The 115343-nt window shown below is 64.4% G+C and carries 102 protein-coding genes, 1 tRNA gene and 2 pseudogenes (2 of these 105 only partly in view); 49 read left to right on the top strand and 56 right to left on the bottom strand.

The genetic code is table 11. The features are described from left to right. The 3 genes from Amn_RS19030 to Amn_RS19040 all read right to left on the bottom strand — a co-directional run. Positions 1-1509, bottom strand: the 5' portion of a protein-coding gene (locus Amn_RS19030) for a hypothetical protein (protein WP_157097057.1). The gene continues 387 nt to the left of window position 1, outside the view; the window shows 1509 of its 1896 coding nt (coding positions 1-1509); its start codon is at positions 1507-1509; its stop codon lies beyond the left edge, outside the window. Next, complete coding sequence (locus Amn_RS19035; RefSeq protein ID WP_286290921.1) at positions 1506-3890, bottom strand: phosphotransferase; 2385 nt, start codon at positions 3888-3890, stop codon at positions 1506-1508. The genes Amn_RS19030 and Amn_RS19035 overlap by 4 nt, the downstream gene beginning before the upstream one ends. Positions 3891-3976: 86 nt before the next feature. Continuing rightward, positions 3977-4813, bottom strand: coding sequence for a glycoside hydrolase family 16 protein (locus Amn_RS19040; protein ID WP_083948543.1), 837 nt, complete (start codon positions 4811-4813; stop codon positions 3977-3979). Positions 4814-5338: 525 nt separating this feature from the next. On the opposite strand from Amn_RS19040, the gene Amn_RS19045 reads away from it, so the two are divergent. Continuing rightward, entirely contained in the window at positions 5339-6406 is a 1068-nt protein-coding gene (locus Amn_RS19045; RefSeq protein ID WP_067960132.1) for a GNAT family N-acetyltransferase, read from the top strand. 58 nt (positions 6407-6464) lie between these two features. Here the strand turns inward: Amn_RS19045 and Amn_RS19050 are convergent, their stop codons facing one another. Further along, a complete protein-coding gene (locus Amn_RS19050; RefSeq protein WP_067960128.1) occupies positions 6465-7505 on the bottom strand; it encodes a BamA/TamA family outer membrane protein in 1041 nt (346 codons plus the stop codon). Positions 7506-7659: 154 nt separating this feature from the next. Further along, positions 7660-8001, bottom strand: coding sequence for a hypothetical protein (locus Amn_RS19055; RefSeq protein ID WP_067960125.1), 342 nt, complete (start codon positions 7999-8001; stop codon positions 7660-7662). 744 nt (positions 8002-8745) lie between these two features. On the opposite strand from Amn_RS19055, the gene Amn_RS19060 reads away from it, so the two are divergent. From Amn_RS19060 to Amn_RS19070, 3 genes are read left to right on the top strand one after another with little or no spacing between them, the layout of a single operon-like run. Further along, a complete protein-coding gene (locus tag Amn_RS19060; RefSeq protein WP_286290922.1) occupies positions 8746-9549 on the top strand; it encodes a glycosyltransferase family 2 protein in 804 nt (267 codons plus the stop codon). A gap of 10 nt (positions 9550-9559) precedes the next feature. Next, positions 9560-10504 carry a glycosyltransferase family 2 protein gene (locus Amn_RS19065; protein ID WP_286290923.1) on the top strand — a complete coding sequence of 315 codons (945 nt, stop codon included), beginning with the start codon at positions 9560-9562 and terminating at the stop codon, positions 10502-10504. Continuing rightward, a complete protein-coding gene (locus tag Amn_RS19070) occupies positions 10501-12588 on the top strand; it encodes a polysaccharide deacetylase family protein (RefSeq protein WP_182573229.1) in 2088 nt (695 codons plus the stop codon). Before Amn_RS19065 ends, Amn_RS19070 begins: the two co-directional genes overlap by 4 nt. Before the next feature lie 36 nt (positions 12589-12624). On the opposite strand, the gene Amn_RS19075 is transcribed toward Amn_RS19070, so the two are convergent. The 9 genes from Amn_RS19075 to Amn_RS19115 all read right to left on the bottom strand — a co-directional run bounded on the left by Amn_RS19075 (position 12625) and on the right by Amn_RS19115 (position 23202). Next, positions 12625-13389 carry a GGDEF domain-containing protein gene (locus tag Amn_RS19075; RefSeq protein WP_067960113.1) on the bottom strand — a complete coding sequence of 255 codons (765 nt, stop codon included), beginning with the start codon at positions 13387-13389 and terminating at the stop codon, positions 12625-12627. Between the two features lie 123 nt (positions 13390-13512). Further along, the gene (locus Amn_RS19080) at positions 13513-14772 is read right to left on the bottom strand and encodes an NAD(P)/FAD-dependent oxidoreductase (RefSeq protein WP_154386361.1); all 1260 of its coding nucleotides are present in this window, start codon (positions 14770-14772) and stop codon (positions 13513-13515) included. A 28-nt stretch (positions 14773-14800) separates the two neighbouring features. Then, positions 14801-16291 carry a M81 family metallopeptidase gene (locus tag Amn_RS19085; RefSeq protein ID WP_286290924.1) on the bottom strand — a complete coding sequence of 497 codons (1491 nt, stop codon included), beginning with the start codon at positions 16289-16291 and terminating at the stop codon, positions 14801-14803. Positions 16292-16451: 160 nt separating this feature from the next. Continuing rightward, a complete protein-coding gene (locus Amn_RS19090; RefSeq protein ID WP_154386363.1) occupies positions 16452-17807 on the bottom strand; it encodes a serine hydrolase domain-containing protein in 1356 nt (451 codons plus the stop codon). A 70-nt stretch (positions 17808-17877) separates the two neighbouring features. Next, the gene (locus tag Amn_RS19095) at positions 17878-18867 is read right to left on the bottom strand and encodes an ABC transporter ATP-binding protein (protein ID WP_067960101.1); all 990 of its coding nucleotides are present in this window, start codon (positions 18865-18867) and stop codon (positions 17878-17880) included. After that, positions 18864-19817 carry an ABC transporter ATP-binding protein gene (locus tag Amn_RS19100; RefSeq protein WP_263006558.1) on the bottom strand — a complete coding sequence of 318 codons (954 nt, stop codon included), beginning with the start codon at positions 19815-19817 and terminating at the stop codon, positions 18864-18866. The genes Amn_RS19095 and Amn_RS19100 overlap by 4 nt, the downstream gene beginning before the upstream one ends. 2 nt (positions 19818-19819) lie before the next feature. Next, positions 19820-20671: an ABC transporter permease gene (locus Amn_RS19105; protein ID WP_067960095.1), complete on the bottom strand. Its 852-nt coding sequence runs from the start codon at positions 20669-20671 to the stop codon at positions 19820-19822. After that, positions 20668-21594, bottom strand: a complete 927-nt coding sequence (locus Amn_RS19110; protein ID WP_286290925.1) for an ABC transporter permease — start codon at positions 21592-21594, stop codon at positions 20668-20670. Before Amn_RS19110 ends, Amn_RS19105 begins: the two co-directional genes overlap by 4 nt. An 18-nt stretch (positions 21595-21612) precedes the next feature. After that, positions 21613-23202: an ABC transporter substrate-binding protein gene (locus Amn_RS19115; protein ID WP_286290926.1), complete on the bottom strand. Its 1590-nt coding sequence runs from the start codon at positions 23200-23202 to the stop codon at positions 21613-21615. 290 nt (positions 23203-23492) lie between these two features. Here Amn_RS19115 and Amn_RS19120 point away from each other — a divergent pair, with 290 nt between their 5' ends. Beyond that, positions 23493-24350 (top strand): MurR/RpiR family transcriptional regulator, encoded by an 858-nt coding sequence (locus tag Amn_RS19120; protein ID WP_286290927.1) that lies wholly within the window; start codon positions 23493-23495, stop codon positions 24348-24350. 63 nt (positions 24351-24413) lie between these two features. On the opposite strand, the gene Amn_RS19125 is transcribed toward Amn_RS19120, so the two are convergent. Beyond that, a complete protein-coding gene (locus Amn_RS19125) occupies positions 24414-25313 on the bottom strand; it encodes a LysR family transcriptional regulator (protein ID WP_286290928.1) in 900 nt (299 codons plus the stop codon). Between the two features lie 114 nt (positions 25314-25427). On the opposite strand from Amn_RS19125, the gene hglS reads away from it, so the two are divergent. The 4 genes from hglS to Amn_RS19145 all read left to right on the top strand — a co-directional run bounded on the left by hglS (position 25428) and on the right by Amn_RS19145 (position 31263). Beyond that, complete coding sequence (hglS, locus tag Amn_RS19130) at positions 25428-26819, top strand: 2-oxoadipate dioxygenase/decarboxylase HglS (protein ID WP_286290929.1); 1392 nt, start codon at positions 25428-25430, stop codon at positions 26817-26819. Then, a complete protein-coding gene (locus tag Amn_RS19135) occupies positions 26819-28240 on the top strand; it encodes an FAD-binding oxidoreductase (protein ID WP_286290930.1) in 1422 nt (473 codons plus the stop codon). The genes hglS and Amn_RS19135 overlap by 1 nt, the downstream gene beginning before the upstream one ends. A 43-nt stretch (positions 28241-28283) precedes the next feature. Further along, entirely contained in the window at positions 28284-29798 is a 1515-nt protein-coding gene (gene amaB, locus Amn_RS19140) for an L-piperidine-6-carboxylate dehydrogenase (RefSeq protein WP_286290931.1), read from the top strand. A gap of 154 nt (positions 29799-29952) precedes the next feature. Beyond that, positions 29953-31263, top strand: a complete 1311-nt coding sequence (locus Amn_RS19145; protein WP_286290932.1) for an NAD(P)/FAD-dependent oxidoreductase — start codon at positions 29953-29955, stop codon at positions 31261-31263. Positions 31264-31413: 150 nt separating this feature from the next. Here Amn_RS19145 and Amn_RS19150 read toward each other — a convergent pair whose 3' ends face one another. Then, positions 31414-32586 carry a M20 aminoacylase family protein gene (locus tag Amn_RS19150; RefSeq protein ID WP_263006550.1) on the bottom strand — a complete coding sequence of 391 codons (1173 nt, stop codon included), beginning with the start codon at positions 32584-32586 and terminating at the stop codon, positions 31414-31416. A 154-nt stretch (positions 32587-32740) separates the two neighbouring features. Here Amn_RS19150 and Amn_RS19155 point away from each other — a divergent pair, with 154 nt between their 5' ends. The 8 genes from Amn_RS19155 (at position 32741) to Amn_RS19190 (ending at position 44182) form a co-directional block, all read left to right on the top strand. Further along, the gene (locus Amn_RS19155; RefSeq protein WP_286290933.1) at positions 32741-33895 is read left to right on the top strand and encodes a M20 aminoacylase family protein; all 1155 of its coding nucleotides are present in this window, start codon (positions 32741-32743) and stop codon (positions 33893-33895) included. Positions 33896-34119: 224 nt separating this feature from the next. After that, a complete protein-coding gene (locus Amn_RS19160) occupies positions 34120-34857 on the top strand; it encodes an IclR family transcriptional regulator (protein WP_286290934.1) in 738 nt (245 codons plus the stop codon). A 17-nt stretch (positions 34858-34874) separates the two neighbouring features. Then, positions 34875-38726 carry a hydantoinase B/oxoprolinase family protein gene (locus tag Amn_RS19165; RefSeq protein WP_286290935.1) on the top strand — a complete coding sequence of 1284 codons (3852 nt, stop codon included), beginning with the start codon at positions 34875-34877 and terminating at the stop codon, positions 38724-38726. A gap of 84 nt (positions 38727-38810) precedes the next feature. Further along, a complete protein-coding gene (locus Amn_RS19170) occupies positions 38811-40382 on the top strand; it encodes an ABC transporter substrate-binding protein (protein WP_067960050.1) in 1572 nt (523 codons plus the stop codon). Positions 40383-40439: 57 nt separating this feature from the next. Further along, positions 40440-41447, top strand: coding sequence for an ABC transporter permease (locus Amn_RS19175; protein WP_067960048.1), 1008 nt, complete (start codon positions 40440-40442; stop codon positions 41445-41447). Then, entirely contained in the window at positions 41444-42340 is an 897-nt protein-coding gene (locus Amn_RS19180) for an ABC transporter permease (protein WP_067960045.1), read from the top strand. Before Amn_RS19175 ends, Amn_RS19180 begins: the two co-directional genes overlap by 4 nt. Further along, positions 42340-43377, top strand: a complete 1038-nt coding sequence (locus Amn_RS19185) for an ABC transporter ATP-binding protein (protein ID WP_286290936.1) — start codon at positions 42340-42342, stop codon at positions 43375-43377. The genes Amn_RS19180 and Amn_RS19185 overlap by 1 nt, the downstream gene beginning before the upstream one ends. Next, on the top strand, positions 43370-44182 hold the full coding sequence (locus tag Amn_RS19190) for an ATP-binding cassette domain-containing protein (protein WP_067960040.1): 813 nt from the start codon (positions 43370-43372) through the stop codon (positions 44180-44182). The genes Amn_RS19185 and Amn_RS19190 overlap by 8 nt, the downstream gene beginning before the upstream one ends. Before the next feature lie 130 nt (positions 44183-44312). On the opposite strand, the gene Amn_RS19195 is transcribed toward Amn_RS19190, so the two are convergent. From Amn_RS19195 to Amn_RS19245, 11 genes are all read right to left on the bottom strand, one after another. After that, positions 44313-44891 (bottom strand): helix-turn-helix domain-containing protein, encoded by a 579-nt coding sequence (locus tag Amn_RS19195; protein ID WP_286290937.1) that lies wholly within the window; start codon positions 44889-44891, stop codon positions 44313-44315. Next, complete coding sequence (locus Amn_RS19200) at positions 44888-45271, bottom strand: DJ-1/PfpI family protein (protein WP_286290938.1); 384 nt, start codon at positions 45269-45271, stop codon at positions 44888-44890. Before Amn_RS19200 ends, Amn_RS19195 begins: the two co-directional genes overlap by 4 nt. 31 nt (positions 45272-45302) lie before the next feature. Continuing rightward, entirely contained in the window at positions 45303-46469 is a 1167-nt protein-coding gene (locus tag Amn_RS19205; RefSeq protein ID WP_286290939.1) for an MFS transporter, read from the bottom strand. Positions 46470-46643: 174 nt separating this feature from the next. Further along, positions 46644-47582, bottom strand: a complete 939-nt coding sequence (locus Amn_RS19210) for an IS481 family transposase (RefSeq protein ID WP_286290940.1) — start codon at positions 47580-47582, stop codon at positions 46644-46646. A gap of 87 nt (positions 47583-47669) precedes the next feature. After that, positions 47670-48830 (bottom strand): DUF930 domain-containing protein, encoded by a 1161-nt coding sequence (locus Amn_RS19215; RefSeq protein ID WP_286290941.1) that lies wholly within the window; start codon positions 48828-48830, stop codon positions 47670-47672. A 309-nt stretch (positions 48831-49139) separates the two neighbouring features. Then, entirely contained in the window at positions 49140-49928 is a 789-nt protein-coding gene (locus Amn_RS19220; RefSeq protein ID WP_067960024.1) for an inositol monophosphatase family protein, read from the bottom strand. After that, positions 49925-50947, bottom strand: coding sequence for a sugar phosphate isomerase/epimerase family protein (locus tag Amn_RS19225; RefSeq protein ID WP_286298108.1), 1023 nt, complete (start codon positions 50945-50947; stop codon positions 49925-49927). Before Amn_RS19225 ends, Amn_RS19220 begins: the two co-directional genes overlap by 4 nt. 52 nt (positions 50948-50999) lie before the next feature. After that, a complete protein-coding gene (locus Amn_RS19230) occupies positions 51000-52058 on the bottom strand; it encodes an ABC transporter ATP-binding protein (RefSeq protein WP_286290942.1) in 1059 nt (352 codons plus the stop codon). A gap of 2 nt (positions 52059-52060) precedes the next feature. Further along, entirely contained in the window at positions 52061-52849 is a 789-nt protein-coding gene (locus Amn_RS19235) for an ABC transporter permease (RefSeq protein ID WP_067960015.1), read from the bottom strand. After that, complete coding sequence (locus Amn_RS19240) at positions 52846-53730, bottom strand: ABC transporter permease (RefSeq protein ID WP_067960012.1); 885 nt, start codon at positions 53728-53730, stop codon at positions 52846-52848. Before Amn_RS19240 ends, Amn_RS19235 begins: the two co-directional genes overlap by 4 nt. 69 nt (positions 53731-53799) lie before the next feature. Beyond that, a complete protein-coding gene (locus Amn_RS19245) occupies positions 53800-54906 on the bottom strand; it encodes an ABC transporter substrate-binding protein (protein WP_286290943.1) in 1107 nt (368 codons plus the stop codon). Positions 54907-55216: 310 nt separating this feature from the next. Here Amn_RS19245 and pdxR point away from each other — a divergent pair, with 310 nt between their 5' ends. Next, the gene (gene pdxR, locus Amn_RS19250) at positions 55217-56599 is read left to right on the top strand and encodes a MocR-like pyridoxine biosynthesis transcription factor PdxR (RefSeq protein ID WP_185910370.1); all 1383 of its coding nucleotides are present in this window, start codon (positions 55217-55219) and stop codon (positions 56597-56599) included. 171 nt (positions 56600-56770) lie between these two features. On the opposite strand, the gene betA is transcribed toward pdxR, so the two are convergent. From betA to speB (Amn_RS19275), 5 genes are all read right to left on the bottom strand, one after another. After that, positions 56771-58456: a choline dehydrogenase gene (betA, locus tag Amn_RS19255; protein WP_286290944.1), complete on the bottom strand. Its 1686-nt coding sequence runs from the start codon at positions 58454-58456 to the stop codon at positions 56771-56773. A 79-nt stretch (positions 58457-58535) separates the two neighbouring features. Beyond that, positions 58536-60005: a purine-cytosine permease family protein gene (locus tag Amn_RS19260; RefSeq protein WP_286290945.1), complete on the bottom strand. Its 1470-nt coding sequence runs from the start codon at positions 60003-60005 to the stop codon at positions 58536-58538. A gap of 1 nt (position 60006) precedes the next feature. Further along, positions 60007-60174, bottom strand: a complete 168-nt coding sequence (locus Amn_RS19265; RefSeq protein ID WP_154384946.1) for a hypothetical protein — start codon at positions 60172-60174, stop codon at positions 60007-60009. Positions 60175-60301: 127 nt separating this feature from the next. After that, on the bottom strand, positions 60302-61810 hold the full coding sequence (locus tag Amn_RS19270; RefSeq protein WP_067960005.1) for an aldehyde dehydrogenase family protein: 1509 nt from the start codon (positions 61808-61810) through the stop codon (positions 60302-60304). 13 nt (positions 61811-61823) lie between these two features. After that, entirely contained in the window at positions 61824-62843 is a 1020-nt protein-coding gene (gene speB / locus Amn_RS19275) for an agmatinase (RefSeq protein ID WP_286290946.1), read from the bottom strand. A 92-nt stretch (positions 62844-62935) separates the two neighbouring features. Here speB (Amn_RS19275) and Amn_RS19280 point away from each other — a divergent pair, with 92 nt between their 5' ends. The 8 genes from Amn_RS19280 (at position 62936) to Amn_RS19315 (ending at position 69623) form a co-directional block, all read left to right on the top strand. After that, positions 62936-63868 carry a LysR family transcriptional regulator gene (locus Amn_RS19280; RefSeq protein ID WP_286290947.1) on the top strand — a complete coding sequence of 311 codons (933 nt, stop codon included), beginning with the start codon at positions 62936-62938 and terminating at the stop codon, positions 63866-63868. Between the two features lie 158 nt (positions 63869-64026). After that, positions 64027-64962 carry an amino acid ABC transporter permease gene (locus tag Amn_RS19285; protein WP_371818645.1) on the top strand — a complete coding sequence of 312 codons (936 nt, stop codon included), beginning with the start codon at positions 64027-64029 and terminating at the stop codon, positions 64960-64962. Then, positions 64959-65723 (top strand): amino acid ABC transporter ATP-binding protein, encoded by a 765-nt coding sequence (locus Amn_RS19290; protein WP_067959998.1) that lies wholly within the window; start codon positions 64959-64961, stop codon positions 65721-65723. Before Amn_RS19285 ends, Amn_RS19290 begins: the two co-directional genes overlap by 4 nt. A gap of 41 nt (positions 65724-65764) precedes the next feature. Next, positions 65765-66613: an ABC transporter substrate-binding protein gene (locus Amn_RS19295; RefSeq protein WP_286298110.1), complete on the top strand. Its 849-nt coding sequence runs from the start codon at positions 65765-65767 to the stop codon at positions 66611-66613. Between the two features lie 22 nt (positions 66614-66635). Beyond that, positions 66636-67418: a GntR family transcriptional regulator gene (locus Amn_RS19300; RefSeq protein WP_154384940.1), complete on the top strand. Its 783-nt coding sequence runs from the start codon at positions 66636-66638 to the stop codon at positions 67416-67418. Between the two features lie 23 nt (positions 67419-67441). After that, positions 67442-68182, top strand: a complete 741-nt coding sequence (locus Amn_RS19305; RefSeq protein WP_067959986.1) for a BtpA/SgcQ family protein — start codon at positions 67442-67444, stop codon at positions 68180-68182. Further along, positions 68179-68691, top strand: a complete 513-nt coding sequence (locus tag Amn_RS19310) for an ureidoglycolate lyase (RefSeq protein ID WP_286290948.1) — start codon at positions 68179-68181, stop codon at positions 68689-68691. Before Amn_RS19305 ends, Amn_RS19310 begins: the two co-directional genes overlap by 4 nt. Further along, positions 68688-69623, top strand: coding sequence for a carbohydrate kinase family protein (locus Amn_RS19315; protein WP_286290949.1), 936 nt, complete (start codon positions 68688-68690; stop codon positions 69621-69623). Before Amn_RS19310 ends, Amn_RS19315 begins: the two co-directional genes overlap by 4 nt. A 476-nt stretch (positions 69624-70099) precedes the next feature. On the opposite strand, the gene Amn_RS19320 is transcribed toward Amn_RS19315, so the two are convergent. The 13 genes from Amn_RS19320 to Amn_RS19380 form a co-directional block, all read right to left on the bottom strand. Beyond that, the gene (locus Amn_RS19320) at positions 70100-70801 is read right to left on the bottom strand and encodes a DUF2848 family protein (protein ID WP_067959964.1); all 702 of its coding nucleotides are present in this window, start codon (positions 70799-70801) and stop codon (positions 70100-70102) included. A gap of 20 nt (positions 70802-70821) precedes the next feature. Continuing rightward, positions 70822-71730: a polysaccharide deacetylase family protein gene (locus Amn_RS19325; protein ID WP_286290950.1), complete on the bottom strand. Its 909-nt coding sequence runs from the start codon at positions 71728-71730 to the stop codon at positions 70822-70824. Further along, positions 71727-72293 carry an ureidoglycolate lyase gene (locus Amn_RS19330; RefSeq protein WP_286290951.1) on the bottom strand — a complete coding sequence of 189 codons (567 nt, stop codon included), beginning with the start codon at positions 72291-72293 and terminating at the stop codon, positions 71727-71729. The genes Amn_RS19325 and Amn_RS19330 overlap by 4 nt, the downstream gene beginning before the upstream one ends. Position 72294: 1 nt before the next feature. Next, the gene (locus Amn_RS19335; protein ID WP_286290952.1) at positions 72295-73203 is read right to left on the bottom strand and encodes an NAD-dependent epimerase/dehydratase family protein; all 909 of its coding nucleotides are present in this window, start codon (positions 73201-73203) and stop codon (positions 72295-72297) included. 37 nt (positions 73204-73240) lie between these two features. After that, a complete protein-coding gene (locus tag Amn_RS19340) occupies positions 73241-74029 on the bottom strand; it encodes an IclR family transcriptional regulator (RefSeq protein ID WP_067959955.1) in 789 nt (262 codons plus the stop codon). Between the two features lie 10 nt (positions 74030-74039). Next, complete coding sequence (locus Amn_RS19345; RefSeq protein ID WP_154384933.1) at positions 74040-74774, bottom strand: SDR family NAD(P)-dependent oxidoreductase; 735 nt, start codon at positions 74772-74774, stop codon at positions 74040-74042. 57 nt (positions 74775-74831) lie between these two features. Continuing rightward, positions 74832-76232: an APC family permease gene (locus tag Amn_RS19350; RefSeq protein WP_154384932.1), complete on the bottom strand. Its 1401-nt coding sequence runs from the start codon at positions 76230-76232 to the stop codon at positions 74832-74834. Positions 76233-76727: 495 nt separating this feature from the next. Continuing rightward, positions 76728-77618 carry a polysaccharide deacetylase family protein gene (locus Amn_RS19355; protein WP_067959947.1) on the bottom strand — a complete coding sequence of 297 codons (891 nt, stop codon included), beginning with the start codon at positions 77616-77618 and terminating at the stop codon, positions 76728-76730. Positions 77619-77628: 10 nt separating this feature from the next. Further along, positions 77629-78600 (bottom strand): agmatinase, encoded by a 972-nt coding sequence (gene speB / locus Amn_RS19360; RefSeq protein ID WP_154384931.1) that lies wholly within the window; start codon positions 78598-78600, stop codon positions 77629-77631. A 38-nt stretch (positions 78601-78638) separates the two neighbouring features. Further along, positions 78639-79577 (bottom strand): ABC transporter permease, encoded by a 939-nt coding sequence (locus Amn_RS19365; RefSeq protein ID WP_154384930.1) that lies wholly within the window; start codon positions 79575-79577, stop codon positions 78639-78641. Further along, positions 79574-80680 carry an ABC transporter permease gene (locus Amn_RS19370; protein WP_067959936.1) on the bottom strand — a complete coding sequence of 369 codons (1107 nt, stop codon included), beginning with the start codon at positions 80678-80680 and terminating at the stop codon, positions 79574-79576. Before Amn_RS19370 ends, Amn_RS19365 begins: the two co-directional genes overlap by 4 nt. Then, entirely contained in the window at positions 80680-82206 is a 1527-nt protein-coding gene (locus Amn_RS19375) for an ABC transporter ATP-binding protein (RefSeq protein WP_182573259.1), read from the bottom strand. Before Amn_RS19375 ends, Amn_RS19370 begins: the two co-directional genes overlap by 1 nt. Positions 82207-82290: 84 nt before the next feature. Next, entirely contained in the window at positions 82291-83256 is a 966-nt protein-coding gene (locus Amn_RS19380) for a BMP family protein (RefSeq protein WP_286290953.1), read from the bottom strand. Between the two features lie 123 nt (positions 83257-83379). Between Amn_RS19380 and Amn_RS19385 the strand changes: the two genes are divergently transcribed. After that, positions 83380-84000 carry a TetR/AcrR family transcriptional regulator gene (locus tag Amn_RS19385; protein ID WP_067959932.1) on the top strand — a complete coding sequence of 207 codons (621 nt, stop codon included), beginning with the start codon at positions 83380-83382 and terminating at the stop codon, positions 83998-84000. A 119-nt stretch (positions 84001-84119) separates the two neighbouring features. Here the strand turns inward: Amn_RS19385 and Amn_RS19390 are convergent, their stop codons facing one another. Beyond that, the gene (locus Amn_RS19390; protein WP_067966297.1) at positions 84120-85004 is read right to left on the bottom strand and encodes a LysR substrate-binding domain-containing protein; all 885 of its coding nucleotides are present in this window, start codon (positions 85002-85004) and stop codon (positions 84120-84122) included. A 127-nt stretch (positions 85005-85131) separates the two neighbouring features. On the opposite strand from Amn_RS19390, the gene glyA reads away from it, so the two are divergent. From glyA to Amn_RS19425, 7 genes and pseudogenes are all read left to right on the top strand, one after another. Further along, positions 85132-86403, top strand: coding sequence for a serine hydroxymethyltransferase (glyA, locus tag Amn_RS19395; RefSeq protein WP_067966296.1), 1272 nt, complete (start codon positions 85132-85134; stop codon positions 86401-86403). Continuing rightward, a complete protein-coding gene (gene lpdA, locus Amn_RS19400; RefSeq protein ID WP_154384927.1) occupies positions 86396-87781 on the top strand; it encodes a dihydrolipoyl dehydrogenase in 1386 nt (461 codons plus the stop codon). Before glyA ends, lpdA begins: the two co-directional genes overlap by 8 nt. Before the next feature lie 98 nt (positions 87782-87879). After that, positions 87880-89022: a glycine cleavage system aminomethyltransferase GcvT gene (gcvT, locus tag Amn_RS19405; protein WP_154384970.1), complete on the top strand. Its 1143-nt coding sequence runs from the start codon at positions 87880-87882 to the stop codon at positions 89020-89022. A gap of 11 nt (positions 89023-89033) precedes the next feature. Then, positions 89034-89396, top strand: coding sequence for a glycine cleavage system protein GcvH (gene gcvH / locus Amn_RS19410; RefSeq protein ID WP_067959924.1), 363 nt, complete (start codon positions 89034-89036; stop codon positions 89394-89396). A 10-nt stretch (positions 89397-89406) separates the two neighbouring features. Beyond that, complete coding sequence (gcvP, locus tag Amn_RS19415; RefSeq protein WP_286290958.1) at positions 89407-92253, top strand: aminomethyl-transferring glycine dehydrogenase; 2847 nt, start codon at positions 89407-89409, stop codon at positions 92251-92253. 52 nt (positions 92254-92305) lie between these two features. Next, entirely contained in the window at positions 92306-93688 is a 1383-nt protein-coding gene (locus Amn_RS19420) for an L-serine ammonia-lyase (protein ID WP_286290959.1), read from the top strand. A gap of 93 nt (positions 93689-93781) precedes the next feature. Next, positions 93782-94168 (top strand): annotated as a pseudogene (locus Amn_RS19425) (adenine deaminase C-terminal domain-containing protein). Between the two features lie 740 nt (positions 94169-94908). Here the strand turns inward: Amn_RS19425 and Amn_RS19430 are convergent. Next, positions 94909-94984: transfer RNA gene (locus Amn_RS19430), tRNA-Ile, on the bottom strand. Between the two features lie 136 nt (positions 94985-95120). On the opposite strand from Amn_RS19430, the gene Amn_RS19435 reads away from it, so the two are divergent. Further along, a complete protein-coding gene (locus Amn_RS19435) occupies positions 95121-95834 on the top strand; it encodes an SIMPL domain-containing protein (protein ID WP_067959916.1) in 714 nt (237 codons plus the stop codon). 224 nt (positions 95835-96058) lie between these two features. Here Amn_RS19435 and Amn_RS19440 read toward each other — a convergent pair whose 3' ends face one another. Then, the gene (locus tag Amn_RS19440) at positions 96059-96448 is read right to left on the bottom strand and encodes a hypothetical protein (RefSeq protein WP_067959914.1); all 390 of its coding nucleotides are present in this window, start codon (positions 96446-96448) and stop codon (positions 96059-96061) included. 256 nt (positions 96449-96704) lie between these two features. Beyond that, positions 96705-97151, bottom strand: a complete 447-nt coding sequence (locus Amn_RS19445) for a YcgN family cysteine cluster protein (RefSeq protein WP_067959912.1) — start codon at positions 97149-97151, stop codon at positions 96705-96707. A 202-nt stretch (positions 97152-97353) separates the two neighbouring features. On the opposite strand from Amn_RS19445, the gene Amn_RS19450 reads away from it, so the two are divergent. The 6 genes and pseudogenes from Amn_RS19450 to Amn_RS19475 all read left to right on the top strand — a co-directional run bounded on the left by Amn_RS19450 (position 97354) and on the right by Amn_RS19475 (position 102281). Beyond that, entirely contained in the window at positions 97354-99387 is a 2034-nt protein-coding gene (locus tag Amn_RS19450; RefSeq protein ID WP_067959910.1) for an OmpA family protein, read from the top strand. Between the two features lie 305 nt (positions 99388-99692). Beyond that, a complete protein-coding gene (locus Amn_RS19455; protein WP_067959907.1) occupies positions 99693-100229 on the top strand; it encodes a TIGR00645 family protein in 537 nt (178 codons plus the stop codon). 125 nt (positions 100230-100354) lie between these two features. After that, positions 100355-100603 (top strand): hypothetical protein, encoded by a 249-nt coding sequence (locus Amn_RS19460; RefSeq protein WP_154384862.1) that lies wholly within the window; start codon positions 100355-100357, stop codon positions 100601-100603. A 186-nt stretch (positions 100604-100789) separates the two neighbouring features. Continuing rightward, positions 100790-101217 (top strand): annotated as a pseudogene (locus Amn_RS19465) (PACE efflux transporter). A gap of 45 nt (positions 101218-101262) precedes the next feature. After that, positions 101263-101544, top strand: a complete 282-nt coding sequence (locus Amn_RS19470; RefSeq protein WP_286290960.1) for a hypothetical protein — start codon at positions 101263-101265, stop codon at positions 101542-101544. Between the two features lie 212 nt (positions 101545-101756). Then, positions 101757-102281, top strand: a complete 525-nt coding sequence (locus Amn_RS19475; RefSeq protein ID WP_083948758.1) for a hypothetical protein — start codon at positions 101757-101759, stop codon at positions 102279-102281. A gap of 74 nt (positions 102282-102355) precedes the next feature. Here the strand turns inward: Amn_RS19475 and Amn_RS19480 are convergent, their stop codons facing one another. Beyond that, entirely contained in the window at positions 102356-102781 is a 426-nt protein-coding gene (locus Amn_RS19480) for a VOC family protein (RefSeq protein WP_067959892.1), read from the bottom strand. 69 nt (positions 102782-102850) lie between these two features. On the opposite strand from Amn_RS19480, the gene Amn_RS19485 reads away from it, so the two are divergent. Continuing rightward, the gene (locus Amn_RS19485; protein WP_263006521.1) at positions 102851-103456 is read left to right on the top strand and encodes a TetR/AcrR family transcriptional regulator; all 606 of its coding nucleotides are present in this window, start codon (positions 102851-102853) and stop codon (positions 103454-103456) included. A 3-nt stretch (positions 103457-103459) separates the two neighbouring features. On the opposite strand, the gene Amn_RS19490 is transcribed toward Amn_RS19485, so the two are convergent. Then, positions 103460-104395: a LysR family transcriptional regulator gene (locus Amn_RS19490; RefSeq protein WP_286290961.1), complete on the bottom strand. Its 936-nt coding sequence runs from the start codon at positions 104393-104395 to the stop codon at positions 103460-103462. Positions 104396-104505: 110 nt separating this feature from the next. Here Amn_RS19490 and Amn_RS19495 point away from each other — a divergent pair, with 110 nt between their 5' ends. Together Amn_RS19495 and Amn_RS19500 are read left to right on the top strand one after the other, a co-directional pair. Further along, positions 104506-105141, top strand: coding sequence for an FMN-dependent NADH-azoreductase (locus Amn_RS19495; RefSeq protein WP_182573263.1), 636 nt, complete (start codon positions 104506-104508; stop codon positions 105139-105141). A 398-nt stretch (positions 105142-105539) separates the two neighbouring features. After that, positions 105540-108026: a PIG-L family deacetylase gene (locus tag Amn_RS19500; RefSeq protein ID WP_067959881.1), complete on the top strand. Its 2487-nt coding sequence runs from the start codon at positions 105540-105542 to the stop codon at positions 108024-108026. A gap of 53 nt (positions 108027-108079) precedes the next feature. Here Amn_RS19500 and Amn_RS19505 read toward each other — a convergent pair whose 3' ends face one another. Continuing rightward, positions 108080-108538, bottom strand: coding sequence for an Lrp/AsnC family transcriptional regulator (locus tag Amn_RS19505; protein WP_067959879.1), 459 nt, complete (start codon positions 108536-108538; stop codon positions 108080-108082). Positions 108539-108709: 171 nt separating this feature from the next. On the opposite strand from Amn_RS19505, the gene Amn_RS19510 reads away from it, so the two are divergent. From Amn_RS19510 to Amn_RS19530, 5 genes are all read left to right on the top strand, one after another. Beyond that, positions 108710-109450: an AzlC family ABC transporter permease gene (locus tag Amn_RS19510; RefSeq protein WP_067959875.1), complete on the top strand. Its 741-nt coding sequence runs from the start codon at positions 108710-108712 to the stop codon at positions 109448-109450. Continuing rightward, on the top strand, positions 109447-109746 hold the full coding sequence (locus Amn_RS19515) for an AzlD family protein (protein WP_067959871.1): 300 nt from the start codon (positions 109447-109449) through the stop codon (positions 109744-109746). Before Amn_RS19510 ends, Amn_RS19515 begins: the two co-directional genes overlap by 4 nt. A 145-nt stretch (positions 109747-109891) precedes the next feature. Beyond that, entirely contained in the window at positions 109892-111514 is a 1623-nt protein-coding gene (locus Amn_RS19520) for an ABC-F family ATP-binding cassette domain-containing protein (protein WP_067959867.1), read from the top strand. Positions 111515-111700: 186 nt separating this feature from the next. Further along, positions 111701-112291 carry a VOC family protein gene (locus tag Amn_RS19525; protein ID WP_067959863.1) on the top strand — a complete coding sequence of 197 codons (591 nt, stop codon included), beginning with the start codon at positions 111701-111703 and terminating at the stop codon, positions 112289-112291. A gap of 17 nt (positions 112292-112308) precedes the next feature. Beyond that, positions 112309-112998 (top strand): glutathione S-transferase family protein, encoded by a 690-nt coding sequence (locus tag Amn_RS19530; protein WP_067959860.1) that lies wholly within the window; start codon positions 112309-112311, stop codon positions 112996-112998. Positions 112999-113062: 64 nt separating this feature from the next. On the opposite strand, the gene Amn_RS19535 is transcribed toward Amn_RS19530, so the two are convergent. The 4 genes from Amn_RS19535 to Amn_RS19550 all read right to left on the bottom strand — a co-directional run. Continuing rightward, positions 113063-113764: an outer membrane protein gene (locus Amn_RS19535; RefSeq protein WP_169808325.1), complete on the bottom strand. Its 702-nt coding sequence runs from the start codon at positions 113762-113764 to the stop codon at positions 113063-113065. Positions 113765-113903: 139 nt separating this feature from the next. Then, positions 113904-114194 carry an HlyU family transcriptional regulator gene (locus Amn_RS19540; RefSeq protein WP_067959855.1) on the bottom strand — a complete coding sequence of 97 codons (291 nt, stop codon included), beginning with the start codon at positions 114192-114194 and terminating at the stop codon, positions 113904-113906. Positions 114195-114298: 104 nt separating this feature from the next. Then, positions 114299-114592 (bottom strand): GYD domain-containing protein, encoded by a 294-nt coding sequence (locus Amn_RS19545; protein WP_067959851.1) that lies wholly within the window; start codon positions 114590-114592, stop codon positions 114299-114301. Positions 114593-114723: 131 nt separating this feature from the next. After that, positions 114724-115343: the 3' portion of a helix-turn-helix domain-containing protein gene (locus Amn_RS19550; protein ID WP_286290962.1), read on the bottom strand. It continues 274 nt past the right edge of the window; 620 of the gene's 894 nt are visible here — the last part of the coding sequence; its start codon lies beyond the right edge, outside the window; its stop codon occupies positions 114724-114726.

A 115343-nucleotide genomic window follows, 5' to 3' on the forward strand; every position in this document is an offset into this window, starting at 1 on the left:
CGACGCCTCCACTTCGGCCCGTGAGAAGGTGTACTGGCGGTCCTTGCCGTTGTTGGCGAGGACGAAAGCGACCGTGAGCACGGCGCCGAACGTGCCGATGGCGTAGCGCGCGATGGCGTCGCGCTGGGAGCCGGACCATGGGAAAAACAGTGCCGCGGCAAAGAAGGTCAGGAAAGGCAGTGCAAAGAGATAGACGCGGAACACGATCTCGCCGCCATAGGAGGTGGCAACGATCATGAAGGCTGGAGCCAGCGTCAGCACGATGGCCGGACCGTCGCGGAACCCCGCCACGAGCCGGCGCAGACCGCCGAGGACCGCCGCCAACGCGATCGCACCGGTCAGCGCTCGCGACGCCAAGGACACCACCACCTGTCCTTCACTGACGATCGAGGTATCCACCAGGCGCTCGCTGATCTCGTTCGAGGTGTCGCCGAAACGCTGGACCAGCTCGGGCAGGACCGAGGACATGTAGCCGTCGGCGTAGAACAGCAGCCATGTGACTTCGACGAGGCCGGCAAAGACGAGGTAGCCAAGGCTCAATTGTCCGATGACCCAGAGGCCGCCAAGGGCCATGAGCACGACTATCGGCGTGAGCGGGTGGGTCGCCGTGATCATCACGATCAGCGCCATGGCCGCCAGTGAGGCTACGGCACGCAGTTTTGGCGGGACGGCCAGCGTCACCGGCGGCTGGCCACGCGAGACGAAGGCGAAATAACGGCCGCAAAACTTGGAAAAGCCACGCCCGTTCGGGTCGGCCCAGCCGGGCACGATCCGCAGCGGGCCGACACAAAGCGCGACCAGCAAGAGATAGAACAGAAAGGCGACGCCCTGCGGCGAGAAATAGTCCTGGCCGATCCAGTTGCCGATGACGAACAGCCAGACCCCGCCCCACACCAGCCGTGGGTCGGCGGTGAAGCGGCGATAGATCTGCGGCAGCACCAACACATAGAGCAGGTTAAGCGCCGGCGGCGAAAAGCGGGCGATGTCAGCCAGTTGGATCGGTTTGATGTCGAACAGGTTGGCGATCGCGGCGCAGAAGACGAACAGGCCGGGCCAATTGGCGTAGGTGGCAAGGAATGGCGCCTTCGGATCGATCTGGCCGTGCCGCTGGGCATAGTCGACGACACCGACATGTTTCCAGGCCCAGGCGTAACGCAACTCGTCATAGACGATGGCCGGGGTGCCATGAAGCAGCAGCACCAGCATGACGATCATCAACAGCGGCATCGGCGTCTCGCAGACGCCGCGCCTCAGGCTCAAGGCAAAGCCGAGGCCGACGGCGGCATAGGCCACCCAGATGATGCCTGGCAGGACAGAGATCAGGCCATAGTCGTCGACACCGGCAGGATCGGTGACGAACAGGACGGCCAGCCATAAAGCAAAGGCCAGGCAAAGACAGATCGACGCGAGGTTGAACGGCGCTGTCGAGACACGGCCAGCATCCGCCAGGGGCGGCGCCTTCAGCGCCGGCGACATGGCAAGACTGGATTCCCGCGTCATCACATTCATATTGCGCCTCCATCGGTGGAGACGATCCTAAGAACACGATCGACATTTGACGCAATCCAAAGCCGGCCGACGCCCGAATGCGCCGGGCGCCGCGCCCGCTCGCTAACCTGATGCAGCCAGACGAGGCCGACCATGGCACGGATCGCCGCGCCATCGCCGCTCCAGTCATCGTCCCCGTCCGAGCCGATGCCCAGCCACTGCCGCTCGTCGTTGCGCCACTCCGGCGTCCACAAGAGATCGGCAACGGCCGCGCCGAGCGGCTCGCTGCTGGTCATCATGCGCATGGCGACAGCCAGAACGCAGCCGTCGAAGCCACGTGGCGCGTTGGATCGCGCATTGCCCCATTCCAGCAGGCTGGCAAGTCGGGCGGCACTGCCCTGCCCCGAGGCGAAGTTCAGGTTTTGCGGCCAAAGATCGCCATGGCACCAGCCGAGACGCACCTGGCGACCGAGCCAGTAGCGCCGCTGCTGGCCAACGAAACGTTCTATCGCCCGACGCCGTGCTGCTGCCAACATCGTCGATCCGCCGAGCTGCGCAAGCTTTGCCGCCGGACGTTCGACCCATTCGTGGAACCAGACGTCGTCGATGGTCCGCATGGCGGCTGTCTGGCCGTGCAAGATGGCCACGGCCTTCGCCGCGGCTTCGAGGCCCGTCTGCCGCTCGGACGCGTCGCGCAGCAGCACCCGCCCATCCGTCCCAGGTGCCATCGCCTCGATGCAATCGACGGCTCCGCCGATACGGGTGACTGACAGCCTCGTCGGCAACATCGGCCACAGCGGCTGAAGACGCGTATCCGCGTGCAGCAGGTCGAGATTGTCGACCAGGCGCTCGAGATAGGCGGCGGCGATCGGGTTGCGCGCGCTGCGGAGAACGGCATAAGTGCCTTGCGACCGAACGGGCGCGTGCCGCACCGCCTCGTCCAGCACCGGGTCCCCGAGGTAGACGATGTCAGTTCCTTCGGGTCCATGCTCGGATTTCAGCGCATGCCAGCCCGAGGCAGCGGAGCTTCCGGTCTTTGCCAGGAGCGGCCGGAGCTCGGCGTCACCAGGAACGGCAATGCCCTTGTTGCGGCCGAAAGGCAGGAACTGGGCCGAGAGCGACTTCAGCGAAGCGGCAACCGCCAGACCCCAGTCGTGCATGCTGTGGCGGCGGCTGGTGACGAGGGCGAGCGCGCCGACGCCAAATGTTACCACCAGCATCGCCAGCAGCCAGGCATGCGCCATGCCGATCGGCCCTTCACTGCGCACCAGAAGCGCGCCGGCGCCGAGGGCTATGACCAGCGTCGCGACTTCGGCCGCCGCCACCGAACGCATCCAGCCCTTGGTGCGGGCGATCGACAGATAGATCGAGAGCACGGCCGATACGACACTGGCCAGTGTGAACACCCTGAGGATCGCAGCACCTTCGGTGGCGTAGGCCGCACCGAACACCGACATGATGGGATGGGCGAACACCAGCATCAGCGCGACGAGGCCGAGCAGCGGCAGCACCGACATCACAGCCGCATCCGCCGCCAGCGCGCGCAGCCGGCCGGTGTCGCTGGCGCCCTCGGCGAGCAGCGACAGCCCCATCGAGCTGCCGACATAATAAAGCGAGGTGAAGATCGTCCAGGCGACGAAGAAGCTGGCGCTTTCGGCCGCACCGACAAAATTGAGCACGACCAGCGGTGTCGCCGTCCAGGCCACCATCATCGACACCGAGCCGATGTAGTCCCAGCCGAAGAAGCGCGCCATGGCGCGTCGGTCAATCAGATTGGCATGGCCGGTTCCGGCTTGCGCCTTGGGCACGAGGCGCTTGAAAATCAGCAGGTTGACGGCGAGAACGAAGACCAGAACCGGTGCGGTCCACGACAGTGCGATGGCCTCCCATCCGAGCCCGGCGAGCGCCAGCGGGATGAGCATGGCGATCTTGACGACCTGGTAGATTGTCTTCGAGACCGGCACCCAGATCGACTGGCGCAGGCCCGACAGCGCACTGTCCTGCAGCGCGAACACCGACCAGACGGCGACGGTCGCCACGAACCACAGGATGACGCCCGCGCTCTCGGTCAGCACGTCGAGTTTGGGCATGAAGGCGCCGACGACCAGCAGGAAGACGATAGCGACGACGACCGAGGCGATGAAGGACGTGGCGTAGGCGAACAGGATCAACCGGCCGGCGCGGCCGCCGACAGTCGGCACGAAACGAACCAGCAGGTTGCCAAAATTGAGCTGGGCAGCGTTGGACAGGTTGACAATGGTGGCGGTGATGGCGCCGCCGAGACCGATCGCCTCCTGCGAACAGTAACGCGCCGCCAGGAACCAGAACGCCAGCCCCAGCACCGCACTCAGGCCGCTGTTGGCGATCAGCGCGTAGCCGTTGCGCATCAGCGACGAGCCCATCAGCGCCTGCGGGATGAGTGATCGCCAACCACTGCCGCCCGCCTGTGCCGTGGGCTCTCGGTGCCGCAGGGTGGGCGGGTGCGCGGTCATGACCCGGCACGCCGCCAGACACGAACATAGTCGATCAGGAAATCGGCCGGGAATTTGGTCCTGGCGTCAGGCGACCCCGGCCAGTTGCCGCCGACGGCCAGGTTGATGAGCAGGTACATCGGTTCCTGCGAGATGCCGTCTGGCTTGGTGTAGCGCCACATCTCCTTGCCATCGAGATACCAGACGACGGCATCCTTGCGCCATTCCAGGCCATAGGCATGCCAGTCGGCCGAAAGGTCGACCACCTTGGCGTTCTTGCCCTCGCTCTTCCAGTCCTTCTTCTTGTCGAGATAATGCAGGTGCATCTCGTAGACGTCGGGCGCATGACCCAGGACTTCGAGGATGTCGATTTCCGGACGCGGCTCCTGCGTCGATGGCAGAAGCCAGATCGCCGGCCACAGCCCTTTGCCCCTGGGAATCTTGGCGCGGATCTCGAAATAGCCGTATGTGGTGGCGAAACGGTCTGGCTTGGCGCGCTCGAGATAATCACGCCCCGTGGTCACCATGCCCGACGTGTAGTCGAAGGTGCGCCCTTCATGGCCGGTCACCGTCTCCGGCCGCGCCGTCAGGCGCAGCACGCCATCGGCGACGCTGACATTGTCGGGCATGTACCACTGCAGTTCGTTGTTGGCGAGATTGGTACAGCCGTCCTTGTCCCACCAGTAGCAGCGGGTCCACTTGTCGCGATCGAGCTTTGGCTGGTCGAACTCTTCGGTGAAGATCCGCTCCCATTGCCCCTTGATCAGTGGCGGCTCGACGCCTTGCGCCAAGGCGCTCGCATGCCCGAACCACCAGGCGCCCGCCAGCGCCACGCCCCACAATTCCTTACCCATGCACCAACCCGATAGGCCTGAACACACTGGCTCGTCGCGATAGGGGGTGCCGGCCGTTGCCTGCGTGGTTCCGCGAAAGGCGGTTCGCGCGCATTGCCGGTTACCCGGAAATCTGTCGCTTACGATCTGTTAACTAGGACGGTTGCCAGACGCCGCGTCAAGCTGTTTCACCGCGCCAGGTAAATGACATGACCCATTCCAACTCATATCCAAGATCATGTTCTGGGATTTTCCACGCATCGACTTGCTTGTCAAAATAGCGGCTATCTGTCCGGAATGCTTTATTTAAGTGACTTTGACTTTGATTGGCGTTTCGGAGATTGTTTTCCATCACGAAGAAATAACAAAATTGTGATAAACAATATCTTTATGGCAGTGCGGTAACCGTTTCTGAACAAAGGCGAATCTGGAAAGCAACGCCGGGGCTGCAAAGGTAGTGATATCTCACAAAATCTGCGACATTGGGTGGAAAGTGGGAGGCTTCGGACGGATACCGATCCGACAAATTTTGGGAGCGCACAGGACGTGCACGCCGCGGCGAGCACGACGGCGGTTTTCGACGTGCAGAGCCCGGCGCCGCGCGACCTCTGGCATCGCCTGATGCTCGCCGATCCCGAAGCCCTGCCCTACCAGTCGCCGGCCTGGCTCGACAGCCTGTGCGCCCTCGGCAAATACCAGGACGCCAGCCGCGCCTACCGTTTTGCAGGCGGACATCACTACGTGCTGCCGATGGTGCGCAACAGGCACCTGCCGGCCCGGCTGTCGGTCGCCGAGTCGATGCCTTATGCCTGGGGTCGCGGCGGCGTGCTCTCATCGCTAGTACCGAAGGTTGAACATCTGCGCGCGATTTTCGAAGACCTGGGCCGTCTGCCCTACCTCAGGATCTCGGTAAGACCCAATCCGCGCCATGCCCATCTGTGGGCCGCCGCGGCACCTGCCCATGTCACCTCGGTGCCTGGCCTTGCCCACATCCTCGACCTCGACGGCGGCTTCGACGCGGTCTGGTCGACGCGCTTCAAGAAGACGACGCGGACGCGGGTGCGCAAGGCCGAACGCGGTGGCATCGTCGTCGAGCGCGACACCACCGGCAAGCTGGTGCCCGTCTTCCACCAGCTGCTGCGCACATCCTTCGACCGCTGGGCCGACAAGCAGCACGAACCGCGCATGCTGGCACATCTGCGTGGGCGCAAGCGCGATCCGATGGCAAAATTCAGCTCGATCGCCCGGCATTTCGGCGAGGCCTGCCGCATCTGGGTCGCCTGGGTCGACGGCAAGCCGGCGGCGGCCGCCTTCGTGCTGCAATATGGCAACGTCAACGACGCCCGCGGCGCGATCGACCGCCATGCGCTGGGCAGCTCAGGCGCCAACGACCTGATCCAGAAACTCGCCATCGAAGAGGCCTGCCACAGCGGCTGCCGCTACTACCATTTTGGCGAGACCGGCGCCTCGGCCTCGCTTGCGCACTACAAGCAGCGATTTGGCGCGACCCCACACGCGCACGCCGAATACTTCCTGGAAAAGCTGCCGATCACCGCCGTCGACGCCCGCGTGCGGCACGCGGCGAAATGGACGATCGGCTTCAAGGATACCTAGAGTTCTGTCCGGACGGAAAACGCTACGCAGTTTTCCTGGAATTGCCGTGTCCCGCCCCTCAGCCAGGGAACGCCAACAGCAGCATCCTTTGCGCGATCACGTAGAATGCAGCGGCGAGCAGCAGCACCGGCACCACCTCGAACCAGAGCGGCCAACGCGAGCGGCCAGGACGCAGGCTGGCGACTGAAACCTGCCGGATCGCCAGCGCGGCAATCGCCGAAACGGCCGCAACGAGCCCGGTCCGATAATTGCCGGCCACGTCTTCGGCGCGGAGCTGATCTTCCTCGATTTCGGCGCGAAGCTGCAACTGGCCGTCGGCGTCCACCGCCTCCGGCAGCCGCAGCCTGACGGCCTTGACCGACGGATGTCCGAGCAGCGCCTCGCGGAAACGCTCGAGCACATCGGGATTGTACGGATCGCCCTGCTTGAAGGGCTGCAGGCGGCCCAGCTCGTCTTGCCTGAGACCGACAAGGCCACTGTAGGCGACGGCGCCAAACCGCGCCGACGCCCCCGGCTCGACGACGATACGGGCTGTCGCCAGCGCCCGCCCCGGGATCGGCAGCAACTCGCGTTCGGTGACGCGGACAAACGGATAGGATGCAGTGCGAAGCCGCCACAAAACTTCGTCTTCGAGGGTCGCCAGAAGATCGCCGCGTGCTGGCTTGCCGACCGCCTCCATCATCTGTCGGGAAACGTCGTCGCGCACTGTATCGGTGGCAACGTCTTGGAGACCGTCGACCTCGACCATGCCGACACGGAAAATCGGGCCGGTGACCGGCTTGAGCGTGACCTTATCGGAAGAGCCCGCGTCATCGGCAGCATCCGGCATCTCGACCCGCGCGTGGAGATAGCCCTGGCCGCGGATCAGCTCTTCCAGCCGGTGGCGTTCGGCTTCGACGAAGGGTTGCCAGCCTTTTGCGTCCCCTCCCTCTGCTGCGCGATCGAGCTCGGGAGCGTTCAACGCGGCGCGCAACACACCGTCAAGCGTGTCACTGGACGTCGTCTCGAGTTCGATCGAGGGAAACTCTGCGGTGACGGTCGCACCGGCAAACAGCGACAGCATCGCCAGCCAAGCCAGCGTCGCCGCGATGGCCGGCAAGAAAAATGCGCTTCGCTGGGCGTCTCGCGTTCTCACTCATCCTAAATACACCGCAACCGCGCACGCTGGAAATAGCCCTTAGATGCCCAGGCCCATGGAGGTTGCGTGCGCGGCCACCACGCGAGCGGATCGCCCGGCACGGTGCAGCTCGCGCCTACTTCTTGTCGGGATCGTGCTCGGAACTGGGAGACGTTTCGCCCTCGTCACGACCGATCCTGCCGACGACGAGGGAGCCGCCGATGGGCTGGCGTCGTAGCCGCGTCTCGGCCACGACCTTGTCCATCTCGGCCTTGATTTCAGCCAACGTAGCCAGCGCTTCGTCCTCCCAGCGCTTCAACTCAGGATCAGGCGTGCCCGACGCGGCCTCAGCCGTGGCCCGCGCTTCGCGTACGGTCAGGTAGTCCTTGTAGGCCTCGTCCCACTTGCGGGTCAGGAGAACCCAGTCGTCGAAAGCATCGGGGGCAGGAGGAGTTTCGGGTCGCTGTGGGCTAGGCAAGTTTGGTCCTCGAACAATCGGGCGCACGGAACATGTCACAGGCGCTGTGTCCGAACGCCGCTGATCGTGCTGGTGGCCCCCGCCTCCTGATTTCCTCCCAACCTAACATGAACGCCCCGGCCCGTCATTCAACCACAGGCATTATCTCAGCGGTTGCTAACAGACATATGTATGAATGTTGCGATTTCGCCGCACCGGCGCCAGGCGGCGGCAAGATCACGCTTTTCATGCTGATCACAATATTGCGAACGGTTCGTGCACGGCATGGCTGCGTGCAACCATCACGGGACTGCAGCGTGCATCTCGACCAGGAATACCCGAATTTGCCGAGACTTCGAGTGAAAGGATTTAATATTAAAGCACCACCTAATACGCCGCGCATGAATTGACGTATGCCTGTCGCAGAGCGCATGCCAACGCGTTCGCAGCAGTTTAATTCAGATTAACATCTGTTTTTCTAATAATAAACATTGATGTGGAAAGTTCATACAAATCCACATCTACCAGCAGAACCAATAGCGCGGAAACTTCACACGAATACTACATATGGTTTACAAAAACACAATATATGGTAAATTTCATATCGGCGAGTGGGGCTAACAAGACACTTGCGTCCAGATTTTTTGATCGGTAACGACCTCCCTGCGAAGTTGTGCTCGTCAGGCTGTGCTGTGCTGCGTCTGTAACATTTGGTTCGCGTCGTCATTGGATATGCCGCACCAACTTTGGGTTGGAGTAACCAGTATGACGGCGGCAGCATTTCCGCATCGGCCTGCAATGGAGGTCTTCAAGCTGGCAGGCTTGGCGACCAGCGGCACACCGCGCATCAGTGTGGTGGTGCCGGCGAAGAACGAGGCCAAGAACCTTCCTCACGTCCTGCCGCACATCCCTGTATGGGTGGATGAGGTCATCCTCGTCGATGGCAACTCGACCGACGACACGATAGAGGTCGCAAGGTCGCTTCTGCCCGACATCGTCGTGCTGCAGCAGGATCGACGCGGCAAGGGTGCTGCCCTGCGCACCGGCTTCAACGCCGCCAAGGGTGACATTATCGTCACGCTCGACGCCGACGGCTCTGCCGATCCCGGCGAGATCCCGGCCTTCGTCGGCGCGCTGCTCGCGGGCGCCGACTTCGTCAAGGGCTCGCGCTTCATGCAGGGCGGCGATACCACTGACATGGAGTGGTATCGCCGGCTCGGCAACTGGGGACTTTTGACGCTCGTGCGCATGCGCTTCGGCGGCAAATTCACCGATCTCTGCTACGGCTACAATGCCTTCTGGCGCGACGTGCTGCCTTATCTCAACATCGAGGACGCGACGGGTTTCGAAATCGAGACCGAAATGAACGTCCAGGCACTGCGCGCCAACCTCAATGTGTTCGAGGTTGCGAGCAAGGAGTTCCCGCGCATCCATGGCGTCAGCAACCTGCGCACCATTCCCGATGGTTGGCGGGTGCTGAAGACGATCGTTCGCCTTGGCGTCTCCCGCCCGGCGCGACCGGCCGTCCCGCCCCGCAGCACGACCGGACAACACCAACCCAGCGTCTAGGCCAGCGATCATGACGGCGTCGGCGACTTCGGTATCAGTCATCATCTGCGCCTACGCCGACAACCGTCGCGAACAGCTTCATCGCGCCATCGCCTCCGTGCTCGCGCAACGCACCAAGGCAACCGAGATCATCGTGGTCATCGACCACAACATGCCGCTGTGGGCTTTTTTCTTCGCCACCTATCCGGCCATCACCGTCATCGTGAACGAAGGCGCGCGCGGCCTTTCGGGTGCCCGCAACACCGGCGTCAGGCGGGCGAGCAGCGAAATCCTGGCCTTCCTCGACGACGACGCGGTCGCCGCCCCCGATTGGCTGGAGAAGATGCTGCCGCACTATCGCAATCCCTCGGTCATCGGTCTGGGCGGCCGCGTGCAGCCGATGTGGCAGGTCGATCGTCCGCGCTGGTTCCCGGAAGAGTTCCAGTGGGTTGTCGGCTGCAGCTATCGCGGCCAGCCCGAAAAGGTCGAGCCGGTGCGCAATCCCATCGGCTGCAACATGTCGTTCCGCCGCAGCATCGTCGAGTTGACGGGGGGGTTCCGCGAAGGCATCGGCCGCACCGCAGCCGATGCTGCCGGCTGCGAGGAGACGGAGCTCTGCATCCGCGCACTCCAGGCCATTCCCGGCTCGCTCATCCTCTACGATCCTGATATGAGCGTGCACCATCAGGTCACCGCCGAGCGTGCCGCCTGGGGCTACTTCCGCAAGCGCTGCCTCGCCGAAGGTCGTTCCAAGACGCAGGTCGTCAACGCCGTGGGCGCGCTGGACGGATTGTCCAGCGAACAGCGCTATGTCATGCGCGTCCTGCCGGCAGGCGTTCTGCGTGGGCTTGGCGATGCGATGCTGAAGTTCGACATGTGGGGGCTTGCCCGCGCGGCCGGCATCTTCTTCGGCCTTGGCTACACGACGATGGGTTATGTCGGCGCCCGCTTGAGCCGCCCACGGAGGCAAGCATGAGCGTGCCCGAGTTTCACCCGATCAAGATCCTCGACGTCGACGTCTGCCGGCCGATGAACGATGTGCCGATGTTCGACGCGGCAACCGACCAGCGCTACGGCGGCGTCTTCTGTCTCATTCGCCGTCAAGGCCGTCCGGTGACGATCATGGAGTTCGATTTCGACGAGGACGTGCTGACGACGTTCGAGCTGCGCCGCCGCATCAGCGAGAACCAGGCGGTGCAGGACAGCACGTTCCAGCACGACGCGCCGCTGCCCAGGAAGGACGGGCCGTTCGCCAGCGTCGTCATCGCCACGCGCGATCGCGCCGAAAGCCTGGCGCGATGCCTCGATTCACTGCTGCTCCAGACCTATCAGCCCTTCGAGATCGTCGTCGTCGACAATGCGCCGTCCTCCTCGCAGACTGCTGATCTGATCGCCCGGCGTTACGGCGGTGCGCGCGCGGTGCGTTATGTCAGGGAAGACGTGCCGGGCCTTGGCCGCGCCCACAATGCCGGGCTTGCCAACCTGTCGTCCGAGCTGGCGCTGTTCACCGACGACGATGTCGTCGTCGACCCCAACTGGGTGGCGGCGATGGCCGCAAATTTCGACCGCGACGGCCGGGTCGGCTGCGTCACCGGCCTGATCCTGCCGGCAGAGCTCGACACACGCGCGCAATTCTGGACCGAGCGCCATGGCGGCTTCGGCAAGGGCTTTGCGCGTAAGGTCTTCGATCTCGCCGGCAACAGGCCGGCGGGGTCGCTTTTTCCCTTCACCGCCGGACAGTTCGGCTCGGGCGCCAACATGGCGTTCAGGACCGAGGCGCTGCGCCAGATTGGCGGCTTCGATTCAGCGCTGGGCGCCGGCACGCTGGCGCGCGGCGGCGACGATCTCGCCTCCTTCTACGCCGTGGTCCAGGCCGGCTTCCAGCTTGTTTACGACCCGCGTGCGCTGCTTTGGCACCATCATCGCCGCGGCGAGGACGGCATGCGCCGCCAAGCCTTCGGCTATGGAATGGGCCTCGGCGCCTATCTCACCAAGGTCGTCATCGACGAACCGGCGGCAGCCTTGCGGCTGGCGCGCGCCATGCCTGCCGGCATCGCCCACATGGCCGGCCCGACATCGCCCAAGAACCAGCGCCTGCCGGGCGATTATCCGAGCAATCTGGTCTGGCGCGAGAGGCTCGGCATCGCTGCTGGCGTGCCGGGCTATCTGCGCAGCCGCTATGCCGCAACACGCAGCCCGTCATCCGGCATCGCTCCCTCGGCAAACGGGCACGAGGTCGCCTTCAAGGGAGGATCGACAGCTATGCGCCCATCCGTGCCTATCCTGGTTTATCACAGCATCGACACCAGCTGTGCTGCGCCCTACCGGCGCTGGATGATGCTGCCCGACGAGTTCGAGCGCCACATGCAGGTGCTGGCCGAAGGCGGCTTCCGCCCGGTGACGATCTCGGCGCTGGCGACGATCTTCAGGGAAAAGCGGCCTTTGCCGCCGCGCACCGTCTGCATCACCTTCGACGACGGGCTGCAGGATTTTCTCATCGGCGCCATGCCCATTCTGGAACGCCACGGTTTTGCCGCGACGCTCTATGTCGTCTCTGGCTTGGTCGGCAAGACCAGCCAGTGGCTTGCTTCATCTGGCGAAGGCGACCGGCCGATGCTCGGGTGGGGTGATCTGCGCGCGCTGGCCTGCGAAGGCATCGAAATCGGCGCCCATACAGTCAGCCATCCGCAGTTGGACATCCTGTCGGCCAGCGATGCCGCACGCGAGATACATGACAGCAAGCTCGCCCTCGAACACGGCCTGAAGCGGCCGGTGCACAGCTTCGCCTACCCGCATGGTTATTCGAGTCGCACCACGCGCGCGCTGGTGCGCGGCGCCGGCTTCACCTCGGCGTGCCGGGTCAGGCATGCGATGACGACGACGACGGAAGACCCGTACACCTTGTCGCGCATCGTCATGACCAGCGAGATCGGGCCAGCCGAATTGCGCCGTATGCTAACCCAGCCGGTGCTGCCGGTGGCGCCGCCGGCCGACCGGCTGGTGGCTTCTGGCTGGCGCATGGTTCGCCGCTTCCAGCATATGGCGCATGCCGGCAGCTAGGATCGAGTTGCAGAGCAATCGGAACGACAAGGCTGTTCAGGCGGCAGCCAGCTTGCCATCGGCTTTGACGATACGGTCGCGACCATTGGCTTTGGCGAGATAGAGGTTCCTGTCGGCGGCCAGGAGAAGCGCATCGAGGCTTTGGCCCCGCTGGTGTTTCGATACGCCGATGCTGACAGTGACCTCGCGGCCGCTCATGCCGACGATGGCTGATATCGCCTTGACCTTGCGCCGCAGGCGTTCGCACACCAGCGTTGCCGTGTCCTCGCCGGCACCCACCAGCAGTACGACGAATTCTTCACCGCCCAGCCGCCCGGCAATATCCCCAGCGCCAATGCTCGAAGCCAGCGCCGCGCCGATTTCCTGCAGCACGGCATCGCCCATGGCGTGACCCTCGCGGTCGTTGATCGCCTTGAAATGATCGGCATCGATAAAGAGCAGCATTCCGGCGCCCTTGCCATCTGCGTGGTCACTGACGATCTGCCTGGATTGAAGCAGGAAGGTTCGCCTGTTCAGCAGGCCGGTCAGGTCATCGAGGCGATTGGCCCGGTCGAGCTCGGCCGCAAGCTCGACCAGCCTGGCGCTGCGGCCCATGAAGAAATAGGACAACGGCCCCGCCACGGCGACAACGATCAGGCTAGTCAGCACGAGGTCGAGCAGCAGCCGGTCCGAGAAGAAGATCGAGTAGAAGATCAGCGTCAAAAGGTCGGCACCGAGCGTCGCGGTGGCCACGATCACGCAGGACTGCCCCAGCACCGACAGGCCGTTGAACCGTTCAGCGATGCGACTTGCCCCAACCATTCCCTGGCCGCCCTCCCTGTTGCGGCTTGGGATTAGCAGCAATTGGTAAAGACCAGCCTGACTGGCTTTGTTAATTGTTTGTTTCGCTGGGCCTTCGGGTAGGCGACACGGCAGAGATACGTGTCAGCCAAAGCGCTCCATTGCGTAAGGCGCAGGATCGGTGAATGCCTTTTCGCCCGTCATCATTTCGGCGAGCAGGCGTCCGGTGATCGGGCCGAGCGTCAGGCCGTGGTGGTTGTGGCCGAAGGCGAACCACAGCCCCTTGTGCCTGAAGCCCCGGCCGATCACCGGCCTCATGTCGGGCAAGCACGGGCGCGATCCCATCCAGGGTTTTGGCTCGATACGCTGCCTGAGCGGGAAGATCTGGCGCGCCAGAGGTTCTGTCCTGTCGAGTTGGACCGGGCTGGGCCTGCTGCCGCGCGAGGCGAATTCGACGCCGGTGGTCAGCCTGACGCCCTGGGCCATCGGCGCCAGCACGAATCCGCCATCGGCATCGACGACGGGATGATTGAGCAAGGCGTCGCCCTCGGCTTCGAAATGCACGTGGTAACCGCGCTTCATCACCAGCGGGACCTTGTAGCCAAGCGAACGCGAGATCTTGTCCGTCCAGGGCCCAAGTGCCACGACCGCTTCCGGCGCCTTGAGCCGAGCGCTGCCGGCAGCGATGCTCCACCCTGTTTCCTCCCGTTGCAGATGAAGCGCATCGCCGCGCAGGAACACCCCACCCCGTTCGACAAAATGACGGGCATAGGCCTTCACCAGTGCGCCCGGATCGGCAACGGTGGCCGGATCGAGCCAGTGCACGGCGCCAACCACGGCATTGGTGAGATGCGGTTCGCGCTGTTGCAGCGCCTTACGGTCGAGGACTTCGTAGTTCAGCCCGAATGGGTGAAGGGCGGTGGCGGCTCCCCGCGCCTGCACGAAGGTCTTTTCATTTCGATAGACCTCGAGCCAGCCGGCCCGGCGCAGTTGTGGCAATGCGCCGGCCTCCGACATCAGCGCCTCGTGCTCGCTCACCGAGCGCTCGATCAGCGGCTGCATGTCGGCTGCGGCGCGAGCCAACGGCTTGGGCGCCGACTCGCGCCAGAACTGCCACAGCCACGGTGCGATGCGCGGCATCTGCCGCCAGTCGAAACGCACCTCAGTCGACAGATTGAACGCATAGCGCATCAGCTTCGAAAGCTCGCGCGGCGCACCATAAGGCACGACGCTGGAGCGTTCGATCAGCCCGGCATTGCCGTAGCTCGTTTCCTCGCCGGCGTCGCGGCGGTCGACGAGGATGACGGAACGGCCGCGCCGCTGCAGCTGCAGTGCCACCGAAACGCCGATGATCCCGGCACCGAGCACGATGACGTCGGCCTGCTGGATATGTGACTGCGCCATCGGTTTCCTTGCTGTCATTGCCATACACTCAAAGGGTCATGTCGCGGTCGAGCGGGAAGATCGGTCGTGCGACATTGCGATAGGGCATCCTGGAATAGTCCATGGTGCAGAGTGCGCCGCTGTCGCAGACGATGACCTTGCCGGCGATAGGTTCGAAGGCAGCGCGGAAATGCTGCATCGACTTGAGCCCGACCACGCGATGCCGTGCCGGATCGATGCCGAAGGCCCGGAACTGCTGGAGGTCGCGCATCTGCGACGGCTCGGTAACGACCAGCACGGCGATGCCGTCGATCTGCACCACGGCCGTCGGGCCAAACGAGAACTCCAGCCCGCCCAGCTGTTCTCCGTCGCCGATCAGCTTGCCGTCGCTGATGACGAGCAGCTTGCCGGTCACTTCGAGCGGATCGCCTCCGAAGCGCGGATCGGTCTTGCCGCCGAGCCTGAGCTTGACGGTGTCGCCGACCGTGGCGCGGTGCAGTTGGTTGGCCGTCTCCGGATCGACGATCGGGCCGAAGCACGCATCATCTACGCCGACTTGGAGCAGCGCTCCAAGCAAGGCGGTGGCATCGCCATAGCCGCCGGCGCCGGGATTGTCGGCATAGTCGGCAATGATCAGCGGACGGTCGCCGCGATAGTCATGCGCGATCTCGGCAGCCTGCATCACCGTGTAGAAGGTGTTCAGCACATTGAAGCGGTTGTCCCAGATCTCGTCGGCGATGCCTTCGGCGAAGGTGCGGTGCCGCGCCGGGTCGCCGTCATAGGTGACAAGCACGGTCGGCCCAACCTCGGGAATGTCGGCGTTGGGAAATGCGCCATTGATGCTGACGGCCAGCGCACCAGGCGTCTCTTCATAGGCGCGGGCTCTGGCGATCCACTCGACCATCGGTCCGATATCCGTACGACCGGCATTGGCCTCCTCCAGCATTGGCCGGCGGACCAACAGCGTCTTCGGACGGATCTCGCCGGCCATCGTGCGCTGCAGCAACTCGCCAGCGTGGTGGGCGATCGCCCGCATGTCGATGTGCGGATAGGTCTTGAACGAGATCAGTATGTCGGCGAGCTCGCACATTTTGGCCGTGACATTGGCATGCGGGTCGAGCGTGACAGCGATCGGCAGGTCCGGCCCGACGACGGCGCGCAGCCGCTCCAGCAGTTCACCTTCGCCATCAGGCGAGAAGTCGGTGACCATTGCTCCGTGCAGGCCAAGCAGGATGCCGTCGATCTTGCCCTTGTTGTCGGCAGCCGCCTTGACGATGGCGCCGCCGATCCGGTCGAAGGCATCGCGCGTCACCGGTCCTGCCGGTTCGGCCGCGGTGCTCAGAACATGCTCGACGGCCCAGCCATATTTGCGGCCGATATCGAGGAAGCCGGCAATCTCGGTGTTCGCGTCGCCCCTGGCACGAATGGCGTCGTCGCCGAACAACACGCCTTCAACGGTAAACGCGTCATAGCTGGTCTTGCGGACGCTGAACGTGTTGGTCTCATGGGCGAATTCTGCGGTCAGAACACGAAAGCTCATTATCGGTCTCCATCTGGTCGTTCAGGCATTTCGAATCGAACAGGCGACTTGTCCGTTGCGTCCCTCGCCGAGGGATACGCAGCGCCTGATCAGGCTCAGCAGTTGGTTTGACGTGTCAGCAACGGTGGCCTCGCCGGCTGGGCCGCGGCCACCGTTGCGGCTACTCCATGTGGAAGCGCATTTCGCTCACCCGGTCCTCGCTGTCGCGGCTGATCGTCCAGTGCAGGTGATAGCCGCCCATCTCCAGCCGGTAGCGTCGGCCGCCGTCGCCTTCCTGATGGGTGAGCTCGAGCGGCACTCCAGCCACCGCAACGCCGCTTGCCGCGATCTGCTCGAACCAGCCGTTGCTCCACAGGCGCCAGGCCTCTTCGCCAAAGCTCTCGCGCGGCGCACGGCGCTCGACGATGGCCTGCAGCAGCTCGTGGTCGCGCCTGGTCAGAGCTTCGTTGCCGTCGGCGATCGGTTCGTAGGGTGCGAGCGCCGGATCGACGATGCCGGCGATCTTCTGGCCTATCCGGGCGACCTGGGCCTCGTCAGTGTTGCCGAGCACGCAGACCGACAACTTGCGCGCCGGGAAGCGAGCGATCTCGGCGCGGAACCCGTCCCAGGTGCCGCCATGCCGGATCTTGCGATGACCGCGTATCGTGGAATTCTGCCAGCCCAGCGCATAATTGTTGAACGACGGCTGGCCGTTCTTCATCAGCACCGGCTCGGACACCAGTGCGATGCTTTCAGGGCTCAGCACCGTGGGATTGTCGAGCTCAAGCAGCCAATGGGCGATGTCGCGCGGCGAAAAATAGAGCCCGCCATCGCCGGTGCGCTGCAGTGTCGGCGCCGCCCAGTAGCGGTTTTCCAACTTGCCGTCGCGGATACAGTGGCCGGCGGCGCGGTTCGGCACGATGTCGAACCACGAGGCCTCGCGCGCCGTCGCCATGCCGATCGGCTCGAACAGCCGTTCGCGCAGGAGCTCGTAATAAGGCTTGTTCGAAACACGGGCGACAACCAGCCCGGCCAGGATGTAGCCGGTATTGCTGTACTGATAGCCCTCGCCCGGTCGGTACATGAACGGCGAACGTCGGGCGAGGTCGATCAGTTGCTCGTCGCTATGGTCCTGCCACAGGTTGAGCGGCACGGCGCCACCCTCCCCGCCTTCGCCCGCCGAGAAGGCGATGTCGAAATTGCCGAAGCCGGCCATCATCGACAGCAGGTTGCGGATGGTAATGCCGGACCAGCTTTCGGGCCCTTCCGGAATATAGCGGATCAACGGGTCGTCGAGCTTGATGTGGTCGTCCTGAAGCAAAAACATCACCGCCGCCGCGGTGAACATCTTGCCGGTCGAGCCGGAATGGAAAACGGTATCGGGCGTCACCGGCACCTGGTTCTCGACATTGGCAAGGCCATAACCTCCGAGATGCACGATCTCGCCATCATGGACGATGGCGACGCCGAGTCCGGGAACCTGGCTGTTGTCGATTTCCGACTGCAGGTAGCGGTCGAGTTCTCCGGTGTAGCTCATGCTGATTTCCTGGTCTTCAAAGTCATCTGCAAACGATGCGAAGCGCCTGAAGCGTCTCGGTGATTGGCGTTCATGCGACCGACCTCTCGTCGATAATCGCGTCGGGCGCGGCGGTGAGCGGATGGTGACAGGCGACCTGATGCGCACCGCCTTGTGACCAAAGCGTCGGCAGCTCGCGGCGGCAGAGATCGGTGACGCGCGGGCAACGGTTGGCGAAGGCGCAGCCGGTCGGCAGGTCGTAGCCGCTGGGGATCTCACCGGCGAGCCGCGTCACCGTACGGCGCCGCTTCGGATCGGGTTCGAAGGTGCTGTCGAGCAGCGCTCTTGTGTAGGGATGCTTGGGCGCCGCGGTGCTCGGCAGCACTTCGACGATGCGGCCGAGATACATGACCAGGATCTGGTCGCAGAAATAGCGCACCAGTCCGAGATCGTGGGAGATGAACAGATAGGTCAGCCCGAGATCCTGGCGCAGCCGCTCCAAGAGCGACACGATCTGCGCCTGCACCGAAACGTCAAGTGAAGCCGTCGGCTCGTCGAGCACCACCAGCGACGGGTTGAGCGCCAGGGCACGTGCGATGCCGATACGCTGCTTCTGGCCGCCCGACAACTGATGTGGATAGCTTGCCGCCAGCGCGCTGTTCAGACCGACCATGTCGAGCAGCGATGCGACGGTCTCATCGGCGGATCTTGGCATTGCGCCCTGGACGCGGAACGGTTCGAGCAGCGCGTCCCGGATCGAGTAGCGCGGATCGATCGCCGAATAGGGATCCTGGAACACCAGTTGCATGCGCTGGCGCAGGCGACGCATGTCTTGCCGCGACAGCGATGCCATGTCGACACCGTCGAACGTGACCTGCCCCTCGCTGGGCGTGATCAGGCGCAGCACCAGCCGCGCCAGCGTTGACTTGCCGCAGCCGGACTCGCCGACGACTCCGAGGATCTGACCTTTCTTCAACGCGAAAGAAACGTTGCTGACGGCATGGAACGTCTTGCGCTTGCGCAACAGCCCGCCATCACTGAAACGGCGGCTGAGCCCGTTGACGGTGAGAAGATCGCTCATGCTGCCTCCGCCACGTGGCAGGCCACGCCATTGCCGCTGACGCCTATGCGCAGCTCGGGGATCTCGATGCGGCAGCGGTCGGCGACACGGGCGCAGCGCGGATTGAACCTGCAGCCCGGCGGCTGTGCTGCGGCACTCGGGACCACGCCTGGGATGGCGCTCATCGTGCCGCGCGCCATATAGTGCCTGGGGATGCAGCGGATCAGCGCCTGTGTGTAGGGATGACGCGGTTGCGCGAAGAGTGCGTCGACCTCGGCCAGCTCGACCACGCGGCCGCAATACATCACGGCCACCCGGTCGCAAGCCTGGGCGACGACGCCCATGTCGTGGGTGATCAGGATCAGGCCGAGGCCGCGCTGCCGCACCAGGTCGACGAGGATCTGCACGATCTGCGCCTGCACCGTGACGTCGAGGGCCGTGGTCGGCTCGTCGGCGATCAGAAGCTCCGGGTCGCCGGCAAGCGCCATGGCAATGACGATACGCTGTTTCATGCCGCCGGAGAGCTGGTGCGGAAACAGGTCGTAGACCGAGGCGGGATCGGGAATGCGCAGGTCGGCCATCAATTCCAGGCTTTTTGCCCGCGCCGCACTCCGGCCAAGGCCGAGATGCAGGCGTGCGGCCTGATCGATCTGCGGCCCGATCCGCATCATCGAATCGAGCGAAGTCATCGGGTTCTGCGTAATCAGCGCGATGCGCCCGCCGCGCAGCCTCCGCATCTGCCGCTCCGGCAGCCCGACGAGATTGGTGCCGTCAAAGCGGATGGTGCCGGCAGCGACCTGGCCGCCGATGCGCGGCAACAATCCCATGATCGCGGTTGCCGTCAGCGACTTGCCCGAACCAGATTCACCGACGATGCCGAGGATTTCGCCACGGTCGACGCTGAGCGTGACTTGGTCGACCGGCGCGAAGGCACCAAAGCTGATGCGCAGCATTTCCAGATCCAGCAGCATCGTTACGCCTCCCTGAACTTGGCGCGGACATCGAGCGCAGCGATCACCGCGTCGCCGAACAGGTTGATGAAGACGACCGTCAGCGCCACGGCGAGACCGGGAAGCAGGATCACCCAGGGCGCAATGAACAGCTGGGCCGTGCCGGAACTCATCATTGCGCCCCAGCTCGGTGTCGGCGGCTGGGCGCCCAGACCGAAGAAGCCGAGAGTTGCCTCGAGAATGATCGCATCGCCGGTTGCCAGCATCGCCGCCACCAGCACCGGCGCCAGCGCGTTGGGCAGGAGATGCGAGAACAGGACGTGGGCGTGGCCGGCGCCCAGACTGATTGTCGCCTCGACGTAGGTTTCGCTCTTCAGCGACATGATCTGGGTTCGCGTCAGTCGGGTGAACTGCGCGAGGTAGGCGATGGCGATGGCGATCACCACGCCTTCCAGCCCGGGCCCGATGATCGCCACCAGCATCAGCGCGATCAGGATTTCTGGGAACGACCATGTCAGGTCGATCACCGTCATGACGATGCGGTCGAAGGTGCCGCCGAAATAGCCGCAGGTGGCGCCGAGGACGAGGCCGAGCGCCACGGAGATGCCGATCGCTGTGATGCTGACCGAGAGCGAGGTGCGGGCCCCGGTGATCATCCGCGACAGCACATCGCGTCCGAACTCGTCGGTGCCGAACAGATGCGTCAGCGACGGCGCCTGGTTCATGATGCCCAGGTCCTGCTGGTCGTAGGGATATGGCGACAGCCACGGCGCAAACAGCGCGCCGATGACCAGAAGCAGCAGAAACGCTCCCGATATGCCGCCCTTGAAGGTCGAGACGGCCTTGAGCATTGCCAATGCACGATGTCTGATCATGCCCGTGCCTCGCGCTGGCGTGGATCCATCGCCGCCTGGACGATGTCGCCGATCAGGGCGCCGATGATGACGGCCATGGCCAGCATGAGAAGACAGCCCTGAACCAGCGGGTAGTCTCGCTGATTGAGCGCCCGGATCAGCAGCGAGCCGAGGCCGGGACGGGCGAAGACATATTCGATCGTCACGGCGCCTCCCAAAACCCAGCCGATGCGCAGGCTGAGGATGGTGACGACCGGAACCATGGCGTGGCGCAGCACATGCCGCAGCTGGATGATGAAGGGCGGCAGCCCCTTGGCGTGCAGCAGTGTCACGAAATCCTGCCTGGAGGTCTCGATCATGGCGATCCGCGTAACGCGGGCCACGAGTGCGATACCGCCGAGGCCGGCGGCGATGGTCGGCAGGATGAGCGAACTCCAGCCGCGCGCGCCCGACACCGGGACCCAGCCGAGCCAGACCGCGAAGACAAGGATCAGCAGCAGGCCGAGCCAGAAGCTTGGCACCGTCGAGCCGAGCAGAATAAAGCCGGTGATCGAGTCGTCGACGCGGGTGCCCTGATAGCTCGCCGCGATCACGCCGGCAGCGATGCCGGTCAGCGTCGAAAACAGTAGTGCTGCGATGCCCAGCTCGAGGCTGTAGGGCAGGTTCCGGGCGATCAGGGCGCTGACCGGGCGCCCCTGGATGATCGAGGTGCCCAGGTCGCCGGTCAGCAGCCGCCCCATCCAGGTGACATATTGCTCGATCAGGCTGCGGTCGAGACCGTACTTCGCCGCAATCTGCAGGCGCTGCTCCGGCGTCGAGCCGGCGCGCATGAGATTGTCGATGGGGTCACCCGGCACCAGATGGATGATGAAGAACACCACCAGTGAGACGACAAAGAAGACAGGCAGCAGCAGGACGAGCCGCCTCAAGGTGAAGCCGATCATGACGTTCTGCCGACCCGCTCAGCCAATGACCTTGATGTCGACGGCCGTTGCCTGCACCAGCTGCGTGCCACGCAGCTTTGCCGGCACATCGAGCATGGTCTTGTTGAACGCGTAGTTCTGAACCGGCTCGTGGATCGGTACAAACAGGAAGTTGCCGATCAGGTTCTCCTGATACTTCCTGAAATTGGCCACCCGCTCGTCCTGCGTCTTCGACTGCTGCATGGCGACGTTGCGAAGCTCCTGCGATTTCTCGTCCTGCCACCCGGAGGAGTTCGGATAGGGAATGTTGGTGGTGCTGAAGAACCAATCGAGAATGTCGGCGTTGTTCCAGCCATACTGACGCACCGCGAGCTGATGCTGGCCCTTCTTGAGCTGGTCGACGACCGTCGTGCTGTCGAAGATGTCGATCTCGACAACCATGCCGATTGCCTTGAGCTGCGCCTGGACGATCTCGGCAGTACGTTTGATCGCCGTCTCCGACTGCGCCGTCAGCTTGATCTTCAGCGGCTTGCCGCCCTTGACCCGGATGCCGTCATCACCTCGCTGCCAGCCGGCCTTGTCCAGAAGCTCGTTGGCCTTGGCCAGGTCGTGGTGGATTTCCAGCTTGGGATCGATCTTGGATTCCACCAGCGTGCTGATGAGGAACTGGTGCGCTTCGAGGCCTATGCCGTTGAAGACGCTCTTGAGGATGGCGCCCTGGTCGACCGCCAATGCGGTTGCCTGGCGCACGGCGGCGTCGCCGAACGGCTCGGCTCGGGTGTTGAACGCGAGATAGGTGATCCCGAAGCCAGGCAGGCTCCGGAAGTCCAACATCTCTTCCGCCTGAAGTTGCGGCAGGAACTGGTCCGGCACGCCGAGCAGCAAGCCGACGCCGCCTGTCTTCAGTTCGAGGAAGGCCGTCGAGGCGTCGGGAATTTCGCGCAGGGTCAGCCGCTTGACGTGCGGTGCTCCCTTGTTGTCCGAGAGGTCGCTGCCCCAGCTGTAGTCCTCATTGGCGACCAGCACGGTTTCCTGTCCGACGGCAAAGCTCTCGAACGTGAAGGGTCCGGTTCCGACGGCCTCGGTCACGCCAAAATTGTCGCCGGCCGCGTCGTAGGCCTTGGGAGACGGGATGCCCATGAAGGACGATGCCAAATTGTAGATCAGATTTGGCTCCGCCCGCTTCATGACGAAGCGAACAGTATGGTCGTCGACGACCTCGACACGGTCGACGGCGTCGACAAGGTACTCGTTCGGGCTGCCTTTGAACTTGGGGATCCACCACGCTATGGTCGCGGCATTGAACGGTTCACCATCATGAAAGCGAACGCCTTGCCGCAACTTGAAGGTCCAGGTCATACCGTCGGGACTGTTCTCCCAGGATTCGGCGAGGTGGGGATGATAGCTCTGGTCGACATCCTGCTCGATCAGCCGGTCGTAGATCAGGGTCGCGACGGTGCTGAGCAAGGTGGCGCGAATTGGATCGTGATGAGGGGCGCCGATTTCGGCACTGCCGAGAGCAAACACGGCCTCCGGTTCTGATGCTCGCGCCGAATATCCCCCAGCCAGGCCGAGGCCCGCGGCCAGCGTGACCACCGATACCGAAGCAAGAAACCCACGTCGATTCATGTTCAACCTCCCCTTGGAAAATCGGCAAAAGCCCGCCATGCCGCGGAAGCAGCATTTTCTCGACAACAGACAAGAATTCGCGATGTGGCATGGTCATGCGACCTGAGCCAGATGCGCGTCGTTTCCTCCCGGTTGCTGTGCGGTACTGGCAATATCCAGCGGCTCAGCAACGTTTTTCTTCCCCGCTCCTCAACGAGGGTGCGTTCAAGCTATTTTGAAAAAAAACAAACGTCAATCGATTCTGTGATAGAATTCTTACAAGAAATCCCGCCCCGCACAGGGAGAGCAAAATGACGGAATCGGTTCGCCGCAGGCTGGTCGAAAGCCTGGCTACCGCCACCAATGCCGAAAAGGCGCTCGCCAACTACATGCTGGCAAATCTCAACGGCGTGCCGTTCGAGACCTCGGCAACCTTGGCCGCCAAGGTCGGCGTCAGCGAGCCGACTGTTGGGCGATTCTGTCGGACGCTGGGTTACGCCCGCTTCAAGGACCTCAAGGAGGATCTCCGCGACAACATTGGCACCCAGCCCTGGTTGGCCGGCGACCGCCTGAAGGAATTCCGGGACCGCAGCCAGAACGGCGATGCGCTGGCCCGCAGCCTTGAGCTGGAGATCGCCGCCCTGCTCAGGATCTATGAGCTCGCCAACACCAAGGAATGGGCCCGCGCCGTCAAGCGCCTGGCCAACACACCGCAACTGTTCGTCGCAGGTTTCCAGACCGAGCGCGGCATCGCCCAGTACTTCGCCAACCAGCTGCAGTATCTGCGCCCGGGCGTCCAGCTCGCCGACATTGCCGGCGGCAACTTCTCGGAGATCCTGCTGAGCCCGCCGAAATCGACATGCCTGGTGATCTTCGAGGCCCGCCGCTACTCGCGCCTCAACCTGCTCCTGGCGCAGGAGGCCAAAAAGGCGAAGATCCCGATCACGCTGGTCACCGATGCTTTCTGCGACTGGGGCCGCGACCTTGCCGACGAGATGTTCGTCGTGCCGACCGAATTCGGCATGTTCTGGGAATCGACGGCGCAAATGGCCAGCCTCGGCAACCTGCTGATCAACGGCATCTTCAACGAGCTCGGCGAGGCGATCGAAGGACGCATGAACAGGGTCTCGGAACTGCACGGCAAGATCACCGGCTATGTCGGCGACTAAGTCGCATTCGGCGGCCGAGATCGATAGACGGCACTTACTTTCGGTGCCTTGCGCCGTGCGGTTTCAAGCTTGCGGCGTCACCTGTCCCAGAATCCAGTCGAAGAGCTGGTTGGTCAGCTGGCCCGCCGCCTTTCGCTCGGGAACGACGAAGTAGTAGCTCTTTTCGGTCTGCAGCGGCATGTCGAGCACGACCTGCAGCTTGCCGTCGCGCAATTCGCTTTCGACGAGATAGCGCGGCAGCAAAGCCACCCCCAGGCCGGCGACGGCAGCCTCGATCAGCATGGTAAACTGGTCGAAGCGATGGCCCTGATAGGCGCCTTGCGCCTCGACGCCGGCGGCCTGGAACCAGCTCGCCCAGGCCTTGGGCCGCGTCGCCATGTTGAGCAACGGCGTATGCGCCAGCGCCTCGGGCGAGCTGATGTCGCGTCCGGCAAGGAACTCCGGGCTGGCCGCCGGCACGATCACCTCGCGGCAGATGTAGCGGCACACGGCGTTTGCCCAGACCGGCTGGCCGTAATGGATCGCCGCGTCAAAACCCTGTTCCTCCAGGTCGAACTGCTCCGCGCGCGACACCACGTTGAGCGCAATGCCGGGGTGGGTCTTCAGGAAGCCCGGCAGCCGCGGCACCAGCCAGCGGCTGCCGAAGGTCGGCAAGGTGGCAAGGCTGAGCAACGACGCGCCAGAGCTGGCCATCGCCCTCAGCATCGCCGCTTCGCCCTGTTCGAGCAGTTTTCGCGCGTCGGGCAGGAATTTCTGGCCGGCCGCCGACAGCACAACGCGCTGGCGAACCCGTTCGAACAGAAGCAGGCCGAGTTGCGCCTCGAGATCGCGGATCTGCCGGCTGATCGCGCTCTGCGAAAGGTTGAGCTCGCGCCCGGCCAGCGTGATGTTGCCATGGCGGGCGGCGGCCTCGAAGGCTTGCAGCTTGCCCAGGTCGGGAAGGAGCGTGCGCGCAGCAGTCATTCGGTTTCCGCATCAACTTAGATGGATTCAGCACAATTCAGCGTCGACGGAACCGGATATAGCACTGTTGAAGCATGAAGTCGCCCATGCCACATGTGAAAACAGAGGGTTCGAATGTCTCCGTCTCCCTTCATGTCGCCCGATGCCATCCGCGCCGCCTTCTCGGCCGCCATGTCGGCGATGTACCGCGACGAGGTGCCCGCCTACGGCACGCTGATGGCCCTGGTCGCCGACGTCAACGAATCGACCCTCGCCAGCCAGCCCGAGCTGCGCGCCAGCCTGGAAGCGACCGAGACGCTCGACCGCATCAGCGAGGAGCGCCACGGCGCCATCCGCTTGGGCACCGAAGCCGAGCTTGCCATGATGCGGCGTGTCTTCGCCGTCATGGGCATGTTCCCGGTCGGCTATTACGATCTCAGCGAAGCTGGCGTGCCGGTGCACTCCACTGCCTTCCGCCCGGTCGGCGAAACCGCGCTCAACATCAACCCGTTCCGGGTGTTCACCTCGCTGCTGCGGCTCGACCTGATCGCCGACGAAGACCTGCGCGCCACCGCCGAACAGACTTTGGCCCGCCGGCAGATTTTTACCGATGCAGCATTGACGCTCGTCGACAAAGCCGAACGCGACGGCGGCCTGTCTCACGACGATGCCGGCCGGTTCGTTGCCGAGGTGCTCGACACCTTCCGCTGGCACAATGAGGCAAGCGTCGACCAGGCGCTCTACGCGAGGCTGCACGATGCGCACCGCCTGATCGCCGACGTCGTCTCGTTCAAGGGCCCGCACATCAACCATCTGACGCCGCGCACGCTGGATATCGATGCGGTGCAGGACCAGATGCCGTCGCGCGGCATCGTGCCCAAGGCCGTCGTCGAGGGTCCGCCCAGCCGCGCCTGCCCCATCCTGCTGCGCCAGACCTCGTTCAAGGCCGTCGAAGAGCGTGTCTCGTTTCCTGACGAAAACGGCACTCTCCAGACCGGCTCGCACACAGCGCGCTTCGGCGAGATCGAGCAGCGCGGCATAGCGCTGACGCCAAAGGGGCGATCGCTTTACGACAAGCTGCTGAACCAGGCCCGCGCCTCGGTGCGCCCTGCTCCCGACGGCTCGAATGCCGACGTCTACCGCGATGCACTCGCCCAGAGCTTCGCCGACTTCCCTGATGACTGGAACGCCATACGCAAGGCCGGGCTCGGCTACTTCCTCTACACCGTCAACGATACGGTTCAAGGTGCACGCGGCAACGACATCGAAGCCCTTGTTGAAGCAGGCGCGGTGCGTTTCGACGCCATCGTCTACGAGGACTTCCTGCCCGTCTCCGCCGCCGGCATCTTCCAGTCCAATCTGGGCGACGACGCCGTGCAGGAGTTCACTGCCAGCCCCAACCAGCGGCTGTTCGAAAAGGCGCTCGGCGCCGCCGTGCTCAACGAGTTCGATCATTATGCCGGCATCGAGCGGGCATCGATCGAGCGCTGCCTGGCGACGCTGAAGGCGTTTTCGGACGCAGCCTGATGGTGGCGCGCGAACACATCGACAATCTCGGTGCCCTGCTCGGCGCAGGCGGGCTTCTGACCGACCAAGCCGACATGGCCGGCTACGAAAAGGGCGCACGTTATGACAGCGGACGCGCCGCCTTCGTCGCGCGGCCCGGCTCGACGGAAGCAGTCTCGGAAGTCGTCGCTTATTGCGCGCGCCATGCCATTCCGCTGGTGCCGCAGTCCGGCAACACCGGGCTCGTTGCCGGCTCGACTCCGGACCACAGCGGCACCCAGGGCGTGCTCAGCCTCGATCGCCTGCACTCGACCTTCGAACTCGACCTCGACAACCGCACGCTGCGCGTCGATGCCGGCTTCCGCTTGTCCGAAATCAACACCCGGCTCGAACCGCATGGCCTGTTCTTCCCGATCGATCTTGGCGCCGACCCAATGGCCGGCGGCATGGTCGCAAGCAACACCGGCGGCGCGCGTTTCCTGCGCTTCGGCGACGTTCGCCGCAACACGCTTGGCCTCAAGGTGGTGCTCGGAGATGACGCCGGCACCGTTGTCGATCTCAGCGCCGGACTGCGCAAGGACAACACCGGCGTCGACTGGAAGCAGCATTTCATCGGCACGGCAGGTGCGTTCGGCGTCATCACCGAATGCATCTTCAATCTGGAAAGGTTGCCACAGCAGGTGGCGACAGCCTATCTGGTGCCGCGCTCGTCAGAGCATGTGACCGTCCTGCTCAACGCCATGGAAGAGCGCCTCGGCACCTATCTCAGCGCCTTCGAAGGCATGTCGGGCGAAGCGATCAAGCGTACGCTCGGCCATGTCGAGGCGCTGCGCAATCCGTTCCCGGGCGGCGCAGTTCCCGAGTTCGTCATCCTCGCCGAGGTTTCCAGGTCATGGTCGCCGCGCGAGGCCGAACAGCCGCTCAACGCAGTACTCGAAGAGGTGCTGGCTGACATCTGGAGCCTGCCGGCAGAGCCGCTGGGCGACGCCTTCGTCGGCCCCGCACACGAAATGTGGGCGCTGCGCCACGCCCTGTCAGAAGGCGTGAAGTCGTCGGGCTATGTCGTCGGCCTCGATCTGTCGTTCCGCCGCGGCGAGCTGATGCGCTTTCGCCAGCGCATGAGCGACCTGCTCGCCGTGGAATTCCCTGCTGTCGCCATCTGCGATTTCGGCCATGTCGGCGACGGCGGCGTGCATTTCAATCTTGTTGTGCCGAAGCTGGCGGATGGGACGAACGACATGGCAACCGCTGAGGCGCTGCGCGACCGGGTGATTTCGGTCGCCGTCGAACAGCATGGCGCGAGCTTCAGCGCCGAACACGGCCTCGGACGCCGCAACCAGCATTTCTACGATCGCTACACGCCGGAAAAACTGAAATCGATGGCCGCACAGCTGAAACAGACGGTCGCCCCCGCCCCGATCGGCACCGCCCGGCTGGGCTGAACATGGCGCGCCACGCCACAACGACACACAAAAGGACAAGAAGATGACGATAACAAACGAAACCGCCGCCCTTCTGGAGCGCCTGGGCGTAACCGCAACCGCCTTCACTGGCGGCGACCTGATCGTGCGCAGCCCGGTTACCGGTGACCAGATCGGCGCGCTCAGGTCGATCTCATCGGCCGAGGCGGAAGCCGCCATTGCGCGCGCCGACAATGCCTTCAAATCCTGGCGCAACGTGCCGGCGCCGAAGCGCGGCGAGCTGGTGCGCCTGCTCGGCGAGGAGCTGCGCGCTGCAAAGGCCGATCTCGGCCGCCTGGTCTCGATCGAGGTCGGCAAGATCCCGTCCGAGGGTCTTGGCGAGGTTCAGGAAATGATCGACATCTGCGACTTCGCCGTCGGCCTGTCGCGCCAGCTCTATGGCCTGACCATCGCCACCGAACGTCCCGGCCATCGCATGATGGAAACCTGGCATCCGCTCGGCGTCGTCGGCGTAATTTCCGCCTTCAACTTCCCGGTCGCGGTGTGGTCGTGGAATGCAGCACTCGCCTTCGTCTGCGGCAACTCTGTTGTCTGGAAGCCGTCGGAAAAGACGCCGCTGACAGCCCTTGCCTGCCAGGCGATCTTCGAACGTGCTGCCAGGCGCTTTGGCGCGGATGCGCCGGAGGGACTGTCGCAGGTGCTGATCGGCGACCGCGCCATCGGCGAAGTGCTTGTCGACCACCCCAAGGTGCCGCTGGTCTCGGCCACCGGCTCGACCCGCATGGGCCGCGACGTCGGTCCGCGCCTGGCCAAACGTTTTGCCCGTGCCATCCTCGAGCTCGGCGGCAACAATGCCGGCATCGTCTGCCCGTCGGCCAATCTCGACATGGCTTTGCGCGCCATTGCCTTCGGCGCCATGGGCACTGCCGGCCAGCGCTGCACCACCATGCGCCGCCTGTTCGTCCATGACAGCGTCTACGACCAGCTCGTGCCGCGCCTGAAGAAGGCCTATCAGAGCGTTTCGGTCGGAAGCCCGCTGGAGAGCTCGGCCCTTGTCGGCCCGCTGATCGACAAGGCTGCCTTCGACGGCATGCAGAAGGCGCTCAAGCACGCCGCCGAAAGCGGCGGCGAAATCACCGGCGGCAACCGTGTCGACCAGGGCCATGACGGCGCCTATTACGTCAAGCCGGCGCTTGTCGAGATGCCGGGCCAGGTCGGCCCGGTTCTGGAAGAGACTTTTGCGCCGATCCTCTATGTCATGAAGTATTCCGACTTCGACGCCGTGCTCGAGCTGCACAATGCTGTCGGCGCCGGCCTGTCGTCGTCGATCTTCACGCTCGACCTGCAGGAGGCCGAACGTTTCCTCTCGGTCGAGGGTTCGGACTGCGGCATCGCCAACGTCAATATCGGCACCTCGGGTGCGGAGATCGGCGGCGCGTTCGGCGGCGAGAAGGAGACCGGCGGCGGCCGCGAGAGCGGTTCGGATGCTTGGAAGGCCTATATGCGCCGCGCCACCAACACGGTGAACTACTCCAAGGCACTCCCCCTCGCACAGGGCGTCAGCTTCGACATCGACTGACGACGCGACTAGCTGCGGCGATGGCATCGGCCACGCCGCAGCCGCCGCATGACACCAGGCGCTGTCCGCGAAAGCGGGCGGCGCAATCGGCCCTCGGCTCGATGTCATGACCGGGCCAATCTCCCCGACAACCTGCAGCCACGGACGCCTGCCGATGCTCAGCACCCCACACATGCCGCATTCAAACGGGCCGCATTCCCATGGACCGCGCTCGCATGGGCTGTGGCAAGCGACGGCGCCGGCGGCACCGGCAACGACGGCGCTCGCCGGGCACGTCTCGACCGAGATCGTCATCGTCGGCGGCGGCTATACCGGCATGTCTTGCGCGCTGCATCTTGCCGAAGCCGGCCGCCGGGTGGTGCTGCTGGAAGCCAGAGAGATCGGCTTTGGCGGCGCCGGCCGCAATGTCGGGCTGATCAATGCCGGCCTGTGGCTCGCACCTGACGACGTCTCAGCGGCGCTTGGGCGCGACCATGGCGAACGGCTGCTCAAGCTGCTCGGCGACGGGCCGGCTGAGGTCATGGCGCTGATCGACAGGCATGGCATCGACTGCGAGCTGGAACGCAACGGCACGCTGCATTGCGCGGCCGGCGCTTCGGGCCTCGCCGAGATCAGGGAGCGCGAGGCGCAGTGGCAAAAGCGTGGCGCGCCGGTCAGGGTGCTCGATGCCGCAGAAACCGCGGCACGGCTCGGCACCTCGGCCTATCTCGGCGCGCTCCATGACGCACGCGCCGGAACGCTGCAGCCGCTGGCCTATGCGCGCGGACTGGCAACCGCTGTCGTCAAGGCGGGTGTGATGCTGCATACGTCCAGCCCAGTCACGACAGCCGAGCGCAAGGACAAGCGCTGGCGCCTGACCACACCAGGTGGCAGCGTCGACGCCGACTGGGTGGTCGTTGCCACCGATGCCTACAGCGCCGGGCCCTGGCAGATGGTGCGCACCGAGCAGGTCCACCTGCCCTATTTCAACCTGGCGACCCAGCCGCTCTCGCCGGAGCTGCTGCGCAAGGTCCTGCCAGGACGCGAAGGCGTGTGGGACACCAAGACAATCCTGTCCTCCTTCCGGATGGATCGCGCCGGGCGACTGGTGTTCGGCAGCGTTGGCGCGCTGCGCAATTCCGGCACGGCCATCCACAAGGCCTGGGCCCGCCGCGCCCTGGCCAAGCTCTACCCCGAACTTGGCGACATCACCTTCGAGCACGAATGGTACGGCCAGATCGGCATGACCGGCGACGCGATCCCGAGGCTGCACACATTCGGCCCCAACGCCGTCGGCTTTTCCGGCTACAACGGCCGCGGCATCGCCCCCGGAACGGTGTTCGGCCGCGAGCTGGCGCTGCTGATATCAGGCGAAAAGACCTACGCCGACCTGCCCCTGCCGGTCTCCGAAGTTACATCAGCGCCGTTCCGCCGGAGCCGCGAGGCCTGGTACGAAGCGGGAGCCCAGGTCGCCCATCTGGTCTAACAGCAGTCGTGCAGCGCTGACAAAGCGCATGCCAACCGCATGCACAGCTCGCAGCGACAGGTTGCCCCCAGCCTTCATCCTGAGACCGGGTTGACGATGCCATCGGCGTCTGTTGCTCCACAAGGGCGATCTGCGGCGGCCCTCGATCGTCTAGCCGCGGTTCGCCAGCCGCTCGCCGACCAGCGTCGTCCAGTAGCTGATACCATGGACGATGGCGCCGTCGTTGAAGTCGTAGGCGGGGTTGTGAAGGCCGGCGGAGTCGCCGTTGCCCAGCCAGATCATGGCGCCGGGGCGCTTTTCGAGCATATAGGAGAAGTCCTCCGCGCCCATGGTGCACTGGCAGTTGCCATTGACCTTGTCCGCACCGACTACGTCGGAGGCGACTGAAATCGCTGCCTTGGTCATTTCAGGGTCGTTGACGGTTACCGGATAGCCAGGGCGCCAGTCGATCTCGGCCTGGGCTTCGAAGAGGCGCGCGGTGTTGGCGACGATATCCCGGAAACGCTGCTCGACGGCCTTGCGTGTCTCAGGGTTGATCGTGCGGATCGTGCCGCCGACGACGGCCTGCTCGGGAATGACGTTGAGTGCAGCCTCGCTGCCACCCGCGAGATAGGTCACCGAAACGACGACCGGGTCGAAAGGATCGACGTTGCGCGAGGCGATCGACTGCAGCGCCGTCACCAGATGCGCCGCGATCAGGACCGGATCGCGCGATTCATGCGGGGACGCGGCATGCGAGCCCTTGCCGTTCAGCTTGACCACGAAGCGGTCGGCAGCGGCCAGCATCGGACCGGGCTTGATCGCAAACGAGCCGACTGGCAGGCCCGGCTCGTTGTGCATGCCGAAGACCTCCTCGATGCCGAAACGTTCGAGCAGGCCTTCCTCGAGCATGACGCGACCGCCGGCGCCGCCCTCTTCCGCTGGCTGAAAGATCAGCACGGCAGTGCCGGCAAAATCCCTGGTCGAGGCCAAGTGACTTGCTGCACCGAGCAGCATCGCCGTGTGGCCGTCATGACCGCAGGCATGCATCTTGCCCGGGTTCTTCGACGCATGGACCAGATTGGTCTGCTCGGCGATCGGCAGCGCATCCATGTCGGCGCGCAGGCCGATGGTGCGGCCGGCGCCCAGCTTTCCCTTCACCACCGCCACGACGCCGGTCTTGGCGATACCGGTGACGACCTCGTCGCAGCCGAAGGACTTCAACTTGTCGGCGACGAAGGCCGATGTCTCGGGCAGATCGAACAGGAGCTCGGGATTCTGGTGCAGGTGGCGGCGCCACTGCCCGGCTTCTTCCGCAATCGTCTCGATCGTCTGTACCGACATTCTTTTTCCTCTCAGGCGGCTGAATCTGAAGCGTCGGCGACCGGCGGTCATCGACCTCGCCTTCGTTCACGTCTTTGACGCCCTAGGACGAAACGCTTGCCTTCACAAGACGCCAGTGCCACTGACGGGCAAAAGCCACGAAAGACGGTTCACCATGCCCGTGATTGAACAGATCGCCCAGTTCGCCCCAGATCTCACCGCGATACGCCAGGATTTCCACCAGCATCCCGAGCTCGGCTTCGAGGAGCATCGCACCTCGCAGCGTGTGGCGGATCTGCTCACCAGCTGGGGCGTCACTGTCGAGCGCGGCATCGGCGGCACCGGCCTCGTCGGCATCATCGAGGGCAACAGGCCGGGGCGCAGCATCGGCTTGCGCGCCGACATGGACGCCCTGCCGATGGACGAGTTGACCAACTTGCCCTACGCCTCGAAGAACCCGGGCGTGTTCCACGGCTGCGGCCATGACGGGCACACCACCATGCTGCTGGGTGCGGCGCGCTATCTCGCCGGAAACCGCGACTTCGCCGGCCGCGCCGTGCTGATCTTCCAGCCGGCGGAGGAAGGCCTCGGCGGCGCGCGCGCCATGCTGCGCGACGGCCTGTTCGACCGCTTCCCCTGCGACGAGCTCTACGGAATGCACAATTCGCCCTATCAGGGCCATTCCCAGCTGACGATCCGGCCGGGTAAGGCGCAGGCCGGCGCCAGCTTCTTCGACATTACGATCCATGGCCGCGGCAGCCACGGCGCCATGCCCCAGGCCAGCCGTGATCCGATCACCATCGGCTCCGGCCTGATCAAGGAGATGCAGGAGATCGTCTCGCGAAACACCGACCCGACGCATCCCGCCGTCGTTTCGGTGACGCAGTTCCACGCCGGCTCCGCCTACAACGTCATTCCGGAAACCGCAGTGCTGCGCGGCACCTTCCGCTATTTCCACGACGCTGACGGCGAACTGATCGAAAACCGCATCCGCAAGCTGTGCGCCGGCTTCGCACTCGCCCACGAAATCGACATTGTCGCCGACATCCGCAATATCTTCGACGTGCTGTCGAACGATCCGGAGCGGGTCGACAACCTCATCGAGGTGGCCCAGGAGATCGTCGGCGACAAGGCGCAGCCGAGCGCCGAACTGACGATGGGATCGGAGGACATGGCCGATCTCCTGCGCGTCGTTCCGGGTGCCTTCTTCAATCTGGGGCATGGCGGAACCGTTCCGCTGCACAATTCCGGATTTATTTTTGACGACACGATCCTGCCTGTCGGCGCCAGCCTGTTGGCCCGGCTGGTCGAGGTGCGCGGCGCCGCCTGAGCGCGGCCGCACCAACAAAATCAATTTCTTGATCTGAGGACTTCGCTCGATCCCGACATCGCTGCCGGGATGGGCGGAGCTTTGCCTGTGCGATCCGCGATGCCACCGGGCCGGCGGCATCGGAAAGTCGGCTCATTTTTTAGCTTGACCGAATGAACGGACGAGAGCATTAGTTGCATAAAGTGGAACTTGAGTTCCATTTAATGGAACGACTCGGAGGAGAAATGTCGGTCCTGAACAACGCCGCGGATGTGCTGAGGTGCTTCGGCAACGACTGTCCCGACCTGACGGTTTCGGACGTCGTGCGCCTGCTGGGTATGCCCAAAGCCAATGCATCGCGCCTGTTGAAGGCGATGCGCGAGGCGAACATGCTGGAGACGATCGGCGACAGCCACCGGCACCGCCCGGGTCGTCTGATGCTCGACCTCGCCGCCGCCTACCGCCGTTCTTCGCTTTTGATCGGCCGCGCCAGTGAAGTGGTGGCCGAAGCCAGCGCCACCTTCGGGCACACCGGCTACATCTCCGTCCGCGACGGTAAGGAGGTGACCGCCGTCGCCGACTTCCAGGGCACCAACGCGCTGCGCGTCGTCAGCAACATCGGCCGGCGCCTGCCCGCCCATCTCAGCGCAACCGGCCGCTCGCTTCTGGCGCGGCTCGGCGAGGAAGCAGTGCATGCGCTCTACGCCGGCCACAGCGCGCTGCATGATCTGGGCGAGCAGCTCTCGAAAGTGCGGAACCAGGGCTTCGCCTATTCGAGCCAGGAAGCCACACCCGGCGTCGACGCCATCGCGATTTCGGTCGCCGACCCCCGCACCGACGAAGCCGTCAGCCTCTGCATCGTCTACCCCCACGCACTCGTCGACACCAAAGGCCGTGACGAGATGATCGCCGCCCTCGCCAAAGGGGCCGCCCGCATAGCCGAGGACCTGGGCGACAGCGCCTTCGTCGCCCCCCGGATCTGAAGAAAAGGACATCAGTAATGAGTGATCTGCCCAACCGCTGGCGCGTGGGGTTCGACATTGGTGGAACCTTCACCGACTTCGTGCTCTATGACAGCCAGAACCATTCCGTCACGCTGCACAAGCGGCTGACCACGCCGCACGACCCGTCCCAGGCCGCGTTGCTCGGCCTGCAGGAACTGCTGGATCTCAAGAGCATCAAGCACGCAGACGTCGGCGAGATCGTCCACGGCACGACGCTGGTCACCAACGCGGTCATCGAACGCAAGGGCGCGCCGGTCGGCCTGATCACCACGCGCGGCTTCCGCGACCTGCTCGAAATGGGCACCGAGCAGCGCTACGACATCTATGACCTGTTCGTCTCCTTCCCCGACCCCATGGTCAGCCGCGACCTGCGCCTCGAGGTCGACGAGCGCATGAATGCGTCGGGCAAGGTGGAAACCGCGCTCGACGAAGCACAGGTCCTGCAGGCGGCAAAGGCGCTGGTCGCGCAGGGTTGCGAGGCGGTGGCCATCGCCTTCATGCACTCCTATGCCAATTCGGCGCATGAGCGGCGCGCCGCCGACATCATCCGCGCCGCCTTCCCCGAGCTGTCGATCTCGATGTCGAGCGAAGTCGTCGCCGAAATGGGCGAGTACCAGCGCATTGTCACGACCTGCGCCAACGCCTTCGTTCAGCCCCTGATGCACCGCTATCTGACCAAGCTCGAGAAGTCGCTGCGCGGTGCTGGCTTTGCCGGCGCGCTCAGGCTGATGCATTCGGCCGGCGGCCTGATGTCGCTGGAAACCGCACGCGACTTCCCGATCCGGCTGCTCGAAAGCGGCCCGGCTGGCGGCGGCCTCGCCACCGCGCTGTTCGGCAAGGCGGCCGGCCTGTCCGACGTCATTTCTTTCGACATGGGCGGCACCACCGCCAAGGCCTGCATGATCGAGGACGGCCGCGCCGAGATCTCGCCGATGATGGAAGCCGCGCGCGTCCACCGCTTCGTCAAGGGTTCCGGCCTGCCGATCAAGGCTCCGGTCATCGAGATGATCGAGATCGGCGCCGGCGGCGGTTCGATCGCCGCCATCGACGACGTCGGCCTGCTGAAGGTCGGCCCGCATTCCGCCAGCTCCGATCCGGGCCCGGCCTGCTACGGCATGGGCGGCAAGCAGCCGACGGTCACCGACGCCAACCTCACGCTCGGCTATTACGACCCGAACTTCTTCCTCGGCGGTCGCATGAAGCTCGACCTCGAGGCCGCACGTGCAGCGATTGCGCGGGTGGCTGAACCGTTGAACCTGACCATCGAAGAAGCCGCGCTTGGCATCCACAAGGTGGTGGTCGAAAGCATGGCCTCGGCTGCCCGCGTACACCTTGTCGAACGCGGCAAGGATCCGCGCGAATACTCCATGGTCGGCTTCGGCGGCGCCGGTCCGGCCCATGCGGTCGACGTGGCACGTGCCATGGGCATCAGCTCCGTGCTGATCCCACCGGCATCAGGTGCGGCATCTGCCCTCGGCTTCCTTGCAGCCCCACTGTCCTTCGAGGGTGTGCGGTCGCTGCGTGTCGAGCTGAAGACTGGCTTTGACACGGACGCCGTCAATGGCGTGCTGACCGCCCTCGAAGACGAGGGACGGCACCAGCTGACCCGCTCCGGCATCGCGGCAGGCGACATTGTTGTCGAGCGCAGCGCCGACATGCGCCTCGTCGGCCAGATGCACGACATCAGCGTGGCGCTGCCCACGACGACTCTTGGCGAAGCCGATCTGCCGGCCATTCGCGAAGCCTTCGTCCGCGCCTACTCGGCCCGCTACGCCGAGCCTTTCGAGGGCGCGCGTTTCGAATCCGTCAACTTCCGCGTCCGCGTCGCCGGCCCGACGCCTCAGTTGTCGCTCACCGGCGCCACCGGCGGCGGCGATACTGCAGCTCGGATCAAGGGCCATCGCGTCTGCTGGTTCGACGAAGGCAAGTTCGAGACGGCCGTCTACGATCGCTACGCGCTGCGCAGCGGCGACACCATTGCGGGTCCGGCAATCATCGAAGAGCGTGAATCCACAACCGTTGTCGGCCCATCCGACAGCGTCACGATCGACGCCGGCCAGAACCTCTGCGTCCAGGTCGGCGCGCTCAAGGCCGCCGATGCGTTCGTCACCGACGACATGACCCGCGCCGAGGCTGTCGCCCGCATCAAGGGCGATCCGATCGGCCTCGAGATCATGTGGTCGCGTCTCGTCAACGTCGTTGAGGAGATGTGGCTTACCGTCTGCCGCACCGCCTTCTCGCTCGTCATCGCCGAGGCGCAGGATTTTGCCTGCGAGCTGCTCGACAAGGACGGCGAGACGCTGGCCCACAGCCCGCGCGCCATGCCGGTGTTCAACCTGACGCTGCCGCGCGCGGTCAAGGCCCTGCTGGAGCGCTATCCGGCCGATACGCTGAAGCCCGGCGACGTGCTGATCACCAACGATCCGTGGCTCTGCGCCGGTCACCTGTTCGACATCGCCATCGTCACGCCGGCCTTCCGCAATGGCAAGCTCGTCGGCCTGATGGGCACAGTCGGCCACGTCTCCGACATCGGCGGCACCAAGGACTCGCTGCATGCCCGCGAGATCTATGAAGAAGGCCTGCAGATCCCCCCGATGAAGATCTTCGAGGAGGGACGGCCCAACGAGACCCTGATCCAGCTCATCCGCCAGAACGTCCGCAACGGCGAACAGGTGCTGGGCGACATCTTCTCCTTCGTCGCAGCCAACAAGCTCGGCGCGGAACGTCTCGATGCCTTCATGCATGACTATGGCATGCATGACCTCGGTGCCCTCGCCGAAGTGGTGCAGGGCCTGTCGGAAAAGGCGATGCGCGACGCAATCCGCGCACTGCCCGATGGCGAGTACCGCTCGGTCATCACCAACAATCCGCTCGGCGAGACCATCACTTACCCCGTCCTGGTCAAGGTCGAAGGCGACAGCATCACTGTCGATTTCGACGGCGCCCCGCCGCAGTTGCCACAGGGTGGTCTCAACTCGACGCTGAACTATACCGCAGCCCATGCGACCTACCCGCTGAAGTGCATGCTGACGCCTGCGGTGCGCGGCAATGCCGGTTGCTATCGCCCGTTCACGGTGACGGCACCAGAAGGTTCGATCCTGAATCCGACATATCCGGCGGCCGTGAACCTGCGCACCCGCACCGGCTGGTATCTCGCGCCGAACATCTTCGCGGCCCTGTCGTCGGCCTCACCCGAAATGGTCCAATCCTTCACCGGGCTTGCGGTTGCGGCGAACGTCTACGGCCAGACCAAGGACGGGCAGTTCTATTCGGACATGCTCTTCTGCGGCGGCGGCCAGGGCGGCTCCGAGCGCGGCGACGGCCACTCCTCGCTGTTGTGGCCGACCTCGGCTGCCAACACCTCCATCGAGTTGATGGAAAGCCGCGTTCCAGTGCTGGTGCTGGAGAAGGCATTCCGCGCCGACAGCGGCGGTGCCGGCAAGATGCGCGGAGGCCTCGGCCAGGTCGTTCGCTTCCGCAAGCGCGAAGAGGACGGACTGGAGATGCTCGTCTCCGTCTACCCAGAAGGTGTCGACAACCCGATCGACGGCCTGTTCGGCGGCCAGGCCGGCGGTGGTGCCCGCGGCCGGGTGCTCTCCACCGACGGCCGCGTGCTGCGCGACTGCGGTACCGGCGAGTTGGTGTCACTGCATCGGACCGACCAGGTGGTCGAGCTCGTGCTCGCCGGCGGCTCCGGCTACGGCAACTCCGCCGAGCGTTCCCCGGCAGCGATCTCCCGCGACCTCGCGCTTGGCTTCGTCACGCCCGACCACGTCGCGCTCAACTACCGCCACGAACCGGGAACGTCCGGCACCGTGGCACCGCAGGAAAATGTGGCCTGGGCCTGACTGCCCCATCGAGATCCGGCGGCGCCCGGCCAACTGGCGCCGCCCATTTGCAATGACGACCAGACATTCGACAGGAGCAATGCAATGACCTCTGACCAGTTCAACATCTCGCGGCGCGGCCTACTGGCCCTCGCCGGCGTCGGCCTCGCCACCACGGTGTTCCCGCGTCAGCTCTTCGCCCAGTCCGGCGGCGTCCTGATCATCGCCGCCGGCCAGGACATCCCCAATTTCGACCCGCACACCGCGACCGGCTATTCCGCCTCGTTCTTCATGCGCAACGTCTATGACCCGCTGGTGCGCATCTCGGGCAACCCGCCGGTGCCCGCCCCCGGCATCGCCGAGAGCTGGACGGTCAGCCCCGACGGCACGGAATTCACCTTCGTCCTGAACAAGGCCGCCAAGTTCCACTCCGGCAATGCCGTTACGGCAGACGACGTCGTCTACTCCTTCGCCCGTGCGCTGAAGCTCGCCAAGGGCAACTCCTGGATGATCCGTGATATCGTCACCGCCGAGGGCGTGACGGCCGTCGACGCCGGCACGGTCAAGTTCAAGCTCACCGCCCCCTTCGCGCCGTTCCTGCAGGTTCTGCCCTGGATCTTCATCGTCGAGAAGGCGGTGGTCGAAGCCAATCTCGGCAGTGATTCAGGCGAAACCTATCTTATGACCAATACTGCCGGCTCCGGCCCATTCTCGGTTGCCCGCTTCGAGGTCGGCACACTCTATCAACTGGCCCGCGCGCCTGAGGCCTGGCAGGCCGGCGGCGGCAACCTCGAAGGCGTGATCTGGCAGATCGTCCGCGAAACCGCTACCCAGCGCCTGATGATCCAGCGCGGCGAAGCCCACATCGCCACCGACCTCACCAGCGAGGATATGGACGCGCTGAAGGACGCCTCGGGCGTCGTCAGCGTCATCGAGCCGGAATACCGCACCTTCTCGATCAAGATGAACACCCAGCACGGCCCCTGCGCCGACATCAACCTGCGCAAGGCGATCTCCTACGCCACCAACTACCAGGCGATCCTCGACGCCGCGGGTTATGCCGACCTGATGAAAGGCCCGCTGCCGATGGGCATCCTCGGCTTCGACGCCAACCTTGCCGCCTATGGCACCGACATGGCCAAGGCCAAGGAGTTCATGGCCAAGTCGGCCAAGCCGGAAGGCGGCTTCAAGCTCAAGATGTACCACGTCTCGGGTCTCGAGCAGCAGCGCCGCTGGGCGCTGATCATGCTCGACAGCCTCAAGCAGCTGAACATCGACCTCGAGATCGTGCCGATGAACTGGCCCGACATGGTCACCGCCTGCAAGTCGCCGGAAACCTTCCCCGACCTGTTCCCGGTCTACCAGACGGCAAACTACGGCGACCCCGACAACATCGCCTATGCGGCCTACCACTCGTCGCGCAACGGCGCATGGCAGAACGCGGTGTACAAGAACCCCGAAGTCGACGCTCTCATCGAGGCCGGCCGCAAGGAAATCGACCAGGCAAAGCGCGTCGCGATCTATGGCGAATTCCAGAAGAAGGTCGTCGAGGACGCCCCCGACGTCTTCGGTGTGCTGGAGCGCCGCAAGCTCGCCATGCGCGACACCGTGAAGGACTATCACTTCACCCCGGTCGCCTCCAATGCCATCGAGGCCTGGGGCCTGTCGCTCGGCTAAGTCGAACATTTGGCGGGCCTTCGGGCCCGCCAAAGCTCCAACCAAAGGACATCGGCAATGCTGCATTTCATCCTGCGGCGGCTTCTGCTGCTCATACCGGTCATCGTCGGACTGACGATCATCATGTTCGCCATCGCTCGCCTCCTCCCGGGCGATCCGGTGGCACTCGCCGCAGGTCCGAACGCAACGCAGGCCGAAATCGCAGCGCTTGCCGTGGAGTATGGCCTGGATAAGCCGGTCTGGGTGCAGTACGGCACCTATGTCTCCGGCCTGATGCATGGCGACCTCGGCACCTCGCTGCTGACGCGCCGACCCGTCGCTGCCGATATCAAGGCCTACCTGCCCGCGACCCTCGAACTCGTTTTCGCAGCGATGTTCATCGCGGTTGCCGTTGGCATCCCGCTCGGCCTCATCACCGCCGTCTGGCGCAATCGCTGGCCCGACTACCTGGCCCAGGTCGGCGCCATCGGCGCGATCTCGATGCCGCGCTTCTTCCTTGGCCTGCTGCTGCAGCTCTGCTTTGCGATGTGGCTGATGTGGCTGCCGCTCGGCGGCCGCCTGCCGATCGTCGTCATCCCGCCGCGCTTCGTCACCGGCTTCCTGACCATCGATTCCCTGATCGCCGGCAACTGGAACGCCTTCTTCATGTCGCTGCGCCACCTGGCGCTTCCGGCCATCGCCATGTCGCTGTCTCCGCTCGCCACCATCATGCGCATGATGCGTGCCTCGACGATCGAGGTGATGCAGCAGGATTACGTGATGACCGCACGCGCGCTCGGCCTGCCGCAGCGCAAGATCATCACCAAATACGTCGCGCGCAACGCCGTCTCGGCGACGCTGACCGTGATCGGCCTCTATTTTGGCTGGCTGCTCGGCGGCACCGTGCTGGTTGAAACGGTCTTCGACTGGCCCGGTCTCGGCCTCTACGCCACCAAGGCCATCGTCTCGCAGGACATGATGCCGGTGATCGGTGTCGCCCTGGTGATCGGCCTGCTCTTCGTATTCGCCAATCTCGTCATCGACCTGCTCTACGGCGTCATCAACCCCAAGGTCCGCTACTCATGAGCACCACCGAACACAACATTGCGGACGATTTCGCCACGCCGCGCCGCGACAGGCTGCGCCGCGCCTTCTTCCGCTTTTCACAGAGCAAGCTGTCGATGCTCGGCGCCGTGATGGTCGCGGCGGTGATCTTCTTCACCGTCTTTGGCACCGTGCTCGCCCCCTATCCCGAACATGTCGCCGGCGGCGTCGACACCGCTTCGCGCTTCATGCCGCCATCGGTCGCCCATCCCTTCGGCACCAATGAACTCGGCCAGGACGTGCTGTCGCTGGTCATGGCCGGCACCACCGTGTCGGTGCTCGCCGGCTTCGGCGTCGTGCTCATCGGCTCGGTGATCGGCACGCTGGTCGGTGCGGTCGCCGGCTTTGCCCGCGGCTGGATCGACGAGGTGCTGATGCGGCTGACCGACCTCACCTTGACCATTCCCGGCCTGATCCTTGCAATGGCGATTGCTGCGGCCCTCGGCTCGGGTTTCGGCAATATGGTCATCGCCATTGCCCTGTCATGGTGGCCCGGCTATGCGCGGCTGGTGCGTGGCGAGGTGCTGGCAGCGCGCGAGGAGGTCTATGTCACCGCCGCCCGCGCCCTCGGCGCAACGCCCAAGCGCATCCTCTTCCGCCATATCCTGCCCAATGTCGTCTCGCCGATCATCGTCAAGATGTCGCTCGACATGGGGTTCGCCATCCTGACCGTCGCCGGCCTCGGCTTCATCGGCATCGGCGTTCGTCCGCCGACACCCGAATGGGGCACGCTGCTGTCTGTTTCGCGCTCCTACATGCCCGACTACTGGTGGACGGCGATGGCGCCCGGCTTGGCGATGTTCCTGGCCGTGTTCGGCTTCAACCTGCTCGGCGATGGCCTGCGCGACGTCCTCGATCCGAAGGCGAGGCGCTGATGACCCGGCCTCTCCTTTCGATCCGCGACCTGCACCTCAGGATGTCCAGCTTCGACGGCCGGGCGCATGTGCTGAACGGCATCAACCTCACAGTCAACCGAGGCGAGATCTGGGGTCTCGTCGGCGAAAGCGGCTGCGGCAAGTCGCTCACCGGCCTGTCGGTCTCGCGCCTGCAGCCGACGCCGCCGGCGCACTACACCGCCGGCGAAATCCTGCTCGAAGGCAAGGACCTGCTCAAGCTCAGCCAGACTGAGATGCAGCGCCTGCGCGGCAAGCGCATCGGCATGATCTTCCAGGATCCGACGACCAATCTCAATCCAGCCTTCCGCATCGGCGAGCAGCTCGTCGACGTGGCGCTGGCCGCGGCCGACCGCGATCCTGATGTCATCGGCTGTTCGCCCGATGCCGGCCAGCGCGAACGCCGCCAGGCCGCGCGCAAGCTGGCCGGCGAGATGCTCACCCGCGTCGGCATCCCCAACGCATTGGCCCGGCTCGACGACTATCCGCACCAGTTCTCCGGCGGCATGCGCCAGCGCGTTCTGATCGCCATGGCCCTGATCGGCCGCCCCGACCTTCTGATCGCCGACGAGCCGACGACGGCGCTCGACGTCTCGGTCCAGGCGCAGATCCTCAAGCTGATCAAGAACAGCGTCAACGACTTCGACATGGGCGTCGTGCTCATCACCCACAATCTCGGCGTCGTCGCCCAGACCTGCAGCCATGTCGCTGTCATGTATGCCGGAAACATCGTCGAAAGCGGGCCGGTCGCAGCAGTCATCGGCAACCCGGTCCATCCCTACACACGCGCCCTGATGTCGGCGATCCCGACCCGTGAAACCAAGCGCGGCGAGCTTCGCGGCCTTGCAGGTTCGGTACCGAACCTGATCACGCCGCCGCCGGGCTGCCGCTTCGCGCCGCGTTGCCAGTTTGCCCAACCCGCCTGCACGGCGGCCATGCCGCCCCTGGTGTCGTTGGGCGACAGCCATGCCGCCGCCTGCATCCGCGTCAACGAAATGGAGGCGCTCGTCGATGACTGAGATCATGCTTGAGATCGACAACGTCTCGAAGATCTACCCGGGACGGCGCGGCATATTCGGCACCTCAGCCGAGGTCCATGCGCTGAAAAACGTCTCGCTCAGCGTTCGCAAAGGCGAGAGCTTTGGCCTTGTCGGCGAAAGCGGCTCGGGCAAGACGACGCTGACCCGTTCGATCCTGCATCTGGAAACGCCGACATCGGGCAGCATCCGCGTGCAGGGCCAGGACCTGGGCAAACTCTCCGACGCCGAACTGCGTCGCCTGCGCTCGCGCGTCCAGATCGTCTTCCAGGATCCTTACGCCTCGCTCAACCCGCGCATGTCGGTCTACGACATCGTCACGGAACCACTTGTCATCCACCACGAGACGCTCGGCCTGACCAACAGGCAGCGCAGCGACCGCGCCGCAGAACTGCTTTCGCTCGTCGGCATGGGCCCGCAGCACCTGCACCGCTATCCGCACGAATTCTCCGGCGGCCAGCGCCAGCGCATCTGCATCGCACGCGCCCTCGCCTCGGGTCCTGAACTGCTGCTGCTCGACGAGCCGACGTCGGCGCTCGACGTCTCGGTTCAGGCGCAGGTTCTCAACCTGCTGTGCGAGCTGCAGGACCGCCTCGGCCTGACCTATTTCTTCATCAGCCACGATCTCGCCGTCGTGCGTTATCTCTGCGACCGGGTGGCGCTGATCAACCGCGGCGAGCTCGTCGAACAGGGCGACTGCGCCGAGATTTTCGACGCCCCGAAAAGCGAGTACGCCCGCATGCTGATCGGCGCTATGCCGGAGGTGAAGGTGCCGGAGACTGCCTGAGTGATCACGGAATATCCGCAGTTCGAAAGAAATGCCGACGGTTCGGCCTGACTACGCCCGGCCAATACACGCCAGCGGTGGCCCGTGGGCTCCAATAGGCACCCAATCGAAATATACCGATGTTACAGCTTCACAGCGCCGGCGATCGACGGGAGGCTTCCGTCGGCGACAGGCCGGTCATCTTACGGAACACCCGGCTGAAGTGCCCGGCATTGGCGAAGCCGGACTGGAACGCCACCTCGCCGACCGGATTCTTGCCGGAGCTCAACAGGCGGGTGGCTAGGCTAATGCGCAGCTTCAGATAGGCGCGCGCGGGGCTGGTTCCGAGCTGACTGGCGAAATCGCGGTCAAGCTGCCGGGTGGACACGCCGACCGACCGGGCTACGTCGACGATCGCAAGCGGTTCCTGGAGGTTGCTTTCCATCACCAGCAAGGCCCTGCGTACCGAAAGCGTCTTCGCCTCGGGGAAAAGCTCGAGATTGGGCTGCACGGCATCGGCATCCCTGACCCTGTCGAGCAGCAAGATGCGCGACGCCTTGGCGGCCGACTGCTCGCCGATGACCCCTGAGACCAGATGGGCCGCGAGGTCTGCGGCGCCTGCCCCGCCCGAGCATGTCGCCCTGTTGCCATCGACGATGAAAAGTCGGTCGCAGGAAGCGTCGACGTCGGGGAAACGGGAGCGGAAATCCTCGATGTGGAACCAGCTCACCGAAGCCTGTGGCCGTCGAGCAAGCCCATCTCGGCAAGTACGAAGCTGCCGGTGCACAGGGCACCAACGGGAACGCACTTTCTTGCCGCGCTTTCGACGAAGCTCTCGGCCGATGCCGGCAGCGAGTTTTTCCGCCCGAGCAGCCCGCCGACCACAAGGATGTTGTCGTAATCCTCAGGCCGGAGGGCCGGTGCGGTCGGCATCAGCTCGATGCCGGAACTCGCCCGGATGGGCAGCCCCAGCTCGCCGATGATCTGCCAGTCGAAGGCCGCACGTCGGCTGCGGTCACCCTCATCCCCGGCCAGCCGGAGCGTGTCGACGAACAACGACAGCGGCGACAGCGTAAAGTCGCGGGCGAGGACGAATGCGAAGCGCTTCATGCCGGCATAGTCGACCGAAAATTCCGACTTTTCAAACTCCGATGGCTGGTCTCCCCTGCTTGCTTCCGGCGCGCCAGGAAGCAATCAGGCTCGCCGCTACGGCAATGGCCGCGAGGATGGCGCCTGTCCACGGCAAGGCCGCTGCGGAACCTCGATCGAGCGCCAGCCCGCCGATCGCGGTGCCAAGAGCCACGCCGACATGCATCGCCGACAGGTTGAGGCTGACGCCGGCTTCCGCGGTCTCAGGCCCCGCGCTGATCAGGAAGCTCTGCACCACTGGCGAGATCATCCAGCTAATGCAGGCCCAGACCATCATCAGGCCGAGGAACGCCATCGGCATGGAAGAGACGGCCGGAATGGCAAGCAGGACCGCCAGATAGGCAAGCGGGACGACAAGGATCGCGGCACGCGGCGTGACGACGTCCGTCAGCCAGCCGCCGAGATAGCCGCCGCTGACGCCGGCCACGCCAAAGGCCACGAAGATGGGTACGAGCGTGTCGTCGTCGAAGCCGACCGCGTCGACTGCATAAGGTGCGAGATAGGCAAACAGGACGAAGTGACCACCTATCATCAGGATCGACACCAGCTGCCCGGACAAAAGCCGCAGCGACCCGACATGGCGACGATAGCCCGCCATGTCGCGCGGCCCTCTGCTTGAAACAGGCAGCAACAGCTGGCAGAGCGCAAGAATCAACAAGGCCAGCAACGCCAGCGCCAAGAACACGATGCGCCAGCCAAACAGGCCGCTGATCAACATTCCGGCGGGCACGCCCAGCACCATCGACCCGCTGATTCCCATGAAGATCAGGCCGATTGCCCGTCCGCGCCTGTCGGGCCCGGCGAGCTCGGTCGCCAGCATGGTGGCCACGAGACAGGCGGTGGCGCTTGCCGCTGCCATGGCGATGCGTGTTGCAAACAGCACCGCGATGCCAGGACTCAAGGCTGCAGCCAGATTGCTCAGAAAGAACGCCGCCAAGGCGAAAACGAGGATCGTCCTGCGCTCCATGCGCCGGGTCAGCACAAGCGCTGCCGGCGCTGCGAGCGCAAAGGTCAACGAGAAGACGGCCGTCAGCTGACCGGCAAGCCCAAGCGAAACGCCAAGGCCCAAGGCGACATCGGGCAGAATGCCGATGACGATGTTTTCGGCCGTGCCGGTGGCGAACGTCGCCAGTGCCAATAGAAAGATTCGAGGGTCCATATTCTGCCTTCCGACCATGACTGCGCCATGCCGGAAGGAGAAAACCGCCCTGACACAGCACGTGCTTGCCGGGTTTCGAGGCTGAGCTTCGGTTATCCCTCTAGCAGCTTGATATCACGCAATGGCGCTGCAGCGGAAGGGCAGCGCAGCACCAAGGCCAAGATCGGGAGCCGCCTAGTTGTCGTTTCCAAGAAGGTTGTTCAGTCTTTGGAACGGGCTGATGCCTCCAAGGGCCGAGTGTGGGCGTGCCAGGTTGTAGTTGGCTGCCCATTGGTGAATGGCCTTGGCGCGTTCGTTCGATGAGGCGTATGGCCTGGCATAGGCCCATTCTCGCAGCGAAGTCTGGATGAAGCGCTCGGCCTTGCCGTTGGTGCGCGGGGTGTAGGGCCTTGTGCGGATGTGTCGGGCACCGGCACCTTGGAGCGCCTGGGCGAACAGTTTGGAGCGATACGCCGAGCCGTTGTCGGTCATCACCCGCTCAACCCTGGCGCCCAGCCTGGCGTACCAGGCCAGTGCCCGGTTGAGGAACCCAGTGGCATCATCCCGGCCCAGGCTTGGCAGCAGTTCGACATAGGCGAGGCGGGACGCATCGTCGATGGCGACATGCAGGTGTTCGTAGCCGATGCCTCGGGCGCGATGATGCCCCCGGTGCTGGCCCGTGATCCGGTGGCCAACGCCGTCGATACGGCCCAGGGTCTTGATGTCGATATGGATCAGTTCGCCCGGCCGCTGCCGTTCGTAGCGCAACACCGGGGGCCGGGGATCGAGCCAGGCCAGCCGGTTCAGTCCCAGCCGGCGCAGCACCAAGCCTACCGTCGAACGCGCCAGGCCCAAGGACCGGGCAATTGCCGGCCCGGTCATGCGCTGGCGCCGCAACTGCTCGATCCGCGACACCTGCATGGCTGCCAGCCGATGCCGGCAGTTGCGCGGCGCTGAACTGCGATCGTGCAGAACCCGGTCGCCGGCCCGGTAGCGGTCGAGCCAGCGATAAGCCGTTCGTTCCGAAACCCCGGCCGAACCGGCAGCACGCCGCACGCTCCAGCCCTGTTCAATTCGTTGCACCAAAAGCACTCGACCTGACGGCGTCAGACGCGCATTCTTATGGACGTTCATTCGGGGAGCTCCACTGAAGGTTGGTTGGCTTCGCAACCCCAGCTTCTCAGTCCCTCCTCGAATGAACAACCTTCATAGCTTCGACACCTAGTTGCTTGCGGGGAGCCCCAGCCGCGCCCACTCGCCGGGCGGGATCGTCGCGCCGACGCGGAAGGACAAGGATCGGATCGTTGTCGCCTCGGCATCGACCTCGCATCGGAAGCTCAACGCGTGCCATGCCGTGCGCGTGCGGAAGGCCGCCTCCGGAACGTCGAGCACATTGCCGCGCCTGAGCGGGACGAGAGGCACAAGGTCGGGAGAATAGGAAGCGTCGACCAGTCGCCGTTGCAGCGCGCTGGCGCAGAGTTGGGCGGCCCGCTTGTCGCGAGGCAAGCCGGCCATCGCCGTCGTGCTCAGTGCAGCACCGGTAGCGCCTTGCGATTGCGGCCTTCGAACCCCCGGCAATCCCGAAAAGGGCTGCGAGGCGGCAGAGTTCGCATTGCCGGAGGCTGGGGCCCTGGCCTTGCCGCTTCCAGGTTTATGGATCTGCGCAAGACTGGGTTTCGACGTATTGGCGGGCCTGGGCTCAGGCGCCGTGGCCATGGCGGGCAGCGCGATCTCGCCGTCAGCGCCGATGGCGCCCAACGGCGCTGGCTCCGACGCTGCCTGCGTGTCGGCACCCTCCGTCAGTCCCTCCTGCTTGTCTGCTTCCTGCTTGCCATTGTCCTGGTTTGGAGCTGGCTCGCTCTCCGAGTCCTGAACCGCCCCGAAATCCTTTGCAGCCGCCGCCTGCTTTGCGGCGTCATCGGCTGCATCGGGCCGTTCCTCGGAAGGCGCCTTCACAGTCTCGTCCTTTGCCGGGGACGGCGCGGTGTCTTGGACGCTGCCGCTCTCCGGAGACTTGCCGGAACCGGCATCCTTGTCTCCGAACCTGAAGACAGGCTTCAGCACCTCGATTTGCGCCGGCTTGGTCGGCGATGTCTCCGGCGCCGGCGACCGCTTCGGCTCCGCAGGCTTTTCGGCTTCGGCCTTCGCGGGAGGCGGAGGAGCAGGTTTCGGCTTCGGCTGTGCTGGCGGCGGCACGAGAGTGACGTTTACCGCCTCCTCCTGCTGCTGTTCAGGAAGCCTCGGCTGGCTGTAGGCCAGCATCACCGCGATCAGAAACCCATGCAGAATCAGCGATGCGGGCCAGGCCCACAGCAAATCCCGACGCAGGTTTCTTGCCTCATCCGACATGCCGAGCGATGTGCAGTGAAATATTGGCGGCATCAAGCATGATCGTCGGCATCACGCAAAATAATGGCTGGACTCCCCGGGTGAGGAAGTGCTTGACGCGGGGACCATTCGTTGCAGTCGCGTTGGCAGATCTGTCTCGATGGGATTGCCGGCTTGGCCATCAGCTGCTGACGCGGTCCGCGAATACACGCCATCTCTGATGTCAGCCAGTCGCATGACGGTTGGCTCGCCTTGCCGTGCGGATATTTGCGCACTCGTCCCCATCGGCATGAGACGACCATTGCCCGCGACGTCCAGCAGTCGCTAACCAACCCTTTTGCGCCGACCCGCACGACTGAAAAATCAATCGCGACAAAGGATCTGCAAAGCGGCCCGGTGGAGCTCGGCGTTCGCCGCCATCAGCACCGTGGCGTAGTTTCGGGCATTCCGGAGCGGCTGCCCTTGCCAGTCGGTAACGAGGCCGCCAGCGGCCTGCACGATGGGCATTTGCGGGAGGATGTCGTAGTCGAAAACATCGCTTTCGACGAGGAGATCGATGCCGCCGAGCGCCAGTAGTCCGGCAGCATAGCAGTCGTGCGACAGCCGGGTGAAGCGGACGCTGGCGGCAAGCGCCGAGAACCGGTCATGGCGTGGCCGGTCGAACTGTTCGAGCGCCGAGGTGTAGAGGATCGCCTGATCGAGTGCGGTTCTTTCGCTGGTGCGGATCGGTTTTCCGCCGAGGGTCGCGACACCTGCCGCCCCGACCCAGCGTTCTCCCGTGATCGGCTGGTTGATGATGCCGAGCACCGGCTCGCCGTGATGGAGCAGTGCGATCTGCGTGCCGAAGGCGAGCGAACCGGAGACGAAGGATTTCGTGCCGTCGATCGGATCAAGCACCCAGACCCACTCGGCATCGGTGCGGCAGGCGCCGAGCTCCTCGCCCCTGATGCCGTGATCTGGGAACTCTCTTTCGATCATTCGCCGCATCGCGGCTTCGGCGTCCCGGTCGGCAATGGTGACGGGGCTGGCATCGGCCTTGGCGTCGATGGCGATGGGTTGGCGGAAATGCGGTCGGATCACTTGGGCAGCGGCATCCGCCATCGTATGGGCGAGCGCCAGGTACGCCGGGGGGCAGGCAGGGCCCTGGTTCATTGTGGCATCCTTTCAGCTTCGGTGGCGATCTCATCCAGCATCGCCCTGACGGTTTCGACCTGCCGGTGGGCAGCGTGGACCTCCCGTTGCAACCGCTCTGCAAGCTGGCTGGTCCCAATGTCGGTGAAGCTGGCTGAACGAGCGGGGATGAAAGGATCGGCCTCCTCAGCGGCGAAACGCAGGGCGGGAGCGAAATAGCCCTCTTCTTCCTCCAGCCCGAAGGCCAGGACCTGCGGACGGTCATCGCCAAGCAGAAGCAAGTCGACGAACATCGCCTGCATCGGCAGGTGCCCGCCGCCCGACTGACAGGCGAGATGCGCCCAGCCGCCACGATCAGGCATGACGAGACAATCCTTGACGTGAACCTCGGTGACATGGGGCGACTGTGCGTCGAGCGCCGGCAGCGGCATTTCATAGGCATTGATCATGTTGCCGAAATCGAACAGCAGGCTGAGGCGAGGATTGGCCACGGCCTCCAGGATGTCGATCAGCTCATCCGACTTGAGGTCTTCATGCTGCTCGAGCGTAAAACGCAGCTTCCCTTCGGGGTCGAGGGCGGTCAACCGGCGAAGGTCTGCGATCGTCCAGGCGACGATGTCGGAAACGCGGCCCTCATAGCGCGGATAGCAGCGCAACGAGGTGGCACCGGTGGCAAGAGCGATCCGCACCGCATCCGCCAGCCCGGCCGCATCTGTCGTGCTGGTCTCGACATGCAGCTCCAGCCCAAGATCGCTCACCGCCGTTCCGTAGGCACGCAGCGCCGCGTCGGCCATTCGGGCAAGATTTGCGCCTTCGCCATCCTCAACATGGACCTTCACGCCGAAAAGCCGCTGCTTCCTGGCGAATTCGGCAAGATGCAGCGGCGTCATGCCGCCGAAGCGCATGTTGAGATGAAAGGCATAGGCATGGGCGAAGAGCGGCGCGCTCCTTGCTCGTGCGGCGAGCCGGGTCCGGCTGTGCGCCGGAAGTTGCGCGATGCGCGCGCGCCAGTCGGCGAACGGCGCCGTGTCCCAAGGCATGTCGATCAATATGCCAGCTCCTCCGCTGGTGATTTCAAAGCTTCGAGCCCCATCAGGCGGCGAGCACCAGAAGGTCGCGATGCGACATGCTGATATCGACCGGCGCACCGATCAAAGGTGGCAGCCTGTCGGCCTGATTGAACGTGTCGAGCGCGATGGAACCGCCGCCTTCCACCGAGACGCGGACACGGATCACGGGCCCAAGGAAATGCACTTCGGCGATCCGCCCCGGCAGGACGATGTCGCCTCCCCCGCGCCCGAGCGTCACCGTCTCAGGCCGCAGCGCCAGGCTGATGCGCTCCCCGGCTCTGCCCGGCGATGCTCTGTCCAGTGTCACCGGCACACCGGCCAAGCGGATGTGGCCAGCCGCGGCGTCGACCAGATCGGCATCGATGAGGTTCAGCGTGCCGACGAATTCGGCAACAAAGCGCGTCGCCGGCCGGTTGTAGATCTCGAACGGCGTACCGATCTGGTCCGCAACGCCCTGATGCATGACAACGACGCGGTCCGACATCGACAGCGCCTCCTCCTGGTCATGGGTCACGAAGATCGTGGTGATGCCGAGGTCGCGCTGGATACGGCGGATTTCGTCGCGCAGGCTGACGCGGATCTTCGCATCGAGCGCCGACAGCGGCTCGTCGAGCAACAGCACCTCAGGCCGCGGCGCGAGCGCGCGGGCGAGCGCCACGCGCTGCTGCTGGCCGCCGGAGAGCTGGAAAGGATAGCGGCTGCCGAGTTGTGGCAGGCCGATCAGCTCCAGCATTTCGGCAACCCGCCGTGCGATCTCCGCTTTGTCTTGGCCGGCCACCTTGAGGCCAAAGCCGACGTTCTCCGCCACCGTCAGGTTCGGGAAGAGTGCATAGGACTGAAACACCATGCCGATCTTGCGCCGGTTTGCGGGCAGAGCGGTGACGTCGCGTCCGTCGATGCTGACGGCGCCCGACGTCGGCGCCTCGAAGCCGCCGACCATGCGCAGCACGGTGGTCTTGCCACAGCCGGAGGGCCCCAAGAAGGACACGAACTCGCCCTTGTCGATGCCGAGGGTGAAATCCTTCACGACGCGATGCGCGCCGAAGGACTTTTGCAGATGGCGAATGTCGAGAAAGGACACGGTCAGCGCCTCGCTGTCGAGAATTTGGAAAAGCGGGTGAAAAGCTGGATCAGCCCCATGCAGGCCCAGGTGATCGCGAAGGCGACGACGGCGAGCGCCGAGGGCTCATAGGCCCGGTTGCCGCCCATCCAGACCATGTAGGGGCCGAAGGAATTGACGTTGAGCAAGGCAGCGAAGACGTACTCGCCGATGACGATGGCGAAGGTCAAGAAGGCCCCTGACAGAACCGAGACGAAGACGTTCGGCAGGATGACGACCGCAAGGATACGCGCCCAGCCGGCACCGAGCGACTGCGCGGCCTCGGTGAGACTGGCGATGTCGATGGTGCGCAGGCCCGTGTCCACCGAGCGGTACATGTAGGGCAGCGACAGCACCGCATAGCCACAGAGCAGCAGGATGTTCGTGCCCCACCAACTCCCCGTCAGTGGCAGCACGGACGAGGTGTTGTAGATGCGGATGTAGCCGAAGACGATGACGATGGGCGGGATGACCAGCGGCAGCAGCGTGATGAATTCGATGGCCGGCCGAAGACCAGGAAAGCGGAGACGCACGAAATAGGCGGTGGGCACGACGAGCAGGATGCCGAGGATGATGGTCAGCAAGGCCAGCGCGACCGAGTAGCCGAAAGTCTGTTGGAACTGGGGATCGGCGAGCACGACGCGATACGCTTGGAACGAATAGACGCCACGCTGCATGCGCATGGAGAAGTCGAACATGCCGACGAGCGGAAGCAGGAAATAGAGCCCGCCTAACGCGACGGCGAGCCAGGACCACAGCTGTCTTCCCGTCATTTGAGCCACCTTTCGGCACGCATGCGCAGGAGGATGTAGATGCAGTTGGCGATGGCCGTCAGCACGATCATGGCAAAGGCGATGGCGTAGCCGAGGTGGGGATCGTTGAGCACGTCGCCGCGGATCTGCGCGAAGAGCACGATGGGCGCGATCGATAGCGAGGAACCTGTCAGCGCAATGGCGGTGGCGACTGCTCCAAAGGCATTGGCGAAGAGCAGCGCCAGCGTGCCGAGCAGCGAGGGCCACAGCACCGGCAGCGCCACCATCCGCCAATATTGCGCACCGGAAGCCCCGAGGCTCTCCGCCGCCTCCCGCCACTCACGCCTTAGCCCTTCCAGCGCCGGCGTGATGATCAGCACCATCAACGGGATCTGGAAATAGAGATAGGTGAGCGCGAGGCCGAGGAAGGAGACGACGTTGAAGCCGCTGCCATAGAGATTGATGCCGAACCAGTGGCGCAGCAGCATGGTGACGAAGCCAAGGCGTCCGAGCGTCGCGATGAAGGCGAAGGCAAGCGGTACACCAGCGAAATTGGAGGCGACGCCGGAAAAGGTGAGGATGGCATTGCGCAACGGGCGCGGCAGGCCGCCGAGGGTGATAGCCGCTGCGATGAGGAAGCCGAACAGACAGCCAAGCACCGCCGTCAGCAGGCTGAGCTCGATCGAGATCCAGAAAGCCGACAGGATGGAGGGCGAGAGCAGCTTTCCGAGGTTCTCCAGTGTGACCTGCCCCTGCGGGTTGCGGAAGGCGCCGACCACGATATTGAGTGTCGGCAAGATCAGGAACAGCAGGGCGAAGAGGAAGAATGGGGCAACCCCGAACCAGCTGAGCACCTGCCTCGGCTGCCGCACCGATGGCAGGGATAGGGTTATTGTCGTCATCCGATGGCTCCCAACGGGCGCGATGGCCGAAGGCCTGCCGTGAGCAGGCCTTCCCACCGTGTGCGCGGCTTACTTGATGTTGGCGCCGACGACCTTGTCCCATCCGCCGGTGATGGCGGTCTTGTTGGCGTCCAGCTCTTCGACAGCCGGAAAGATCGCCTTTTCGTAGGCTTCGGCCGGCGGCAGCTTGTCGAGCAGTTCTTGCGGAAACTTTCCGGCCTTCAGCATGGCGGCGAAGCGCGCCGGGTGGCAGTAACCTTTCAGCCAGCCGGTCTGGCCTTCGTCGGAGTAGAGATATTCCATCCAGAGTTTTGCCGCGTTCGGATGGGGCGCATAGGCGGAGATCGCCTGGACATAGACGCCGGCCACAACGCCGCTCTTGGGCACGACGACGTCCATCGGCGGATTGCCGTTCAGCGCGTCGCGCCAGGCAAGCAGGTTGTAGTCCCAGGCAGCGACGATCGGCGTCTGGCCCTGCGCGATCGTGCCGGCCTTGCCGAGCACCGGAACGAAGTTGCCGGCCTTGTTCAGCTCGGCAAAGAGCTCCAGTCCCTTGGCGCCGGATTCGGCGCCGGGCTTGGCACCACGCGAGATGCCGGCTGACATCAGTGCCAGGATCGCCTGCGCCGAGGAACGCGGATCGCCGGTGAGCGCCACGGCACCGGAATATTCAGGCTTGGAAAGATCCGACCAGTCAGCCGGCGCCGTCGCCAGCAGGTCCTTGTTCACGCCAAAGGCCATGACGCCGTAATAGTCGCCATACCAGTAGCCGTCCGCATCCTTGATGTTGTCGGGGATCTCGTCCCAGGTGGCCACCTTGTGGGGCTGGAGCAAGCCCTCCTTGGCAGCGGCCGGCGCAAAGGCGAGGCCGAGATCGACGACGTCGGGGGCCTGCGAGCCGGTGTTGCCCTTGTTGGCGCGGATCGCTTCCAATTCATCGGCCGTACCGGCATCGGGGTTCAGTTCGTTGACCGTGATACCAGGATATTTCGCCTTGAAGCTGGCGATGACCTCACCGTAGTTGCACCAGTCATGCGGCAGGGCGATGACCGTCAGCATGCCCTCCTTGGTGGCGGCGTCGACGAGGTCCTGCACCGGCTCTGCCCGAACAACTGTCGGCAAAGCCGCCGCGAGGGCGAGCGCGGACACGAATGCGCGCGAGATGAAGCGGTTCATGAAGTCCTCCTGTTGACCGTCGGCGACGGTTCGTGGGCGATGCGTTGATCCATGCGTCCGGTCGTCGGCCCTGCCGTGCGCACCGGTTCCCCTGGCACCCGTCTGCGTCCTCTGGGGCTGCATCGGTGTGTTCTCGTGTAGGCAGAGCATGTAACAATTGGACAACAATCAAACGTCCATTATCATGCATTCGACTAGACCAATTTGGAGGGACATAAGCTTGGCCAAGCAGTTCGAAGGCCCGATCCTGCCCTTCCTTCGCCTCGAAGGGTCTGCCTCCCTGCCAAAGTTCCGGCAGGTGCAGGACCAGTTGCGCACGGCGATCCTGCGCGGGCATTTGCGGGCGGGCACGCGTCTGCCGGCGAGCCGCATCCTGGCCCAAGAATTGGGCCTGTCGCGCCAGACACTGGTTCGCGTCCTGGAAAACCTGAAGGCGGAGGGCTATCTGGAGGCGCGGCAAGGCGCCGGCACATTCGTTTCCATCGCCCTGCCCCGCCAGCCATCGCAGCCGCGCGCCGCGCAGCCGCTTGGCGACACACCGCCGCGACTGTCGCGGATCGGCACGCTGGCGGGCGGCGTGTCGGCCGAGATCGATAAGATGGAGCATCGGCCCTTCCTGCCCAACCAGCCGGCGCTCGACCGTTTTCCCTTCGCCCAGTGGCGGAAATGCTGGAACGCGGTGACGCGCGGCGGCAAGGCCGCCATGGGCTATGGCGATGTCGCGGGGGAACTGGTACTGCGACAGCGGATCGCCGAGTACCTGGCCCTGCACCGGCGCGATCCCTGCGACCCTGAGCAGATCATCATCACGCCGGGAGGACACGCAGCCTTTACGCTTGCGGCGCTGGCGCTCGCCGATCCCGGCGACGGCATCTGGTTCGAGGACCCAGGGCCCGTTACCACCAGCAACCTGTTCCGTACGCTTGGCCTGGAACTCTGCCCCGTGGATGTCGATGCGGATGGCATGGATGTCACAGGTGCCATGGCGCGCCACCCCCATGTGCGCCTCGCCTTCGTCATGCCCTCACGACACCATCCGCTTGGGGTGACGCTTTCGCTGCCGCGCCGGCTTGCACTGCTGGAATGGGCGCGGACAAACGATGCCTGGATCATCGAGGACGACTATGACAGCGAGTTCCGCTATGACGGCGCGCCGCTGCCCTCGATGCGCTCCATCGATAGCCACGGCCGGGTGATCTATGCCGGCAGTTTCAGCAAGGCGCTCTATCCCGGCATCCGCATCGGTTATCTCGTGCTGCCTCCGGCACTCGTCGGCGCCTTCCGCAACCTGGCCGGCCTCATTCATCGCAGTGCGCCGGTGGAAACCCAGCTCGTGCTGGCCGAGTTCATCGGCGGCGGGCATTTCGCCAGCCACCTGCGCCGGATGCGCGGGCTCTATGCCGAGCGTCGCGACGCCTTTAAGGAAGCGGGCCAAGTGGCCCTCGCCGGCCTCGCCCGCATGGACTGTTCCGAGAGCGGGCTCAATGCGCTCGCCTGGTTGGACGGCGGGCGAGAAGACCGGCTAGCCCACCGCGCGGTGATCGAGGCCGGGCTCCAAAGTTATCCGCTGTCCGACTATGCGATCGGCCCGGTAGCCCGGGCCGACGCGCTCATTCTCGGCTATGCCGGTGTTCCGGCAGAGCGCATGAAGCCCTATCTCGGCCGCCTCGCCGAGGCACTCGTCCGGATGTGAGGCCGCCGCGATAGAGCTGTCACGAACACGCCGGTGAAGCAGGCTCGCAACCGGCGAAAGAACGCCTCCACGCAGGCCGCCTGATCGCATGGCTCCTCCGGTCCGCCATGATCCCGTCGGCAAAGCACATAGCCAATTCCACGTTCGACCATGCTGGCCTCCAAAAACGGCTCAGTGTTGGACGGCACGTACCGGATTGCGGCTGCGCTGGCTGACCCCGACACCGGGGGCGATGCCCACCTGCGCATTGGACGCTGCGAGCAGCGGTTTTCCACGCACGATGTCGGAAGCCCGTTCGGCGAGCATGATGGTCGGCGCGTTGAGGTTGGCGTTCGGCTCGGACGGGAAGACCGAGCTGTCGATCACCCTGAGCCCTTCGACGCCACGTACCTTGAGGTTGCTGTCGACGACGGCCATCGCGTCCTCCCCCATGCGGCAGGAGCCGCAAGGGTGGTAGGTGCTCTCCATCGTCTCGCGCATCCAGGCGTCGATCTCGTCATTGCTACGAACGTCCTTGCCCGGAGCCATCTCCTCACCACGGAACCTGTCGAAGGCCGGCTGTGCGATGATCTCGCGCGTCAACCTCAGACAACGACGGAAACCTTCCCTGTCCTCCTCGCGATCGAGATAGTTGAACAAGATGTCGGGCTGCTCATGCGCTTCGGGTGACCGCAATCGGACATAGCCACGGCTCTTGGGCTTGTTGGGGCCGGTCAGCACCATGAAACCGTGCCCCTTGAGCGGCTTCTTGCCGTCATAGCGCATCGCTGCCGGCAGAAAGTGGAACTGGATGTCGGGCCATTCGAGCGATGCATCGGAACGGATGAAGCCGCCGCTCTCGAAATGGTTGGAGACCGACAACCCCTTCTTGAACAGGATCCATTCGGCCCCGATCAGCGCCTTGCTCAACAACCCCATCTTGCCGTTGAGCGTAATCGGCTCCTTGCAGGCATACTGTATGTAAACCTCGGAATGGTCCTGAAGATTTTCACCGACGCCGGGCAGGTCATGCAGCACCGGCACGCCGGCCTTTTGCAGCACCGCCGCAGGCCCGATGCCGGAGCGCTGAAGGAGATGCGGCGAGCCGATCGGGCCGGAGGAAATGAGCACCTCTCGGCTCGCCTTGGCCACGACGCGTTCGCCGCCGAGTTCATACTCGACACCGACGGCGCGCTTGCCCTCGAGCAACACGCGACGCGTCATGGCATGGGTGACGACAGTGAGGTTCGGGCGGCTCATCGCCGGCTTGAGATAGGCATTGGCCGTCGACCAGCGTACACCGTCCTTGACGGTCATATGCATGGCGCCGAAGCCCTCCTGCATCTGCCCGTTCGGATCCGCCGTCGTGATGTAACCAGCCTCGTGGCCGGCATCGACAAAGGCCTTGTAGAGCGGGTTCTGCATCTTGTTGCCGGCATTGGTGGCGAGCGGCCCACTGTCGCCGCGATAGGAATCACCGCCCTCTTGCCAGCTTTCGGCGCGCTGGAAATAGGGCAAGCAATTGGCATAACCCCAGCCGCGCGCGCCGAGCTCGGCCCATTCGTCGAAGTCGCGTGCGTGGCCACGCATATAGACCAGTCCGTTGATCGAGGACGAGCCACCGATGACCTTGCCGCGCGGGCAGTGCACCTGCCTGCCGTCGAGGCCGGGCTCCGGCAGGGTCATGTATTTCCAGTTGTACTTCGTGCCGTTCATCGGGATCGACAGTGCCGTCGGCATCTGGATGAAGATCGAGTTGTCGCTGCCGCCATATTCCAGCACCAGTACCTTGCAGGACGGGTCCTCCGTCAGCCGGTTGGCCAGGACGCAGCCGGCCGAACCGGCGCCGATGATGATGTAGTCGAAGGTGGCATCCATGGCGGTCATCCCGATGGGTTTCGGATCACTATTGGGTACGGGGTTCGAGGCGGCGCGTGGCCCACCTCGATGTAGGGGCTCAGCGTCGGGGGTAGTTGCCCCAGCCGGCGCCGCGGGCGAACAGCCTGGTGAGCACGTAGTGGACCACGCCGGCCGCCAGGCAGGACGGCACTGAGGCGGTCAGGTACTTGAAGGCCGGAATGCTCGCGAGCGTCTGCGGGTTGAAGATCGCAACGTAGACGATGAAGCCCATGGCAAGTGCCGCGAGCCCGATCGGGTTGAATCCTGCCCAGAAACGGTACGGACCGCTTTCCTGCGGACCATGCAGGCTACGCATGTCCAGCTTCTGGCCGCGCAGGAAGAAGTAGTCGGCGATGCCGATGCCGGCGAGCGCGGAATTGAGCGCCGACGTCCAGACGAGGAAGATGAAGAAACCGTCATACATCTGCGGGTAGAAGATCACGAGGCCGAGCGGGATGAGGCAGAACAGGAACAGGATCGTGCTCCAGGAAATGGCGCGCACCGACGCCGTTCCCACCTGCCTGAGACCGACGATGGAGGTGTAGAGAATATTGGCCATCGAGGTCATGTTGGCGAAGGCAACAAAGAGCAGAGCGATGATGCCGATGATTGGACCTGCGATCTTGGTCATCCAGATCGTCGGGTCGCTTTCACCCAGGGCAACGGCGGCGAGCAGGCCGACGATTTCGCCAAGAGCCGCGGCGCCGAAGATACCCAGAATGTTCGGCCAGAAGGCGGTGCGCTCGTTCTTGGTGAGACGTGCCAGGTTGCCGATATAGGGCCACCAGGAGAAGCCGGCAGCAAGGTTGACTTCAACGGCGATGATGAAGTTGAGCGTGTTGTCTTCGAAGGGCGGAGCAAGTGCCGGCATCTCAAGCAGCTCAGCAAAGGATCGTTGCTGGAGGATGAGGTAGAGCATTGCGATCATCAGGATCACCAGCGCGGGCGAGACGACCATGTTGAAGAACTTGATCGAAGTCGGCCCCTTGGCGACGATGAACCAGGTGACGAGGATCGCGCCAATCGCGGCGATGACCATCTTGATGCCGGTCGGATTGGCCGCCTCGCCTGCGCTGAGCGCGGCCAGCCCATCAATCGAGCGGCCGAACATCATGGCGAGCACCGCGAGCCAGCCCATGGTGAGCACGACGACAGCGAGCACATAGACGATGCGGCTGCCGTTGTAGCCGAACTGGCTGCGCAGCGCGACGAACTGCTCGATGCCATAGCGACCGGAGAGCGGTGTTGTGGCGAGCGCCGTCAGCACGACACCGACGATGTTGCCGATGACGATGGCCGCGATGCCTTCCTTCGGCCCGACGAAGAGGCCGATGGCACCGCCGATCAGGAATGCCCAGGTGGCAATGGCAAGCGCCGAATTGGCGTAAGTGAACTCCCAGAAGCCCCAGAGGCGTTCGGAAGGAAGCAAAGGCGCATCGCCTCGTTCGGCGGCAGCGCGATTGCGGGCGGCCTCTTCCTGCTCAGTTTCGATGGCGGCAAAGCCGCCGCGGCTGACATGGTCGGTCATTTCACGCCCCCCAGATCCAGAATCCGACGACCAGAACAAGCGTTAGGGCGGCCATGCCGGCGTAGTCGAGCGTGGTCATCACCCCTTCGAAGCGGCCGCCAGCCTCGATGTCCTCATAGATGCGGGCGCGCCGCTCGAGTTCTTTCTGCCAGGCGATATCTGTTTCCATTGTTGTTCCCCTTTCGCGTCGCGCCTTCGGCGTCTATCCGCGATGCATGCGGCTCCATCAGCCGCCGATCTTGCCAACCGGCCGCCCATGGGCGACGGCCGGAGAATTGCTCATCAGGCCGAGCACCTCATGGCAGCGTGATCCACACGGCCTTGGTCTCCATCAGGTAGTCGAGCTGCTCGGGACCCAGGTCCTTGCCAAAACCCGAGGCCTTGAACCCGCCGAAGGGCATGGAAGGATCGATCGTGCTGTGGGCATTGACGTAGATCGAACCCGCATGCAGGCGCGGGATCAGCCCGTGCACCCGCGACAGGTCATTCGAGTAGATCGCAGCCGCCAGGCCGAACGGCGTGTCGTTGGCCAGGGTAACCGCATCATCGAGATCGTCGAATGCGTCGGTCACCAGAACGGGGCCAAAGATCTCCTCGCGGACGATCGTCATCTCGGGCTTGCAGCGCGCGAAGATCGCCGGTTCGATGAAGTGGCCCGGCCGGTCGAGGCTCACGCCGCCATGGATCAGTTCGGCGCCTTCGCGGCGGCCGGCCGCGATATAGGACGAGACGACTTTCTTCTGTTGCGCCGAGACCAGCGGGCCGATGTAGCAGTCGCGGTCGAGGCCAGGCGCGATCTTGAGCGTCTTGGTGACGGCGACCAGTTCGTCGAGGAAGGCGTCATGCACCGAGCGCTGGACATAGACGCGCGTGCCGGCGTCGCAAACCTGCCCGGAGTTGAAGAACACGCCGTTCACCACCGCCTTGGCGGCACTCGCGATGTCGGCATCGTCCAGAACGAGCACCGGCGACTTGCCGCCGAGTTCCAGCGTGACATGCTTGAGATTGCCGACGGCGGTGCGGCCGACCTCCTGGCCGACCGGTGTCGAACCGGTAAACGTCACCTTGTCGATGCCGGGATGCGTCGACATAGCCGCGCCGATCACACTGCCGCGGCCCGTCACGATGTTGACGACGCCATCAGGGATGCCTGCCTCCTGCACCAGTTCGGCAAAGCGCAATGTGGAGAGCGAGGTCAGTTCGGCGGGTTTGACGATAACGGTACAGCCGACTGCCAGCGCTGCCGCAAGCTTCCAGGCCATGGTCTGGAGTGGAAAGTTCCACGGCACGATGGCCGCGACCACACCCAGCGGTTCCTTACGGGTGTAGGCGAGATAGTTGCCGGGAATGGACGGCTCGACGGTGCGCCCATGCAGCTTGGAAGGCCAGCCGGCAAAGTAGCGAAACGTATCGACCGTGCCCTGGATGTCGATCTCGCGGGCAAAGGTCACCGACTTGCCCATGTCGATCGCCTCGATCTCCGCCAACTCGTCGGCATGGAGCTCGATCAGGTCGGCAAGGCGGTGCAGCAGGCGCTCGCGCTCAAGCGGCTTGAGGCGGCGCCAGGCACCGCCATCGAACTGGCGGCGGGCGGCATGGACGGCCCGGTCGAGATCCTCGGTCGTGCCGGAAGGCGCGCGGCCGACCAGACCGCCGGTCGAAGGCTCGAAAATATCGAAGGTCGCGCCGTTGCTGGCATCCACCCAGGCGCCGTCGATGAACATCTTTTGCGGCTTCGCCAGAAACCGCCGGGTCGCGTCGCTGACACCATAGTGGTCGAGATAATTGCGGACGTTGTCGTCCATGTGTTCCTCCTTCTCAGCCGAAAACCGCGAGCGGCCGGCTCTCCTCAGTTCCTCGTTCGGCGTTGGTTTGCCTGGCATGCATGACGCGGCCGATGAGGTTCATCAGCACCTGTGCCGCCAGGATGGCGGTACCGCCTGTTTGGTCGTAGTCGGGGGCCACCTCGACCAGGTCGATGCCGACGATGGTGCCGCGCTTGGCGAGTGCGGCCAGGATCTCCAGCACCTCGTAATAGATGAAGCCGCCATGCGAGGGCGTGCCGGTGCCCGGCGCGATCGAGGGGTCGAAACCGTCGATGTCGATGGTGACGTAATAGCGCGCGCCGGCGGGAACACGCTCGGCGACGGCGGCACTTCCCAGGGCGCGGATCTGGCGCACCGACAGGATGTCGGAGCCCATCTTGCGCGCGTCCTCGTATCCCTCTTTGGCGGTGGACGAGACGTTGCGGATGCCGAGCTGCGACAGGCCGCTGACATAGGGCTTTTCGGCGGCGCGGCGCATCGGGTTGCCGTGGCCGTAGCGCACGCCGTGGCGCTCGTCGACGAAGTCGAGATGAGCGTCGATCTGGACGATGTGGATCGGGCCGTTCTCGGCGCAATCGTCGGAGAAGGCGTTGATGCAGGGAATATTGACCGAATGGTCGCCGCCCAGCACCACCGGCAATGCGCCGGCGGCCAGGATCTTGCGCACGCCGAACTCGATGTTGGCGTGGCTCTTCATCGTGTCGGTATGGACGATGTCGGCGTCGCCGATGTCGACGATGGAGACCTCGCCGCTGGGCAGGTAAGTGACATCGTCCTCGTGGTCATAGGCGCCGCCATGGCCGAAGGAGAACAGCGTCGAAGCCTCGCGGATGGAACGAGGGCCGAAGCGGGTGCCGGCCCGCCACTGCGTGCCGCAGTCGAAGGGCGCGCCGAGGATGGCGACATCGGCGTCGATGGCGTCCCAGTCGGGCTGGTAGGGATACTTGCCGAAGGTGCAGATGCCGACGAACGGCAGGTTCAGACGTCCGGATTCATAGGAATTGCTGGCCATATGCCCTCCTCCAAAGGTCGGAGGAGTGTGCCAAATGCCGATACGTTTAAAAGTATCTATGATTGGATGTTTACTTGTGCATTAATCAATGAATGATCAACAAGGTCCGCCATCGCGTCCTCAACCTCTCGCTTGGCGATGCGGAACTCAGGCTGCTGCGCGTCTTCGCCTCCGTCGTGCAGCACGGCGGCTTTTCCGCAGCGCAATCGGCGCTAGGCATGACCCAGGCGACGATCTCCACCCACATGCGCCACCTCGAGGAACGGCTGAGCTTGCGCCTGTGCAGCCGCGGGCGCGGCGGCTTCGAGCTCACCGACGAGGGGCGGCTCGTTTATGACGCAGCGCTCGAGCTCTTTGGGTCGCTCGAAAAGTTCCAGAGCCGCATCGGCGAGGCGCAGGGGGAGCTGACGGGCAATCTCAGCTTCGGCACCGTCGATGCCATGATCACCAACCGCGACCTCGACCTGCAGGGAGCATTGGCCGCCTTTCACCGCGCCGCCCCGCGCGTTCATCTGGAAATCGACGTCGCCGCACCCCAGGTGCTGCACCAGGGCCTGTTGAACGGCGGCTATCAGATCGTCCTGATGCCGTCGGTCGGTAGTGTCACGCCGCATTTCCGCACCCAGCCAGCCTTCTCCGAGGTCCAGAAGCTCTACTGTGCCGAGGGCCACGCGCTCTTTGCCGTCCCCGACGCCGACCTCACCGACGACCGCCTCGCCGCCCAACCCTTCGCCGGCCGCACCTACATGCTCAACGAGACGATCTGCGGGGTGAGCTTCACCTGGGCAGCCGCGACGCCTCATATGGAAGGCACCCTGCTGCTGCTGCTCTCTGGTGCCTATATCGGCTTCCTGCCCGACCACTATGCCGACGAATGGGTTCGCACGGGCCGCCTCCGGGTGCTGGCGCCCGAGCGCATGGTTTTCGAGGATATGTTCCACATAGCCTATCCCCGCAATAAACCTTCGCGCGCGGCCGAAACCCTTGCGCAGACCATCACGGAATCGGTGCGCAAGCCGCATTGACATCAATCCGGGTCCCGCCTGTCGGCATACCGCCCTGCCCTTCGACGACTGCGCCCTCGTCCCTCTGATGGCCCTGACTGAAGGCAGCTTGACTCCATTCGAAACGCCTCATATTAAGTTGTAGGCCTAACCCTACAATTGGGTGCCCAACTCTACAATTGGATGCCATGTCCCAGTCGCTTCCACCTTCAACCGCTGCATTGCCGCTGGCCGATCTGCCGGCGCGCGACGTCGCCGTTCGCCACCTCCATCATCCTGGCCGCTGGATAAGCGGTGGCGTCGTGCTTCTGCTGCTCGCCGTCATCGGCCGTGCCTTTGCCGTCGGGCAGATCCAATGGCCGGTGGTCGGAGAGTTCCTGACGGCAGGCGTCATCGTGACCGGCTTCGGCTGGACTCTGCTGATCTCCGCAGTAGCATTGGCGCTCGGCGTGGCTCTCGGCTTCGCCTTCGGCATCATGCGGCTGTCGGCAAATCCGATCCTGCGTTTCGCCGCCTGGCTCTATGTCTGGGTGTTCCGCGGCACGCCGGTGCTGCTGCAGCTGCTCATCTGGTTCAACATCGCTCTGGTCTTCCCGCGCCTCTACATTCCCGGCCTGGTCGACGCGCGCATGGTCGACGTCGTCACGCCCTTCGTCGCTGCCGTGCTCGGCCTCGGCGTCAACGAAGGTTCCTACCTCACCGAAGTGGTGCGCGGCGGCATCGCTTCGGTGGACCGTGGCCAGACCGAAGCCGCCCATACGCTCGGCATGACGCCTGGCCAGACCATGCGTCGCATCATCCTGCCGCAGACGCTGCGGCTGATCCTGCCGGTCCTTGGCAACAGCGCCATCGGCATGCTGAAGTTCTCCTCGCTCGCCGCCACAATCGCCATGGGCGAGATGCTGAACGCTGCACAGCGTATCTACTTCATCAATGGGGCCGTCATCGAGCTGCTGTTCGTCTGCGCCGCCTGGTACCTGGCCGGAACCACAGTCCTCTCCATCGGCCAGTATTACCTTGAACGCCACTTTGGCCGCGATGCCACGGCAGCTGCCGGCCAGCGCAGCTGGTTCAAAGGCTGGACGCGCCGAGCCGTCGCCAGGGGGCAAGCATGAGTCTCGCGGTCAAGGCGGTCGGAATCCGCAAGAGTTTCGGCGAACACGAGGTCCTCAAGGGCCTCGACCTGGAAGTCGCCTATGGCGAAGTGCTCTGCATCCTCGGCCCTTCCGGAAGCGGCAAGAGCACGTTCCTGCGCTGCATCAATCATCTCGAGACACCCAATGGCGGCTATGTCTGGGTCGACGGCGCCATCATGGGCTACCGTTACGCCAATGGCGCGCTGCAGGAACTGCCGGTCAAGCACCTGCGCGCCCAGCAAAGCCAGCTCGGCATGGTGTTCCAGCATTTCAACCTGTTCGCCCACCGCACGGTGCTCGGCAATGTCATCGAAGGGCCGATGGTGGTGCGCGGCCTCAAGCGCGCCGAGGCGGAAAGCCGCGCGATGGAGCTTTTGGAGCAGGTCGGCATGGCCGGCAAGGCCTCGGCCTATCCTTCCCAGCTTTCCGGCGGCCAGAAGCAGCGCGTGGCAATAGCCAGGGCGCTCGCCATGGAGCCGCGCGTCATGCTGTTCGACGAGCCGACCAGCGCGCTCGACCCGGAACTGGTCGGTGAGGTGCTGGAGGTGATGCGCACCCTGGCCCGCGGCGGCACCACCATGATCGTCGTCACCCACGAGATCGGCTTTGCCCGCGAGGTCGCCGACCGCGTCGTGGTGATGATCGACGGCGAAATCCGCGAAATGGGGGTGCCGGGCGACGTGCTCAGCAACCCTGCCGATCCACGCGTGCGCTCGTTCCTGAGCCGCGTGCTCGCCTGACCCTTTCAGTCCAACACATGGGAGTACGGACAGTGAAGAAAATGCTACCGATGGTTCTGGGGCTCGCCTCGGCCACGTTTATCAGCCTGGCCGGCGCGGCATACGCCGCCGGCGACGAAAAGCTGGCAGCCGCCCTGCCCGAGGCCGTGCGCTCGGCCGGCAAGCTCAACGTCACGATCAGCCTTGCCTATCCCCCGATGGAATACAGCGATGCCGGCTCGACCGAACTGAAGGGCTTCGACATCGATCTCGCCAAGGCGATTGCCGAACGTCTCGGCCTGACGGCGGAATTCCAGAACGTCGAGTTTCCGCAGCTCATCCCGCAGGTCGTCACCGGCCGTTCGGACCTGATCATGACGGCGTTTTCCGACAAGGTCGAACGCCAGACCCAGCTCGACTTCATCGACTACTTCAAGACTGGCAACGTCTTCTATTCGAGCGCCGATCATCAGGGTGAGATCAAGACCGAGACCGACCTTTGCGGCAAGACGGTCGCCGTAGCAACAGGCACGAGCTGGGTCACCTGGGCCGAAGATCTCGGCAAGTCGATCTGCCCGGCCGACAAGCTGATCACCGTCATCCAGATCCCAACCCAGGCCGAGCACATCATGCAGATCCGCCAGGGCCGCGCCCAGGCATCGGTCATCGGTCTCGAGGGCCTGCTCGACCTGATGAAGCAGGAGCCGGGCAAGTTCTACCAGATCGGCCAAGTCGGCGACGTCAACCACTACGGCATCGCCTTTGCCAAGGCGAACGGGCAATTGCGCGATGCCGTCCTGGCCACGCTCGACGCGCTCAAGGCCGACGGAACTTATGCACAGATCCTCGACCGTCACGGCTTGAAAGAGGCCGGCGTGGAAGCGTTCAAGATAAACGGATCCACCAAGTAACGGGACCGCACCGGAGCCGCCCTTGACCCAACCTTCCGCACCAGATGCCTCCGTGACTGGGGAGCGCCCCGATGACAGGCTGTCGCGCTTTCGCCTCGATCCCTATTCGAGCGAACAGCTCTACCGGCAGCTCTACAGGGCGTTGCGCGCCGCCATATTGAGCGGCGATTTCTCCGAAGGAGAAGCCATTCCTTCGGAGAACCAGATGCGCGACCAGTTCGGCATCGCCCGGACGACAGTGCGCAATGCGATGGCGCTTCTGGTGTCGGAAGGACTGGTGCAACAGGTGCGAGGCCGGGGCACGATCGTCTCGCACCGCCCGATCAGCCACAACATCTGGAATTTCGGCAGCTTCACGGAACTGGCACGCCGGCAAGGCCTGCGACCGGTGACGAAGATGCTGGAGCATCGGGTGGACAACGGCGAGCTCCGTCTGGTGCGCGCCCGCGGCCTTGCCAATGGCGAGACTATCAACTGGCTGAACGTCGACACGTCCCAGCTCGACCTCGCGCTTTATCCCGGCATCGAGGCCTACGATTTCGCGGCGCAATCGCTCTACGAGGTTTTGCGCCGCGACTATGACCGCCATCCATTGCGCTCGGAACTGCTGCTCACCGTCGTGCCGCCGTCCGATCAGCTGCGGACGGTTTTCGGCCCGGCACCTGCGGTGCCTGGCTACCTTTGCGCCAGCGGAGACGTGCTCGATGCCGACGACCGATTGGTCGAGCGCACGTCGATCGTCTACTCGCCGGCTGTCCAGATGAAGTTCGCTACCCGCTGGGGACGCGATACCGCGCCTGCCTGAGGGCGGCGCGCAGGAGAAGAAGCATGAGCCGCCTCAGTCAGACATTCACCACCGTAAAGCCGATCCTCGGCATGCTGCACCTTGCCGGTGACGGCGCTGCTGCAAAACTTGTCCAGGCCGAGGAAGAAGCGCGCATCATGGCGGGCGAAGGCGTCGACGGGCTGGTGGTGGAGAACTATTTCGGCGAAGCCGATGACGTCGAGCGTGTGCTCGATCGCCTGTGCGGCCTCGACCTTGGCGCGAAGATCGGCGTCAATGTGCTGCGCGACGATGCGCGTGCCTTTGCGCTGGCCAGGCGCTACCCGGTCGCGTTCATCCAGGTCGACTCCGTCGCCGGCCACTTGCCGCCGGAAGCCGACGGCCCCTTCGCCACGGGCCTCGCAGAAAGACGGGCAAGCGTTCCCGCGCTGCTGCTCGGCGGCGTGCGCTTCAAATACCAGCCCGTCCTTTCCGGCCGTCCGGAGGAAGTCGACGTGCGCATCGGCGCATCTCGCTGCGACGGTCTGGTCGTAACATCCGATGCCACCGGTCAGCCGACCGACATGGACAAGGTGGCGCGTTTCCGCGCCGCCACAGGCGGCACCGTACCGCTTCTGATCGGCGCCGGCCTGACCGAGGCGAATGCTGCCGAGCAGCTCGCCTCGGCCGATGGCGCAGTGGTCGGCAGCTGGTTCAAACATGACCACAAGGACACCGGCCGCGTCGAGGCACCGCATGTCGCCCGCCTGATGCGCGCCGTCCGTTCGCTCAGGAGCGCTGCATGAGCGTGCCGGACGCAATCGTCGCCCAGCCGGTGACGCCGGAAAATTTTGCCCCCTACGGCAGGGTCTATGATCTCATGGGCGACGCAGATGCCGCCGTGATCTGGACCGCCGGCGACGGCTGGAACGACGGGTTCACCCGCACGCCGTTGATCGCGGGTGCCGGTCATCTCGGCATCACCCGCGGCGGCGGGGCGCCATGGTCATGTGCGGCGATGGAACGGCATCCCGGAACGGAGGAAGCGATCTTCTGCGCCGCCGAGCCGGTCATTCTCGCCGTGGCCCCGGCGTCAGAGGCGAGCGCACCGCACCGCGACGACATCAAGGCCTTCGTGATCGCCCCGGGCCAGGCAGTGGTGATGCACCGCAATGTCTGGCACGACGCCTGCCGGGGTCTTTCTGGCCCGGCGCCCTATTACTGGATGGCGGTCTGCGGCCTCGGCGAAAGCCCATGGGTGCCGGTCGAAGGCGGGCCGCGCCAGATACAGGCTGCGCAAGGACAGCGCGAATGACCACTTTCTTTGTCGGCGACGTCGCACTCGACGAATATTACACCGCAGATCGCTGGCCGGGACGAGCCGACAAGGGCATGGTCACGGAACTGCCGGCCGAGATCGGCGGCTCCATCGCCAACGCCGCGGTCATGCACGCCGCGCTCGGCGGCGACACCCAGTTCATTTCACTGCTCAATGACAGTGCGCTGTCGCGCCGGCTGATCGACGACCTCAGGCAAAATGGCGTGGGCGTCGACCATATGCTGATCGATCCGGCCATTGCGGAGTCGCGCAACCTGATCTTCCTGATCGACGGCGAGCATGTCGTGCTTACAGTTGAGATGGGCGAGCAGCCGATGTGGCTGGCGCCTGAGACATTGGCAGCCTTGCGCCAACCGGGATTGCTCTACACGACGCTCTATCGCGTCCGCCGGCTTCACACCCAGACGGAACAGGGACGGCTCAGTCAGGCAGACCTCGTCGCTGATCTGCAGCGCCACGGTCGCCGCGCCATCTTCGACCTCGACGTCGGCGGCTGCACGCCTGAAGACATGCCCTACCTTTCAGGGGCAGCGGTCGTCATCTTCAACCAGGTCGGCTTCCGCGCCGCCTTCGGCCATGACGACATCTCCCGCATCGTCGACTGGATGCACGATCACCAGATCGGCTGGGTTGTGCGCACGCTGGCCGCTGACGGCGCCGAAGCATCTGACGGCCAAACGCGCCTGCAGGCAGCCGGCTACCCTGTCCAAGTGGTCGATGTGACCGGCGCCGGCGATACGTTTGGCGGCGCGCTGACCTGGTGCCTGACGCAGGGCCGGCCCTTCGCCGATGCCCTGGATTTCTCCATCGCCGCCGCCTCCCGCTCGGTCACCATCCACGGCCCGCGCGGCGGCAAGGCCGACGCGGTCGCTGTGCAGACATGGCGCGCGGAAAACCGTCGGCCCTAGCAATGCGAACGCAAAAGACGCCTCCATGGTGTGACGCTTTCGGGGCCGCTTGCTGTTGTCCGGATTGCGGCGACCGACAGTGACAGATGCCGTTTGACGACGACCCGTAGCCTTCAAAGGGAGAGCAACGAACGTCAGGCACGGTCCAGCATTACGGGTTCTGGCTGCAATTCGCCCATCGCCAGGGCGAGTTCGACGTCGCCCGTGCCCACCGCATGGTACTCCAGGTCATCGAGGCCCGGATCCAGACCGCCTGGCAGAAAAACCTCCACCTCACCGAGCGGACCTCGCTGGTTGGATGAAAGGCCGGGATGTCAGGCGCAGCATGGTTCTTCGCCGCCCGTGAACCGCGGCGCCTCGGCACTCCTCGTCATTTCTGTTGCAGGCCGGTGACCATCGCGATGATCCCGTTCTGTCGGTCCGGCCTGTCTCGCGCCCCTCGCGCGGCAGCGACCTTGCCCGGCCGCACCTCTCACCTAGGCCGGCACCACCACGTCACGTCGAGAGCACGAACCGGAGATGTCGCACAGAACGAATTGCGAGACGATCTCGCGACCCAGCACCGGGTCGCGAAGTTTCATGCAGAAATTTCGCATGTCGGCGCCAGGGGGGCGCAGTGCCGGTATGGTTCCTGAAAAAAGCAGGATGCCGCCGGTGTCGAAACTGGCCTGGCAGCGGGCGCGTTCGAGCAATCTGTCCGGCTCCAGCAGCATGTCAAGGCAACCCTGTTGCAGCAACTCGTCATTGCTCCAGAGCTCCAGCACCAGCCTGTCCCAATGGAGGATCACCTCGTCCACCGGCCACGCCGTGCCGGCGACGATCTTCTGGCACAGGTTCTTGGATTTCTCGCCCCATCCGTGCCGTTCGACCGCCAGGTCGAACTGGTCGTTGCCAACCGTGACATAGCGGCGCCCGTTCCAGGAAAGCAGCACGAACTCGACTTCCGGCCGCGTGTCCAAGCCGACGACATCGACACTCCCCGCCTGTGTCAGAAGGCAGGGCATCGCGCGATAGAATACCGGCAGCTCGGCCGGCACCGGAACGCCCAGGCGGCGCATCTCCAAGATATGAGCCTCGACATCGGCTCGGTTTCGGCCGGCATAGCCGGCAAGCAACAATTGCTCGGCAGCAATCGAAAGCGCGTTCCCCGCCGGCGTCTGGAATTTGAGAATGGACAAGCCAGACCTCCGCCGTGACATCAACGCCGCGGCAGGACACGGCCGATCGGCCGCTGGTATTGAGGCAGAAGCTCCACCATCGGCTCGTGGCGGCCGGCTTCGGTCTCCGCGCGCACATGCGCGGCAATCTCCTCCATCGGTGCAAACCAGACGTCACCCTTTGTGACGACCTGCTCCAGGAACTCCCGGAAGACGTGCCAGCGCGACAGCCGCCCGGTCACGAACGGATGCAGGACAGGCACCCATAGCGCACCATATGCGTAGGCCGCCTCAAACTCGCGCAGATAGAGGTCGAAGCCGTTGCGCGCGCTGCGCACCGGCATCATGTAATTCAGGTCGAACGACTGCACATACTGCGGCCAGTCGTCGAGCCCCCAATGGCTCGGCAACTCGATGAGCTCACGGCCCGTCTTCCGGCTCTTCAGGATGTAGGGAATGTCGGCGCCCATAAGCGAGGCGTCGTAGCTGAAGCCGCGCTCCAAAAGCAGATCCAGCGACTGGTTGGAGAAGTTGTAGAGCGGAGCGCGCCAGCCACGCGGCGGCTGTCCCGTCGCGCGCCTGATCACCTCGATACCGGAGTCGAGCCAATGGGCTTCGTCCTCTGCCGTCTGTTCCAGTGGATTCTCGTGGATGTAGCTGTGGTGGGCGATTTCGTGCCCACCGGCCAGGATCGTCTCGACGGCCTGCGGATACTGCTCGATGCACCAGGCGGGAATGAAGAAGGTCTGCCGGATGCCGAGCTGGCGATAGGTTTCGACGATGCGCGGCACCGCCACCTGGGGTCCGTAGCGCAGCATCGAGATCGCCGAGACCCTGCGGTCGCCGTCGTTGGGATAGTCGACGTGAATCAGACTGTCAGCGTCCATGTCGAACGTCAGGCAGCAGGCACATTTGGCACCGTTGGGCCAGGCAATCTGATTGGAAATCATCGGTTCTGCTCCTGCGAAGATGTTGGCGACAGCGTGGAAAGGGCGGCCTCGACCGCCCGCATATCGATGAGGACGTCCCCGCTCAGGAACACTTCCTCGTAGTCCTGGTTGAAATCGGGACCCGGGCCGTCGCGGTCGACGACGAGAAAATCGCCGCCATCCAGGGCCACCAGCGGGTGATGCCAGGTGGCGCGATGGTAGTTCACCCCCTGGCGCCCGTCGGTGACGAAGGCCCGAAGCATTTCAGGATAGGGACGGCATTGGGCAGGCGCGACAATGACGACGAAGCGCTGGCCGGCGAGCGGCATGAAAGCCTGGCTCGACAGAGGATGACGTTCCATCATTTTGACACGCGGCGGCAATCCGGCGTGCAGCACGCGAAAGATGCTGAGCAATGCCGCACCACCTTCCGCACCGCAGTCAGCGACACCAAGACGGTGAAAGCGATGGGCAGCGCCGCCATTTGTGGGGAAAGACTCCGGGCCGCCGGCGTCGATCACGTCCCCATAGGGTGCGAACCCATCCCGGGAGAGTGGCTGCACGGGGATGAAGCAGCGGGCCATCTCAGTACTCGTTCGACCGCAGCCATTCGACATAGGCCGCAAGCCCCTGCTCCAGCGTGTAGCCCGGGGCATAGCCAAGCGCGCGCCTGGAGGCTGACTGGTCCCAGGGTCCCTGGCGGTCGAGGTGGCAATATCCGGGGCCGATTGCGATATCTGCTTGGGGCAAGAGCTTGCGGATAAGGCCGACTGCTTCGGAAAGCGTCCAGCAACGATCGCCGAAGACGTTGAACACCGAGCCGTCCGGCTTGTCGGCAAAAGCGGCGAGGATGGCCGCACGGCCGACGTCCTCTGCATGGATGAAGTGAAACAGATGGTCGGCGCCGTTCTCCATCCGGAAGGCCTGGCCGCGCAGCACCGGCTTGATGATGTCACGCAAGATCTGCGGCATCCTGTTGCCGGGTCCATAGACCTCGCTGAAGCGCAGGCACAGCGCCTCGAGCCCATAGAGCTCGTTGTAGATGCGGCTGAAGTGCTCAACCGCCACCTTGGTGACACCGTACGGAGTGGTCGGCACGGTGGCGGAGCGTTCGTCGATCGGCTCGACGTGATTGCCGTAGACGGTTTCCGACGAGAAGTTGACCAGTCGCCTGATGCCGGCCAGCCGCATCGCCTCCATCAGGTTGACGGTGCCGTCTATGTTGGCCACGACGGTGGTGACAGGCAGTTCGATCGACAAGTCGGGATGCGACATTGCCGCGGTGTGGATGACACGGTCGACCTCATGGCGTTCGATCGTCCTGACAAGGCGCGGAATGTCATAGAGCTCCCCCTGGACGGGCGTGATCAGGTCGGTTGCCCACTCGGAGTAGTCGCGGTTGTAGTTGACGACCTTGAAGCCTTGCTCGGCGAGCTGGCGAACAATGATGCGGCCGGTGTAGCCGAGGCCACCGGTAACCAGAATCGAAGTCATGCTCTGTTCCTTGGTTGTAACGGGGATCGTGACGGGGTCAGATCGGCCGTCGCGCGAGGTATCTGGCGCCGAGCGCCTGCGAGATCTTGGCCGTGTGGGCGAGGATAAGATTGCCCAGGCGGTCCGGGGTCGGGTTGAGAATGCGCGTGGTTGGGCCGGGTACGCTGACCGCTGCGATCGCCACGCCCTTGCGATCGAGGATGGGAGCCGCGATGCAGCTCACCCCCTCGTCGACCTCCTCGCGTTCGATCGCAAAGCCGCGCTCCCTGGTGCTTTGCAGATCGGCCCGGAATGCATCGGCCTGCACGATCGTGCGCCTGGTGTAGCGCTTGGCCCTGCCGTCGCCGAAGATCAGCCTCAAGGCCTGTTCCGGGTTCTGAAATGCCAGGATCGCCTTGGCGGAAGCGGAGGTGTTGGCGGGAAAGGTGCTGCCCACGCGGATCGACATGTGCAGGACGCGCTTGCCTTCCGCCTGGTCGATATAGACCGAACTGCGGCCGTCCAGCGCCACCAGGTTCGCCGTCTCACCGCTTTCCTCGGCTATGGCCTCGAGATATGGCCGGACGATCACCCTGAGATGCGCCGTACGCAGTTGCACCGAACCCGCAATCCCGATGATGCGGTGACCAAGCACGTAGGAACTCCGTTCCCTGCCGCGCGTCACATAGTCGGCCTCCACGAACGTCGTCAGCAGCCGATGTGCAGTGCTGGGCGACAGGCTGGTCTTCTCCGACAGTTCCTGCAGCGACGCGCCGCGTGTGTCGAATTCGGCCAGGGCCTCCAGCAACGAGAGACCGCGCAGGAGCGATTGAACTTCGCTGGTCATCGGCGTTTCCCTAGATGGCCGTGCCGCCATTGGGGCTCACGATCTGGCCGACCATGTAGCTGCCGCCGGGGCCTGCCAGGAACTCGACCATCGCCGCGATCTCGTCCGGCTGCCCGAAACGCCGCAGCGGAATCTGCTCGCGCGTCTCGTCGTTGTATTCAACGGTGTCGTATTTGAGCATGTCGGTCTCGATCGGACCCGGTGCGACCGAGTTGACCAGCACGCCATGCGGCGCCACCTCCTTGGCCACCGCCTTGGTCAGCGCGATCACGCCGCCTTTGGAGGCGCAATAGGCGGCATAGGTTGCGAAGCCGATCAGCCCGAGCTCGGACGAGACGTTGATGATGCGACCGGAGCGGCGCGCGATCATTCCGGGCAGAACGGCATGCAGGCAGTTCCAGGTCCCGGTCAGGTTGATGCCGATCACCCGTGCCCAATCCTCGGCACTTGTGTCGACGGTCGCCTTGGACAGAAGCACGCCGGCATTGTTGACCAGGACATCGATGCGGCCATGACGGTCCATCGCCGTGGTAACCAGGGCGGCAACGTCTTCGACCCGCGACACGTCGCCGGTGACGAAGGCGACGTCGCCGCCGCACGACTTTGCCTGCTCGACGATCTCGGCAGCCTCGTCACCAAACTGGCGGTCGTTGAGAACCAGAAGGTCGCCCGTCGCCGCGAACCTTCTTGCCACGGCGAGCCCGATACCACGGCCGGCACCGGTTACGATGATCACTCTCTTCATGTTGTGGTCCCTTTTTTGATCTGCTGGAGGGTGGCGGGCTGTGCTGCCCGCCCGTCCTCATGCTTTGGTTTGCGACCACATCCTCGACAGGACGAAGAGGCCGAGCCCGGCAATCGCCAGCACCAGTTCGCCGATCAGGAATTGTGATTCCTGCTGCGCCAGCGCAAAGGCGGTGAACAGGGTGACGGCCAGCGCCGGCAGTGGCCAGAGCGGCATGCGAAATGGACGGACACCGTCCTTGTCCTTGATCCGGCTCCACAATGCGGCCAGGCCGATGCAGAAATAGACAGCCGCAATCATCGTGCCGGCGAAGATGATGAGCCAGTCGAGTTGGCTGACGAAGAGCAGCGGAATGGCGGGAACCACCAGCACCACCACACCCCAGCCCGGCACGCCGTGTTTGTTGAGCGAGCCGAGCTTGTCGCTGACTGCGGCCGGCCACAGACGATCGCGACCGGTGGCGAACACGCCGCGGGCGAAATACATGATCAGCGAAAGCGCGCCGTTGAACAAAGCAATGATCACGCCGACGTCGACAATGGCTTTTGCGGAAGGCCCGAGCGCCTGCTCGACCGAGTAGACCACCGGAGCGGGGCTTGTCAGGAAGGCCAGCAGGTCGGGAGCGGCCACGACCGCAGCCGTGAACGGCACGGTGATCAGAAAGCTGGCGAGGATCGCCGTGATGACGACCGCCTTGGCGATCTGGCGTCGCCCGTCATGCATTTCTTCGGCGAAACCCAATGTCGCGTCGTAACCGTTGATGATGTTGAAAGCGGGCGCCAATGCCGTGATGGCAATGGCGAAGGTCACCGGCACGAGATGGCCGTCAACGACATGCACGGGCGCCATCGTCACCGCAACGATGTCCTGGTTCCAGTTGAGCACTGCCGCCACCGTTATGATGCCCAGCACGGCCACCTCGACGACGACCATTATAGCTGTCGTCCAGGCGCCGACTTCGACGCGGGTCAGGGCGATCAGCCCCGCCGCCATCAAGGCAATGAAGGCGACCAGTTCACTGGAAACGGAAAGTCCGGGAACGAGGTCTTTCAGGAAGACGGCGATGCCGAGGACCAGGGCGGCGGGAATGAAGACACCCTGCAACAGGTAGTTCAGAAGCGTGATCCAGGCGATCGGTGCCGGCAGCACGTCCTTGACGATCGAATACATGCCGCCGGCGGAGGGGTTGCGCGCCGCGAGTTCCCCGAGGCACAGCGCGATCAGCACGACCACTGCACTCAGGATGAGGCAGGCGCCGATCGTGAACGTTCCGCTGATGGAGACGACGCCGCCGGTCAGCAGCAGCACTGCCATTGTCGGCGACACGTCGGCCATCGCCAGTCCGACGACATGCCACACGCCGAGCGATTTTCGAAACTCGTGGGTCTTTGAACCATCCGCGAGCGTCGCCGCCCCCCGTGTGCCGCCTTCGAGCGGCGTATCCAAGCCTGTCGACATCTTTTCCTCCCAGAAACCAGACTGTCAGTGGCAGGCAGGATTGCGTGACGCCCAATGTCTCTCAAGATGAGGATTCCACGATGCGGAATTCGCCGACGTTTTTTTCTACCGGCAGGAAGATTGGCCATCGAAGGGATCTACGACGACGTGATACGCGCCTGCCAACACCCTTGCCCGGTGTCGGTATCAGGGCCCTCGTGGTGAAATCCGCCCCCCGGAGAGCGTCGAACGCCGACGCCTGGGTCGCTGCACTGCCCGGCGCCAAGCCCGGTCGTCACAGGTCCTGAGAAGGCGGAGGCAAGCGCAGCAATCGTCTGACGAACCGAGGCAGGCATGCCACCATGCAACGAACGAGCGGCCGCCCCTCAGGCTGGGCGACCGGTTCATCGCAAGGGTCGCCGGCGGGGGCCGCCGCGCCCTTGTTCCGGCCTGCAACCACGTAGCCCACACCGCGCTCCTGCATGTTTACCTCCGTCTCCTCGGAGCTCCAGCCCGTTACCGAACCTGCACCGGCTCGGCGTAATAGGGCAGCCGGTCGACGCGTGGCGTCCACGCCCCGTCGGCCGTCACCTTCAGGACGTGTGCCGCGATCTCCTCCATCGGCGCGAACCAGACGTCGCCGCGATCGAGCACGCCTTCGAGGAAGCGGTGGACGACTTCCCAGCGCGCCAGGCGACCGGTGGCAAAGGGATGAACGACCGGGATCCACAGGCCGCCATTGCGGTACGCCGCCTCGAACTCCTGCGCGAAGATCGCAAAACCCTGCTCGGGCGCGCGGATCGGCATCATGTAGTCGAGGTCCATCGACTGGACATATTGCGGCCAGTCGTCGAGTCCCCAGTGCGACGGCAGCTCGACCAGCCGTCCCGCCTCGCAGTCGAGCAGATAGGGGATGTCGTCACCCATCAGCGAGGCGTCATAGCTGAAGCCGCGCGACACCAGCAGATCGGCAGAGCGATGCGAGAAATTGTAGAGCGGCGCGCGCCAGCCCCTGGGATGCCTGCCGCTCACCCGCTTGATCACTTCGATGCCGCGGTCGAGCCAGTGGGCCTCCTCCTCTTCCGACAGCTCGCGCGGATGCTCGTGCAGGAAGCCGTGATGGGCGAGCTCGTGCCCGCCCTCGAGCATCGCCTCGATGGCCTCGGGATATCGTTCGATGCACCAGGCGGGCACGAAGAAGGTCTGTTTGATGCCGAGTTGCCGGTAGCTTTCGACGATGCGCGGAACGGCGACCTTGGGGCCGTATTGCAGCATCGAGATCGCCGCCACACGTGAGTGGCCGTCCTTCGGATGGGCGATGTGGACGAGGCTGTCGGCATCCATGTCGAAGGTGATGCAGGCAGCGCATTTCGCGCCGTTCGGCCAGGGGATTTGATTGCGGATCATGATCCTGTCCTTATCCCTTCCTGGCATGCATGACGCGGCCGATGAGGTTCATCAGCACCTGTGCCGCCAGGATGGCGGTACCGCCTGTTTGGTCGTAGTCGGGGGCCACCTCGACCAGGTCGATGCCGACGATGGTGCCGCGCTTGGCGAGTGCGGCCAGGATCTCCAGCACCTCGTAATAGATGAAGCCGCCATGCGAGGGCGTGCCGGTGCCCGGCGCGATCGACGGGTCGAAACCGTCGATGTCGATGGTGACGTAATAGCGCGCGCCGGCGGGAACACGCTCGGCGACGGCGGCACTTCCCAGGGCGCGAATCTGGCGCACCGACAGGATGTCGGAGCCCATCTTGCGCGCGTCCTCGTATCCCTCTTTGGCGGTGGACGAGACGTTGCGGATGCCGAGCTGCGACAGGCCGCTGACATAGGGCTTTTCGGCGGCGCGGCGCATCGGGTTGCCGTGGCCGTAGCGCACGCCGTGGCGCTCGTCGACGAAGTCGAGATGAGCGTCGATCTGGACGATGTGGATCGGGCCGTTCTCGGCGCAATCGTCGGAGAAGGCGTTGATGCAGGGAATATTGACCGAATGGTCGCCGCCCAGCACCACCGGCAATGCACCGGCGGCGAGGATCTTGCGCACGCCGAACTCGATGTTGGCGTGGCTCTTCATCGTGTCGGTATGGACGATGTCGGCGTCGCCGATGTCGACGATGGAGACCTCGCCGCTGGGCAGGTAAGTGACATCGTCCTCGTGGTCATAGGCGCCGCCATGGCCGAAAGAGAACAGCGTCGAGGCTTCGCGGATCGAGCGCGGCCCGAAGCGCGTTCCGGCCCGCCACTGCGTGCCGCAGTCGAAGGGCGCGCCGAGGATGGCGACATCGGCGTCGATGGCGTCCCAGTCGGGCTGGTAGGGATACTTGCCGAAGGTGCAGATGCCGACGAACGGCAGGTTCAGACGTCCGGATTCATACGAATTGCTGGTCATTGTCGACCCTTTCAGGACAGTGGGGAAGGAAGGGGCTGCTACTTTCCGCCCCTGACATATTTCGTGCCGATGGCCGCCGGCGGACGCACCCGGCCGGCGAAGGCAACCAGCGCCACGAAGGAAGCGAGGAATGGCACCATCGAGAACAGCTGGTAGGGCACATCGGGGTTGTTGAACTGCAGGCGCAGCTGCAGGGCCTCGGAGAAGGCGAAGAAGATACAGGCGACGAAGACCAGGGCCGGGTTCCACCGCCCCAGGATCACCGCCGCAAGCGCGATCCAGCCCTTGCCGGCGCTCATGTTCTCGGTGAAGACGAAAACCTGGCAGAGCACCAGATAGCAGCCGCCGAGGCCACCGAGCACGCAGCTGGTGATCACGCAGATCGCCCGCACACCGGGAACGCTGACGCCGACGGTGTCGGCCGCGACCGGATAGTCGCCGATGGCGCGCACGTTCAGCCCCCAGGGCGTCCGGTACAGGAACCAGTAGGACAGCGGCACCACCAGATACATCAGGTAGGCAAGCGGATCCTGGTTGAACAGGACCGGCCCGATGAGCGGAATGGAGGACAAGAGCGGTATCGCCACGGGCGCAAAGCCGGGCAAGGTCGAGGTGGCGTCAGCTCCCAGTATGAGCCGCGCGAGATAGGAGGTGAGGCCAAGCACCAGGATGTTGATCGCGATGCCGGTGACGAGCTGGTTGATGCCGAGCCCAACGGCCAGGCCGGCAAGTACACAACCAATGGCGGCCGCAAAGAGGATGCCGAAGACGAGCCCGCCGACCGGCGTGCCGAGCAGATAGGCGCCTGTGGCGGCGCCGAAGGCACCACCGAGAATGCAGCCCTCTAGCGAGACGTTGAACACCCCTGCCCGCTCTGCCAGCACGCCGCCGAGCGCTGCGAAGACAATCGGCGTCGACAGCCTGAGAACGGTCGAGAAGAAATCCACCAAGCTCGAAACATCGCCTGCCCAGCTCATGACCTGCCTCCGGAATTGTTCGTGATGCCCCCGGCGATGCCGGCATCCAGCAGCCGGCGCCGTTCGAGGAACCGTCGCCAGTTGCCCCGATCGAACCGGAAGGCGAGACTTGCCGCGACGAAGATGATGACCAGGCCCTGGATTGCCTCGACGACCGTGCTTTCAAGCCCGACGGCGCGCTGCATGATGAGGCCGCCGACCTTGAGGCCGCTCAGGAAGAAGGCTGCAACCGGCGCCATCAGCGGCGACAGCTGGGCCAGGAAGGCGACGACGATGCCGTCGAAGCCGTAGCCCGGCGAAAACAGATGGTAGAGACGGTGCTTGAGGCCCAGCACCTCGAAGGTACCCGCCAGCCCGCCGATGGCGCCAGCGACGAACATCACCGCTACGACGTTGCGCCGGACACGGATTCCCGAATAGGTCGCGGCGACAGGGTTCTTGCCGATCATGCCGAGGCCGAAGCCGACAGTGGTGAAGCGGAACACGAACCATGCCACGACGCAAAGCACGATGCCGACGACCACGCCGAGATGAGCGTCGGTCTGGGGCATGATGTAGGGGAGCCAGAGCCCCTCGCGGATTTCCTCCGAATAGGGATAAGGCGCGCCCTCCTGCATCATCGGTCCGCCGGCGACATAGCTCACCAGGTTGATGGCGATGAAGTTCAAAAGGATGGTGATGATGACTTCGTTGATGCCGCGATAAGCCTTCAGATAGCCGGGGATCAAACCCCACAGGCCACCGCCCAGAGCTCCGGCGAGAACGCACAGCGGCACCTGAACGACGGGCGACATTTCCGGCAGCAGCAGTGCTGCCATCGACGAAAACAGGCCGCCCATGTAGATCTGGCCCTCGGCGCCGATGTTCAGCAGGCCGACCCGGAGTGGGATGATGACTGCGAGGCCGGCCAGAAGGATCGGCGACATCTTCGCCAGCGTGCTGGCAAGGCCGTAATAGTCGAGGAACGCGCCGCCGAAGAGCGCCGCGTAAGCCTCGCCGGGATTGACCCCGGCGATGGCTATGAGACCAGCTCCGGCAAGGAGCGAGAGCAGGACGGCCCAGACCGGCCGCAGCATGTAGATACCTTGGATGGCTCGTAGCATCACGCCACCTTTTCCTCTTCGAGCCCGCCGATGAGGGCGCCGATACGCTCTGGCGTCGCCTCTTCGGGAGCAATGATTCCGGTGATCCGCCCGGCGCACATGACGGCGACGCGGTCGCAGACGCTCAGGATGTGTTCCAGTTCGGTGGAGATGTAGAGGATCGCCGTGCCGCGCTCGCGCTCGGCGAGAACAGTCCTGTGCACGGCTTCGATCGCCCCGACATCGAGACCCTTGCAGGGCTGCATGATGACCAGCAGCCGCGGCCGACATTCGACCTCGCGGGCAAAAATGAGCTTCTGCTGGTTGCCGCCCGACAGGAAGCGGATCGCCTGGTCCACCGACTGCAGGCGGACGTCGTAACGCTTGACCCAGTCTTCCGCGACCTTGCGGGCGCTTGCCGCGCGCAGCATCGGACCTGAGGAGAACGGGCTTTCCCGGAAGTCGCGGATCATGGCGTTCTGATAGACCGGCAGGTCGAGGACCAGGCCGGTGCCATGGCGGTCTTCCGGCACGAACGAGATGCCGAGCCGATGGCGACGCTCGTAGACGCCGGCAGCAGACACATCCTCGCCTGACAGCTCGACGGTGCCGCCCTCTGCCTGGCGCAGCCCGGTCAAGGCCTCGGCAAGTTCTGCCTGGCCATTGCCGTCGACACCGGCGACACCGAGGATTTCACCCGCCCGGATGTCGAACGACACGCCCTTCAGGGCCTGGTTGCCACGGTTGTCGCGCGCCTTGAGGTCGCGGATGCGCACCAGAACCTCATCCGACGTCGGCGAGGTCTTTTCGAGCGTGGTCAGCACGACGTCGCGGCCGACCATCATGCGCGCCATTTCGCTCGGCGGCGTTCCTGCGACGGCAAGATCGGCCGAAACCGTGCCGCGGCGCAGCACCGTGACCCGGTCGGCAACGGCTGCCACCTCGTCCAGCTTGTGACTGATGAAGATGATTGTCTTTCCCGCGGCCCGAAGCCGCCGCAAGCCTTCGAGGAACCCCTCGACCTCGCTCGGCGCCAGCACGCTTGTCGGCTCGTCGAGGATGATGAGGTTGGCGTCGCGATAGAGGACCTTCAGGATCTCAACCCGCTGGCGCATACCCATCGGCAGTTTCCACACCTCCTGATGTGGGTCGATGTCGAAGCCGAAACTTTTGGCGAGTGCCTCGAGCTTGCGGGCATGTTCGGCGAGCGAAAGCCGCATTCCCTGCCCCGGCAGGCCGAGCACCACGTTTTCGACGACCGTCAGCGTTTCGACGAGCATCAGATGCTGGTGGATCATGCCGATGCCGAGTTCCATCGCCCGGCGCGGAGACGTGATCCTTTGCGGGGCGCCATCGATGAGGATGCGGCCGCCATCGGGCTGGTAGAGACCGTAAAGTATGTTCATCAGTGTCGTCTTGCCGGCACCGTTCTCGCCGAGAATGGCGTGTACGGTTCCCCGGGGAACGGTCATGTCGACACCGTCCAGCGCCTTGAAGTCGCCGAAGGTTTTGGAGATTTTCTCCAGCCGAAGTCCTTGCGCGGTCATGGCACAATCCAGCATTCAAACGAGTGGCAAGTGGGTGCGCGAGGCAGGCGCCAGACCATCCTCGCGCGAGAGGCCGGCATGGCCTCAGTGGACGTCGATTTCGCCGGCCTTTATCTTCTCGATGATGGCCGCGGCATCGCTTTGCACGGCGGCGGGCACGGCGGCGGAATAGGTGCCGATGCGGGCCGCCGTCGGCGTTTCCAGTCCGTATATGTAGGCCTTGCCCTCGAGCTTGCCTTGCTTGGCCTCTCCGAGCAGCGTCAGAAGCGCGCCGCGCATGTCGAAGATCGCCGACTGGATGACAGTGTCGGGCCAGTTGGAAATCGCATCGTAATAGATGCCGATCGCCTTCTTGCCCTTTTCCTTCACACCCTGGAGGCTGCCGACGACGGCATTGTCCATCGACGGGAAGATGACGTCGGCGCCCTGGCTGATCTCGTTGAGCGCGGCTTCCTTGCCCTTGGCGACGTCGTCCCAGTCATTCGTCCAGGCAGTCAGCACCTCGCCATCCGGACGGGCGGCCTTGAAACCCTTGGCATAGCCGTTGCCCAGATCGACGTAGAATTTGAGCTTCTGCGCGCCGATGTAGCCGCCCTTGCCGGTCTCGGACACCTTGCCGGCAACATAACCCATGACATAGCCGAGGGCCCGGAAGTCGAAGCTCATGATGGCGACATTGCCACCCGGCTCGGTCCCGTTGACGACGACGAACTTGGTATCGGGAAAGCGATTGGCAACCTTGGCCACCGAATCCTGGAACTCGCCGCCGTGGCCGATCACCACGGAATATCCACGCCTGGCATAGTCGGCCAGCGCCTCCGGCTGGTCGGGCTGGGCTACCTTTTCACTGTAGGCGAATTCCAGCCCCAGCTCCTTGGCGGCATGCTCGACGCCTTCGTAACCGGCCTGATTGAACGACTTGTCGGTCTTCACGCCCGGCAGGACGATCGCGATCTTGAGATTTTCGGCGAGTGCCGGTGCCGACAGGCCAAAGCCCGTCACGACCGCGGCTGCGGCCAGAATGCAGAAAGAACGTCGGATAATGCCCATCGCAAGGTCTCCTCCCTTTAGAGCATCAAAAGTTTTAGTCTCTAAAATTTTCGTGTCAACGTGTTTTTTGTTGCACCTAAAGGAAATTGGAGGCAAAAGCCGTTGAAGGGGGCAGACTGAAGCATGGCGTCGATGGGACTGAGAGAGCGACAGAAGGCAAGCCGCCGCGAGCGCATCCTGGAAATCGCCAAGACCCGCTTCCAGACAGATGGTTACACCGCGACGACGATCGAACTGATCGCCAAGGACGCGGATATTTCCGCTGTCACCGTCTACAACTACTTCGACAGCAAGGCCGGCTTGCTCCTCGCCCTCGTCAGCGAGAGCGACCAGCTGCTGATCCGGCAGCTGAAAACGATGATCGCCCGCAAGCCTGCAAATCTGGTCGATGCGGTGGCGTCCTTCGGCCAGATCCTCCGTCGCCACGCCATGAGCTACCTGACGAAATCGACGTGGCGCGAGGTCCTGTCAGCCAGCATCAACGAAGGCAGCAGCGACTTCGGGCGCACCTATCTCGAGCTCGACAACGTGCTGATCGAGCTGATGCACGCCATGATCGTCGAGTTTCAGGAGCGCGAGCTGATACCGGCATCCGTCGACAGTGCAGCCCTCGCCGACTGCCTGTTTTCGCTGCAGAACATAAGGTTCTTCCAGTTCATTGCCGACGACAACCGCGATGACGAGGACATCGACCGCCGGCTGCGCCGTGATCTCGAGTCGCTGAAGGCAGTCTTTTCCGCCTAGACAGTTTCCGCTTTTCTTCGAAGCGGGGAATCTCTCTATGCCTTTGTCTTGCGCAATTCCGGACGGAAAACCGCTGCACACCTTTCCTGGAATTGCGCTGGCGCCGCATCGGCTGCGGATCAGGCGGAGATCGCCAGCCGTCCCGCCGTCTGGCCGATCTGCTCGGTGATATAGGTTTCCAGATAGTCTATCGCTTCTTCGGAATGCGCTGCGGCAAGCCGGTGCAGGCGCAGCGCAAGATGCCCAAGCGGCGCGAGCCCATTGTCCGGGCCGAGACGCCGGACGTCGTCAGGAACGGTGCTTTGCGCCATGGCGGTCACGCCAAGCCCTGCCCTGACCGCCGCCAGGATCGCGCTATGGCTCGAGCTGAGATAGGCGATCCGGCAGGCTTTTGCCTCCCGCTTCAGTTGCTGCAGGATCCGGTGCCGATAGACGCATGGGGGCGGTGCCAGCACCAATGGCAATGGGCTCTGCGTATGGCCGAAGTGGTCGGCGCTGCTGAACCAGACCAGCGGCTCGGTGTGGATGGGCCTGCCACCCCGGCTCTCGCTGTCATCGTGCAGCGCGACGACGAGATCGAACTCGCCGTTCTCCTGCCGGGCCAGAAGGTTCTTGCTGAGGTCGCTGGTCACTTCCAGCATGACGTTGGGATGGGCCTGGGCGAAGCGCCCCAACAGATGCGGCAGCAGGGAGTCGGTGTACTCGCTCGGGGCGCCAAGCCGCACCCTGCCCGACACGTCAGGGCTTTGCATCAGTGCCAGGACTTCGTCGTTCAGGGCCAGGATGCGACGCGCATATTGCGCGAAGCTGCGCCCTTGCGCGGTGAGCTGCAGATTGTGGGCGTCGCGCTGGAACAGCCGCACGCCGACCACCTCTTCCAGCCGTTTGATCTGCAGGCTGACCGCCGACTGCGTGCGCCCCACCATTTCGGCCGCGCGGGTGAAACTGCCGCCGTCGATCGCCTTGACGAAGCTGCGCATCAGGTCTGTCGGGATGTTGCGCATGGCCGATCCTATCATGAGTATCCCTCATCCTAGCATGAGAACTATGAAGTTCAACAATGATGGCCGTTCGATATCCTTGGACGAGATCGGGCAGCCTGCGCTGGCCATCGTCACAGGAGGAGAAGACATGACCGACGGCACATCAGCGCTTGCCACTTTCGACCCGGACCTGTGGGCGGCCATCGAGGCCGAGGGACGGCGCCAGGAGGGCGAAATCGAGCTGATCGCGTCGGAAAACCACGCCAGCCCAAGGGTGATGGCGGCGCAGGGCTCGGTGCTGACCAACAAATACGCCGAAGGCTATCCCGGCAAGCGCTACTATGGCGGCTGCGGCGAGGTTGACGTGGTCGAGCAACTGGCGATCGATCGCGTAAGACAGCTGTTCGGCGCGCAATTCGCCAATGTGCAGCCCCACTCCGGCGCCCAGGCCAACGGCGCTGTCATGCTGGCCTTGCTGCAGCCGGGCGACACCATCCTCGGCATGTCGCTGGATGCCGGCGGCCATCTCACCCACGGTGCGCGTCCGGCGCTTTCAGGCAAGTGGTTCCGCGCCATCACCTATGGGCTGACCCCGGAAGGGCTGATCGACTACGATCAGGTAGCTGCCCTGGCTGAGGCCGAGCGCCCGAAGCTGATCATCGCCGGCGCCTCGGCCTATTCCAGGGTGATCGACTTTGCCCGCTTCCGCGCCATCGCCGACAGCGTCGGCGCCATGCTGATGGTCGACATGGCCCATATTGCGGGGCTGGTCGCCACCGGCCATCACCCGAGCCCGATGCTCCATGCCCATGTCGTCACCTCGACCACACACAAGACCCTGCGTGGCCCGCGCGGCGGCATCATCCTGAGCAATGACGAGGCCATCGCCAAAAAGATCAATGCGGCGGTTTTTCCCGGCCTGCAGGGCGGACCGCTGATGCATGTGATCGCCGCCAAGGCCGTCGCCTTCGCCGAGGCGCTGGAACCGGATTTCACGGAATATGCCGGACGGGTCGTGGCCAGCGCCAAGGCGCTCGCCGCGGTTCTGGTCGAGCGAGGTGCTGCGATCGTCTCCGGCGGCACCGACAACCATCTGATGCTGGTTGATTTGCGTCCCCTTGGCCTCAAGGGCAACGAAGCGGCCGAGGCGCTGGAGCGCGCCGGCATCACCTGCAACAAGAACGGCGTGCCAGGCGACCCCGAGAAGCCCACGGTGACCTCGGGCATCCGCCTGGGCACCGCAGCCGGTTGTTCGCGCGGCTTCGGCCCCGAGGAGTTCCGGCAGATCGGCCATCTGATCGGGGACGTGCTGGACAGCCTGCGCAGCGGCCCGAACGCTGCCGTCGAAGACACAGTCCACCGGAGAGTAACCGCGCTCTGCTTCGCCTTCCCGATCTACGGGAGCAAGGCCGATGCCTGATTTCGACCTCGCCGTCATCGGCGCCGGACCGGGAGGCTATGTCGCCGCACTCAGGGCCGCACAGGCCGGCATGCGGGTGGCCTGCATCGATGAGCGGTCCACGGCGGGCGGCACCTGCCTGAATGTCGGCTGCATTCCCTCGAAGGCGCTGCTGTCATCGACCGAACACTGGGCAGGGCTGAAATCCCTCGCCGACCAAGGCATCGAGACCGAAGCCGCCCGCTTCGACCTTTCGCGCATGATGGCGCGCAAGGACAAGGTGGTTTCCGACCTGACCAAAGGCATCGCTTTCCTGTTCAAGAAGGCCGGCGTGGAATTCATCCAGGGGCGTGCGAGCATCGCCGCTCCGGGGCGGGTTACGGTTGGTGAGCGCGAGATCTCCGCACGGCACATTCTGATCGCCACCGGGTCCGCGCCTGCTGCCCTGCCCAATGTCCCCTTTGACGAAAAGCTCGTCCTGTCGTCGACAGGTGCCTTGTCGCTCGGCAAGGTGCCGGACCGGCTGGTGGTGGTCGGCGCCGGTGTCATCGGCTTGGAGATCGGCCAGATCTGGTCGCGCCTCGGCGCCAAGGTGACTGTCGTCGAGTATCTCGACCGCATCCTGCCCGGCATCGACGGCGAGCTGGCCAGGAACGCGCAGCGGATCCTCGCCCGCCAAGGCATCGGCTTCACCCTGAACGCGGCCGTCAAGACAATCGCCCGCGACGGCGAGGCGGCCAGCGTCGAGATCGAAACCCGCGGATCGGGCGAACTGGAAACGCTGGCAGCAGATGCCGTGCTCGTCGCTATCGGCAGGCGGCCCCACACCGCAGGCCTTGGGCTTGAGGCGCTGGGGGTCAGGCAGGACGCCAGGGGCTTTGTCGAAGTCGATGCACAGTTCCGCACCAGCGTGCCCGGCGTCCTGGCCATCGGCGACGTGGTGCCCGGGCCGATGCTCGCCCACAAGGCCGAAGAAGACGCCGCTGCCTGCATCGATGCTCTGGCGGGCAAGGCGCATGGCGCACCCGACTATCGCCTCGTGCCGGGGGTGGTCTACACGGCGCCCGAAATCGCCGGCGTCGGCCTCACGGAGGACGATGCCGGCACCTCCGGGCGCGCGTTTCTGGTCGGCAAGGCCAGCTTCCTGGCCAACGGCCGCGCCCGTGCGATCGGCGCCACCGACGGCTTCGCCAAGGTCATCGCCTGCGCCGAGACAGGCCGGCTTCTCGGCGCCCATATCCTCGGACATGGCGCGGGGGAACTGTTGCAGGAACTGGTCCTCGGGCTTCGGCTCGGCACGACGCTAGCCGAAATTGCCGGCACCTCCCATCCGCATCCGGGCATGGGTGAGGCTGTGAAGGAGGCATGCGTGGCGGCCCTTTCCAGCGCAGCGACCTGAGATGTCAGGCGGCCCTTTCCCGCCCTGACGGGATGGCCTCCTGTTCCATGCCCGAACAAGTTCGACAGCGCTCTGTTTTCCAGCCTTGGAGGCTCTTCATGACCTTGCCATTCCAGTTGCGGCAAACCCCGCTGACGGCATTCAACGTTTCACGCGGCGGCAGGATGGTGCCGTTCGCCGGTTATGAGATGCCCGTCCAGTTTGCCGACGGCGTCCTGAAGGAACACCTGCACTGCCGCGTCGCCGCCGGGCTTTTTGACGTCAGCCATATGGGACAGGTCATTCTTCGCCCGAGGACGGGCAGGAGCGAGGATGCGGCGCTGGCGCTCGAACGGCTGGTTCCGGTTGATGTCCTCGGCCTGAAGCCGGGGCGCCAGCGCTACGGGCTCTTCACCGCGGACGATGGTGGCATCCTCGACGACCTGATGATCGCCAACCGCGGCGATCACCTCTTCCTGGTGGTCAACGCCGCCTGCAAGGCGCAGGATGTCGCCCATCTTCGGGCTCACCTCGGCAAAGACTGCGAGATCGAGGAGCTCACGGATCGTGCCTTGATCGCGTTGCAGGGCCCTGATGCCGAGGCCGCGCTCGCGGCACTCGCTCCTGAGGTGGCAGAGATGCATTTCATGGAGGTCGCCGACATCAATCTGCTGGGAACGCCCTGCATCGTGGCGCGGGCGGGCTATACTGGCGAAGACGGCTATGAAATTTCGGTTCCCGCCGACCGCGCCGCAGCACTCGCCGAAGCGCTGCTGTCCGATTCCAGGGTTCGCCCTGTCGGCTTGGGCGCGCGGGACAGCCTGCGGCTGGAATCGGGCCTGTGCCTCTATGGCCATGACATCGATGCCACCACCACCCCTGCCCAGGGCGCGCTGGAATGGGCGATCCAGAAGGTGCGGCGGCGAGGCGGAGCACGCGCCGGCGGCTTCCCCGGGGCAGAGATTATCCTCGAAGAACTGGCAACGGGGGCTTCGCGCCGCCGTGTCGGACTGCGGATCGAGGGCCGTGCGCCGATCCGAGAGGGCACGGAGCTGTTTGCCGCCGAAGTCGGCGGCGAACCGGTCGGACAGGTGACCTCAGGCGGCTTCGGCCCCTCCGTCAATGCGCCGGTCGCCCTGGCCCATGTTCCGACCGAACTGAGCAGCACGGACACGCCCCTGTTCGCCGAAGTCAGGGGCAAACGCCTTCGCGTCTTCGTCTCCCCGCTGCCCTTTATCAAGCAACGCTACAAACGGTACTGAGGAGCCCCGATATGCTGAAATTCACCGAAGATCACGAATGGCTGTCCATCAAGGGTGGCATAGCCACGGTCGGCATCACCCGCTACGCCAGCGAACTGCTGGGGGATCTGGTCTTCGTCGACCTGCCGGCGGTCGGCACCGTGCTCGAAAAGGGCGAGACGGCAGCCACCGTTGAGTCCGTCAAGGCCGCCTCCGACGTCTATTGCCCGCTGGCGGGCGAGATCATTGCGGTCAATGAATTCCTCCACAGCGACCCTGCCATGATCAACAGGTCGCCCGAAGGCGAAGGCTGGTTCTTCAGGCTGCGCCTCGCAAACGTGGATGATGCCACAGCGTTGATGGATGAAGCCGCCTATCTGGCACTGGTGGGATGAGGAGACTGAGATGAGCTACACCCCGACCGGCTACGCGCCATACGACTTTGCAAATCGCCGCCACATCGGCCCCTCCCCGCGCGAAATGGCGGAGATGCTGGAAACAGTCGGCGCCGAAAGCCTCGATGCCTTCATCGACGCAATCGTCCCGGCAGACATCCGGCAGACACGCCCTCTTGCCTGGGGCAAGGCGCTGTCCGAGCGCGGCGTACTGGAACGGCTGCGCAACGTGGCGATGAAGAACACGGCCAATGCCAGCTTCATCGGACAGGGTTACCACGGCACCTTCACCCCGCCGGCGATCCAGCGCAACATCTTCGAGAACCCGGCCTGGTACACCGCCTACACGCCTTATCAGCCTGAGATCAGCCAGGGCCGGCTCGAGGCGCTGCTCAACTATCAGACCATGATGTGCGACCTGACCGGGCTCGACATCGCCAATGCGTCGCTGCTTGACGAAGGCACCGCCGCGGCCGAAGCCATGGCCCTGTGCGAGCGTGCGTCACGCTCGAAGGCCCGCGCCTTCTTTGTCGACCATCATTGCCATCCGCAGACAATTGCCGTGGTCGCGACCCGGGCGGAACCGCTCGGCTGGGACGTGATCATCGGCGATCCTTTCACCGATCTCGATCCGTCGCGCGTTTTCGGCGCGCTGTTCCAGTATCCCGGCACCTATGGCCATGTGCAGGACTTCACCGCCCCGATCGCAGCGCTCAAGGACGCGGGCGCGCTGGCCGTCGTGGCCGCCGATCCGCTGGCCCTGACCCTGCTGAAGCCGCCGGGCGAGATGGGCGCCGACATCGCTATCGGCTCCAGCCAGCGTTTCGGCGTGCCCCTGGGCTATGGCGGTCCGCACGCCGCCTACATGGCCGTGCGCGCCAACCTCGCGCGGTCGATGCCGGGCCGGATCGTCGGCGTCTCCATCGACGCCCGCGGCAACCGCGCCTATCGGCTGTCGCTGCAGACGCGCGAGCAGCATATCCGCCGCGAAAAGGCGACGTCGAATGTCTGCACCGCACAGGCGCTGCTGGCCGTCATGGCCTCGATGTATGGCGTTTTCCACGGCCCGGACGGATTGCGGGCGATCGCCGAGCGCATCCACCGCAAGCTGGTTCGGCTGGTCAAGGGACTGGAGACCCTTGGCTTTCCTATCCAGCCGGCAAGCTTCTTCGACACGGTAACAGTGGAATGCGGCCCCCGCCGCGACGCCATCCTGGCATCGGCCCTGCGTGAAGGGATCAACCTTCGCCCGATCGGCGAGACGCGCATTGGCATAACCTTCGACGAGACTGTCCGACGCAGCCACACCGAGGCGATCTGGCGCGCCTTTGGCGGCGGCATGGCGGATGACGACCTGACGCCTGAGTATCGCCTGCCCGACGCGCTGCTGCGGACCTCTGTGTTCATGACCCACCCCGTCTTCCACATGAACCGCGCCGAAGCCGAGATGACGCGCTACATGCGCCGCCTTGCCGATCGCGACCTTGCGCTTGACCGGGCCATGATTCCGCTCGGCAGTTGCACGATGAAGCTCAATGCCACCGCCGAAATGATGGCGCTGAGCTGGCCGGAATTCGCCAACCTTCACCCCTATGCCCCCGCCGACCAGGCGCAGGGTTATGCCGAGATGCTGAGCGACCTCGAGGCAAAATTGTGCCAGATCACCGGTTATGACGCATTTTCGATGCAGCCCAATTCGGGTGCCCAGGGTGAATATGCCGGCCTGCTGACGATCCGCCGCTATCACGAGGCGCGCGGCAACGGCCATCGCAACGTCTGCCTGATCCCGACCTCGGCGCATGGCACCAATCCGGCATCCGCACAGATGGCTGGCATGAAGGTGGTGGTGGTCGGCGTGGCCGCCGACGGCAACATCGATGTCGCCGACTTCCGCGCCAAGGCGGAAGCCCATGCCGAAAACCTGGCCGCTTGCATGATCACCTACCCCTCGACCCACGGCGTGTTCGAGACGACCGTGCGCGAGATCTGCTCACTCACCCATGACAATGGCGGACAGGTCTATATCGACGGCGCCAACATGAACGCCATGGTTGGTCTCGCGCGCCCTGGCGATATCGGCGGCGACGTCAGCCACCTCAACCTGCACAAGACCTTTGCCATCCCGCATGGCGGCGGCGGGCCGGGCATGGGGCCGATCGGGGTCAAGGCGCATCTCGTGCCGCATCTGCCGGGCAATCCGGCTGCCGGCGCATTCGCCATATCCGCCGCACCATTCGGCTCCGCGTCGATCCTGCTCATCTCTTGGGCCTATTGCCTGTTGATGGGTGGCGAGGGCCTGACCCAGGCGACCAAGACTGCGATTCTCAGCGCCAACTACATTGCGCGGCGATTGGCGTCCGCCTATCCGATCCTCTACAGCTCGGCCGCCGGCCATGTCGCGCATGAGTGCATCCTGGATACGAGAGTGCTGAAGGAACGCGCCGGGGTGACCGTCGACGACATCGCCAAGCGCCTTGTCGACTGCGGTTTCCACGCGCCGACGATGAGCTGGCCGGTGGCCGGCACGCTGATGGTGGAGCCGACGGAGAGCGAGCCCAAGGCCGAACTCGACCGCTTCATCGCCGCCATGCTGGGCATTGCCGCCGAAGCGGAGGCCATCGTCGCCGGCACGCTCGATGCCGAGGACAATCCGCTGAAGCGCGCGCCCCATACCGTCGAGGATCTCGTCGGCGACTGGGACCGCCCCTACAGCCGCGAGGCCGCCTGCTTCCCGGCGGGCTCGTTCCGGGCCGACAAATATTGGCCGCCGGTCAACCGGATCGACAATGTGCATGGCGACCGCAACCTCGTCTGCACCTGCCCGCCGCTCGAAAGCTACGCGGAAGCCGCCGAGTGAGCCTGTCGCCCCCGGTCGCGCGCCGGGGGCACACCCCTTCAAGGATCGATCCATGTTCCTGTCCGTCTTCGATATCTTCAAGATCGGCATCGGCCCGTCCTCGTCGCACACGATGGGCCCGATGGTCGCCGCTTCGCGCTTCCTCAAGGCCCTCGCCGCCCTGCCCGGGCGGACCGAATGCCGGCGGCTGACGGCCTCCCTGCATGGATCCCTCGCCTTCACCGGCAAAGGCCACGCAACCGACCGGGCAGTGTTTCTGGGGCTCATGGGGTTTCTGCCTGATACACTCGACCCCGACCAGGCAGAAGCCTTGGTCGCAGGCCTCAAGGTCACGCGCAGCATCACGGCGCCCGGCATCGGCGCCATCGCCTTCGATCCGGATCACGACCTCGTCTTCGACTACGGACCGCCGCTGCCGGGCCATGCCAACGGCATGGTCTTCACCGCGCACGGGCTTTCCGGCAATGTCGTTCTGCGTGAGGTCTGGTACTCGATCGGCGGCGGTTTCGTCGTCAGTGAAGACCAGCTTTCCAGTGTGTCCCCTTCGCGGGACACAGCCGCAGGCGACGTGCCTTATCCCTTCACCTCCGCCGTCGAGATGCTGCGGATGGGGCGTGAATCGGGACTGTCGATCGCAGCGATGAAGGAAGCGAACGAACGGGTGCGCCATGGCCGCGATCTGGAGCCGGGACTTGAACGACTCCAGGCGGCAATGAACGGCTGCATCGATCGCGGCCTCTGGCAGGAAGGTATTCTTCCGGGAGGACTGTCGGTGCGACGCCGCGCTAAGGGCCTGCACCAGCAATTGCTCGGCGAGCGCGGCAGCAACCGGGCACAGCCGCACGCGGCGACCGACTGGCTGCTCGTCTATGCCATGGCCGTCAACGAGGAGAATGCGGCGGGAGGGCGCGTCGTGACAGCGCCGACCAATGGTGCTGCCGGCGTCGTACCTGCCGTGCTGCGCTACTACAGCGATCACTGCGTCGGTGCCAATGCGGATGGCGAACGGCAGTTTCTCCTGACTGCGGCCGCCATTGGCGGGCTGATCAAGCACCGCGCCTCGATCTCCGGCGCGGAATGCGGTTGCCAGGCCGAGATCGGCTCGGCGTCCGCCATGGCCGCGGCGGGGCTTTGCGCAGCGCTGGGCGGAACCAACGAGCAGATCGAGAACGCGGCCGAAATCGCGCTCGAGCATCATCTCGGCATGACCTGCGACCCGGCCGGCGGCCTTGTCCAGGTGCCCTGCATCGAACGCAACGGTCTTGGCGCGATCAAGGCGGTCTCGGCGGCCAGCCTGGCGCTCCGCGGCGATGGTCAGCACTTCATGCCCCTCGACAACTGCATCGAGACCATGCGCCAGACCGGCCAGGACATGGCGACGAAATATAAGGAAACATCGCTGGGCGGGCTTGCGGTGAACTTGCCCGAGTGTTGACGAGGCCTGGTTATCGACCTTGGAAGCAACACGCCCGCTAGGCATCGTCACAGTCGACATGAGGGCCGCTAGTCCACCGGGGCCACCGGTGAAGTGGTCAATGCCTTCGTCTCGGGCTTCGGCTACTCCAAGGATTGCGCCATGGCCTCGACCATCGCGCATGACAGCCATCACATCATCGTCGCCGGCACCAACAAGGCCGACATGGCCCAGGCAGCCAACAGGCTGCAGAGGTCGGCGGCGGCATCGTGATGATCAGCGAGGGCAAGGAGCATGCGCTGTCGAGCTTCTGGTCGCCGGCCCGATGTCGGACGAGCGGGCCGAGGTGGTCGCCGTGAAGGCCGGCATGTTGGTCGAAGCGACGCCTATATGCAGCACTCGCTGCTGGCGCTTGTCGTGACCCCGGAACTGCTCATCTCGGACAAGGGGCTGATCGACGTCACCAAATTCGACAAGGCCGACGTCATCATCAAGGACTGACTGGCCGACGGTTACGCGCGGAGCGAATGAACTGGCACGTCGTTGCATGCCAGTTCGAGAGGCTGGTTCGATCGACCAAGTCGCGTCCCGATATTGCGCATGCCGGCCGCGGCGTTGAACTGAGTCGGCAGTCCGCAAGGCCGAACGTGATATGGCAAGGGCTGCTAACGCCTGTCGCACCGCGCTGCAGCGCTGGTCGAACCCGTCCTTGGCCAGATAGCCGTTGTCGGCGAGCTTGTTGCCGCGGGTGAGGCTCGACTTGAGCTATTCGAGCGATGCCTGGTCACGCTCGATCTGCGCCTTGGCTTGATCGAGCGCGGCCTGATAGTCCGTGTGCCTGCAGATAGCCTGACGCCTTGGCGCGCAGCGTCACGTTGCGGATGGCTTCGGTGCGCGCGGCATGTTCGAGATGGATTTGTCTTCTTCACCACGCCGACCACAGGCACCGGCATTGGCTGGGGCGCTGGCGCCGAAGGGCGGCATCCGCAGTCGTGCTGCCGACGCCCCAGCCATGTCAAGCGAGGAGGTAGCCGCCCGCCACATTCCTACGAAACGTTCTAGATTGCGATGGGAAGATTTCGACCCTGAGATGACTAACCTCAACTTATTCCGATTGGCATCCAAGAATACTTCTTGAGCACTCATGGCCTGACCAAAGATACACGCGTGTTCCAGTGTACGCCGTGGTGTACGCCGGGCTAAAACGGAAAAAATATAAATAAAATCAAAAGCTTAGTTTTTGGTGGGCCCGGAGGGACTCGAACCCCCAACCAAGCGGTTATGAGCCGCCGGCTCTGACCATTGAGCTACAGGCCCCACATGCGGGCTGGATAGTCAGTTTTGCGCGCTGGCACAAGCCATCTTCGCGCATCTGTTGCGCGCTGCCGCAATCCACCCATAATCCGCCCCTATCTGACACTCCCGAAGGGCTCAGGACAACGGAGATTATATTATGAATCGCAAATACATGGCGCTTGCACTTGCAGCGGCACTAACACTTCCCGCCGCTGCCGCCCGCGCCGATAACGAACCGTCGCCACGCATCGTCGTGACGGGGGAAGGCGAAGCCTCGGTGGCACCCGATCTGGCTCTGTTGTCGCTGTCGGTGATGCGCGAGGCCAAGACCGCCCGCGAGGCGCTGGACGCCAACAACGAAGCAATGGCTGCCGTGATCGCCGCGATGAAGGCAGCGGGTGTCGCCGAGCGCGACCTGCAGACCGCCGGCATCCAGATCCAGCCGCGCTACAACTACACCAACAAGCCCGATGGCTCGCAGGATGCCGAGCTCGTCGCCTACCAAGTGATCAACACCTTGTCGGTGCGCGTCCGCGACATCGCCAAGACAGGCGAGGTTCTCGACAAGGCCGTCTCCCTCGGCGTCAACCAGGGCGGCGGCATCACCTTCACCAACGAGAAGCCGGAAGGCGTTATCACCGAGGCGCGCAAGCTTGCGGTGGCCGACGCCATCGCCAAGGCGAAGGTGCTGGCCGAGGCCGCCGGCGTCAAGGTCGGCAAGGTGCTCGAGATCACCGACCAGTCCTATGCCCCGCCGCCAATGCCGATGCAGGCGAAGTCGTTCGACCGCGCAGCCGGCGCAGCACCGGTCGAGGCCGGCGAAAACGCCTACCGCGTCCAGGTCAACGTCACCTTCGAACTGAAGAACTGACGAGCTGACATCGGGCGCCCTGCCGCGCGTTCGGAAGCGCGGCAGGATCGGGCAAACGGATCGCATCCAGGCAGTCCGACACCCCAACAGCTGGAAAGAATATGAAAAACCCCGGAGGCAAGGCCTCCGGGGTTTTGTTTGGAGCCACCACCCTTCCCCGAGACGAAAGGGGCTCCCGCTACTGCGATCGGGCTTACCCGACGCTGTTCAGGTCGCGTTTCGACTTACCAGCGGACGACCGGGCAGTTCGGGGCGCGGGCGAAGGTGATCGCGACGCGCTCGCCATATTTGCGGCCGCTCACCGTGATCGAGCGACGGTTGACATCGACGATGCGGGCGCGGCGCAGGCCCATGCGCTCGGCCTTGTCGACAGCACGGTCTGGCGAGCAGGCGCGGTCCCAGCGGCCACCGGGGCGACCCCAGCGATTGTCGTGGCGGTTGTCCCAGCGGTTGTCGCGGCGGCCGTCGCGGTCCTGGATGTAGACGCCGACATTCGGCGAGCCCTGGCCAAGATTGAGATAAAGGCCGTCGGCCTGTGCGGTCGCAGGAATGGCGGCCAGCGTGCTGAAGCCGATGACGGCAGAAAGGGCCGCGATCTTGATCTTGTCGAACATTGTGTCTTCTCCTTGAACCCGAGGCGTCAGGCCATCTCTGCCTGAGCGATGACCAGACAATGCGCCACCCAAGCTGAACCGTTTTCGAACCACGCATTCATTTTCGGTTCATGTATCAAATATTTGATTCTGCTAAGTATTTTTTACGCACTGCAACAATGCGTGAGCCGTCGCGCAGATGGAAGACAGCCACCAGAAGGGCCTTGGCCGTCCACCCGAAGGGCCTTGACCGTATTGTGTCGGGCGAGTTTGGCGCTTACGGCTCTTCGTCCAGCATGTGGTCGAAATAGTCTTCCGGCTCGGCCATATCATCCTCGGAGGCGGTCAGCTTGCCGCGCACCGATACGCCGGCCTCGTGCACCGTCTCGCGGCTGCCCGAAACAAGATGGTGCCACCAATAGAGATCATGGCCCTCACCGACGAGGCGATAGGCGCATGTGCTGGGAAGCCAGGAAATCGTGCGCACGTTCTCAGGCGTCAGCCCGACACAGTCCGGCACGCGCGCAAGGCGATTGGCATAGTCGGCGCAGCGGCAGGTCGCGCCGTCGAACAGCCGGCAGCCAACGCTGGTCCAATAGATCTCGCCGGTATCCTCGTCCTCGAGCTTGGACAGGCAGCATTTGCCGCAGCCGTCGCAGAGTTGTTCCCACTGGCTCGGACTCATTGCCTCCAGCGGCGTCGTTTTCCAATAGGCATCGTCCATGGCTGGCATTTGGCCCCGAAAGGGGGGCGCGTCAAGCCGCCCTTCTCATTCATCGCCAGTTCAGCGAAACCACGATATTGCCATGTTGCCGTCGGGCAATCGCCCCGATGCGATGCGACTGCCACGACAAGCGGAACCATTAACGGTTCCATCTGTTTGGGCCGGGACGGGACCAAACTTCACTTCGAGGAGATTTCCAACGATGAAACGCCAACCACGGATTCTCGCAGGCACGGCAATCGGCCTGTTCATGGCATCCGCGCCGTTGGGCGCCATGCCGTTGCCGAACGGCGCGCTGAACGAAGCGGGGGCTGCGCTGCCGCTGATCCGCGTTCAGTCGGACTGCCAGGAAGGCGAATCGGCGGAAGCTTGTGCAGCACGCCAGGGTGGTGGCCAGCAGGCCCCTGCCCCGGAGGCGCAACCGGAACCGTCCCCGCAGCCTGAGCCTCAGCCCGAACCGCAGCCACAGCCGGAACCCGCGCCGCAGCCGCAGGCAGAGCAGCCGGCACCGCAGGCCGAAGAACCAGCGCCCGAGCCACGCCGCAAGAAGCGCGAGGCGCCGGCGGAAGAACCAGCACCTCAGCAAGATGTCGCACCGCAGGCTGAACCCGAGCCGCAGGCAGAGCCTCAGCCGCAGGCGGAAGAACCCGCCCCCAAGCGTAAGAAGCGCGAGCCCGCCGCCGAACAGCAGCAGCCCCAGGCAGAACAGCCTGCCGCCGAGCCGGAGGCAGCGCCTCAACCGGAACCACAGGCCGAAGAGCCGGCCCAGACGCCTGAGGTGGCACCGCAGCCCGAGGCCCAGCCCGAGCAGAAGCCCCAGGCCGAACAGCCTGCCGAGCAACCGGCGGAGAAGCCTGCAGAAGCGACCCCGGAACAGGTTCCCACCCCTGCTCCGGCGCCCGAAACCACCGCACCCGCAGGTGAAGCGCCAGCGCAGGGCGAACAGCCTGCCGCGCAGCAGCCTTCGACCGAGCAGCCCGCGACTGGCGAGCAGCCGGCGACCGGCGAGCAACCGGCAACTGGTGAACAGCCACAACAGCCTGCCCAGCAGGGCGAAGCACCTGCAAACCAGCCACCGGTGAACCCCAACGAGGCGCCGATGCTTGACAGCCAGAAGGAAGCGCCACCCGCCGAGGCTGGTGGCCGGCAGCCGGCTGCCGAAGGCCAGCCCGCTCAGCCCGCGCCCGAGGGCCAGACTGGCGAGCAGGCGGCGCAGCCGGTACCGGTGCCCGTCGATCCGGGGCCGCCGCCGGTTGACGACAAGACGGCCACCGAGGCAGCCCAGCCTGTCGAGATCCAGGCCGTCACTGCCGAAAAGGGCACCCGCATCGAAAAGATGCCCGAGGTAGACCTGCGCCGCAGGCCGCGACCTGAAGGCAGCGAGTTCCTGCGCGAGATCGGCGATCGGGTGATCATCCAGATCAACAATGAGATCATCGTCGAGAGCAACGACCGGCCGCGTATCACGCGTGATGCGCAGGACGTCTATTACGAGGAACTGCCGCGCGGCCGTACTCGCGAAGTCATCGTTCGCGACAATGGCAACCAGATCATCACCATCCGCAACCGATATGGCGACATCGTGCAGCGCTCGCGCATCACCCCCGATGGCCGCGAATATGTGCTGAGCTATGTCGACGACCAGTATTACGAGGGTATGGACGAGTGGCGCGATCCGGGTCTCGACCTGCCGCCCCTACAGCTCAATATTCCGCGCAACGAGTACATTCTCGACGCGCAATATGTCGAGGATGACGACGCCTATTACGACTTCCTCGAACGTCCTCCTGTGGAACGCGTCAAGCGGCTCTATTCGGTCGACGAGGTCAAGCGTTCGGCCCGTGTCCGCGACATCGCCCGGCGCGTCGATCTCGACACGCTGAGCTTCGAGTTCGGCTCGGCCTCGATCCCCGAGAGCGAGATCGCCAAGCTCGAGGGCGTCGCCAACGCGATGGAGAAGCTGCTCAAGAAGAACCCGGCCGAAACCTTCCTCATCGAGGGCCACACCGACGCCGTCGGTTCCGATGTCGCCAATCTGGCGCTGTCGGATCGCCGCGCCGAGGCCGTGGCGGACGCGCTTACAAACGTCTTCGGCATCCAGCCGGAGAACCTGTCGACGCAGGGTTACGGCGAGCGCTACCTCAAGGTGAAGTCACAGAAGCCGGAGCGTGAGAACCGCCGCGTCGCAATCCGCCGCATCACCCCGCTGGTGGCACCGATCGCCAGCGCCAACTAGCGGCTGAAGACACTGAAACGAAACCCGCCCCGCGCACTGCAGGGCGGGTTTTTGCCGCCAAAGCATCCTTTTCGGACATGAAATCGCCGGTAACAATCACGCGATCACCCGGCTTTGGCCATTGAATCGCTGGATTTTGATGCCACCTTGTGGATGACGTGGTTCCCTGCCCCGTCCCATCTCCGGCGTTCAAGGAGATCAGGCCCGGCCGAATCCCCCTCCAGCGGCCGGGCCTTGTTTTATCCGCCAAGCTGTTGCATTCGTCGGCACCGCCTCATTTTCCAATCGCCATTTTCGGACGTCTCATGAAACGCCTCGAACACGCCGTCGAATCCATCATTCTCGCCTCGCGCTGGCTGCTCGTGGTGTTCTACCTCGGCCTCGCCGTGGCGCTCGGCATCTACGCGCTGTCCTTCGTCAAGAAGCTCTACGAGTTCGTCATGAAGGTGATGGTGCTCGACGACACCGACACCATCCTCAAGGTGCTCGGCCTGATCGACGCGGCCCTTGTCGCCTCGCTGGTGGTGATGGTCATCATCTCGGGCTACGAGAACTTTGTCAGCCGCTTCGACAATCATGACGGCGAGGTCCATTGGCTCGGCACGATCGACATCAGCTCGCTCAAGATCAAGGTTGCCTCGACAATCGTCGCAATCTCGTCGATCCACCTGCTGCAGGTCTTCCTCAACGCCCAGCAATATACCTCCGACCAGCTGATGTGGCTGACCATCATTCACCTGGCCTTCGTGCTGTCGGCGCTGCTGCTTGCCTATATCGACCGCCTGACCGGCCTCTCCAAAGGCGACAAGAAGGCCGCCGGCGAGGACGGCCCGAGCCTCTAGGAGGGAACGTCGGCCGGATTCATTTTCTCAACCGCACCGGCCAAGCCACTGGATTGACTCACCTTCGGCCGTTAGGGCGCCGATTGACATCAATAGACGGAGGTGCTGCACAGGCGCCTCCGTTTTTGTTTGCGCAGGAGGCTCTGCTGCGGCTGTTGGGATATGCACTGCTCGTCCTGGGCGTCCTGGTCTGTTCGGCGACCTTCGGCGGCTGGATCTGGCTGAACGCCCATGGCTGCGGCACCGGCTGCAACGATTTCCGCCTGCGCTGGGAAGACACCGAGGCGCTCGCCGTATTCATCCCGCCCTTCATTGCCGGCGCCGTGCTGACGCTGGCCGGCGCCGGCACGATCCTTTCCCATCGCAGGAAGTAGCCGGACAATACCGGCGCCGCGCGGGACGGCAGTTACAGGCCTGCGATCGTCCCTGGCACCATCGAACAACCGACCATGGCAGTACTGAACATCTGGCACGGTTCTTAATCTTGCTTCCGAAGCGAGGACCATCTCCCCCATCTGGGACGCTTTTTCGGAACGGGCCGAAATCCCACGGGGGCTAATATGCGCACCACTCTTGATCGTGTTCGCCACGCCATCAGCTTCGAACTGATCGGGCTGGCGCTGGTCACGCGCTTGGCGCCTGGGCTTTCCATATGCCGATGGGCGACATCGGCGCCGTCGCCATCGTCAGCGCGACGATCGCAACGATCTGGAACTACCTGTTCAATCTCGGCTTCGACCACCTGCTTCTGGCGATCAAAGGCAGCGTCCGGAAATCGCTGCCTGTGCGTGTCGCTCACGCTGTCCTGTTCGAGGTCGGGCTTCTCGCCGTCCTGATGCCGTTCATTGCCTGGTATCTCGGCGTGAGCCTTCTTCAGGCGCTGCTGATGGATGCGTCCTTTGCGGGTTTCTACATGGCCTACGCATTCGTCTTCAACCTAGCCTACGACCGGGTCTATCCGGTGCAGGAGCGCCCGGCCAAGGCCTAGATCAGGCGCTGCCAATGGTTCTGGCCTCGCGAAACTGGAAACAGCATGCTCGAGCAGATTGGAATCCCTGCCGCACGCGTTCGCCTCACCTGGTTTGGTGGCGACCCTGAACCGACAGATGGGGTCTATTCAACCACTGCAAGGTTTGAAGAAGACGTGGACTGGCCATCCGGAGAGACCTGGAGCGTCGTGCTCGCGTTCGACAGGGGTAATGTGAGCGCCTATTTCCTGTCAGTTTTGGCGCCACACCAGCGCCTTCGCGCCGGACGGCAGTTTGAAATGTACGAAGGTACGCGGCGCACGGCGCTGGTGGAGGTATTGGGATGATTTTGGCCGTTGTCGAGCGAGGTAGCGTCCGCTGCTCACCAGAGCCCCGCAAGTGGACAAGGCAAGGGTGATAGCCGGTTTTCTGCTGGCAGCTTTTGCGTGGGCATCTTGTCTGGCCGGGCGCCGAACCTTTCTTCAAAACGCCGCATTCATCTTACGTTCAAGCCATGCTCGCTAAGGTCGAGGCCTCCAACGATTCGAGGACTTCTATCGTGTCAATCGCCCAAACCCTTACGATGCGAACGGCCTTCGCATCGATCTGCGTCGCCGGACTGGCGGCAACCGTCTCCGCCGTCACCCCCACCCCTGCAGAGGCTCAACGGCTGATCCGCTGCGCATCGGAAGGCGGCACCTGCCGCCTGCCCTATCCGGCAGAAGTCGTCTATGGCGCGCAAGGCAGGACCACCTCGCGCTTCATCGACGCGCCCGCGGTCCGCTGCTCGAACCGCAGCTTCGGCGATCCGGCACCGGGCCTGCGCAAGGAATGCTACATCGTCGAGCGCGGCCGGCGCAGCCGCGACTATGGCGATGGCGGCTATGGCGAACCGCGCCGCAAGCGCTGGGTGGCCTGCGCCAGCGAGAACGACTATTGCGATTTCTACGGCCGCAAGCGAGTGCGCTACGGCACGATGAGCCAGTTCGAGGAAGGCGTCTTCCGCGACGGCGTCGATTGCGACAACGAGACCTTCGGCGATCCGGCGCCCGGCATGCGCAAGCGTTGCTACATCCAGGACTGAGCCTGCCGGCCAGGTTGAAGCCATAGTGATAAAGTGACGGAGGCGCCTCGCGGCGCCTCCGTTTTCGTTTGCGTTCAGGCGTCAACCGTACCCGGCGCATACAGCGCCAGAAACTCGGGGCTCGGCGGGATCGGCGTGATGACGTCGATTAGAACGCCATTGGGGTCCCTGGTGATGAAGTGGCGCTGCCCGAAGTCTTCGTCGCGCAGCGACCGCAGGATCGGCAGCCCTTCCGCGACGACCCGCGCATGCACGGCATCGACATCCTTGACCTCGAAATTGATCAGCAGGCCGGCGACCCGCCCGCGCCCCTCTTCGGGGATCGTCTCGTGATCGCCCTGGACGATGGCGAGATTGACGTCCCTGTCTTCCGCCGACCGCAGATGGACATACCAGCCGGCATCAAACTGTGACTCGAAGCGGAAGTGCTTGACGTAGAACGCGGCGGTGCCGGCGACGTCGCCGGTCATGATCACGGGATAATAGCTTGTCGTTTTCATGGCTTTCCTTCTCTCCTCAATCAACATACAGTCTGCATGTAAATTCGAATTAACATACAGGCTGAATGTATGCAAGTGAAAACCGAGCGCCGTTCCAACCGTGACCGCACCGAGGCGACGCGCGGCGACCTGATCGCTGCCGCGCGCAGGCTGTTCACCGAAAAATCCTATGCCGAAACCGGCACGCCGGAGATCGTGGCTGCGGCCGGCGTCACGCGCGGCGCGCTCTATCACCACTTCAGCGACAAGCAGGCGCTGTTTGCGGCGGTCGTCGAGCAGGAGGCGCATGCGGTTGCCGAAGAGATCGAACGCGCGGCACCCGTCTCCCTTGGCGCCCGCGAAGCGCTTCTTGTCGGTACCGAAGCCTATCTCCGGGCGATGCAGATGCCGGGACGGACGCGGCTTTTGCTGCTCGACGGCCCGGCGGTGCTCGGCCGTCCCGGCATGGACGCCATCGACGACCGCCATGGCAACCGCACGCTGCGCGAAGGCCTCGCAGCGGCCATGCGTGCCGGCGCAATGCGCAAGCTACCGCTGACCACCCTTACCAGCCTGCTCGCAGCCACCTTCGATCGCGCCGCGCTGGCGATCGATACGGGCGCGCCCTTCGCCGACCAGATGGCGGTCATCTCGGCGCTGATCGACGGGTTGATGACGGCCGAGCAGCCGGCCTGACGCTCACGCCATGCCGGTCGCTGTATGGCGCTGCGGCTCGAACTCGTTGAAACAGCCAAGCTCGCGCTTGAACTGCTCGATCAGCCAGGCCGCCGCCGGCTTTGGCGTGCTGTCGGCGCGGTGCATGGCAAACAGCGGCGAGCGCTGCTCGCTGTAAGGCTCGAGATTGAGCTCGACCAGGCGGCCATTGGCCAGATCGTCGGCGATCAGCCAGCGCGGCAGACCGCCCCAGCCGAGCCCCTCGCGCATGAGCGCATGTTTGGTGCGCATGTCGGTCAGCCGCCAGGTGCGATAGGCGAACACGCCGAAATCGCGTCCGCGCGTCCGCTCCGACTGGTCCGACACGACAAGCTGGATGTGCTCGCGCATTTCCTCCAGCGGCACCGGTCCTAAAATCTGCGCCAGCGGGTGATCGGGAGCGGCTGCCGGCACCATGGACATGAAGCCAAGGCGAACAAGTTGCACCTCGTCCTCGCCAGTTATGCCGCCCACTCCGAGATCGGCCTGCCCGGTCATGACCTGATCGACGATCAGCCCGAGCGAGCCGACATGCAGGCGCAGCGCCACGGTCGGGAATCGCTCCTCGAACGCCTTCAGCACCGGGACCAGCACCGGCGACGGCAAGGCGACCTCGACCGACATCGCGACCTCCGCCTCGAGTCCCTGCTGATGGCCGCTGGCCCGCGAGCGGATCCGCTGCAGCACGCCGATCATGCGGCGCGCATCTTCCAGCATCGTCTTGCCGACGTCGGTCAGCTGCGGCTCGCGCGTGCCTTCGCGCTCGAACAGCCTGAGACCCAACTGCGCCTCGAGATTGGCAATGGCATAGCTGATGACCGACTGCGCACGGTTGAGCTTGCGGCCGGCGGCGGAAAAACTTCCGGTTTCAGCCACGACGACAAAGACCTGTAGCTGGTCGAGGGTGGGATTGGGCTGCATCTATCCATCCAGATTATCGATGGATAATATATAAAATATGCCAGTTTTTCAAATGGGTTGGCTCGACCATATTCAACGCATCGAACAATCCAACCCCAGGAGAAACCGCCATGTCCGTCCTGCTTGTCACGTCCAGCCCCCGCGGTGCCGCCTCGCATTCGACCCGCATCGCTACCGAATTTGCCCACAAGCTGGTGGCCGCCGATCCCGCGGCCACTCTCGTCGTCCGCGACCTCGTCGCCAACCCGCTGCCGCATATCGATACCGACTACGCCACGGGTATCTACACGCCGGCTGAAGCCCGGACCAAGCGCCAGGCCGAGGTCGTCGGCGTGTCCGACGCCGTGCTCGACGAGTTGTTTGCCGCCGACACCGTCATCCTCGCCACCGGCTTCATCAACTTCAACATCTCGTCGACGCTGAAATCGTGGGTCGACCACGTCGCCCGCTCGGGCAAGACCTTCGCTTATGGCGAAAACGGCCCCAAAGGCCTGGTCACCGGCAAGAAGGTCTATATCGTGCTGGCCTCAGGCGGCATCTATTCGGAAGGTGCTGCCGTCCAGATGGACCACGCCATCCCCTATCTGCGCAGCGTGCTCGGCTTCATCGGCATGACCGACGTCGAGGTCGTCCGTATCGAGGGCGTCGGCATGGGCCCGGACGCAGTCACGGCAGCCCTCGCCAAGGCAACGGCCAAGGTCGATGCGCTGGTTGCATCCTCAGCCCATACGGCCATTGCCGCATAGCACCCTTACGATCGCCACGATTGCCATCGGGCGGACGCAGTCAGCGCTCGCCCGATTCTTATTGTCGGTGCGTGCCGGCACCGTGCTTGCCCACCCTCGTTGATCCAGTTGTCTTTCGATGCCGGACCAGCATCCGCCTCCAATGTCGCAGGCACAGGACGAAGCAAGCGACGACAGGCGAAAAACACCGCCGCTGCAGGCGCAGAGGGCATCACTTTCCCATACTCCCGCCGTCGGCGCCTCACCATAGGTAAGCACCTTCTCAATTACATAAACTTACTTGAGTTATTTTATCTTGCTGGCCATAGTCTGCTTGCTGGCTCCATTGGCCAGCGCAGGCGCCCACGGGAGGGGAGCTGCCACCTCACGGCGCCGCCTGATTACGAGAGGAGATTTCCATGTCCACGATGACCCGGCGATTGTTCATCGCCTCGTTGCCGCCTGCCCTTCTGGCCATGCGCACCGCTGCGCACTCCACGCCCGCCACCGACCTCGAACTGATCGCCAGGCAGAAGCTTGAGCCGGCAATCGTGACCCTGCACCGCCGCCTGGAGCGCCTCACCTCGACGCTCACATTCATGACCACAGGCGCCCATCCCGATGATGAGCCAAGCGGCCTGCTCGCCGCCCTGCGCCACGTCTACGGCATCCGCCCGGTGCTCTACTGCATCACGCGCGGCGAAGGCGGCCAGAACAGCATCGGCGCCGAGCGCGGTTCGGTGCTTGGCGTGCTTCGCACACGCGAAATGCAGGAAGCCTCGCGCTCACTTGACGCTTCGCTCGCCTTCGGCGGCCGCGGCCACTCCGATTCGGTGCACGATTTCGGCTTCTCCAAGGATCCCAACGCCACCATCGACCGCTGGGGCCGCGACCGTGTCGTCGAGCGAATGACCTGGGCGTTCCGCCAGTACAAGCCCGACATCGTCATGAACTGCTTCCTCGACGTGCCTGGCCAGCACGGCCAGCACCGCGCCGCCGTCGTTGCTACCTTCATCTCCGCCGACATTTCGGGCGACGCCAAGGAGTATCCCGAACAGCTCGCCGCCGGCCTCGACCCATGGAACGTGCCCAAGATCTATTCACCGGCCTATGGCGGTGGTGGCGGCGTCTATGACGATGAAACGCCCCCGCCCCCGACCACTCTGACCGTCACTGCGCCCGAGCGCGACAAGATCTCGGGAGCCACCTTCCCGCAGATGGGCGAGTGGTCGCGCTCCTGCCACCTGACCCAGGGCATGGGCAAATGGCGGGAAGAGCCGCAGACCGAGTGGCAGCTGCATCTCGCCCGCGTCGCCAAGGGTGAGCCGGCAAAGACCGAAGGTGACATCCGCGAGGGCCTGATCGCCACCGTCGGCGACATTGCCAAGCTCGACGGCATGCCGGCCTCCTCGGCGGACGCCCTGCGCAACGCCCAGGGCCTGATCGACGAGGCCATCGCCGACTATGGCGACCCCGTCGTGGTGACCGCCAAGGCCGTCGAGATTGCCAAGGCCATATCAGAGGCCCGCAAGCAGCTGCCGCAGGAGCTGCGCGCCGAGGTTGCCCATCGCCTCGACCGCAAGGCGCGCGAAATCGACCTGGTTCTGGCAACCGCCGCAGGCATGCATGTCAGAGCGTTCACCTCAGGCGAAGACCTCAAGCCGGGCGACAGTATCACCATCAAGACCTTGGTCGAAGCCCCTGAAAACGTTGTCGTTGAATCGGCCGAGATCATCGCCCGCAAGGGCCTGACGGCGAGCAATGACCAGCTTTCCGTCGCAGCCGACGCCGAGCTCACCAATCCGCTTACCGAGCAGTTCGACCCGCTCGGCGGCAACGGCGATGCCTTCGTGCGCCTGACTGCCAACATCGGCGGCCATTCGGCGGTGCTCGACGTCGACCTCGAGGACGCGCTCCGGGTGGTGCCCGCGGCATCGCTCGAGCTGAAGCCGGACGCGGTGGTGTTCAATACCGCTGCCGACTTGGCACCCGTCGCCATGACCGCCACCGTCACCAACGCCAAGGTCGGCGACCTCAAGATCGATCTGCCGGAAGGCTGGGCACTCAACCCGTCGGGTGAGGCGTCTGGCAACTCAGGCACCTTCGACCTGCAGCCGCCGGCGAAACCCGGCGAAACCCGCTTTGCCATCGAACCCCAGCTGCTCGGCAAGGACGCCTATGCCATCAACACCTTCACCTACCCACATATCGGCCGCTCCGTCGTGCCGACCAGGGTGTCGGTTCCGGTACAGACGGTGGGCGCCGAGCTGACCGGCCTGAAGGTCGGCTACATCGGCGGCGGCAGCGACAAGGTCGGCCTGTGGATGAAGCGCCTCGGCATCGATGTCGTCGAGCTCAGCCCGGCCGAAGTCGGACAGGGTGCATATCGCGACCTCAAGACCATCGTCGTCGGCATCTTCGCTTTCGGCAAGCGCAAGGACCTCGCCAAAGCCGTGCCCGAACTGCACAAGTGGGTGCAGGATGGCGGCCATCTGGTCACGCTCTACCACCGCCCCAGCGACGGCTGGGATGCCGAGAAAGTGCCACCGCTGTTCCTCAAGATCGGCTCGCCCTCGATCCGCTACCGCGTCACCGACGCTAGTTCCGAGGTCGATATCCTGGAGCCCGAGCACCCGCTGCTCAACAAGCCCAACAAGATCGGGCCGGAGGATTGGGCAAACTGGGACAAGGAGCGCGGCCTTTACTTCGCCTCCGAGTGGGACAAGGCCTATAAGCCGCTGCTGGCGATGAGCGACAAGGGCGAGGACAAGCTGCAAGGCTCGCTGCTGTCGGCCGAGATCGGCAAGGGCCGCCACACCCACACCTCGCTCGTGCTGCACCACCAGCTCGACAAGCTGGTGCCCGGCGCCTTCCGCCTGCTGGCCAACCTGGTCCAGCCCGCCTGACGAAAACGAATGGCCCCGGCAACCGCCGGGGCCCTTTTCTCCCCCAATGCCGCCTAGAGTGGCATCTCCGACGTCTGTTTGATCGTCTGGCTCGGCACGTCGGTCTTGACGTTCTGCACGCCCTTGATGCGGCTGAGATGCTCGGACTGGAAGCGCCGGTAGGCGTCGATGTTGGCGGCCACGACGCGCACCATGGCATCGCAGTCGCCGAGCATCAGGTAGCATTCCAGCACTTCGGGCAGCTTCGCCACCTCGGCGGCGAAGTGCTCGATCGTGTCCTCGTCCTGCGCTTTCAGCCATATCCGGGTGAAAAAAGTCTGCCCCTTGCCGATCTTGGCCGGATTGAGCATGGCGACGTAGCGGTCGATGACCCCCGCCTCCTCCAGCAGCTTGACGCGCCGCAGGCAGGGCGACGGCGACAGTCCGACCTCGCGCGCCAGATCATTGTTGGCCATCCGGCCGTCGCGCTGCAAGGCACGCAGGATGCGCTTGTCGATGTCATCCAGCTTCATTGGCTCAGAATTCCAATTTTTTAGCCATCTGCCGCATCAGATGCCATATCGGCACCAAACTCAACAATCTTCGCAACCAAATTGCGCCCGCCTTGGACTAGATTGCCGTTCGACACCATCACCTCGAACCTTTTGGGAAGGCGCGCCCCGCAAGGCGCGCGGGATGATTGCATGAGTGTTTCACAGGCCACATTGTCCGACCGGGCAGAAGGCGGCAGCGGTTCCGAGTTCTGGCGCGGCATGCGCTCTTGCACGCCGGTGCTGCTCGGCATCGTGCCTTATGCGCTGGTGCTTGGCGCCCAGGCGGCGCAGAAGGGGCTGAGCCCTGTCGAGGTGCCGTTGATGACCGGCCTGAACTTCGCCGGCGGCTCCGAATTCGCCGCGATCCAGCTGTGGACCTCGCCGCCGCATGTGCTGCTCATCGTCGCCATCACCTTCCTGGTCAACAGCCGCCACCTCTTGATGGGAGCGGCCCTTGCGCCGTTCCTGCGCCACCTGCCCAGGCGCAAGGTATTTCCGGCACTTTTCCTGATGTGCGACGAGAGCTGGGCGCTCGGGCTTGCCGACGCCAGGAAACGTGCTGCGGCGGGCTCAGGCCCGGCCTTCAGCCTGCCCTATTATGCCGGCGCATCGATCCCCTTCTACCTCGCCTGGGTCGTCTTCACCGGGCTTGGCGGCGCACTTGGCCCGGTGCTCGGCGACGTCGAGGCCTATGGCTTCGACATGGCTTTCCCGGCGGTGTTCCTTGTGCTGCTCGCCGGCATGTGGAAAGGCGTCGCCGCCGCACGGCCATGGCTGGTCAGCCTCGTCGTTGCCGCCATCGTCTATCTCCTGGTTCCCGGCGCCTGGTATGTCGCCGCCGGCGCATTGTCCGGCCTCGTTGCGGCCTATGTCCTGGCAGGTGAAGCATGATCGACCAGATCAACCTTCTCGCCATCGTCTTGATGGCCAGCGTCACATACCTCACCCGCATCGGCGGCTACGTCATGCTGCGCAACCGGACGCTGAGCCCGCGCGCCACTGCTGTCATGGAAGCAGCACCGGGCTGCGTGCTGATCTCGGTCATCGCGCCTGATTTTGTCTCCGACAATCCGGCCGATCTTCTGGCGCTCGCCATCACCGTGCTTGCGGCGACGCGGCTGTCGATGCTGCCGACCGTCATCGTCGGCATCGCGTCGGCCGGCGTCCTGCGCCACTTGCTCGGTTAGCAAGATGCTTTTGTCTCCGCGCCGCCGGTGCCTGTGACATCGGCGGCCCTTGCGCGCCAAGGTGCGGAGTGCTTTACGGGCGATCTCTTTTGCGGGCGCAACCGATGGCGTGGTGACCCGACCAATCCTCTGGGTCCTACAAATCATGATTCGTCTCGAAAACATCGGCAAGCAGAACGGCAAGCAACTCGTCTTCATCGAGGCCTCGGCGGCCCTGCAGAAGGGCGAGAAGGTCGGCCTCGTCGGCCCGAACGGCGCCGGCAAGACGACACTGTTCCGCATGATCACCGGCCAGGAGCAGCCCGACGAAGGCCAGGTCTCGGTCGACCGCGGCGTCACCATCGGCTATTTCAGCCAGGATGTCGGCGACATGGCAGGCCGCAGCCCGGTCACCGAGGTGATGGACGGCGCCGGTCCGATCAGCGAGCTGATCGCCGAGATGCGCGAGCTGGAAGCGGCGATGGTCGATCCCGACCGCGCCGATGAGATGGACCAGATCATCGAGCGCTATGGCGAGGTCCAGGGCCGTTTCGAGGAGCTCGACGGCTATTCACTCGACGGCCGCGCCCGCGAGGTGCTCGACGGTCTCGGCTTCTCCCAGGAAATGATGGACGGCGACGTCGGCGCGCTCTCCGGCGGCTGGAAGATGCGCGTTGCACTCGCCAAGATCCTGTTGATGCGCCCCGACGCGCTTTTGCTCGACGAGCCGAGCAACCATCTCGACTTGGAAAGCCTGATCTGGCTCGAAGCCTTCCTCAAGAACTATGACGGCGCGCTTTTGATGACCTCGCACGACCGCGAGTTCATGAACCGCATCGTCAACAAGGTCGTCGAAATCGACGGCGGCTCGCTGACCGCCTACACCGGCAACTACGAGTTCTACCAGCAGCAGCGAGCGCTGGCCGACAAGCAGCAGCAGGCCCAGTTCGAACGCCAGCAGGCGATGCTGGCCAAGGAAATCGCCTTCATCGAACGCTTCAAGGCGCGCGCCTCGCACGCCGCCCAGGTGCAGAGCCGGGTCAAGAAGCTCGACAAGATCGACAAGGTCGAACCGCCGAAGCGCCGCCAGACAGTGTCGTTCGAATTCCAGCCGGCACCGCGCTCGGGCGAGGACGTGGTCACGCTCAAGAACGTGCACAAGAGCTATGGCTCGAAAACCATCTATGAAGGCCTCGACTTCCAGGTTCGCCGCAGGGAACGCTGGTGTATCATGGGCATCAACGGCGCCGGCAAGTCGACGCTGCTGAAGCTTGTCGCTGGCGCCTCCAATCCCGACAACGGCACGGTCGCGCGCGGCCCCAGCGTCAAGATGGGCTATTTCGCCCAGCACGCCATGGATCTGCTCGACGGCGATCGTACCGTATTCCAGCAACTCGAGGACACCTTCCCGCAGGCCGGCCAGGCACCGTTGCGCGCGCTCGCCGGCTGCTTCGGCTTCTCCGGCGACGAGATCGAAAAGAAGTGCCGCGTGCTGTCAGGCGGTGAAAAGGCCCGCCTTGTGATGGCGATCATGCTGTTTGATCCGCCCAACCTGCTGGTGCTCGACGAACCCACCAACCATCTGGATATCGCCACCAAGGAAATGCTGATTACTGCGCTCTCGCAATATGAGGGCACCATGCTGTTCGTCTCGCACGACCGCCATTTCCTCGCCGCCTTGTCCAATCGCGTGCTCGAGCTCACCCCTGACGGCATCCACACCTATGGCGGCGGCTACACTGAATATGTCGAGCGCACCGGCCAGGAAGCCCCCGGCCTCAGGAGCTGACGCTCTGGCGCCAAGGCTTCGTTCGCACGCGGCACACACAGACCCCGGCCCAATGCCGGGGTTTTTTGTTTGAAATTCGATTGCTGCGTGCACGTCCAAGTGTCAGCAAGGCCAGACAGCGCCACTCCTTCGGTCTATTGCTTGTGATGGGGCTTGTGCGACACTGCTGCCGACGGAGGATTGCACATGCGAAAGCTCCAGGCGCAAGGCGTACACCACATCACCCTTGTCGGCGCTGACCGGAACACCTCGATCGACTTCTGGGAAGGCATTTTGGGCATGCCTTTCATCTTCGAGCAACCCAATCTCGACAAGGCAAGCGAGAGCCACCTCTATTTCGATCCCGGCGACGGCCGCCTGATTACCATCTTCACCGACGAGAACCGCAAGCCTGACCCGAAGCGGACGCCGACCGACGTCGGCTGCGTGCACCACATCGCCTTCTCTGTCTCGCGGGTGACGTTCCTGCAGGCCGTCGAGCGCCTCGACGAGCGCGCCATCAAGCACAGCGGCGTCAAGGATCGCGGCTTCATGGATTCGATCTATTTCGAGGATCCCCTCGGCCTCCTGATCGAGCTCGCCTCCTACCGGTTCGAGCCGCCGGCGGGGCATACCCATGCCGACGTTTTGATGGAGGCGCACAAGGTCAGGGTCGCCCGCGGTGACTACAACATCGCCGAAATCCACCTTGCCGACGCCATCGAGGCGCTCACCGAGCGCAGCCGGTCGACCCTGTCGGCCGGGCGGGAACCCAAGGATCCCTATCGCAAGAGCTGAACCCGGGAGAAGCTGACATGGCCGACATCACGCTCAACGTCATCAAGCCAAGCGTCAACAACTTGAGCGCGCGGGTGTTCCTGCGTGCCTCGGGACTCGGCTTCACCGAAAAGGACGTCTACGGCCAGACCCGCACGCCGGAATATCTCGCTGCATGCCCGGCCCATCTCACACCGATGATCGAAAGCGCCGAATTACCAAACGGCGTGTTGTGGGAGAGCTGCGCCATCATGCAGTACCTCTCCAACAAGCACGGACTGGACAACCTCTACCCCAGGGATGCCGAGCGGCGCGCGATGATCGACAGCGCGATGTTCTACCTCATCGGCACATTCTATCCCTATCTCGCGCGCGCCACCTACCCGGCACTCAACTTCCCGCAATATCCCGGCGAAGTCGGCTACAGCGACGCTGACGCGCCGACAAAGGAAAAGGCGCGCCAGGCCGCCGTCGAAGCCCTCGCCGAGCCGCTCGACGTGTTTCGCTCCTTCTACATCAAGGACAAGCCCTTCATCGGCGGCGACAGCCCGTCAATCGCCGACATCCGGCTCGCCGCGACCCTGGAATTCCTCGCCGTCATCGACTATCCGCTGCCGGCCTGGGCAAAGGCCTATGTTGCGGCCATGGAGAAATCGCTGGGCGACGCCTACACCGAACCAGCCAACGACGTGCGCGGCTACATCGGTTATGTCAGGTCGCTCGGCTAGGCTTGGCCACAGCCCTCGGAAACAAAAAAACCCCGGCGCGAGGCCAGGGTTGATATGGCGCGCCTCAGAACTTGTAGTTCAGGCCGATCTTGACGGCGTGGACGTTGAAATCGCCCTCATAGGAGCGAAACGGAATGGGATCGTCCAGCGCCACGTCGCCCGAGAAGTGATAGAACTGGTACTCGCCCTTCACCGACCACTTGTCGTTCAGCGCATGCTCCACGCCGCCGCCAATCGTCCAGCCGGTCAGCGTCTTGGATCCACGTGAGTTGAAGGTGTTCGGGTCCGTGAAGTCGCTCATTTCGAGCCGCGTAAAGCCAATGCCCGCCTTGCCATAGAACAAGGTGCGGTCGACCGCGTAGCCGGCACGGCCGGTGATGCTGGCAAGGAACGAATACTCGTTGTCGTTGCGCGCACCATTGTCCGTCTCGGCGGGAAATTCGTTGATCCTGGAGCTCCCATCCGCCCAGGAGTAGGACAGATCGCCCTCCAGGCCGAGAACCCATGAACCCCACTGATGGTTGTAGCCGACCTGGGCACCCAGCAGGCCGCCGCGGGCCTCGGGATACGCTGTCTCGAAGCGTCCGATGACAGGGTGCGGATAAGCACCGTCACCACTGCCCCAAGAGTAGCCGCCATGAACGCCGGCATAGAAGCCGGTCCAGTTGTAAGGTGCTGCCACCGGGTCAGCTGCGACCGCATCGGCAGCCACGCCGGCGCCGGTTGCGGCAAAGAGGATCGACGAGGCGAGAAGAACGGCTTTCATGAGCATTCCCAGATTCGGATGCGACAACCCTAGGGTTTCATGAATCCGCCACGCAAGGCAGGATCGAACAGAAAGCTCTCATTGCGACAAAAAGTTGCATTAGGGCAACATGATGAAGCGGCACGAGGCGCGCGCTCCGTCAGCCGAACATGCGTTCGCCCTGCTCGTCGACGAGCTGACGGCCCTTGGTCAGCGACACCTCGACCGCGTCGTCGAGCGCTGCGAAACGGTCGGCGCGGATGAACTTGTGTTCCTTGACCACGCCCTCGACATCCTTGGAAACGATGCCGCAGGTCTGGAACTGGCCGCCTTCCTTGTACGGCATCGCCTTGATGGCAAAGCCCTTGTATTCGATCTCCTTGGCCACCGCTGCCGTCTGGGTCTCGACAGAGCTCCCGCCCCCGCCAAAAAGTCTCTTCAGAAACGACATCTGGTTCTTCCCGTTGTTTTTCCGAAGCTTAGACGGTCATCTTGATTCAGTCGAGGCGTTTCGAGCCACGGCGCAGGCAGCGGGCTTGCGCCGTGGTGATCCGCCTAGCCCATCGAAGCGATAATCTCGCGATAGGCAAGTTCGGGGAAGGCTTTCAGCGTGCGTGTCCTGATGTTGCCGGCCTGTCCCAGGATCAGCGCGAAACGCGCCACCACCGCATCGTCGGGCGCCTCCGCGACCGCCACCATGTCGTACTCGCCCATGGTCAGATAGAACTGCTTGAATGAGCCGCCCATTTCACCGAGCAGCTTCTTGGCCGCGTCGAGCCGCTTGGGCGACGAACGAACGTCGCGCACGCCCTGGTCGGTCCAGTTGATCAGCATGATGTATGTCGTCACTGCACACCTCCCTCCGGTGCCACGGAGCACGGCATGAAGGCCGGGGCGGGCATCCGGGTCATCGCCCTAAAATGCATCCACGGAGAGGCAGTATCCTCCCCTGCCGGCCTTCCGGCAAGGTTTTGCGCGGATCAACCCTGCTGCGTTGGCTGGCGCAGCCGGACTTCAGCCGGAGACGCGCCATAGACCGCCTGGAAGCGGCGGGCGAAATGCGACCTCGAAGCGTATCCGGCGGCATCGGCCGCATCGGTGATGTTGCCCTCGCCGCGCGCCAGCATCTCATGCGCCAGTTGCATCCTGGCCGACGCCTGGACGCCGCGCAACGAGGTGCCCGCTTCGACCAGCTTGCGCCGCAGCGTCGAGGCGCCGACACCGAGCTCTCGCCCGATCTCCTCGGCCGTCCAGCGCCTGGCCGGCGCGCGCGCCACCAGCCATGCTGCGCGCTCGGCCAGCGACTGCGCAAACAGCGGCTGTGCCACCGGCAACTTCCTGAGCAGGATCAGCACTTCGGCGAGGCGATGTTCGACCAGCACCGCGGCATGATCGGACCCGCCGAGCGAGATGGCGGCATGGCCGAGCGCATCGACGAGTTCCTGAGACAGTGGCACGCGCAGGTCGAAGCCGACGACTGGGCGGGCAGCGCCCGGCATTTCCTGCACCCATTTCGGCACCTGGGTGACCTCGAGCAGCAGCGACTCGTAGAGGCCGTTGGCTTCAGAGGGAATGTTGACCGCGTCGAACGGCGTACCCG

Origin of the sequence: Aminobacter sp. Y103A, from assembly GCF_030294925.1 — a bacterium.
In the GTDB taxonomy this organism is placed as follows: domain Bacteria; phylum Pseudomonadota; class Alphaproteobacteria; order Rhizobiales; family Rhizobiaceae; genus Aminobacter; species Aminobacter ciceronei.

What these genes read in the sequence shown, in the direction of transcription:
- Amn_RS19375 (WP_182573259.1), bottom strand. Translation starts at nt 82,206, where the DNA reads ATGACCGCGCAAGGACTTCGGCTGGAGAAAATCTCCAAAACCTTCGGC.
- Amn_RS19135 (WP_286290930.1), top strand. Translation starts at nt 26,819, where the DNA reads ATGGTGGCGCGCGAACACATCGACAATCTCGGTGCCCTGCTCGGCGCA.
- Amn_RS19065 (WP_286290923.1), top strand. Translation starts at nt 9,560, where the DNA reads ATGACGGCGTCGGCGACTTCGGTATCAGTCATCATCTGCGCCTACGCC.
- Amn_RS19265 (WP_154384946.1), bottom strand. Translation starts at nt 60,174, where the DNA reads ATGGAAACAGATATCGCCTGGCAGAAAGAACTCGAGCGGCGCGCCCGC.
- hglS (WP_286290929.1), top strand. Translation starts at nt 25,428, where the DNA reads ATGTCTCCGTCTCCCTTCATGTCGCCCGATGCCATCCGCGCCGCCTTC.
- Amn_RS19115 (WP_286290926.1), bottom strand. Translation starts at nt 23,202, where the DNA reads ATGAATCGACGTGGGTTTCTTGCTTCGGTATCGGTGGTCACGCTGGCC.
- Amn_RS19280 (WP_286290947.1), top strand. Translation starts at nt 62,936, where the DNA reads ATGATCAACAAGGTCCGCCATCGCGTCCTCAACCTCTCGCTTGGCGAT.
- Amn_RS19385 (WP_067959932.1), top strand. Translation starts at nt 83,380, where the DNA reads ATGGCGTCGATGGGACTGAGAGAGCGACAGAAGGCAAGCCGCCGCGAG.
- Amn_RS19490 (WP_286290961.1), bottom strand. Translation starts at nt 104,395, where the DNA reads ATGCAGCCCAATCCCACCCTCGACCAGCTACAGGTCTTTGTCGTCGTG.
- Amn_RS19040 (WP_083948543.1), bottom strand. Translation starts at nt 4,813, where the DNA reads ATGGGTAAGGAATTGTGGGGCGTGGCGCTGGCGGGCGCCTGGTGGTTC.
- Amn_RS19485 (WP_263006521.1), top strand. Translation starts at nt 102,851, where the DNA reads ATGCAAGTGAAAACCGAGCGCCGTTCCAACCGTGACCGCACCGAGGCG.
- Amn_RS19510 (WP_067959875.1), top strand. Translation starts at nt 108,710, where the DNA reads ATGAGTGTTTCACAGGCCACATTGTCCGACCGGGCAGAAGGCGGCAGC.
- Amn_RS19240 (WP_067960012.1), bottom strand. Translation starts at nt 53,730, where the DNA reads ATGACGACAATAACCCTATCCCTGCCATCGGTGCGGCAGCCGAGGCAG.
- Amn_RS19120 (WP_286290927.1), top strand. Translation starts at nt 23,493, where the DNA reads ATGACGGAATCGGTTCGCCGCAGGCTGGTCGAAAGCCTGGCTACCGCC.
- betA (WP_286290944.1), bottom strand. Translation starts at nt 58,456, where the DNA reads ATGGATGCCACCTTCGACTACATCATCATCGGCGCCGGTTCGGCCGGC.
- Amn_RS19075 (WP_067960113.1), bottom strand. Translation starts at nt 13,389, where the DNA reads ATGGTTGGGGCAAGTCGCATCGCTGAACGGTTCAACGGCCTGTCGGTG.
- Amn_RS19270 (WP_067960005.1), bottom strand. Translation starts at nt 61,810, where the DNA reads ATGGACGACAACGTCCGCAATTATCTCGACCACTATGGTGTCAGCGAC.
- Amn_RS19295 (WP_286298110.1), top strand. Translation starts at nt 65,765, where the DNA reads ATGCTACCGATGGTTCTGGGGCTCGCCTCGGCCACGTTTATCAGCCTG.
- Amn_RS19200 (WP_286290938.1), bottom strand. Translation starts at nt 45,271, where the DNA reads ATGAAGCGCTTCGCATTCGTCCTCGCCCGCGACTTTACGCTGTCGCCG.
- Amn_RS19345 (WP_154384933.1), bottom strand. Translation starts at nt 74,774, where the DNA reads ATGAAGAGAGTGATCATCGTAACCGGTGCCGGCCGTGGTATCGGGCTC.
- Amn_RS19335 (WP_286290952.1), bottom strand. Translation starts at nt 73,203, where the DNA reads ATGACTTCGATTCTGGTTACCGGTGGCCTCGGCTACACCGGCCGCATC.
- Amn_RS19235 (WP_067960015.1), bottom strand. Translation starts at nt 52,849, where the DNA reads ATGACGGGAAGACAGCTGTGGTCCTGGCTCGCCGTCGCGTTAGGCGGG.
- Amn_RS19315 (WP_286290949.1), top strand. Translation starts at nt 68,688, where the DNA reads ATGACCACTTTCTTTGTCGGCGACGTCGCACTCGACGAATATTACACC.
- Amn_RS19330 (WP_286290951.1), bottom strand. Translation starts at nt 72,293, where the DNA reads ATGGCCCGCTGCTTCATCCCCGTGCAGCCACTCTCCCGGGATGGGTTC.
- Amn_RS19215 (WP_286290941.1), bottom strand. Translation starts at nt 48,830, where the DNA reads ATGCCGCCAATATTTCACTGCACATCGCTCGGCATGTCGGATGAGGCA.
- Amn_RS19445 (WP_067959912.1), bottom strand. Translation starts at nt 97,151, where the DNA reads ATGGACGATGCCTATTGGAAAACGACGCCGCTGGAGGCAATGAGTCCG.
- gcvH (WP_067959924.1), top strand. Translation starts at nt 89,034, where the DNA reads ATGCTGAAATTCACCGAAGATCACGAATGGCTGTCCATCAAGGGTGGC.
- Amn_RS19455 (WP_067959907.1), top strand. Translation starts at nt 99,693, where the DNA reads ATGAAACGCCTCGAACACGCCGTCGAATCCATCATTCTCGCCTCGCGC.
- speB (WP_286290946.1), bottom strand. Translation starts at nt 62,843, where the DNA reads ATGGCCAGCAATTCCTATGAATCCGGACGTCTGAACCTGCCGTTCGTC.
- Amn_RS19450 (WP_067959910.1), top strand. Translation starts at nt 97,354, where the DNA reads ATGAAACGCCAACCACGGATTCTCGCAGGCACGGCAATCGGCCTGTTC.
- Amn_RS19515 (WP_067959871.1), top strand. Translation starts at nt 109,447, where the DNA reads ATGATCGACCAGATCAACCTTCTCGCCATCGTCTTGATGGCCAGCGTC.
- Amn_RS19145 (WP_286290932.1), top strand. Translation starts at nt 29,953, where the DNA reads ATGCTCAGCACCCCACACATGCCGCATTCAAACGGGCCGCATTCCCAT.
- Amn_RS19325 (WP_286290950.1), bottom strand. Translation starts at nt 71,730, where the DNA reads ATGATTTCCAATCAGATTGCCTGGCCCAACGGTGCCAAATGTGCCTGC.
- Amn_RS19070 (WP_182573229.1), top strand. Translation starts at nt 10,501, where the DNA reads ATGAGCGTGCCCGAGTTTCACCCGATCAAGATCCTCGACGTCGACGTC.
- speB (WP_154384931.1), bottom strand. Translation starts at nt 78,600, where the DNA reads ATGACCAGCAATTCGTATGAATCCGGACGTCTGAACCTGCCGTTCGTC.
- Amn_RS19205 (WP_286290939.1), bottom strand. Translation starts at nt 46,469, where the DNA reads ATGGACCCTCGAATCTTTCTATTGGCACTGGCGACGTTCGCCACCGGC.
- Amn_RS19390 (WP_067966297.1), bottom strand. Translation starts at nt 85,004, where the DNA reads ATGCGCAACATCCCGACAGACCTGATGCGCAGCTTCGTCAAGGCGATC.
- Amn_RS19520 (WP_067959867.1), top strand. Translation starts at nt 109,892, where the DNA reads ATGATTCGTCTCGAAAACATCGGCAAGCAGAACGGCAAGCAACTCGTC.
- Amn_RS19440 (WP_067959914.1), bottom strand. Translation starts at nt 96,448, where the DNA reads ATGTTCGACAAGATCAAGATCGCGGCCCTTTCTGCCGTCATCGGCTTC.
- Amn_RS19190 (WP_067960040.1), top strand. Translation starts at nt 43,370, where the DNA reads ATGACTGAGATCATGCTTGAGATCGACAACGTCTCGAAGATCTACCCG.
- Amn_RS19310 (WP_286290948.1), top strand. Translation starts at nt 68,179, where the DNA reads ATGAGCGTGCCGGACGCAATCGTCGCCCAGCCGGTGACGCCGGAAAAT.
- Amn_RS19105 (WP_067960095.1), bottom strand. Translation starts at nt 20,671, where the DNA reads ATGATCAGACATCGTGCATTGGCAATGCTCAAGGCCGTCTCGACCTTC.
- Amn_RS19435 (WP_067959916.1), top strand. Translation starts at nt 95,121, where the DNA reads ATGAATCGCAAATACATGGCGCTTGCACTTGCAGCGGCACTAACACTT.
- lpdA (WP_154384927.1), top strand. Translation starts at nt 86,396, where the DNA reads ATGCCTGATTTCGACCTCGCCGTCATCGGCGCCGGACCGGGAGGCTAT.
- Amn_RS19175 (WP_067960048.1), top strand. Translation starts at nt 40,440, where the DNA reads ATGCTGCATTTCATCCTGCGGCGGCTTCTGCTGCTCATACCGGTCATC.
- Amn_RS19100 (WP_263006558.1), bottom strand. Translation starts at nt 19,817, where the DNA reads ATGCTGCTGGATCTGGAAATGCTGCGCATCAGCTTTGGTGCCTTCGCG.
- Amn_RS19210 (WP_286290940.1), bottom strand. Translation starts at nt 47,582, where the DNA reads ATGAACGTCCATAAGAATGCGCGTCTGACGCCGTCAGGTCGAGTGCTT.
- Amn_RS19150 (WP_263006550.1), bottom strand. Translation starts at nt 32,586, where the DNA reads ATGTCGGTACAGACGATCGAGACGATTGCGGAAGAAGCCGGGCAGTGG.
- Amn_RS19185 (WP_286290936.1), top strand. Translation starts at nt 42,340, where the DNA reads ATGACCCGGCCTCTCCTTTCGATCCGCGACCTGCACCTCAGGATGTCC.
- Amn_RS19525 (WP_067959863.1), top strand. Translation starts at nt 111,701, where the DNA reads ATGCGAAAGCTCCAGGCGCAAGGCGTACACCACATCACCCTTGTCGGC.
- Amn_RS19540 (WP_067959855.1), bottom strand. Translation starts at nt 114,194, where the DNA reads ATGTCGTTTCTGAAGAGACTTTTTGGCGGGGGCGGGAGCTCTGTCGAG.
- Amn_RS19085 (WP_286290924.1), bottom strand. Translation starts at nt 16,291, where the DNA reads ATGAGCTTTCGTGTTCTGACCGCAGAATTCGCCCATGAGACCAACACG.
- Amn_RS19180 (WP_067960045.1), top strand. Translation starts at nt 41,444, where the DNA reads ATGAGCACCACCGAACACAACATTGCGGACGATTTCGCCACGCCGCGC.
- Amn_RS19305 (WP_067959986.1), top strand. Translation starts at nt 67,442, where the DNA reads ATGAGCCGCCTCAGTCAGACATTCACCACCGTAAAGCCGATCCTCGGC.
- Amn_RS19350 (WP_154384932.1), bottom strand. Translation starts at nt 76,232, where the DNA reads ATGTCGACAGGCTTGGATACGCCGCTCGAAGGCGGCACACGGGGGGCG.
- Amn_RS19420 (WP_286290959.1), top strand. Translation starts at nt 92,306, where the DNA reads ATGTTCCTGTCCGTCTTCGATATCTTCAAGATCGGCATCGGCCCGTCC.
- Amn_RS19155 (WP_286290933.1), top strand. Translation starts at nt 32,741, where the DNA reads ATGCCCGTGATTGAACAGATCGCCCAGTTCGCCCCAGATCTCACCGCG.
- Amn_RS19035 (WP_286290921.1), bottom strand. Translation starts at nt 3,890, where the DNA reads ATGGGCTCGTCGCTGATGCGCAACGGCTACGCGCTGATCGCCAACAGC.
- gcvT (WP_154384970.1), top strand. Translation starts at nt 87,880, where the DNA reads ATGACCTTGCCATTCCAGTTGCGGCAAACCCCGCTGACGGCATTCAAC.
- glyA (WP_067966296.1), top strand. Translation starts at nt 85,132, where the DNA reads ATGACCGACGGCACATCAGCGCTTGCCACTTTCGACCCGGACCTGTGG.
- amaB (WP_286290931.1), top strand. Translation starts at nt 28,284, where the DNA reads ATGACGATAACAAACGAAACCGCCGCCCTTCTGGAGCGCCTGGGCGTA.
- Amn_RS19355 (WP_067959947.1), bottom strand. Translation starts at nt 77,618, where the DNA reads ATGATCCGCAATCAAATCCCCTGGCCGAACGGCGCGAAATGCGCTGCC.
- Amn_RS19380 (WP_286290953.1), bottom strand. Translation starts at nt 83,256, where the DNA reads ATGGGCATTATCCGACGTTCTTTCTGCATTCTGGCCGCAGCCGCGGTC.
- Amn_RS19110 (WP_286290925.1), bottom strand. Translation starts at nt 21,594, where the DNA reads ATGATCGGCTTCACCTTGAGGCGGCTCGTCCTGCTGCTGCCTGTCTTC.
- Amn_RS19245 (WP_286290943.1), bottom strand. Translation starts at nt 54,906, where the DNA reads ATGAACCGCTTCATCTCGCGCGCATTCGTGTCCGCGCTCGCCCTCGCG.
- Amn_RS19060 (WP_286290922.1), top strand. Translation starts at nt 8,746, where the DNA reads ATGACGGCGGCAGCATTTCCGCATCGGCCTGCAATGGAGGTCTTCAAG.
- Amn_RS19500 (WP_067959881.1), top strand. Translation starts at nt 105,540, where the DNA reads ATGTCCACGATGACCCGGCGATTGTTCATCGCCTCGTTGCCGCCTGCC.
- Amn_RS19125 (WP_286290928.1), bottom strand. Translation starts at nt 25,313, where the DNA reads ATGACTGCTGCGCGCACGCTCCTTCCCGACCTGGGCAAGCTGCAAGCC.
- Amn_RS19160 (WP_286290934.1), top strand. Translation starts at nt 34,120, where the DNA reads ATGTCGGTCCTGAACAACGCCGCGGATGTGCTGAGGTGCTTCGGCAAC.
- Amn_RS19365 (WP_154384930.1), bottom strand. Translation starts at nt 79,577, where the DNA reads ATGAGCTGGGCAGGCGATGTTTCGAGCTTGGTGGATTTCTTCTCGACC.
- Amn_RS19225 (WP_286298108.1), bottom strand. Translation starts at nt 50,947, where the DNA reads ATGCCTTGGGACACGGCGCCGTTCGCCGACTGGCGCGCGCGCATCGCG.
- Amn_RS19095 (WP_067960101.1), bottom strand. Translation starts at nt 18,867, where the DNA reads ATGAGCGATCTTCTCACCGTCAACGGGCTCAGCCGCCGTTTCAGTGAT.
- gcvP (WP_286290958.1), top strand. Translation starts at nt 89,407, where the DNA reads ATGAGCTACACCCCGACCGGCTACGCGCCATACGACTTTGCAAATCGC.
- Amn_RS19260 (WP_286290945.1), bottom strand. Translation starts at nt 60,005, where the DNA reads ATGACCGACCATGTCAGCCGCGGCGGCTTTGCCGCCATCGAAACTGAG.
- Amn_RS19370 (WP_067959936.1), bottom strand. Translation starts at nt 80,680, where the DNA reads ATGCTACGAGCCATCCAAGGTATCTACATGCTGCGGCCGGTCTGGGCC.
- Amn_RS19480 (WP_067959892.1), bottom strand. Translation starts at nt 102,781, where the DNA reads ATGAAAACGACAAGCTATTATCCCGTGATCATGACCGGCGACGTCGCC.
- Amn_RS19090 (WP_154386363.1), bottom strand. Translation starts at nt 17,807, where the DNA reads ATGAGCTACACCGGAGAACTCGACCGCTACCTGCAGTCGGAAATCGAC.
- Amn_RS19530 (WP_067959860.1), top strand. Translation starts at nt 112,309, where the DNA reads ATGGCCGACATCACGCTCAACGTCATCAAGCCAAGCGTCAACAACTTG.
- Amn_RS19340 (WP_067959955.1), bottom strand. Translation starts at nt 74,029, where the DNA reads ATGACCAGCGAAGTTCAATCGCTCCTGCGCGGTCTCTCGTTGCTGGAG.
- Amn_RS19165 (WP_286290935.1), top strand. Translation starts at nt 34,875, where the DNA reads ATGAGTGATCTGCCCAACCGCTGGCGCGTGGGGTTCGACATTGGTGGA.
- Amn_RS19080 (WP_154386361.1), bottom strand. Translation starts at nt 14,772, where the DNA reads ATGGCGCAGTCACATATCCAGCAGGCCGACGTCATCGTGCTCGGTGCC.
- Amn_RS19170 (WP_067960050.1), top strand. Translation starts at nt 38,811, where the DNA reads ATGACCTCTGACCAGTTCAACATCTCGCGGCGCGGCCTACTGGCCCTC.
- Amn_RS19470 (WP_286290960.1), top strand. Translation starts at nt 101,263, where the DNA reads ATGCTCGAGCAGATTGGAATCCCTGCCGCACGCGTTCGCCTCACCTGG.
- Amn_RS19495 (WP_182573263.1), top strand. Translation starts at nt 104,506, where the DNA reads ATGTCCGTCCTGCTTGTCACGTCCAGCCCCCGCGGTGCCGCCTCGCAT.
- Amn_RS19535 (WP_169808325.1), bottom strand. Translation starts at nt 113,764, where the DNA reads ATGAAAGCCGTTCTTCTCGCCTCGTCGATCCTCTTTGCCGCAACCGGC.
- Amn_RS19290 (WP_067959998.1), top strand. Translation starts at nt 64,959, where the DNA reads ATGAGTCTCGCGGTCAAGGCGGTCGGAATCCGCAAGAGTTTCGGCGAA.
- Amn_RS19220 (WP_067960024.1), bottom strand. Translation starts at nt 49,928, where the DNA reads ATGAACCAGGGCCCTGCCTGCCCCCCGGCGTACCTGGCGCTCGCCCAT.
- Amn_RS19505 (WP_067959879.1), bottom strand. Translation starts at nt 108,538, where the DNA reads ATGAAGCTGGATGACATCGACAAGCGCATCCTGCGTGCCTTGCAGCGC.